Source organism: Allobosea sp. 10L417 (assembly GCF_056395485.1).
In genome coordinates this window covers 168,816-279,241 of the sequence record NZ_JBFTJP010000006.1, presented here as the reverse complement: position 1 = coordinate 279,241, position 110,426 = coordinate 168,816, and the positions used below count along the sequence as shown (strand labels likewise).

Genomic DNA, 110,426 nt, shown 5'->3' with positions numbered 1-110,426 from the left:
GCGACCTCGCTTGGCCTGCGCTATGCTCCGAAGATGGCGCTGATCATCGCCCCGCAGGCGATCCGTATTGCGATCCCGCCGACGATCGGCTTCGTCGTGCAGCTGATCAAGGGCACCTCGCTTGCCTCGATCATCGGCTTCGTCGAGCTGACACGCGCGGGGCAGATCATCAATAATGCCACCTTCCGGCCCTTCACCATCTTCGCGCTCGTCGCGCTGGTCTATTACGTCATCTGCCGGCCGCTCTCGGCCTACAGCAAAAGAATGGAGCATAAGCTCCTCGTCGCCGCGCGCTGAGTGCGGCTGCGCAACACCAAGCCTGCCCCTCAGAGGAGAACGTCCATGTCGCTGTTTAAATCGATTTGCCGCCGCAGCCTCGGCGCGCTGGTCTTCGCCGGCCTCGCTGCCGCTGCATTCAACGTTGCCCCGGCACAGGCCGCGACGCCTGACGAGATCAAGGCGCGCGGCAAGCTGATGGTCGGCGTGCTGACCGACTACCCGCCCTTCGGCGGCACCGACGCGAACCAGCAGCCGGCCGGTTACGATGCCGATGTCGCGGCGCTGATGGCCAAGGCGCTCGGCGTCAAGCTCGAACTCGTGCCGGTCACCGGGCCCAACCGCATCCCCTATCTGCTGACCAACAAGGTCGACCTGCTGATCGCGACTTTCGGCATCACTCCCGAGCGCCAGAAGCAGGTACTGTTCTCCAACCCCTACAGCACGCTGACGATCTATGTGCTGGCTCCCAAGAGCCTCAGCATCAAGACGCCGGAAGACCTGAAGAACGTGACCATCAGCGTCGCGCGCGCCTCGACGCAGGACATCGCGATCAGCGCCGTCGCCCCGCAGGGCACGCCGCTCAAGCGCTTCGACGACGATGCCACCACCCTCCAGGCGCTGATTTCCGGCCAGGTCCAGGCGATGGGCGCAAGCAACACCATCCTCGCCCAGCTCAACAAGGACTATCCGCAGCTCGGCATCGAGCCGAAGATCACGCTGAAGGAACAGGCCAACGGCATGGCCTTCCGCAAGTCCGACACCGCGCTGGCCGAGTTCTCCAACAAGTTCATCGCCGAGATCGAGGGCAATGGCGAGCTCTCGAAGATCAACCAGAAGTGGTTCGGCATCCCGCTGTCCAAGCTGCCGCCGATGCCGGTGTTCGAATCCGGAAAGTTCTGATTGCCTTCTCAACCACGACTTCGTCCCGGATTTGATCCAGGATGACATACGGGCCAGCGCAATCGCATCGGTTCCCGTAACAGCGGAAGCGCCCGGTCATAGGCCGGGCTCTTCTTCCACCAGCCAGTCTAGAACGGTTTTCCAGATGGCCGCTATCGCCTCAACCGCAGCCGAGATCGGCGCCCCGATCATCGAGATGCGCAAGGTCGACAAGTTCTACGGCGACTTCCACGTCCTGCGCGATATCGACCTCACCGTGTCGCGCGGTGAGCGCATCGTCATCTGCGGGCCGTCGGGCTCGGGCAAGTCGACGCTGATCCGCTGTCTCAACCAGCTCGAGGAGCACCAGAAGGGCGAGATCGTCATCGACGGCACGACCGTCGATGCCAGGCTCAAGGGCATCGAGGATATCCGCCGCGAGATCGGCATGGTGTTCCAGAGCTTCAACCTGTTTCCGCATCTGACGGCGCTGGAGAACTGCACGCTCGCTCCGATGAAGGTGCGCGGCATTCCGCGGCCGCAGGCCGAAGCCAATGCCCGCAGGATCCTGGAGCGCGTCCATATCCCGGAACAGGCGAACAAATATCCGGTACAGCTCTCCGGCGGCCAGCAGCAGCGCGTCGCGATCGCCCGTTCGCTCTGCATGAACCCCAAGATCATGCTGTTCGACGAGCCGACCTCGGCGCTCGACCCTGAGATGGTCAGCGAAGTGCTCGACGTCATGGTCGAGCTCGCCGAGAGCGGCATGACCATGCTCTGCGTCACCCATGAGATGGGTTTCGCCCGCAAGGTCGCCGACCGGGTGATCTTCATGGATGCCGGCGAGATCGTCGAGGTCGCGCCGCCCGATCAGTTCTTCTCCTCGCCGCAGAACGAGCGTACCCGCCAGTTCCTCGGCCAGATCCTGCACGCGCAGACGCAGGCGCATTGAGCCGGCCCATGCTCGACCTGTCGCCTGCCGGCCTGCAGCGCTGGACCCATGGAACGCTGATCCCGGCCTGGATCGAGCGCGCGGTCGACCGCAAGGTGGGCGGCTTCGTCGAAGAGTTCACGCCGGATGGTCGGCAGGTCACCGCGCCCGATCGCAGCGCGCTGACGACGGCGCGCCTGACCTATACCTTTAGCCACGCCGCCCGACTAAGCGGAAGCCAGGCGGCGCTGGAGGCGGCGCAGTACGGCTTCTCGCTGCTGCTGAAGGCGCAGGAAGCCAACGGCTATGTGCCGAAGCGCTTCCTGCCCAGCGGAGCGGCAAGCGTGCCGCGTCGCGATCTCTACGATCTCGCCTTCGTGCTGTTCGGCTGCGCGCATTATCACCGCACGACCGGCGACACAGCTGCCATTCGCCTTGCCGGGGCGACGATGGATCTCATCGAGACGGAGCTTTCTGCTCCGCTTGGCGGCTATGCCGAGGACGATCTTGGCACGCTGCCGCGCCGCCAGAACCCGCATATGCATCTGCTCGAAGCCTTCCATGCGCTTGCGGAAGCGACCGGCGACCAGCGCTGGATCGATGCCGCCGACCGCATCGTCCGGCTGGCGGCGGAACACTTCATCGACGCCAGGGGCACGCTCGGCGAGTTCTTCACGCCGGACTGGCAGCCCGTGGCCGGCGATGCGGGCCGGTTGCGCGAGCCCGGGCATCAGTTCGAATGGGTCTGGCTGCTGCATCACCATCACCGCCTGACCGGCTGGGACAAGGCGCGTTCGCTTGCCGACGGGCTTTACAGCTTCGGACTCGTGCACGGGCTCGACCGCGCGCGGGGGCTCCCGGCGCTGGTGCTCGATGGCGTTGACCCCGAGGGCGCTGTCGTCGCCTCGACGAAGCTGCTCTGGCCGCAGACCGAGTTCATCAAGGCGCTCGGCGCGCGTTTCGAATTCGCCGGGGATAAAGATGCCGGCTCGCGGCTGCCGCAGCACCTCGACCTGATGTTCCGCCACTTCGTCGATGCGCGGACCGGGCTCTGGCACAACCAGCTCGACCGTGCAGGTGGGCCCCTGCCGGTATCGCTGCCGTCCCGCGTCCTCTATCATCTCTTCCTGTCTCTGGCCGAAACGCTGCGGATCATGCCGCCGCCATCGGCCACGTCTCCGGAAGTGAGCGATGGAACAGGAGCGCGCTGAGCCGGCCGGGGCTCCGATCATCCGCGATGCCAGCGGAGCCTTCGTGCTGGATGCGGAGCGTATCGCGGCCCGCTTCGGCTGGTCGTCGGCGGAATGGCTGGAGATGCAGCGCCGCGGCCTCGTGACCAGCCGCGTCGAACGCGGCGAAGGCGAGGATCAGGGCCGCTGGCGGCTCTCGGTGCATTGCGGCAACCGGCGCTGGTTCGCGATCGTCTCCGACGACGGCACCGTGATCGAGGAGAAGCTCGACTTCCTGCCGTCGCCACCGCGCCGCGTGCTTCGGCCGAGCTGACCACCGGTTTTCCGCGACGCCCCGCATGTTCTAAACTTGCGCCGCCGCATGCAGACAGACGGAGGAAAGCGATGAGCGAGACGGAGCAACCGGCCGAGCCAGGCGATAGCCCGGTCTTCGACGGCGAGATCGGCATCCTCGCCCGCAGGCGGATCGAGGCCGGCATCGTCGCGCCGATCTATGAGGAGATGCGCGAGCGCCTGGGCGAGGAGATGGCGCAGTCGATCCTCGATCGGGCGATCCGCAAGGCGGCGATCGCGGCCGGGCAATCCTTCGCCGACAAGACGCCGGGCGGCACCAGCCTGCGCAGCTTCCAGGAATTGCAGGCGCTGTGGACGCAGGACGACGCGCTCGTCATCGAGGTGGTCAAGGCGACCGACACCGAGTTCGACTACAATGTCCATCGCTGCCGTTATGCCGAGACCTATCGCGAGATGGGGCTCGGCAAGATCGGCCACCTGCTCTCCTGCAACCGCGACGGCGTGTTCTGCACGGGCTACGACCCGCGCATCACGCTCGAACGCACGCAGACGATCATGGGCGGCGCGACCCACTGCAACTTTCGCTACACGCTGCAGCAGGAGCCGAAGGCCGGCTGAGGCGGCTCAGCGCGCCGCCTCGACCTCGCGCAGGCAGATCCTCAGCCGGTCGAGGATCATCTCGACATCATCCGCACCGACCGTCAGCGGCGGGCGAATCTTGAGGATATTGTCGGCCGGGCCTTCGCGCCCGACGAGGATGCGCATGTCGCGCAGGCGGTTCATGACATGCGCCGCCGCGTCCGTCGCGGGCTCCAGCGTCTCGCGGTCCGTGACCAGCTCCAGGCCGAGGAAGAGGCCGATGCCGCGCACGTCGCCGACGCTCGGATAGTCCGCCATCAGCGCGCGCATGCCTGCGAGCAGCTTGTCGCCCATCGCCTTGGCATTGGCCGAGAGCCCTTCCTCCTCGACGATGTCGAGCACTTCGGAGGCGATGCGGCAGGAGAGGTTCGAGCCGCCGAAGGTCGAGAAATACTCCGGTCCTTCCGCGAAGCGCTCGGCGATGGCGCGGGTGGTGATGACCGCGCCGATCGGGTGGCCGTTGCCGAGCGGCTTGCCGAGCACGACGATATCCGGCCGCACGGCCTGCTGCTCGAAGCCGAAATAATAGTCGCCGAGGCGGCCGAGCCCGGTCTGGACTTCGTCGGCGATGCAGATGCCGCCTGCGGTGCGGATGCGCTCATAGACCGCGGCGAGATAGCCGGGCGGCGGGATGATCTGGCCGCCGACGCTCGGGAAGGTCTCGGCGATGAAGCCGGCGACCTTGCCGCCGCGCTCCGCGATGGCCGTCAGCGCGCCGTCGACCTGCTCAGCGTAATGCAGCGCCCGGTCGGCATCGTCACGGCGGTAGCGGCCGCGATAATCGTCGGCGACGTCGATGAGTTGCACCCAGGGCTTGCGGCCGCCCATGTTCGGCTTGTTGAACTTGTAGGCGGAGATGTCGATCGCGCCGGTGGTGTTGCCGTGATAGCCGTGATCGGGCGTGACGATGTCGTAACCGCCGCTGGCGGCCCGCGCGAGGCGCAGCGCCAGTTCGTTCGCTTCCGAGCCGGAATTGACGAAGAAACAGACCTCCAGCTCCTGGGGGAGCTTGGCGGTGAGGCGCTCGGCCAGCGCCATCGGCGCTGGGTGCAGATAGCGCGTATTGGAGTTCATCCGCGCGAGCTGGTCCATCGCTACCTTGCGGATGCGCGGATGGGCGTGGCCGACATGGGGCACGTTGTTATAGGCGTCGAGATAGGGCCGGCCCATCGCGTCGAAGAGATGATGGCGCCAGCCGCGCAGGAAGGTGACCGGCTTCTTGTAGCTGAGCTTGAGATTGGCGCCGAAGCGAGCCTTGCGCTCGGCCAGCAGCGCGGCCTCGTCGATCGCCTGATAGGCGACGACCTCGTCGGGCAGGTTGAGCAGGGCGGCGGGGTTCGGGCAGATCGCCTGCCAGAGCGCCCAGTCGTCGGGATCGGCGACGCCCGGCCAATCATGTCCCATGCCGTCCAGCGTCAGCGCCAGCTGGAAATGCAGATGCGGCTCCCAGCCGCCATTCTCTTCGGCCGGGCCCAGCCTGGCGAAAGCCTCGCCGGCGGCGATCTCCTGGCCTTGCTTCAACTTGGCCGCGCCATCGGCGGCGAGGTGGCCGTAGAGCGTGTGGAAGACGTCGCCTGCGGGCGTGCTATGCTCGAGGATGACGACGCCGCCATAATCGAGATGGCCGTTGCGGTTCTCCGCCAGCGCGACCTTGCCGGCGAGGGGCGCACGAACCGGCTCGCCTGCCGGGCCGAACACATCGATCGCCATGTGGATGGTGCGGCGGTTCGAGGCCAGCCAGCGGCCCTTGCGGAAGGCCTTGTCGGTATAGACCAGCCGCGGCTCACCGTACTGGCCGAGCCACCACTCGGATGTGATACCGAGCCCGGTGCCGAGATTGCGGGCCTCGTCGGCACGCAGTTCGAACGGGTTCTGCGGGATCGTCGCCTCGGCGACGCCGAGCGAGCCGACCGGGAGACCGTCGAGCGGGCGGCCAAGCACGGGCGCGAAGCTGCCGCGCTGTCCGGCGATCCAGCTCGCGATGCGACCGGCAGCGTCGGTGACGGGCAGGCCGCAGGCATTGCGTAGCCGCGCGCCCATCAATTCGCCGTCGATGGCGGGGTTCTCCAGCAGGCGCCAGGCGGGGGCTTGCGAGATCGTCACATAGGGGTCGTTCGGGCGGCCCTTGGCCTCGATGGTCGAGTTCACGACACTGACCGCGAGCCGCATCCGCACGAGCGGCCAGATCAGGCCGATCTCTTCGGCGCTCAGCGGCGAGACGCCATGATAGCCGGCGATTAAAGCGGCGAGCGCGGCTTCGGGAGTCTCGTGGTCGAGAATGGCATAGGCGGCGGCGATGGCGATCTCGCAGACACGTGGACCATTGGTCATGTCGCCGAAATCGATCAGGCCGCTAATCCGGGTGGGTTCGCCGAGACGCGGCTCGACGAGGATGTTGAAGTCGTTGAGGTCGTTATGGATGGTCTGGCACGGCAGCTTGTCGAGCGCGGGCTTCAGCCCCTCGTAGGCTGCAACGATCCCCGCCACGAGCGGGCGACGCGCGCCTTCGAGAACATCGAGATGCGGCTTGATCCAAGCGGCCTCGGTCAGATCCCATTTCGCAGCATCCGGCGCGGCGGTGACCTCGAAATCACGCAGGGCGAGGTCGAGGCGCGCGGTCAGCGCGCCGAGCTCGGCGAGGACGGCGGGCGGCTGCGGCCCGGCTTCGCCCATCGGGATGCCCTGGAAGGCGCGCTGGACCCAGACCATGCGCTGCTGGCCCTGAGCATCCGGAACGTTCTGCCAGAAGCGGTTGCCCTCGGCGGGGATCAGGCGGGGCAGCGGCAGCGTGGGATCGGCGGCGAGGGCATGGCTGATCGCGGCGCATTGCTGGTCGACCAGAGCCGGCTCACCTTGCGGACGCATCGCCTTGACGATGACGTCGCCTTCGGCGGTCCTGCCGCGGAAGTTGAGATCGTATTCGCCGCCGAGTTGGCGCAGCCCGCCATCGATGCCGAACCGCTCGGCCACCCCACGCAACCAGACGTGTTCCATCTCGCCTCCCCGCGGCAGAGCTACACGGGCTCCGCGCTCATTTCTTCAGGCCCGGTCGAATCGACCGGCGCCGTCATCCATAGCCAGAAAGGCAGCCGGTTTGATCCCGCAAAGTTTGCGTGACGGCGGCTGCCGGGATGCGTGGGGCGAGGGCGATTGTCACTCCGGGGCGCGCCAAAGGCGCGAACCCGGAACCCACGACCGAGTGAGACATCCTGTGTTCGGTTGCTGGCCGCTCACCCAGTCGTGGATTCCGGGTTCTTCGCTGCGCGAAGCCCCGGAATGACAATTCAATCCTGGATCGGCTTGCTGGATAACCAACGCCCTTTCGCCCGCTCGATCGCTTCGCGCACGGTGTCGGGGGCGGTCCCGCCATAGCTGCGGCGGCTGCGGACGGAATGCTCCGGTGCCAGCACCTCGAAGACCGCGGCGCTGATCCGGGGATCGACCGAGCGCATGGCATCGAGGTCGAGTGCCTGCAGGGTGCAGCCCTTGTCCTCGGCGAGAGCAACGACGCGGGCGGTGATGTGATGGGCGTCGCGAAAGGGGATGCCGGCCTCGCGCACCAGCCAGTCGGCGAGGTCGGTCGCGGTCGGGAATCCGCGATCGAGGAAGGCACGCATGTTTCCCGGGCGCACCGTCAGGTCGCGGACCATGCCGGTGGTGGCGGCGACGCAGAGCTCGACGGTTTCGAGCGCGTCGAACATCGGCTCTTTGTCCTCCTGCATGTCCTTCATGAAGGTCATCGGCAGGCCCTTGACCGTCATCAGCAGGGCGGTGAGCGAGCCGACGACGCGGCCGGTCTTGCCGCGCACTAGCTCGGCGGCGTCAGGGTTGCGCTTTTGCGGCATGATCGAGGATCCCGTCGTGAAGGCGTCCGACAGCGCGATGAAGCGGAAGCCGTCGCTGCACCAGAGCGTGATCTCCTCGTTGATACGGGAGAGATGCACGGCGAGCATCGAGCAGCAGAACAGAAGCTCGCAGATATGATCGCGCGAGCCGACCGAATCCATCGAGTTCTCGGTCGGCCGAGCGAAGCCGAGTTCGGCAGCCGTGAACTCCCGGTCGATCGGGAAGGCGGTGCCGGCGAGCGCGGCGGCGCCGAGCGGCGAGATATTGGTGCGCTGGCGTGCGCCGGCCAGTCGTTCGCGGTCGCGCCCGAACATCTCGACATAGGCCATCAGGTGGTGGCCGAAGGTCACGGGCTGGGCGACCTGCATATGGGTGAAGCCGGGCATGATCGTTTCGGCATGCTCGCCCGCGCGCTCGATCAGCGCGCGCTGCAGGTCCTGGATCACGCCGTCCAGCCCGTCGATGGCGTCGCGCATCCAGAGGCGGACATCGGTGACGGCCTGGTCGTTGCGGCTGCGGGCGGTGTGGAGGCGCCCAGCGGGCTCGCCGATGATCTCCTTGAGACGCGCTTCCACGTTCATGTGGATGTCCTCGAGGTCGATGCTGAACTGGAGTTCGCCGCGGTCGATCTCGCCGCGGATCTGGTCGAGACCGGCCTGGATGCGCTCGTTGTCCGCGCTCGCGATGATGCCCTGGCGGGCGAGCATTGCGGCATGGGTCTTGGACGCCGCGATGTCCTGCCGGTAGAGCCGGTAGTCGAAGCCGATCGAGGGATTGATCCGGCGCATCACATCGGCCGGAGCCATGGTAAAGCGACCGCCCCACATCTTGTTGGCACCGGGTTTCTGGTCGGACATGATGGGCTCTCCGGGAGCGGCTGCGACGTCGTCGTCAAGGGATAGCAATCGAGATTTGGACTGTAAATTCCAAAATCGACCTTGACGTCCAAATGATGCCCATCATACTTGCGGGAGATGCGGCCGATCGGCCGTTGCGGGATGGGCAGCATGAAGATCGAAGAATTCAGCCTGGAGCGTATCCAGTCGCTCTACGAGAACACTGTCGAGTTCAATCTATCCGATAGCGGCGTCCATCCCTACTCGCTGAACGAATTGCTGAGCGCCGAGCAGCGCGCCAAACTGATGGAGGTCGAGCTCGGCTATGGCTGGACCAATGGCGCGGTCGAACTGCGCGAGGACATCGCCAAGCTCTACCGCAACCGGACCGCGGACGAGGTGATCGTCACCAACGGCTCGGCTGAAGCCAATTTCCTGATGGTGATGTCGCTGATCGAGCCGGGCGACGAGATCGTCGTCTTCGTGCCGAACTACCTGCAGATCTGGGGCTGGGCGCGGGCGATCGGCGCCACGGTCAAGGAAGTGAAGCTGCGCGAGGAGCTGGGCTGGACGCCCGATCTCGACGAGGTCCGCCAGGCGATCACGCCGCGCACCAAGTTGATGACGATCTGCAACCCGAACAACCCGACCGGCAGCCTGCTTTCGCGCGAGACGATGGACGCGCTTGTCGAGATTGCCCGGGCGCAGGGCTGCTACCTCCATGCCGACGAGGTCTACAAGGGCGCCGAGCTCGAAACCGACGAGCCGCCCAGCTTCGCCGATCTCTACGACAAGGCGATCATCACCAGCGGGCTCTCCAAGGCGATGGCGCTGCCGGGCCTGCGCATCGGCTGGCTGGTCGGGCCGGCCAAGGACATCTACACGGCCTGGCAGAACAAGGACTACACCTCGATCACGACGAGCGCGCTGAGCGAGCATATCGCCCGCATCGTCATCCAGCCGGCGAAGCGCGCCGAGATTCTGCAGCGAAGCAAGACCATCCTGCGGGAGAATCTCGCGTTGCTCTCGAACTGGGTGAAGGCGAATGACGAGTTCTTCTCCTTCGTGCCGCCCAAGGCCGGCGGCATGGCCTTCATCAAATACAGCCACTCGATGAACTCGACCGAGTTGGTGCATCGCTTGCGCGAGGAGCGCGGCATCATGCTGCTGCCGGGCGATGTCTACGGGATGGACGGCTATATCCGCATCGGCATCGGCGCGCCGGGGGACCACCTCTCCGCCGGGCTGGAGCGACTGAGCGACTATCTCAAGTCGCAGCCGCGCTGACGCCGCGCGCATGACGCCGGAACTCGCACCCTATCTGCCGGTCTGCGATGCGGTGGCGCTGCTGTTCCGGCCGCATGCCGAAGTCGTGCTGCACGACCTGGCGTCGCAGAGCGTCGTGCATATCGCCGGGAATTTCTCGCAGCGCGTGCTGGGCGAGCCGTCCCTGCTCGACGAGATCGGCTTCGATCCCGACGAAACGATCATCGGCCCCTACGAGAAGGTGAACTGGGACGGGCGGCGGCTGAAGTCGATCAGCATCGTGCTTTCGGCCGGAACCAAAGCGATTGGCGTGCTCTGCATCAATGTCGATGTCTCGCAGTTCCACGCGCTGATGCAGACGCTGTCCGCACTGGCGACTGTACCGGCCGGCGTGGAGAAGCCGCAGGCGCTGTTCAAGGAAGATTGGCACGAGCGGATTAACGAGTTCGTGCAGCAATGGACGCAAAGCCGTGGCCTTGCCGTGACCAGCCTTAGCCGGGCCGAGAAGCGCGAACTGGTGGCGGATCTCGCCGCCAACGGCGCCTTCGGTGGGCGCAATGCGGCCGCCTATATCTCGCGCATCCTCGGGCTCGCCCGCGCAACCGTCTACAACTACCTCAACCAGGCCAACGAGGCCCCGGATGCTTGACCTGTCGCGCGCTGAGATCGAGGCCGCCGTCGATCTCGACCGGGCCTTCATCGCGCTGGAGGAGGGGTTCAAGGCGGCTGCTGCCGGCCAGGTGCAGATGCCGCCGGTCGGTTATCTCGGCTTCCCCGCGCATCATGGCGATTGCCATATCAAGTTTGGCCATATCGCCGGCGATTCCATCTTCGTCGTGAAGATCGCGACGGGGTTCTACGACAACCCGGCCAAGGGGCTGCCGACGACGAGCGGGATGATGATCGCGCTCTCGGCCGAGACCGGCGCTGTCGTCGCCATCCTGCGGGACGAGGGCTGGCTGACCGATCTCAGGACGGCGCTGGCCGGGGCCATCGCGACGCGGGCGGGGATGCGGGCCGATGCGCGCCGGATCGGGATCGTGGGCGCCGGCACGCAGGCGCGTTTCCAGATCCGCGCTGCTGCGCATCTGCTGCGGGAGCGCGAGCCGCGCTTTGCGGTGTGGGGGCGCTCGCCTGAAAAGCTGGAGGCGTTGCGGCGCGATCTTGACGGGGAGGGGATCGTCGTCGAGACGGCGGCGGAGCTGGAAGCGCTCTGCGCACAGTCGGATGCGCTCATCACCGTGACCCCGGCCGCTGCGCCGATCATCCGCGACGACTGGGTCAAGCCGGGGACGCATATTACCGCGCTCGGAGCCGATGCGCCGGGAAAGCAGGAGCTGGACACCGCGTTGGTGGCGCTCGCCGACATCCGGATCGCGGATTCGCTAGAGCAGAGCCTCGACCATGGCGAGTTCGCCGCCGCTGCGGCTGTCGGGCTGATCGATGCAGGCGATTGCGTCGAACTGGGGGCGGTGCTGGCGGGGGACGTGCCGGCGCGGCGCTCCGACGACGACATTACCATCGCCGACCTCACGGGGATCGCGGTGCAGGACATCGCGATCACGCGGGTGGTGCTGGAGGGGATTGGGCGCTGAAGACTCGTTCCGGCCGTCATTCTCGGGCTTGATCCGAGAATCTCTGGACAGTGAGGCACGGGAGTCTTCTTCGGAGATGCTCGGGTCAAGCCCGAGCATGATGGCGAGGCGGAAAGGCTCGTCAGCCCTTGTGACGCGCCAGAAAGCGATCCATCCGCGCCAGCCCGTCCCGCAGCACCTCGGTCGGCACGCCGATGCCGATGCGGATGTGGTTCTCGATGCCGAACCAGCTTCCGGCGACGACGAAGACGCTCTCTTCCTCGCGCAGCTTCTGCGAGAAGACCTCCGAGGACATGTTGAGCGAATAGCGCAGGAAGGCCATGCCGCCGGCCTGAGGACGCCGCCATGACCAGTCGTTATGCTGCGCCATCCATTGCGCAACGAGATCGGCATTGCTGCGCAGCAAATCGCGACCGCGCGCGAGCAGGCGACCGCGCGTTTCCGGCCGCATCACCTCTTCCGCGAGGATCTGGCTGAGGATGCCGCTGCCGATGGTGGTGTAGTCCTGTCGCTCGGCCGCGGCGGAGACGACCTCCGCGGGAGCGACGATCCAGCCCAGACGGAGGCCCGGGCAGGCGAAGGATTTCGACAGGCTCGAGGTGACGAGCACCTTGGGGTAGCTGCCCCAGAGCGTCTGCGTCTCCGCGCCGTCGATCTCGCCGCCGCGGTAGATCTCGTCGACGATGAGCCAGGCGTCGTTACGCTCGGCGGCCTCGATGAGAACGGCGCGGCTCGCGGCAGAAAGCACGCTGCCGGTCGGGTTGGCCGGGTTGGTCACGGCGATGGCCTTGGCGCCGGCAGCGACCGCGGCGAGCTGCTCTGCGTCGATCTGCCAGTCGCTCTCGCCGGAGAGTTCGAGCCGGCGAATGTCGAAGCCGAGCGCGCGGCCGAGGCCGTCGATCTGCATGAAGTTAGGCAGGGCGAAGACCAGCGCGTCGCCGGGCTCGAACAGCGCCATCAACGCGATCATCGTCGCCTCGGAGGAGCCGTTGGTCACCAGCACATTGGCGGCGGTGGCGCCCGGATACCAGGAGGCGATGTTGGCGCGCAGGTCCGGCCGGCCGTCGGTCCAGCCATAGCCGAGAGGCTGCTTGAGCAGGTCGCGCGCCGCCTGTTCGCCCAGAATATCCTCGATCGCCCAGGGATGGACGCCGCTTTCGGTCAGATTGATCTCGACGTCGTTCTCGAAGAGCGTCTGATTCCGCTCCATCTGGAAAATGTCGAACTTCACGGGAGCCTCCGGCAATGCCGCACCGAGCCCCGCTATCGTAGGGCAGCGCGTTTGCCTGATCTGTGAGGCCGGGCGGCCGAGGGGTCAAGTCAAATTTGGACAATAAGTCCAATTTGGACTTGTTGTTTATTTACTCCGTGTTGCGGCGTCGGTTAGCGACCGGCCTGCACCGCCAGGGCCCGCAGCAGCGTCGAAGCCGGGTTCGATATCCTCGCCTATGCTCGGCTCGTTGTTTTTGTGGGTGATGCCGTTCTTGCGGCGGGTGTTCAGGGCATGGCCGCAATTCCGCCCGCCTTGTGGGGAACCTCGCCGCCCCCATATCCGTTGCGCCGCCATGCTCGAATCGATGATGCCCGCCCAGAACTTCCGCTTTCCCGGTGTCCTGAATTCCCAGGAGCTTCTCGTCGCAGAAGCCGTGCTCGCCAGAGCCTGGGCCGCGCTGGACTATGACGCGCGCACGGATGCGGAGCTTGAAGCGGAAGCGCGCGATCGTCTCGGGCGCATCATCCTGCAGGCGATGTCGCGCGGGCCGGGTTCGATTTCCGATCTTTCGGCCGCGGCCGTCGCCGAGTTCAAGGCGACCAAGCCGGCGATGCGCATCGAGATCGCCGGGCGGCAGGACGGCTGAGGCTCACTCAAAAAAGATCTGCGCGATCGCCGCATCGGACGATCGCGCAGGATAAGGCGCTTCAGCGCACCGTGACGTCGAAGCCGAAATACTTCTCGCCCAGCGTCTTGATGGTGCCGTCGGCATTGGCTTCGGCAATCGCCTTGTCGAACTTGGCCTTGAGTTCGGTGTCGCTCTTGCGCAGGCCGATGGCGCTGCCCTTGCCGACGATGCCGCCCTGGAAGCGCGGGCCGACCACGACCATGTCCTCGTTGCCCGCCTTCTTCGAGACGGTGGAGAGATAGGCCATCGAGGCCATGATCAGGTCGACGCGGCCGGCGGCGAGGTCGAGGTCGTGCTGCTCGGTGGTCTTGTACTCGCGGATCTCGACGAGCCCCTTGAAGTACTTCTCGAGGAAGGCGCCGTTGATCGTCGAGGTCTGCACGCCGATGATCTTGCCCTTGAGCAGGGGCTTCAGCTTCTCGATCTCGGCGAGCGCGCCGGCCTCGTCATTGCCCAGATGGAAGACCTTGCCGGTGTCCGGCAGGTCGGCGAGCGGGCTGCCCTTGATGACGGCGAAGGTCTGGCCGGTTGAGCCGTAGGGGGTCGAGAAGAGGATTGCCTCCTCGCGCTTCGGGGTGACCGACATCCCGGCCATGATCGCGTCGAACTTGCCGGCATTGAGGGCCGGGATCATGCCGTCGAAGGCCTGGGCCTCGATCGAGCAGTCGAGGTTCGCGCGCTTGCAGAGGTCCTTGTAGAGGTCGATCTCGAAGCCGGCGAGAGTGCCGTTGGCCTCGGTCCAGTTCCACGGACGGAAGGCGCCTTCGGTGGCGATGCGCACCTTCTGCGGCGCCTGGGCGAGGACGGGCGCGGCGAATGCGGTGGCGCCGAGCGCGGCGAGCGCGAACAGCTTTGCGATGGTCTTCATGGTCTCTTCCCTGATGATGCGGCCACGAGCGGCGCGCGGCTGAAGTTCAGCCCGCCAGAAACTGGCGGAAGCGTTCGGAACGGCTGGCGGTGAAGACCTGCTGCGGCGGGCCTTCCTCCTCGATCACCCCCTTGTGCAGGAACACGACCTTGCTGGAGACGTCGCGGGCGAAGCCCATCTCATGCGTCACGACCAGCATAGTGCGGCCTTCCTCGGCGAGCGAGCGCATCACGCGCAGCACTTCGCCGACGAGTTCGGGGTCGAGCGCCGAAGTCGGCTCGTCGAAGAGCATGACCTTCGGGCGCTGGGCGAGCGCGCGGGCGATGGCCGCGCGCTGCTGCTGGCCGCCGGAGAGATGCGCCGGATAGTGGTTGCGCTTGTCGGCGATGCCGACGCGGGCGAGCAGCGCCTCGGCTTCCTCGATGCATTCGGCGCGCGGACGGCCCTGCACATGGATGGGCGCCTCGATGACGTTCTCCAGTACCGTCATGTGCGACCAGAGATTGAAGTTCTGGAAGACCATACCGAGCTCGGTCCGGATTCGGTCGACCTGGCGCGGATCGGCCGGTCTCGTGCCGTTCGCCGTCTGCTGCAGGCGGATCGTCTCGCCGGCGACGGTGACGTCGCCGCTATCGGGCACCTCCAGCATGTTGATGCAGCGGAGCATGGTCGATTTGCCCGAGCCCGACGAGCCGAGGATCGAGACGACGTCGCCCTCGCGCGCCTCCAGCGAGATGCCCTTCAGCACTTCGAGCGAGCCGAAAGTCTTGCGCAGATTGGTGACGGAGACGGCCAGCGGGCGTTCTGAGGCGGCGCTCATGCGGAAGCTCCGGATTCGATGGTCGGGGCGGCGCCGGGGGCGGGGCGCAGATGCGGCGTCAGCCGGTATTCGGCGTATTGGACGAGCCGCGTCACGACGAAGTTGATGACGAGGTAGATCGCGCCGGCGACGATGAAGACCTCGATGGCGCGGTAGGTTTCCGAGATCAGCTTGGCGGCGAGCCCGGTAATCTCCATCAGCGTGATGATCGAGGCGAGCGAGGTCGCCTTGATCATCAGGATGAGTTCGTTGCCATAGCCCGGCAGGGCCTGGCGGATGGCGAGCGGCAGCACGATGCGGCGGAACATCAGGAAGCGCGTCATGCCGGCGGCACGGGCCGCCTCGATCTGCCCGGCTGGCACCGCCTGGAGCCCGCCGCGGAAGATCTCGCTGGCATAGGCAGCCGTGTTGAGCGAGAGCGCCAGCAGCGCGCACCAATAGGGATCGCGCAGCAAGGGCCAGGCGAAGCTGGCGCGGACCTCGCGGAACTGGCTCAGCCCGTAATAGATGATGAAGATCTGCACGAGCAGCGGCGTCGAGCGGAAGATGAAGACGTAGAAGCGCGCGAACCATTCCAACGGCGCGATGCCGGACATTCGCAGCCACGCCAGCAGCAGTGCCAGCACCGAGCCGCAGGCGACCGAGGAGAGCGCGAGCTTCAGCGTCAGTGGGATGCCGCCGATCAGCGTCAGCAGCGTCTCATACATGAAGGCGAAATCCATCACGCCCTCCGGAGGCCACGCGTGAAGCGCGTTTCGGCCGCGCGCAGCCCCCAGCCCGACACCGAGGAGATGACGAGGTAGAGGATCGCGGCGATGAAGAAGAAGGTGAAGGGCTGGCGGGTCGAGCCCGCGCCGATCTGGGCCTGGCGGAGGATCTCGACCAGGCCGGTGACCGAGATCAGCGCCGTTTCCTTCAGCACGAGCTGCCAGACATTGCCGAGGCCGGGCAGGGCATAGCGCAGCACCAGCGGGGCGATGATGCGCCTGAGCCTCAGAAACGGGCTCATGCCGCAGGCGATGGCGGCCTCGATCTCGCCGCGCGAGACGGCGCGGTACGCGCCTCGGAAGACCTCGGTGTGATAGGCGCCGGAGACGAAGCCGATGGCGAGTGCGCCGGCCAGGAAGCCGGGCAGGCTGATGAAGCCGGTCGCGCCGAAGAGACGGCCGAGCGGGGTCAGCACCGCGCTCGAGCCGAAATAGAACAGGTAGATCACCAGCAGGTCGGGGATGCCGCGCAGCACGGTGGTGTAGCCGTCGGCGAGGCGGCGCGTGACCGGGCCGCCGGAGAGCTTGGCCCAGGCGCCGAGCGCACCGATGATGGCGCCGAGCGCAAAGCCGCAGATTGCGACGGCGATCGTCATGCCGGTGGCGGCCAGCAGGGCGGGGCCCCAGCCATTGGCGCCGAAGCCGATGATCTCGAAGAAGCCAGGCTGGTTCATCGGCCCCTGCTTTCGACAAAAAGAAAGCCGCCGGATGGGAGGGGCAGGAAGCCCCGCCCATCCGAGCGGTGTGACGAGGCGCTTGTTTCCCGCAGCAGAGCGAATGCGCAAGTCATCGAGCGGATTTGCTCACATGCATCGCGCATTTCCGTTGGGAACAGCGTCAATGTGCCGCCATGTCGAGCGGCGGCTCGACATCGTCGGTGATCGGGTTGGCGAAGGGGTTCTTGGCGCGGAACGCCGCGAAATCGTCCTTCGCCGCCTTGAGCAAGGCGGGGTCGTTCAGCACATCGGCGGCGACGCCGGCCATGGCCTTGGCGGCGAGCGCCAGGCCCTTATGCGCGGCGGGCGCGAGGCCCTGCGCGACGAGCTGCCAGGAATGGCCGGGCGTGCCGACCGCATAGCATGCGGTTCGGCACTGCACGGTCGGAACGACCCAGCTCACCGTGCCGACATCGGTGGAGCCGACCGAAGTGTCGTTGCCGGCGCCGAGCGGGTAGATCTCGTCGCTCAGAGCCTCACCGTCCTTCGGCTCAAGGTCGAAGCGGCCATAGGCGGCGGCGATGTCCTGCGCGCTCAACGTCTTCTGGAAGTTGGCGGCGAAGGCGTGGTCGGCGGCATCGAAGCCGGGACCGCCGAGCGCCTCGAGATTGGCCTGCATCGCTTCCTCAAGCGGGCGGTTGCCGACGAGGTTGGCATCGCCCGACAGCTGCTTGATCGCCACGGTGGTCTCGCTCATCAGCGCGGCGCCCTCGGCGATCTTCTTCACGCGGGCGACGAGCTCCCACATCTCGGCGAGCGTCGCTGCGCGGATCAACTGGCGCGTGGTCGCCGTGGCCTGGACGACGTTGGGGGCGATGCCGCCAGCATTGATGATGGCGTAGTGGACGCGCGCCGTCGAAGGCATGTGTTCGCGCATGTAGTTGACGCCGATATGCATCAGCTCGACCGCGTCGAGCGCCGAGCGGCCGAGATGCGGCGCCGCGGCGGCATGCGAGGCGCGGCCGCTGAAGGTGAACTCGATCTCGACGCAGGCGAGCGAGAAGGGCCGGTTGACGCCGTTGAACGAGGCCGGGTGCCAGCACAGCGCGATATCGACATCGTCGAAGGCGCCGGCGCGCACCATGAAGCCCTTGGCCGAGCCGCCTTCCTCCGCCGGGCAGCCATAATAGCGCACGCGACCCTTGATGCCGTTGGCGGCGAGGTAGTCCTTCACCGCCGTGGCGGCGAGGAGGGAGGCCGAGCCCAGCATGTTGTGGCCGCAGCCATGGCCGTTGCCGCCCTTCTCGACCGGTGTCTCGCTGGCGATGCCGGCTTCCTGGCTCAGCCCGGGCAGTGCGTCGAACTCGCCCATGATCGCGATGACCGGGCCGTCTTCGCCAGCCTCGCCGACCACGGCCGTGGGCAGGCCGGCGACGCCGGTGGTGACGCGGAAACCCTCGCGCTCCAGCATGGTCCGATGCTCGGCGGCCGAGCGAACCTCCTGATAGTTCAGCTCGGGCATGTGCCAGATGCGGTCGGAGAGCTCGAAATAGGCCGGGGCCTTGTCGTCGACCAGACGCCAAACGTCCTTGCTGTTGCTCATGGAAGGCTTCCTCCTGCACGGGCCGTTCTGCCCGAATTCGCGCCAGCTTCTGGCACGGCGTGCATGTGGCTCACAAGCGGTCCGGCGAGAGGGTTTCCCTGCGTTCGCGGCAGGGCAGACTGCTTTTCGCGGCTCCGGCGTTTGATATTCGCGCCGCGGGCGGTCGGAAAATTCCTATAAAATCTTTATTTCCGCGCCTGCCTCCTTCTCTCGAACGGCTATGGCCTCGGCGCGATATTCGCCCCGAACGGCCGGTCCCGCCCCAATGGAACCGGTGCTCGCTGCCGGGCGGTCGGTCCGGCAGCCCAGACCGTCGGGGTTATTCGATGATGGACACCATCGTACTCGCCATCGGGCTCGTCTTCTTCGGGCTCTCCTTCGCCTATGTCGCCGCCTGCGACGCGCTCTAGGGGAGGCCGGGATGCTTCTGGATTACGCCCTGGGCGGAGCGGTGACGCTGTTCCTGCTCGCCTACCTCACCTACGCGCTGATCCGCCCCGAGCGGTTCTGACGGCGGCGGCCCCTCAGATTCGGAACCTCATCCATGACCCTCAACGGATGGATCCAGATCCTGCTCTACTGCGGGATCGTCCTTGCCCTCGTCAGGCCGCTCGGCGGCTACATGACGCGCGTCTTCGCAGGCGAGCGCACGCTGCTTTCGCCGATCCTGCACCCGGTCGAGCGGCTGCTCTACGGCGCCGCCGGCACGTATGAGAAAGAGGAGCAGCACTGGACGGCCTATGTCGCCGCGATGCTGCTGTTCAACCTCGCGGGCTTCCTCGTGCTCTACGGGATGCAGCGGCTGCAGGGCGCGTTGCCCTTGAACCCGGCAGGGATGGGCGCGGTGCCGGCCGATCTCGCCTTCAACACGGCAGCGAGCTTCGTGACCAACACCAACTGGCAGAACTATGCCGGCGAAAGCACGATGTCCTACTTCACCCAGATGGCGGGGCTGGCGGTGCAGAACTTCGTCTCGGCCGCGACCGGCATCGCGATCGCGGTCGCCGTAATCCGCGGCTTCGCGCGCCGCTCGGTCTGGACGATCGGCAATTTCTGGGCTGATCTCGTGCGCGCGACGCTCTATGTCCTGCTGCCGATCTGCGTGATCGGAACGCTCGTCCTCGTCTGGCAGGGCGTGCCGCAGAACCTGAACCCCTACACCGCCGCCACGACGCTGGAAGGCGCGCAGCAGATCATCGCGCAGGGGCCGGTCGCCTCGCAGATGATGATCAAGCATCTCGGCACCAATGGCGGCGGCTTCTTCAATGCCAATGCGGCCCATCCCTTCGAGAATCCGACGGCCTTCACCAACCTGATCCATATGGTCGCGATCTTCGCGATCGGGGCGGCCCTGACCAATGTCTTCGGCCGCATGGTCGGCAACGAGAAGCAGGGCTGGGCGATCCTGGCGGTGATGGGCCTGCTGTTCGTGGCGGGCGTGGTCGTCTGCTACTGGGCGGAGGCGGCCGGCAATCCGCTCGTCCAGGCGCTCGGACTCGACGGCGGCAATATGGAAGGCAAGGAGGCGCGCTTCGGCATCAGCCTCTCGGCGCTGTTCGCTGTCATCACCACGGCCGCCTCCTGCGGCGCGGTCAATGCGATGCATGACAGCCTGATGCCGCTCGGCGGGATGATCCCGCTGATCAACATGATGCTCGGCGAGATCATCGTGGGCGGCGTCGGCGCCGGCTTCTACGGCATTATCCTCTTCGTCGTCATCGCCGTCTTCGTCGCCGGGCTGATGGTCGGGCGCACGCCGGAATATCTCGGCAAGAAGATCGAGGCGAAGGAGGTCAAGATGGCGATGCTCGCCGTGCTCTGCCTGCCGCTCGCCATGCTCGGCTTCACCGCCGTCGCCATCGTGCTGCCGGACGCCGTCGGCTCGATCGCCAATGCCGGCCCGCACGGCTTCTCCGAGGTGCTCTATGCCTATACCTCGGCGGCTGCGAACAACGGCTCGGCCTTCGCCGGGCTCTCCGGCAACACGGTCTGGTACAATCTGACGATCGGCGTGGCCATGCTGATGGGGCGCTTCCTCGTCATCATCCCGGCGCTGGCGCTGGCCGGCTCGGTCGCGGCCAAGAAGACCGTGCCGGAATCGGCCGGCACCTTCCCGACCCATGGGCCGCTCTTCATCGGGCTGCTCACCGGCGTGATCATCATCGTCGGCGGCCTGACCTTCTTCCCGGCGCTCGCGCTCGGCCCGATCGTCGAGCATCTCGCGATGCTGGCCGGCCAGAGCTTCTGAGGAGGGTGTCATGCGCACCGAAACGGGACCTCGCCCTTCCACCCTCATCTGCGGAGCGACGATCGCGGTTCTCCTGATCGCCATCGTCTTCCAGGCCCTTTCTTTCCTGCTTGCCGCGGTCTGACCCGAAAGGGTCCCGCTCGCAGGCCACGACGGAGCTTTCGTCATGAGTCATCCCAGGTCCGGCAGCATCCTCGATGCCCGTATTCTCGTCCCGGCGCTCGGCGGCGCCTTCCGCAAGCTCGATCCGCGCAGCCTTGCCAGAAACCCGGTAATGTTCGTCGTCGCCGTCGTCTCGGCGCTGACCACGATCCTGCTGCTGCGCGACTGGCTCGCTGGCGCTGCCCATCTCGGCTTCTCCTTCCAGATCGTGCTCTGGCTCTGGTTCACGGTGCTGTTCGCCAATTTCGCCGAAGCCGTCGCCGAAGGGCGCGGCAAGGCGCAGGCGGATTCGCTGCGCCGTACGCGGGCGGAAACGCAGGCCAAGCTGCTCAGTAGCGCGGACCGCAGCAAATACACGCTGGTGCCGGGGCCGAGCCTGAAGCTCAATGACGTCGTGCTGGTCGAGGCCGGCGACATCATCCCCTCCGATGGCGAGGTGATCGAGGGCATCGCCTCGGTCAACGAAGCTGCGATCACCGGCGAGTCGGCGCCGGTCATCCGCGAATCCGGCGGTGACCGCTCAGCCGTCACCGGCGGCACGCAGGTCCTGTCGGACTGGATCCGGGTGCGCATCACCGCGACCGCGGGCTCGACCTTCATCGACCGCATGATCGCGCTGGTCGAAGGCGCCGAGCGGCAGAAGACGCCGAACGAGATCGCGCTCAACATCCTGCTCGCCGGCATGACGTTGATCTTCGTGCTGGCGACGGCGACGATCCCGAGCTTCGCCAGCTATGCCGGCGGCGCCATTCCCGTCATCGTCCTCGTCGCGCTGTTCGTGACGCTGATACCGACCACCATCGGCGCGCTGCTCTCGGCCATCGGCATCGCCGGCATGGACCGGCTGGTGCGCTTCAACGTTCTCGCCATGTCCGGCCGCGCCGTCGAGGCGGCTGGCGACGTCGACACGCTTCTGCTCGACAAGACCGGGACTATCACGCTAGGCAACCGCCAGGCGACGGCCTTCAGGCCGGTCAAAGGCGTGAACGAGCTTGATCTGGCGGATGCGGCGCAGCTCGCTTCGCTCGCCGACGAGACGCCGGAAGGTCGCTCCATCGTCGTGCTTGCCAAGGAGCAGCACGGCATCCGGGCGCGCGATCTCGTCGGGCTCAACGCTCATTTCGTGCCCTTCACTGCGCAGAGCCGGATGAGCGGCGTCGACCATGACGGCTCCAGCATCCGCAAGGGCGCGGTCGATGCGGTGCTCGCCCATGTGCGTGCCACCGGCGGAGACGGGGAGGCCGCGCGCGAGGTGCAGGCCATCGCCGAGGAGATCGCCAAGACGGGGGGCACCCCGCTAGCGGTGGCGCGCGACGGCAGGCTGCTCGGCGTCATCCAGCTCAAGGACATCGTCAAGGGTGGCATTCGCGAGCGTTTCGCCGAGTTGCGCCGCATGGGCATCCGCACGGTGATGATCACCGGCGACAACCCGATGACCGCTGCCGCCATCGCAGCCGAAGCGGGCGTCGACGACTTCCTCGCCCAGGCGACCCCTGAGAACAAGCTCGCGCTCATCCGCGAGGAGCAGGGCAAGGGCAAGCTCGTCGCGATGTGCGGCGACGGCACCAACGATGCGCCGGCCTTGGCGCAGGCCGATGTCGGCGTGGCCATGAACACCGGCACGGTCGCCGCGCGCGAGGCCGGCAACATGGTCGATCTCGACAGCGATCCGACCAAGCTCATCGAGATCGTCGAGATCGGCAAGCAGCTCCTGATGACGCGCGGCGCGCTGACGACCTTCTCGATCGCCAACGACATCGCGAAATACTTCGCCATCATCCCGGCGATGTTCATCGCCTTCTATCCGCAGCTCGGCGCGCTAAACTTCATGCAGCTCGCCACGCCGCAGAGCGCGATCCTCTCCGCGATCATCTTCAACGCGCTGATCATCGTCGCGCTGATCCCGCTCGCGCTACGCGGCGTGAAGTACCGGGCGGTCGGCGCAGGGGCGCTGCTCTCGCGCAACCTGCTGGTCTACGGCGTCGGCGGCATCGTCGTCCCGTTCATCGGCATCAAGGCAATCGACATGGCCGTCACGGCCGTCGGCCTGATCTGAAGGATCTGAACCATGCTGAAGCAACTCCGCCCCGCGATCGTGATGATCGTCGCGCTCACCGCCATCACCGGCCTCGCCTATCCGCTGGCGATGACCGGCCTCGCCCAGGCGCTGTTCCCGCGCCAGGCCAATGGCAGCCTGATCGAAAAGGAGGGCAAGGTGATCGGCTCCGAACTGATCGGCCAGTCCTTCACCGGCGAGCGCTATTTCCATGGCCGGCCCTCGGCGACGGTCGGCGCAGACCCGAACGACAGCAGCAAGACCATCGATGCGCCCTACAATGCCGCCGGCTCCGGGGGCTCCAACCTCGGCCCGACCAATCCCAAGCTGGTCGAGCGCATCAAGGGCGATGTCGTGGCGCTGAAGCAGGAGAACCCGCAGGCCGCCGTGCCGATGGATCTGGTGACGACCTCGGCCAGCGGGCTCGATCCGCATGTCTCGCCGGAGGCGGCCCATTTCCAGGCGCCGCGTATCGCAAAGGCACGCGGCCTGAGCGAGGCCGATTTGCGCAATCTGATCGCGGGCCATGTCGAGGGACGCCAGCTCGGCATCCTCGGCGAGCCCGTCGTCAACGTGCTGAAACTGAACCTCGCTCTCGATGCGGCGACCACGAAATGACGCTAAGAAGAGCGCGGCGGCTGGAGCGATCCTGCCGTCGCGCCGTTTGGGGACCGAATTCCAGCCATGCCCGACGAGCTTCGTACCGAGCCGCCAAGGCCGTCGCCGGATGCGCTGCTGGAAAAGGTGCGCAGCGAGACACGCGGCCGGCTAAAGATATTCCTCGGCGCCGCCCCCGGCGTCGGCAAGACCTATGAGATGCTGCTCGCGGGCCGGGCGCGCCGTGTCGAAGGCGTCGACGTGGTCATCGGCGTCGTCGAGACGCATGGAAGGCGCGAGACGCAGGCGCTGATGGAGGGCTACGAGGTGGTGCCGCGGGCGCATGTCGCCTATCGCGGCCAGAGCGTCGATGAGATGGATCTCGACGCGGTGCTGGCGCGGCGGCCGGAACTCGTCCTCGTCGACGAGCTCGCCCACACCAACGCGCCCGGCAGCCGCCATCCCAAGCGTTATCTCGACGTGCTCGAGCTGATCGAGCGCGGCATCGACGTCTTCACCACGCTCAACATCCAGCATATCGAGAGCCTCAACGACGTCGTCGCGCAGATCACCCGCATCCGCGTTCGCGAAACAGTGCCCGATTCCATCATCGACCGGGCCGATGCGATCGAGATCATCGACCTCACGCCCGAGGACCTGATCCAGCGGCTGAACGAGGGCAAGGTCTATCTGCCGGAGACCGCCAAGCGCGCCGTCTCCAACTACTTCTCGCCCGGCAACCTGACGGCGCTGCGCGAGCTGGCGCTGCGGCGCACCGCGCAGCGCGTTGACGAGCAACTGCTCAGCCATATGCAGGCCCATGCAATTCAGGGGCCCTGGGGTGCCAGCGACCGGCTGATCGTCTGCATCGACGGCAGCCCGCGCGCAGCCTCACTGGTGCGCCATGCGCGGCGCCTCGCCGAAAAGCTGAAGGCCTCCTGGACGGCGCTGCATATCGAGGCGCCGGGCCGCGCGGGGCCGTCGGAGGCAGAGAAGGACCGGCTTTCGGCGGCGATGCGGCTCGCTGAACAGCTCGGCGGCGAGGCGGTGATCCTGCCGGGCGAGACCGTGCCAGACGAGGTGCTGCGCTATGCCGCCTCCAAGAATGTCAGCCACATCGTGATCGGCTCGTCGAGCGCTACGCGCTGGCGCGAGCTGCTCTTCGGATCGGTGGCGCAGACGCTGATCCGCGAGGCCGGCGACATCAGTATCCATGTGATTCCCGGGCAGGAAGCCGGCGCCGGGGAGGTTCGCGCCGCCGGCTCTTCAGGCGAGCAGCGTTTCGAGCCAGGCGCTTATCTGGCGGGCGTGGCCTTCGTGGCTGTGGCCGTAGGGCTCGGCATGTTGCTGCATCTCGTGCTCGACGTGCGCAACATTGCGCTCGTCTTCCTGATGGCGGTGCTGGCCTCGGCGGTGACGGCCGGGCTCTGGCCGGCGCTGTTCACCTCCGTGATCGGGGCGCTGGCGTTCAACTTCTTTTTCCTGCCGCCGCTCTACACGCTCGTCATCGGCGACCCCGAAAGCGTGCTCGCCTTCTTTTTCTTCCTTCTGGTCGCGCTGATCGCCAGCAATCTCACGGCCCGCGTCCAGCGCCAGGCCACGGCGGCGCGCCAGCGCGCGCGAACGACGGAAGACCTCTATCTGTTTTCGCGCAAGCTCGCCGGCACGGGCACGCTCGACGACGTGCTTTGGGCGAGCGCCTACCAGATTGCCGCGATGCTGCGCGTGCGCGTTGTGATCCTGCTGCCGGAGGAAACCAGCATCGCGGTCCGGGCCGGCTATCCGCCCGATGATACGCTCGACGATGCCGATATCGCGGCGGCGCATTGGGCCTGGGAGCATGACCGTCCGGCCGGGCGGGGAGCCGACACGCTGCCGGGCGCGAAGCGGCTTTATCTCCCGCTGCGGACCGGGCGCGGCGCCATCGGCGTGATCGGGCTCGATTCCGACCGGCCGGGCGCGCTTCTGACGCCCGAGCAGCAGCGCCTGTTCGACGCGTTGGCGGACCAGGCCGCGATCGCGATCGAGCGCGTGCAACTCGCTGCCGATGTCGACAAGGCGAAGCTCGCGGCGGAGGCGGACCGGCTGCGCTCGGCGCTGCTGACCTCGATCTCGCATGATCTCAAGACGCCGCTCGCCAGCATCATGGGCGCGGCCGGCACGTTGCGCGACTATGGGAAGGCTATCCCCGAAGCGGATCGATCCGAGCTTCTGGGGACGGTCGTCGAGGAATCCGAACGCCTCAACCGCTTCATCGCCAACCTGCTGGATATGACGCGGATCGAGGCCGGTGCGATGGAGCCGAACTATGCCCTGCTCGACGTCGGAGATGTCGTCGGCGCAGCGTTGCGACGCGCAGAAAGTATCACGCGCGGCCACATGATCGATCTGTCGCTGGCCGCCGGCCTGCCGATGCTGCGACTGGACCCCGTATTGTTCGATCAGGTGCTGTTCAATCTCGTCGACAACGCCGCGAAATACGCGCCGACGGGCACCACGCTCGGCGTCCATGCCTGCGCGGATGGTGATACGGTGGTTCTGGACATTCTCGACGAAGGGCCGGGCCTGCCGCCGGACGACCTCGAACGGATTTTCGACAGTTTCTACCGGGTGGGGAAGGGAGATCAGGTCCGCGCCGGAACAGGCCTCGGCCTTGCGATCTGCCGCGGCTTCGTCGAGGCGATGGGCGGGACGATCACCGCCGCCAACCGCCGCGATCGGCAGGGAGCGGTGTTCACGATCCGCATGCCGATCCCGCCCGAGGCCCAGCAGATGAGGGTATTGCCATGACAACGATGGCCGTCCGGGTACTCGTCGTCGACGACGAACCGCCGATCCGCAAGCTGCTGCGGGTCGGGCTCGGCACCGAGGGATACACGATCAGCGAGGCCGGCAACGCGAAGGACGCCATTGCACGGATCGACGCGGAAGAGCCCGACCTGGTGCTGCTCGATCTCGGCCTGCCCGACATGACCGGGCAGGAGCTGCTGCGTCTCTGGCGCAGCGAGGGGCGCACCCTGCCCATCGTCATCCTGTCGAGCCGCACCGACGAGGCGGGCATCGTCCAGGCGCTGGAGGCGGGCGCGGACGATTACCTCACCAAGCCGTTCGGGATGCGCGAACTGGCTGCGCGGCTGCGCGTCGCGCTGCGCCACAAGCTGCACCAGCAGGGTGAGAAGCCGGTCTTCCGGACCGGCGAGCTTTCGGTCGATCTCGTCCGCCGCATCGTCCAGGTCGGCGGCGCCGAGGTGAAGCTCTCGCCGAAGGAGTACGACATCCTGCGCGCGCTCGTGCAGCATGCCGGCAAGGTGCTGACGCATCGCCATCTGCTGAAGGAAGTCTGGGGCGGCAACGAGGATGTGCAGTATCTGCGCGTCTATATTCGGCAGCTGCGCCAGAAGATCGAGCCGATCCCCGAGCAGCCCCGCTACATCACGACCGAGCCCGGCGTCGGCTACAGGCTGCGCGAAAGCGACTGATCACAATGGACATTTCCGAGCTGATCACCCCCGGCGCCGTGCTGACCGGGCTCAAGCCGACGTCGAAGGAGCAGTGCCTTGATCTGCTCTCCCGCCATGCGGCGGGATGCACGGGGATACCGGCCGATGTCATCGCTACCGTCCTCAAGCGGCGGGAAGCGCTGGGCTCGACGGGCATCGGCGGCGGCGGCGTCGCCCTGCCGCATGCGCCGCTTGCCGGCCTCGCCACGCCCTTCGTTCTGCTGGCCAACCTGGCCAAGCCGGTGGATTTCGAAGCGGTCGATGGCGCGCCGGTCGATATCCTCTGCCTGATCCTGACGCCGGAAGCCGGGCAAGGGCAGCACCTCAACGCGCTCGCCTGCGTCGCCCGGCGCCTGCAGCGGCCGGAGGTTCGCGAAGCGATCCGCCGGGGCCGCCGCCCGCAAGAAATTCATGCCGCGCTCTGCAAAAGCTGAGATGAAGCGACCGTAGCAGCCGGTCGCGGATGCGGTGCGAGTCTTTCAGATTGAAATCATTCTATTGTTTATTTCGATTTGAATGCATGGATATTTTGCCGTTTTATTGGATTTTTCAGGACGATTTGCTCTTCCTCTGGCTACAGGTTTCTGCAATATCGCTGGCGATATAGTCACTAGATTGTAGCGCCATGCCCCGTCATCGTTTCCGCAACGCCCCCGTCGCCGCTCTCGTCTTTGCGATCGCTGCTCTTGCCGCCGCGCCTATGGTCATGGCGCAGGGAGCACCGGCTCCAGCAGCCCGTCCCGCGCCGAAGCCCGCCCAGCCACTCGCGCAGAACCAGGCTGCTCCGGCCGTGGGCCAGCCCGCGGCTCAGAATGCGACGCTGCCGAACGGCGCGAGCGCGATCAACGAGACCTATGGCGACTGGACGGTCGATTGCCGCATCGCCAATGGCCAGCGGCTCTGCGTCCTCCTTCAGTCGCAGGGCAACAGCCAGACCGGGCAGCGCGTCTTTGCCATCGAGCTGCGCACGCCGAAGGACGGGCGGGCGGAGGGCACGATCCTCTTCCCGTTCGGCATGAAGCTCGAGAACGGCGCGGTGCTGCGGCTCGACGACAAGGATCTGGGGCAGGGGCTGCGCTTCTCGACCTGCATGGCGCAGGGCTGCCTGCTGCCGATCTCCTTCCCGACGGTCGCGACCGACGCGATGAAGGCCGGCAAGGCTTTGACGGTTGCGGCGCTCAACCTGTCGAATAACGAGCCGGTTCCCTTCAACATATCCCTGACCGGCTTCGCCGCCGCCTTCGACCGCATCGCGCAGATCGACAAGTAGCCGGCAATCCGACCCACGTCCCGGCGGGACGGTTTGGCGATTTCCTGCAGGTTTTCGCTGGTCATTGGCGAAAGCCGCCAAAGCCGGGCGGCTGGACACAGAAATTTGGCTCGTTCTGCCAGTGCTTCCGTGCATGATCGGAAGCACCGGGAGTTCGGGCCAAATTCATGACAACAGATCAGCGCCTGCCGTACCTCGCCGAGCTGGAGAAGAAGATCCTCTGGCTGGCATCATGGACGATCCATAACGCCAATCACATCCGCCAGAACGACGACGGCATGAAGGTGGGCGGGCATCAGGCCTCGTCGGCCTCTCTCGCCACCATCATGACGGCCCTCTATATGGCCGCGCTGCGCCCGCAGGACCGCGTCGCGGTGAAGCCGCATGCCTCGCCGATCTTCCACGCCATCAACTATCTGATGGGGCTGCAGACGCGCGAGAAGCTTGAGAATTTCCGCGGCTACAAGGGTGCGCAGAGCTATCCCTCGCGCACCAAGGACATTGATGACGTCGATTTCTCGACCGGCTCCGTCGGACTCGGCGTCGCGCAGACGCTCTTCTCCTCGCTGACGCAGGACTATGTGAAGGCGCATGGCTGGGCGAAGGATCGCCCCGAAGGCCGCATGGTCTCGCTGATCGGCGATGCCGAGCTCGACGAGGGCAATATCTTCGAAGCCCTGATGGAGGGCTGGAAGCACGGCCTGCGCAATACCTGGTGGATCATCGACTACAACCGCCAGTCGCTCGATGCCGTCATCCGCGAGGGCCTCTACGACCGCTTCGAGACGATGTTCCGCAATTTCGGCTGGGATGTCGTGACGCTGAAATACGGCTCGCTGCAGCAGGCGGCGTTCAAGGAGAAGGGCGGCGAGCGGCTGAAAGCCTGGATCGATTCCTGCCCGAACCAGCTCTATTCGGCCCTGACGTTCCAGGGCGGCGCTGCCTGGCGCAAGCGCCTGATGGACGATCTCGGCGATCAGGGGCCTGTGACGAAGCTGATCGAGAGCCGTTCCGACGCCGAGCTCTCAAAGTTGATGTGCAATCTCGGCGGCCACGATCTGCCGTCGATCCTCGAAGCCTTCGAGGGCATCGACCATGACCGGCCGGTCTGTTTCCTGGCCTATACCGTCAAGGGATTCGGGCTGCCGATCGCCGGGCACAAGGACAACCATGCCGGGCTGATGACCAAGGAGCAGCTCGACGGCTTCCGCAAGGCGAACAATATCCGTCCGGGCCATGAATGGGATCTGTTCGAGGGGCTCGACCTACCCGAGGGCGAGATCCGCGGCTTCCTCGACAAGGTGCCGTTCTTTTCGAAGGGGCGGCGGCGCCTCTCAGCCGACAAATTGCCGGTGCCGGTGAAGCTGGAGGCCGGCATCCAGCCGGTGATGTCGACGCAGATGGGCTTCGGCAAGGTGCTGGACGATCTCGCCAAGACCGGCGGTCCGCTCGCCGACCGGATCGTGACGACGGCGCCGGACGTCACGGTCTCGACCAATCTCGGCCCCTGGGTGAACCGGCGCGGGCTCTTCGCCAGGGCCTCGATGGCCGACACCTTCAAGGACGAGCGCATTCCCTCGATGCAGAAATGGGAGTTCTCGCCGAAGGGCCAGCATATCGAATTGGGCATCGCCGAGATGAACCTGTTCATCAATCTCTCGGCGCTCGGCCTGTCGCATTCGATCTTCGGCGAGCGGCTGATCCCGATCGGCACGCTCTACGATCCCTTCATCTCGCGCGGGCTCGATGCGCTGAACTATGCCTGCTACCAGGATGCCCGCTTCATGGTGGTGGCGACGCCGTCGGGCGTGACGCTGGCGCCGGAGGGCGGGGCGCATCAGTCGATCGCGACGCCGCTGATAGGCATGAGCCAGGATGGCCTGTGCGCCTTCGAGCCGGCCTTCGTCGACGAACTCGCGGTGATGATGCGCTGGTCCTTCGACTACATGCAGCGCGACGGCGAGGGCGATCCGGACGAGCGGACCTGGCTGCGCGACGAGACCGGCGGCTCGGTCTATCTGCGTCTCTCGACCCGGCAGGTCGAGCAGCCGAGCCGCACCATGACGCCGGAGCTGGAACGCGAGATCATCGACGGCGCCTATTGGCTGAGGAAGCCGGGGCCGAACGCCTCGGTCGTCATCGCCTATACCGGCGCGGTCGCGCCGGAGGCGATCGAGGCTGTCGGGCTATTGGGCGAAGACCGGCGCGATGTCGGTCTGCTCGCCATTACCTCGGCTGATCGGCTCAATGCCGGCTGGCAGGCGGCCGAACGGGCGCGCCAGCGCGGCAACCATGCGGCGACGAGCCATATCGAGCGGCTGCTCGGGGATCTCTCCCGCGATTGCGGTATCGTATCAGTGCTGGACGGGCATCCGGCAACGCTGGCCTGGCTCGGCAGCGTCCATGGCCATAGGCAGAAGGCGCTCGGCGTCGAGCATTTCGGCCAGACCGGGACGGTCGCCGACCTCTACCGGCATTTCGGTATCGACGCGAACGCGATCGTCCATGCCGCCAATGCCGCGTCGCCCGGGCGTCCGGTGCGCTATCTCAAGGCTTTGCCTTAAAGCGATCCGTCATGGTCGGGCTCGACCCGACCATGACGCGTCTCGTCAGTAGCCCGGCGTTGAGAAGGTATTGGCGAAGGGGTTGACGCCGGCGCCGATGCGTGGGGGCAGGGCGCCTTCGCCATAGAACTCGCCCGTGTTGGAATAGACCGGCGAGGCGTAAACCTGTTGGGTGGCGTAGCGGTTCAGCGAACCGACCGGCACGACGTTGCCGGCATCGAAATAGCTGCGCTTCTGGATCGTGATCCGCAGCGGTGCGCGGCGGTTCTGCGCTTCGGCCATCGTCGCCAAGACGGTCGACGCCGCCAGGGTGATGGCGAGAACAGTGGCAACACGCTTGAACGGCATCATGGCGGCAATCTCCGGTAGTGGATGCACCCACTCCATGTAGGCATCAGAAATCCGACGCAAAGAGTAGCACGCCGTCGTTAACAATTTTGTTAGAACGGCGGCGTCTCGGGAGAGTGTCAGGGCTGGCGGCGATTCGGCTTGTCGCGACGCTTGCCGGGCTCGGCAACGGCGCGTACCGGTTCGGCGCTGGCCGTCTTCACCCGCAGGGCCGGCAGGTTGCCGTCGACATCGAGCCAGGATGCCTTGCGGCCGGTCGCGGAGAGACGCGGAGGTGCGCAGGCCGGCTCGCGATTGAGCTCGCTGCGGGCGAAGATGCCACGCAATTCCGGATCGACCGGGCCGGCGAGATCGAGCCGGTCGATCAGGCAAGCCAACTGCCGGCGGTCGCTCGGCTTCGATCCTGCGCACCACCACCCGCTCATGGCGAAGGTTGCCCCGCCGGGAGGCGAACGAAAGGCGATGCAGTTGCGGCTCTGCGTGCCTTCCCCGAGAACGACATCGGAGGTCTCCAGCGGGCCGAAACGGGTCTCGGTCGGGGCCGGCGTGCTGCTGCGCTCCACCGCCAGGCTGCGCTGCGCGGCCTCATGCACCAGGGCGACCATGAAGGAGCGGGCTCCGGGGGCTGCGCCGTCTCCAGTTGCCAGGCGCAGCACGAGATGCGGTTTCGGCTCGGCGAAGCTGCCGAAACTCAACAGATCCTCGCGACGGCTGCCGTCCTGACTGCGCCGTGCTTCTAGGGCGGGCGCTTCCCGGCCGAGCTCGGACGTCTCCAAACTGAAGCTCGCGGCGGGGCGGGCGATCGCGACCCAATCCTCAGCCGTAACCGAGCTGCGCGGTCGATGCGGAGATGTCCCGGCTTGAGCCGATAAGCTTGCCGCAGCCGGCGCGAGGCCGGCCAGTTGGGGCGGAGCTTCGTCCTTGGCGGAAAGGCCGGTGATCAGCGCCGCTGTCAGACCGATGCCGCTCAGCGCGGCTGCGCTGCGCCAGGCAAGCGCCCTCGTCAAGCCGATCCCGCGGTGCGGCACAAGGTGGCGAGCGACACGCGCGCCCCGGCGGAAGCCCGCCTCGACGCGGTCGGCGCAAGCGATGACGACCCTGATGATGTCGATGCCGGCAAGACGCGCGGCGATGCTGCGGCAGAAGGCGACGGCGCGCAGAAGCCACGGCCTGAGCCGTCGAAGCCCGGCCTGCACTGTCAGGACCACATCGACCGATCGCAAACGCAACACGCAACTCCCGCGCCACTGGCCTTGGCGCCTGAACCTTCAACGGGGCAGGCTGGCTGCGAAGAGTCGCCGGCAGGTTACCGCCTGGCGCCGATCGCTCGGCAGCGTGAACGACCGGTCAACGAGCAGGGTTAATGGCGGAGATTCAGGTTGGCCGTTGTGGGGAATTGACTTTTTCGCGCCGCGGGTGTTCTGACATGGCGCGGTGCAGCGATGCGCTGCTTGCGAAGTTTTGCAGCCCTTCGGGATTGGCTCTGTGACTGTCCGTCTGACGACGACGAAACTCACGACCAAAACGACGACCGGGAAAGCCGGTACGTCGCGCTGACGCTTCGCCTCGGTTCCGGGTCCATCTCCCCCCGGCGGGGGCAGATCGCCGAAGCCGCCCGAGCCCGGCGCGGGGCGGCCCCCAAAGGGAGATCCGAACCGCCCTATCCGCAAAGGATCACATCATGAGCTTCAAGGTCGCAGTGGTCGGTGCAACCGGCAATGTAGGCCGCGAGATGCTGGACATTCTCGCCGAACGCGCCTTCCCCGTCGGCGAGGTCGTGGCGCTGGCCTCGTCCCGCTCGGTCGGCACCGAGGTTTCCTTCGGCGACAGGACGCTGAAGGTGAAGGCGCTCGAGCATTTCGATTTCTCCGACACCGACATCTGCCTGATGTCGGCTGGCGGCGAGATCTCGAAGACCTGGTCGCCGAAGATCGGCGCGCAGGGTGCCGTCGTCATCGACAACTCCTCGGCCTGGCGCATGCATCCCGACGTGCCGCTGATCGTGCCGGAGGTAAACGCCGCCGCCGCCGCCGGCTTCTCCAAGATGAACATCATCGCCAATCCGAACTGCTCGACAGCGCAGCTCGTCGTGGCGCTGAAGCCGCTGCATGACAAGTTCGGCGTCAAGCGCGTCGTCGTCTCGACCTATCAGTCGGTTTCCGGCGCCGGCAAGGAAGGCATGGACGAGCTCTTCAACCAGACCCGCGCCGTGTTCTCGGCCGGCGAGGTCACCACCAAGAAGTTTCCGAAGCGCATCTCCTTCAACCTCATCCCGCAGATCGACGTCTTCATGGAGGACGGCTTCACCAAGGAAGAGTGGAAGATGATGGTCGAGACCAAGAAGATCCTCGACAGGAACATCAAGCTGACCGCGACCTGCGTGCGCGTGCCGGTCTTCATCGGCCATTCCGAGAGCGTCAATATCGAGTGCGAGAAGCCTGTTACCGCCGACGAGGCGCGCGAGGTGCTGCGCACCGCGCCAGGCATCCTCGTCATCGACAAGCACGAGCCCGGCGGCTACATCACCCCGCATGAGGCGGCCGGCGAGGACGCGACCTATATCTCGCGCATCCGCGAGGATGCGACGGTCGAGAACGGCCTCGCCTTCTGGTGCGTCTCCGACAATCTGCGTAAGGGCGCCGCGCTGAACGCGATCCAGATCGCCGAGGTGCTGGTCAACCGCAAGCTGATCCAGCCGCGCAAGCAGGCAGCCTAAAGCAGACTGCGCAGCCCACCCTGTCCGGAAACCGGGCAGGGTCACGGGCAATGTCCACGCGCATGGGCGGGTGACCGTCTTTGCGTGTGAATATGCAGGGCAAAACGGCTAAGGCTTGAGCATCCCTGCCCGTGAATCGAGCCCTTGCCCAACGCTCCCCTTCCTGAGCAACCGGTCGCCCCTCCGCAGGAAGGCAGATCGCTTCGCATCGACAATTCCGCGCGCGGCATCGCGCTCTTGCTGCTCTCATCGATTTTCATGTGCAGCGGCGATATCGCCTCCAAATATCTCGCGACCACCTTGCCCGCGCTCCAGATCACCTGGATGCGCTACGGCACGTTTGCCGCGATCATGCTCGCCACCGTCTGTTTCACCGGCGGCTTTCGCAGGATGAGCACGCGGCGGCCGGGCCTGCAGGTGCTGCGGGCGCTGGGCGTGACGATTTCCTCGATCCTGTTCGTGGCGGGGCTGCACGACCTGCCGATGGCGGACGCCACCGCCACCTCCTTCGTCTCGCCGCTCTTCGTGACGGCGCTCTCCATTCCCATTCTGGGCGAGGTCGTCGGCTGGCGGCGTTGGCTGGCCACGATCGTGGGGCTGATCGGCGTGATGGTTGTGGTGCGCCCCGGTGGCGCCGGCTTTCATGGCGCGTCGTTCTTCGTTCTCGGCTCGTCGTTCTTCTGGGCGTTTTCGCTGATCATGACCCGGATGATGAGCCGCACCGAGATTCCAGTGGTGACGCTGGCCTATTCCGCCACAATCGGCTTCATCCTGCTTTCGTTGGCGGCGCCGTTCAGCTGGCAGGCGCTCGATCTCAAGGCCGTCATGATCGGCGTCTTCATTGGCGGCATCTCGACGATAGGGCATATCTTTCTGATTCAGGCCTTCCGGTATGCGGATGCCTCGCTGCTAGCGCCCTTTGCCTATTCGCAACTGCTCTGGTCCTCGATCTTCGGCTATCTGGTTTTCGCAGCGATCCCGGATATCTGGACCTATGTCGGCGCCAGCATCATCGCGGCGTCAGGACTATACACGGCCCATCGCGAGCGCATCCGCGCCAGGCAGGTCGCCGGCTGACGGTCGGTAACCAAGGATCGCGATAGAGACTCAGCTTCGCCTTAGGATGCGCGGCATGGCGGCAATGTTGCTATAGGATGACGTTACGCCATCCGGCGTCTTCTTCCCAGGAACGACCTATGCCGATCCATCTCGCACGCGCGGTTCTCGCCGCCAGCCTTGTCCTGCTGCCCGGGCTCGCAAGCGCCAAGACCTATTCGATTCCCGATCCCAACCCCGTTGCGGTGATCACGATGCCGGACGATTGGGAATCCACCGAGATCGCCAAAGGTGTCGAATCGACGTCCGACGACGAAGCCGTCTACATCTCGGTCGAGGTGACGGAGCTGAAGGACGCCGCACAGGCCATCGCCGAAGCGGTCACCTGGCTGAAGAGCAAGGGCGTCGTCGTCGATCCCGCGACGCAGGAGAAGAAGCCGTTCTCCAACAATGGCATGGAAGGCGTCCAGGTGCAGTGGACCGGCAAGGACGAGGACGGCCCTACCCATGTCAGCCTAACCTTGCTGCAGGCCACCGAGACCAAGGGCCTCGTGGTGACCTACTGGGCCTCGCCCGAGGGCGAGAAGGAGAACCTCAAGGATTTGGCGTCGATCATCGACAGCCTGAAGGCGCTGAAATAAGGCGTCGCGATCAGCGTGGGGCCGGCTCGGCGCCGGTCCCGCGCCCATAGCGCGCCATGAACATCGCGATCGCCTCGGCAACGACGCGCTGGACCTCCTCGTCGCTCGGCGGCATGCGCACGGCATTAAACAGGCGTGGGCGCGTCAGCGTCGCCTGGCAGAGATCGAGGAACTGGACGGCGGCCAGATAGGTATCGTCGATCGCGAGCTTCCCCTCGGCAACCATGCGGTCGAGATAACCCGCAATCAGCCGCGATCCGAGCATCGGCCCGTTCTCGTAGAATTCCCGGCCGAGATCCGGCATGCGCTCGGCGACGCCGATGACGACGCGATGCGCGCTGACGGCCAGATCGCCATTGATCATTCGCACGATGCAGCGGCCGAAATTGCCCAGCGCCCGTACCGGATCGGAATCCTCGTTCAGGGCCTCGATGGCGCCGCGCTTCTGCGTCTCGCGCTCGCGCTGGATCAGCGCCACGAAGAGATGCTCCTTGTCCTGGAAATAGACGTAGAGCGTACCCTTCGAGACGTTCGCCGCCGCGGCGATGTCGCTCATGCTGGCTGCGTCGAAGCCGCGCGAGGTGAAGATTTGCAAGGCGCCATCGAGGATCTGGCGGCGCTTGTCCGGATCCGCGCCGGCGATCCGGCGGTTGCGCGGGCCCGTCTTTACCGGGACTTCAGAGGTTTCCGTCATCATACTCTGGCCCGACCTGCGGGCTCTGCATGGCAGCTGCGAAAAAGAATCGAACCAATCGGTTCGATTTGACTTGATATGCAATATCTCTCGCGCTATTTCAAGCGCAATCGAACCGCATGGTTCGAATTGACATGCAGGACGCACGATGTCTGCTGAAACCGCATCAGAACCCCGCCGCGACCGGCTGAAGCTGGTCGATGCCAAGGCCGAGACCGCCCAGCCGGCCGAGCCCGTCACCGCCCGCGAGGCGCGTGAAGCGCCGGTCAGGGACGCCCCGCCTGCTGCCGAGCCTGCGAAGGCCAAGGGCGGCAAGAGCCCGCTGAAGCGTGGCCTCATGATGGTCGCGGCGACTGCCGTCGTCGGCGCCGGCCTGTGGTACGGCATCGACTGGTGGCGGAATGGCCGCTTCATCGTCTCGACCGACGACGCCTATGTCGGCGCCGAGATGGCGACGATCTCGGCCAAGCTCGCGGCGAATATCGCAGCGGTCTCAGTGACGCAGAACCAGGAAGTCAAGGCCGGCCAGCCGCTGGTCGCGCTCGATGATGGCGACTGGCGGATCGCGCTCGACAGTGCCCGGGCCAAGACCGCCACGGCGCGAGCCACGCTGGCGCGCATCGACAGCCAGGTCGAGGCGGCGCGCGCCGCACTTGCCCAGGCCCAGGCCCAGCAGAACTCCGCCGAGGCGGCGGTGACCCGCACGGTCGCCGATTTCGAGCGCGCCAACAGCCTCGCGGCCAAGTCCTACGGCTCGCAGGCAACACTCGATGCGGCGACGGCTGCGCGCGACCAGGCGGTGGCTTCGGTCGCGAGCGCCAAGGCCGGCATCGTGCAGGCGCAGGCCAATATCAAGGTGCTGGAGGCGCAGCGCGTCGAGGCCGCCCGCCAGATCGACGAGCTCAAGGTCGCCGAGCAGAAGGCCGAGCGCGACCTCACCTTCACCAAGATCGCCGCGCCGATCGACGGCGTCGTCGCCAACACCAATCTGCAGCTCGGCGATCTCGTCAGCGCCGGCAAGCGCCTGATGTCGATCGTTCCGCTCGATCAGGTCTATGTCGATGCGAATTTCAAGGAGACCCAGGTCGGACCGCTGAAGGTCGGCGACAAGGCGAGCGTCACCGTCGATGCCCTGCCGGGCAAGGTCTTCCATGGCACGGTCAGCGGCATCGCCGGCGGCACGGGCTCGGTGTTCACGCTGCTGCCGCCCGACAACGCGACCGGCAACTTCACCAAGATCGTGCAGCGCGTTCCGGTGCGCATCGCGCTGGACAAGGAATCGGCCGGTCAGCATGTGCTGCGGCCGGGGATGTCAGTCGTGGTCTCGATCGATCCCCGTCCCGCCAGCCAGCGCTGACCCCCTATCGAGGAGGCCGCCATGGCCACCGCGACCCTGAATGCGCCGGCGGGAGCGCCGCCGGCAACGGACGCCATCCCCCTACGCCGGATATTCGCCTTCCTGGCGATGGTCTTCGGCATGTTCATGGCGATCCTCGACATCCAGATCGTCTCGGCCTCGCTGGCGGAGATCCAGGCCGGCCTGTCCGCCTCGGCCGACGAGATCGCCTGGGTGCAGACGGCCTATCTGATCGCGGAAGTGATCATGATCCCGCTTTCCGGCTATCTCAGCCGGGCGCTGTCGACGCGCGTCTTCTTCTCGATCGCCGCAGCGGGCTTCACCATATCCAGCGTGCTCTGTGCCCAGGCCTCCTCGATCAACGAGATGATCCTGTGGCGCGCCGTGCAGGGCTTCATCGGCGGCGGCATGATCCCCGGCGTCTTCGCCGCAGCCTTCACCATCTTTCCGCCGTCGAAGCGCCCGGTGGTCTCGCCGCTGATCGGCCTCGTCGCGACGCTGGCGCCGACGATCGGCCCGACGGTCGGCGGCTATCTCAGCCACGCCTTCTCCTGGCACTGGCTCTTCCTCGTCAACGTCGTGCCGGGCATCGGCGTCACGATCGCGGCCTGGACGCTGATCGATTTCGACAAGCCCGACCACAGCCTGATCAAGCGCTTCGACTGGCTGGGCCTGGCCGGCATGGCCGCTTTCCTCGGCAGCCTCGAATATGTGCTCGAGGAGGGGACGCGGCTCGACTGGTTCCAGAGCCATGAGATCGTGCTCTTCTCGGTCGTGATGGTGTTCGGCGCCGTATTGTTCTTCTGGCGGGCACTGACGCGCGACGACCCGCTGGTCGATCTCTACGCCTTCAAGGACCGCAACTTCGCCTTCGGCTCGCTGTTCTCCTTCTGCATGGGCATCGGCCTGTACGGGTTGACCTATCTCTACCCGGTCTATCTCGGGCGCATCCGCGGATACGATGCACTGATGATCGGCGAGACCATGTTCGTTACCGGCCTTGCCATGTTCCTGACGGCGCCGATCGCGGGGCGGCTCTCGGCCAAGCTCGATCCGCGCGTGATGATGATGATCGGCTTCGCAGGGTTCGCGCTCGGCACCTGGTGGGCCTCCTTCATCACCGCGGACTGGGACTTCTACGAGCTTCTCGTCCCGCAGATCCTGCGCGGCTGCTCGCTGATGCTGTGCATGGTGCCGATCAACAATATCGCGTTGGGGAGGCTGCCGCCGCAGCAGCTCAAGAACGCTTCCGGCCTCTACAATCTGACCCGGAATCTCGGCGGCGCCGTCGGGCTCGCGGTGATCAACACGATGCTGAACACTCGCACGGACCTGCACATCACCAGGCTGCACGAGATGGTGGTGGCCGGCCGCGGCGTGGCGGAGGAGGCGCTCGCCAATACGGTGCAGCGCTTCGGCGACTATGGCGACGCAGCGCAGAAGATGGCGCTGGCCCTGATCAACCAGCGCGTCCACAAGCAGGCGCTGGTCATGGCCTTCAGCGACGTCTTCCTTGCCCTGACCTTGATCTTCGCGAGCCTGGTCGTGCTGTCGCTCTTCCTGCGCAAGCCGCCCAAGGCGGCTGCCGGGGGCGGCGGCGGTCACTGACCCCCTGGCCGATTGCGAGCGCGGCCGCCGGCCGGGCCCCGCTGCCCCGCGCCAGGTCTCGCAGACGTCTCCGAGCGTACGATTTCGTGATCGGCAAACTGTGGTCGCTGCCGGATGTCGCAGCCGCGAAGATTGACAACCGACGCCGACCTTGGCAAATATGTTAGTAATATCAGTAGTTTAGAGGATTTCTAAACTGCGCGGCCGGGCGACCGGCGTGGTGGAAGGCGTTATCGATGGGCGTTCTGACGAACAAGGATCAGGATCACAAGCCGGTGGCAGGCGACCATATTCCGTGGCCGCAGAAGAACCCTGCCTCCTGCCCGATCAGCTCGGTGAAGGCCCGTCTGCGCTCCGCCGGCCTGCGGCCGACGCGCCAGCGCATGGCGCTGGGCTGGCTGCTCTTCGCCAAGGGCGACCGCCATGTCAGCGCCGAGATGCTCTATGAGGAGGCGATCCGCGCCCGCGAGCCCTTGTCGCTGGCGACCGTCTACAACACGCTGCGCCAGTTCTCGGAAGCCGGCCTGCTGCGCCAGGTTTCGGTGTCCGGGCCCAAGACGTTCTTCGACACCAACGTGTCGGAGCACCACCACTTCTACAACGAGGACGACGAGACGGTCACGGATATCCCGGGCTCGACGATCCATGTCGCCGGCCTGCCGGAGGCGCCGGAAGGGATGGTGATCTCCTCGGTCGAGGTGATCGTGCGTCTGCGCCGCGCCGATGGCGAAGAGATCGAGACCAAGCGTGTGGTGGGCCATCACGCGTGATTGTTTGCTCCTGCAACGTTATCTCCTGCCGTCAGATCAAGGGCACCGTCGCTGCTGACGGCAGCGGTCCGCGGACGGCGGGCGAGGCCTATGACTGCCTCGGCTGCAGCCCGGATTGCGGGCGCTGCGCCCGCGAGGTGCGGACCCTCCTGGCCGAGGCGCGTGCCGCTTGCGCAACGCAGTGCCATAGCTGTGCCAGCCGCGAGATCGAATGCGCGGTGCATGTCACCGTCGAGCGCATGCTTGAAGGCATCGCCCTCTCCGAGGATGCCGCTGCGGCCTGAGTCGCTGCGGGCTTTTTTGCTTTGCCCGCTCGCATCGGGCGCGCAGCGAAGACGGTTTTCCCTCTTCCCTTCTGAGGCTACCCTGTCTACATTAGTATCATTCTAATGTAATTGATTGAGGGGCTCCGCCATGAAGGGCGATAAGAAGGTCATCGAATATCTCAACAAGGGGCTGCGCTCGGAGCTCACAGCCATCAACCAGTACTGGCTGCATTACCGGATGCTCGACAATTGGGGGCTGAAGGAGATGGCCAAGACCTGGAAGAAGGAATCGATCGAGGAGATGGTCCATGCCGACCGTTTCGTCGACCGTATCCTCTTCCTCGAAGGATTCCCGAACCTGCAGACGCTCGACCAACTGCGCATCGGCGAGAACGTCAAAGAAGTCATCGAGTGCGATCTCAAGGCCGAGGTCGAGGCGCGCGCGCTCTATCAGGAAGCGGCGAAGTATTGCCGTGACGTCGGCGACTACCCGTCCGAAGACCTGTTCAAGGCGCTGATGAAGGATGAGGAGGGCCATATCGACTTCCTCGAAACGCAGCTCGACCTGATTGAGCGCGTCGGCCTCGAACTCTACACCCAGAAGCACATCGGCGGTCTCGAAGGCGATCACGACCATTGAGAATGGCGCGGGGAGCGCGCCTTTGGCGCGTTTCCCGGTCTATGCTGCCGTTTGGCTGCTGCTCAAGCGAGAAAAAGAAAAGGCCCGCCATCGGCGGGCCTTTGACGTTTGGAGCGATCCGATTCGGGTCAGATGAAGCTGACGTTCGCAGCTTCCGGGCCCTTGCGGCCGGCGCGGATCGAGAAGCGCACGCGCTGCCCGTCGACCGGCGGCTGGAGGCCGCTGCGGCTCAGCGACGAGACATGCAGGAACACGTCCGGGCCGCCCTTGTCGGGGGCGATGAAGCCGAAGCCACGATCCGAGTTGAAGAACTTCACGGCGCCGTCGAAGGGGCCTTCGACCGGGCCGCTGTCGCGGTCCTGGAAGCCGCCGCCGCGAGGGCCGCGATCGCCGCCGCCGAAGCCGCCGCCACCGAAGCCACCGCGGTCGCCGCCGCCGAAGCCGCGATCACGATCGCCGCCGAATCCGCCCCGATCCCGATCGCCGTAGCCGCCACCGAAATCATCGCGCGGCGGGCGCGGCGAGAAGGCGCGCGGAGCCGGCGCGGTCTGGGTCGCGGTGGAGGCATCGATCTCGTGGATCGCAACGACCTGGAGACCGCGGCGTCCCTCGCCGAGATCGGCGACGATGGTGGCGCCGGGCAGCAGGTCCTGCTGATCGAGCGGGCCGATCGCCGAGACGTGCAGGAAGACATCGCCCGAACCATCGGAGGGCGATGCGAAACCGAACCCCTTCTCGGGGTCGAACCACTTAACCTTGGCTTCGATATTTTCGTGCGTGACGAAAGGCTGGGCAGCAGGAGGCTTGCGACGATCGAACATGGAGCTTCAAGTATGAGTGACCGGGAGCACGCAACTTAGCTCATGCCGGACGCGCCGTCATCGGGGTACGTGCGAAATTATCGCACGACGATATCCGCGGTTGTAGTGCTTTTTTTCGTGGCATCCCCAGGCTGTGGAGAGCCGGTCATCATGTCTTTTCTGCATGATGTTTTGCGTTTCAGGCTTAAATCTTGGTCAGACCCGGCAAAAATGCCGCAGGTCGGCGCCTTGCATTCGCCCGAATCCCGCACAATCTGGAGAACGCTTTAGGGAAGATACGCTCCTGGTCGGCAGTGCGCGCTTCGCGCTGTTCAGGAGATGATAATTGGCTCGTTCGAAACTCGCCGGCGTGAAGGCCGGCACCGGCATGATCCGGCGGCTTTGGCCGACGGAACGCGATCTGTTGCGGGAGCATCTGCTACGGCTCGATCCCGTGACACGCCATCAGCGGTTCGGCACCGCGGTCAATGATGCCTTTCTCGAGAACTACGCGGCGACGACCTTCGGCGTGGGCGGACTGGTCTATGCCTATGTCGAAGACGGGATCGTGCGCGGTGCGGCCGAGCTGCGCGGTCTCGACGACATCGTCGCGCAGACCGGCGAGGCGGCTTTCAGCGTCGAGAGCGGCTGGCGCCGCCGCGGTATCGGCTCGGACCTTTTTCACCGATTGATCACCGCGGCGCGCAATCGCAGCATCCGCACGCTCTACATGACCTGCCTGCCCGGCAACGCGGCGATGCGCCGGCTCGCCGCCAAGTTCGAAGCGGATCTCGTCGGCGGCTACGCCGATGTGGAAGGCGTGATCATGACGGGAGGGCCGACACCCTTCACCATTCTCGACGAGGCGCTGGACAATGCGACCGGCTTTGCGACGCTCGCCCTGTCGATCCAGAAGAATTTCTGGCCGACGACCCTGCTTGCACGCGCGCTCAGACCCTAATTCCTTGTCGGTCGAATGCGGCGAGGGCGGATTGGCATCCTTCCGCCCGCGATCCAGATGCGGGGCCGCGGATTACCGGCTGAGCGACAGCCCCGCACCGGACTTGGTCACTGCCCCATCGAGCGAGCTGGGGCCGCCGCGCAGACGGGCCGCAACGGTGCCACCCTGCTGGTAGAGATAGACCTCGCCGTCGCGATAGTCCCACGCCGTGATCTTCTGGAGATCCCTATTCGCGCAGCCCGACGAGCTGGCGCGATAGAGATCGAGCGTCGGCGTGCTTGACAGCTGAATCCGGCAGGAGCCGCCGGTCGCCTCCCGTGCCGTCCAGCCGCCGACCATGCCGTCGCGGCTTCCGGCCGCGCGCGGCGCGGTGGCGCTTGAGCCGAGCCCTGCGACCTGGTTGCTGCTGCCGCGCAGGCCGGGCGACTGCTCCGGCTGGCCTGTCGGCGGCAAGGGCTGGCCGCCTGGCGGCAGCGGCTGGCCCTGCGGCGCGCCGGCGCCGGGATTGAAGAACGGGTCCTGCGGCGCGGGCAGGCCACCGCCTGCCGACGGGGGAGCGGAGGCCATCGGAGAGCCGGGGGGCGGCGGCAGCGGCTCCGACGTGATCGGTGCCGAGCTGACCGGAGGCGCGGAAGGCAGCACCGGCTGACCGTAGGATGGCGAATTCATCACCGGGCCGGTGAAGCGTTGAGAACCTGCGCAGGCGGTCAGAACCAGCAGAGGCAGAAGGGCGGCCGCGCGGGCGAGGGCGGCAGGCGTGGCAATCTTCGTCGTCGTCATGCGGCGCGGGTTCCGATCTCGGTCAGCCGAACTTTGCGTCATTAACACAGGAACGCAATGAACGCGGCATGAGCATGATCTAGCGCAGGCCGGGCGCGATGCGAACCCGTGACAGATGCTCTGGTTCCAACAGATGTGGGCAGGCATAGTCCGGGCGATTCCCGGAGACCTCGCGATATGAAGCCGCTCAACCCCGCCGCGATTGCGCCGCCCTTCGCCCGTTACAGCCATGGTATGGAATTGCCGGTGGGCAAGCGGCTCGTCTTCTGCTCCGGCCAGCTCGGGATCGCCGCCGATGGGAGCGTGCCCGAGGATGTCCGGGCGCAGGCCGACCTGTGCTTTGCCAATATCGCAGCGATTCTGGCCGAGGCCGGGATGACGCTCGCCGACATCGTGCGGGTCAATGCCTATGTCACCGACCGCGCCTACATGAAGGGCTATATGGAATCGCGCGACGGCCATGTCGGTGCGCCGCCGCCGGCTTCGACTCTGATGATCGTCTCGGGCTTCACCCGGCCGGAATTCAAGGTCGAGATCGAAGTGGTGGCGGCTGCCCATTGAGCGCCGCCACCAAGGGCATCAGCCCGCCTTGCGCTTGTTCTGGCGGTTCTCGATGAGGTCGTCGACGACGGCCGGGTCGGCCAGCGTCGAGGTGTCGCCGAGCGCGCCGAACTCGTCCTCGGCGATCTTGCGCAGGATGCGGCGCATGATCTTGCCGGAGCGGGTCTTGGGCAGGCCGGGCGCGAACTGGATCAGGTCCGGCGAGGCGATCGGGCCGATCTCGTTGCGGACATAGGCGACGAGTTCCTTGCGCAGCGTGTCGCTGGGCTGTTCGCCGGCCATCAGGGTGACATAGGCATAGATGCCCTGGCCCTTGATGTCGTGCGGATAGCCGACGACCGCAGCTTCCGAGACCGACGGGTGAGCGACCAGCGCCGATTCGACCTCCGCCGTGCCCATGCGATGGCCGGAGACGTTGATGACGTCGTCGACGCGGCCGGTGATCCAGTAATAGCCGTCGGCGTCGCGCCGGCAGCCGTCGCCGGTGAAATACTTGTTCGCGTAGGTCGCGAAATAGGTATCCATGAAGCGCTGATGGTCGCCATAGACCGTGCGCATCTGGCCCGGCCAGCTGTCGGCGATGACGAGGTTGCCCTCGCAAGCACCTTCCTGCACTTGGCCGGCAGCATCGACGATCTCGGGCTTGACGCCGAAGAAGGGCCGGGTGGCCGAGCCGGGCTTGAGCTTGGTGGCGCCCGGCAGCGGCGTGATCAGGATGCCGCCGGTCTCGGTCTGCCACCAGGTGTCGACGATCGGGCAGCGGCGCTCGCCGACGACACGGTGATACCACTCCCAGGCTTCCGGATTGATCGGCTCACCGACCGAGCCGAGCAGGCGCAGCGAGGCGCGGCTGGTCTTCTTCACCGGCTCCTCGCCTGCGCCCATGAGCGAGCGGATCGCGGTCGGCGCGGTGTAGAAGGTGTTGACCTTGTGCTTGTCGATCACCTCCCAGAAGCGGGAGATCGACGGATAGGTCGGGATGCCCTCGAACATCAGCGTCGTCGCGCCATTCGCGAGCGGGCCATAGAGGATGTAGCTGTGGCCGGTCACCCAGCCGACGTCGGCGGTGCACCAGTAGACGTCGCCGTCATGGTAGTCGAAGACGTATTGGTGGGTGATCGCTGCGTAGACCAGATAGCCGGCCGTGGTGTGCAGAACGCCCTTCGGCTTGCCGGTCGAGCCCGAGGTGTAGAGCAGGAAGAGCGGGTCCTCCGCATTCATCTCGGCCGCCGGGCAATCGCCGGAAACCTTGGCGGCTTCGTCGTGATACCAGACGTCGCGGCCGTCCTTCATCGCGACATTGCCGCCGGTGCGCTTGACGACGATGACGGTGCCGATGCCGCCCTTCACCTTGTCGTCGGCGAGGTCCACGTTCTTCTTGAGCGGGACCGAGCGGCCGCCGCGCAGGCCTTCATCGGCAGTAATGACGATCTTGGAATCGGAATCCTCGATGCGGCTCGCCAGCGAATCGGGCGAGAAGCCGCCGAASACCACCGAATGGACAGCGCCGATGCGCGCGCAGGCGAGCATGGCATAGGCCGCCTCGGGGATCATCGGCAGGTAGATGGTGACGCGGTCTCCCTTCGCAACGCCATGTGCCTTGAGCACGTTCGCGAACTTGCAGACCTCGGCATKGAGCTGGCCGTAGGTGATCGTCTTCGACTCGGCAGGGTTGTCGCCTTCCCAGATGATCGCGGTCTGGTCGGCGCGCGTGGCGAGGTGCCGGTCGACGCAGTTATGGGCGACATTGGTGGTGCCGTCCTCGAACCATTTGATCGAGACCTTGCCCGGCTCGTAGCTGGTGTTCTTGACCTTGGTGTAGGGCTTGAACCAGTTGATCCGCTTGCCGTGCTCGCCCCAGAATTTCTCGGGATCCGCGACCGAGGCCGCATACATCTCCTGATAGCGAGCGTTGTCGACCCAGGCCTTCTCGGACCAGCCGGCGGGCACGTCGTAGATCGTCTCGGACATTCGGGTGTCTCCCCAGACTTAGGCCGTCTGTGTTGCGTTGGTCCCTCGGCTCTCGCGAGCTGTCGGGGACATCGCTTCCTTTGAATTCCGCGCATCATAGGATGCGAGCGCGGCGCGGCAACCCATTGTGCGTCGCACTTTCGTGGCAGGGGCAGGCGCTGGAAGCATGGTTCCGGGCCAAATTGTCCCCGGAGCGTCTCATCACATGGTAGGGTGCGGGGGCAGGAGGGGCTCCATGGCGCGCAATGTCTGCATCTTCTCGGATGGGACGGGGCAGGCCGGAGGCGCGAACCCGATCAACTGGACGAGCATCTATCGCCTGTTCATGGCGACGCGGGAGGTCGATCCCGCCCGCCAGATCTGCTTCTACGACCCCGGCCTTGGCTCCAACCCCGACGAGGGCGAGATTCGCGGGCCGTTTCGGCGCTTCAAGGACCTCCTCGCCCAGGCAACCGGCTACGGCATCACCGACAACATCATCGACTGCTACGCCGCGTTGCTCTGCGCCTACAGGCGGGGCGACCGCATCTTCCTGTTCGGCTTCAGCCGCGGCGCCTACACGGTGCGCAGCCTCGGCGGGGTGCTTGCGCTCTGCGGCGTGCCGGGCGGCTTTATCAATGTCCTGCGCTGGGACGGTTTCACCGACGCGATTCAGGCGCGCGAGGTGCGGGCGCTTGCGGCCAGCGCGGTGAAGGATGTCTACATGATCCGCGACCGCGCAGCGCGGATCGAGGCCGCGGCGGCGTTCCGGCAACGCCATGCTACCCAGCCGGCGCCCCCCTTCTTCGTCGGCGTCTGGGATACGGTGCGCGCGCTCGGCCTGCCGGCTATCGGGAGCCTGCCGGGGCGCCACAAATTCCACGACGCGATCCTCAACCGGCGGGTCGCCCATGGCCGCCAGGCGCTCGCCATCGACGAGAACCGGCAGGTCTTCGCGCCCGAGCTCTGGGACGAGACGCAGGCGCCGCCGGGACAAATCAGGCAGGTCTGGTTCGCCGGCGTCCATACCGACATCGGCGGCGGTTATGGCCTGCAGATGGGGCTGTCGGACCTGACGCTCGGCTGGATGATCGCGGAAGCGCGGGCGGCCATGCCTCCGCTCATGGTCGAGCCGGGGTTGGTCGCGGAGCTCAGACCGGATGCGCTCGGCCTGCAGCATGACGAGCGCAAGACATCGTGGCTGCCCTGGAGCGAGGGCACGCGGGAAAGTTTCGTGCTGCACGGGTTCCAGCCGCAACCGGCACGGATGGCGCCGGCCGTCGAGACGCGCCTGCAGGCGCAGGCGGTGCCGATCCTCGATGAGAAGCTGCCCTACAGGCCACGGGCCCTGGCGACCTATCCGCCCTTCGCCGGATATTATCGCGGCTGAGCGGTCAGAGGCCGCCCATCTTGCAGACGATGGCCCATTCCTCGTCCGTCACCGGCTGGACCGAGAGGCGGAAGGAGGTGACGAGCGACATCTTGGCGAGCTTCGGCTCGGCCTTGACCGCTGCGAGCGAAACGGGCTTCGGCAGCGGCTTCACCGCCTTGAAATCGACGAGCACCCAGGGCGGCCCGGCGTCTTCCCAGGGATAGGCTTCCCTGATGACCTCGACGATGCCGACGACCTCGAGCCCCTCGTTGGAGTGATAGAAGAAGACCTGATCGCCCTTCTTCATCGCCATCAGGTTGAGTTTGGCGGTATGATTTTTCACTCCGTCCCAAGGCGTGCCTTTGACGCCGGCCTTGACCTGGTCGTCCCAGGACCAGACCGAGGGTTCGGATTTGATCAGCCAGTGAGCCATCAGGCCTCGTCCTCCTTGTGCGGCACCGGCGGCTGCGACGCCGCCTCGCCCTGTTCATTCCAGAACCGCACCATCTCGCGCGTCAGTGCGGCGTAATCCTTGGGGTCGAGCTCGATCCGGACCTCGCCCTCGCCGAAGGGCAGGATCAGCACGAAGCGATGCGTGCCCTCGGCCTTGCGCCGGCGATGCTGGAGCACCGGGCCGGCGATCCGCCCGGCCAGCGGCACGGGCTGGCCTTCGGCGACGAGCTCCGAGCCCGTGGTCTTGCGGACTTCGGCGATGCCGCGCGCGACGCGCTTGGTGAGGTCGGACCAGTCGTTTGCCATGTCCCTCTCCCTATCGTTCCGCCCGAATCGGGCGGGCGAGCAGGGCGGCCACGGCCTCCCGCACGCCGATGCGCCCGGCGATGATCTCGGCGACGGCCTCGGCGATCGGCGTCTCGATGCTCCGGGAGCGCGCCATTTCGACCAGAATCGGGGCGGTGAAGGCGCCTTCGGCGAGCTTGCCGCCTGCCGCCTCGGCCGGGCTGCGACCCTGCCCGAGCGCCAGACCATAGGCGAAATTGCGCGATTGCGGGGAGGCGCAGCTCAACACGACGTCGCCGAGGCCCGACAGCCCCATCAGGGTTTCCGCTTCGCCGCCATAGGCCTCGCCGAAGCGACGCAGTTCCGCGAAGCCGCGCGCGACCAGCGCCGCGCGCGCGCTCTCGCCGTAGCCGAGGCCGATGGTGATGCCGGCGGCGATGGCGAGCACGTTCTTGGCAGCGCCGCCGATCTCGACGCCGAGCGGATCGCCGGAGTGATAGATGCGGAAGGCTGGCGAGCTGAGCGCCTCGGCCAGCGCCTGCGCCAGCTCCGGTTCTGCCGCCGCGAGCGTCACCGCCGTCGGCAGGCCGCGCCCGATATCGGCGGCAAAGCTCGGGCCAGACAGGATCGCGGTGCGGGCGCCGGGTAGCACGCTCTCGATGATCTCAGTCGGAAACAGGCCGCTCGTCTGCTCGATGCCCTTGGCGGCGGAGACGATCGGCACGCCCGCCGGCAGATGCCCAGCCAGATTCTGGCAGGCCGAACGCAAATTCTGGGTCGGTACGGCGATGATCAGCGCGCTGCAATCCGCGAGGTCGTCGAGAGAGGCCGTGGCGCGAATCGTTTCGGGCAGCACGACATCGGGCAGGCGCGGCGCCTGGCCGCTGCGCTCGATGGCCGCGACGGTCTCCGGGTCGCGCGCCCAAAGCCGGACCTTGCCCCCGGCGCGGGCTGCGGCGAGCGCCAGCGCCGCGCCGTAGGAACCGGCGCCGACGACGCCGATGGTCGCGTAGGCCGCTGCGCGTTTCATGCGGCGGTCGTAGGCTTGGCCGAGAGCTCGTCGAGCGGCCAGCGCGGGCGGGCGGCAACCGTCATGTCGTCGACGAGGCCGAGGCGGAGACGCTCGAGCCCGGCCCATGCGATCATCGCGCCATTGTCGCCGCAGAGCGCCTGCGGTGGGGCGACCATCGGCAGGCCGGCTTCGGTGGCGAGGCGCGTCAGCCCGCTACGGATCGCCTGATTGGCTGCGACGCCGCCGGCGACGACGAGCGTCGAGGGCGTGATGCCTGCCTCGCGGCAGGCGCGCAGCCCGGCACGGGTGCGGTCCACCATGACGTCGACGATGGCAGCCTGGAAGGAGGCGCAGAGATCAGCGACGTCATTGTCGGAAAGCGGTGCGATCCGCTCGGCGACGAGGCGCACGGCGGTCTTGAGGCCGGAGAGCGAGAAATCCGGATTGGCGCGGCCTTGCATCGGGCGGGGGAAATCGAAGCGCTCGGGGTCGCCTTTCCACGCCTCGCGCTCGACCGAGGGGCCTCCGGGGTAGGGCAGGGCCAGCATCTTGGCGATCTTGTCGAAAGCCTCGCCGACCGCGTCGTCGATGGTTCCGCCGAGCTTGAGATAGTCGCCGACGCCGCGCACCGCCAGCAACTGGGTGTGGCCGCCGGAAACCAGCAGAAGGAGATAGGGGAAGGCGAGGTTGTCGGTGAGGCGGGCGGTCAGCGCATGCGCCTCGAGATGGTTGATCGCGATGAAGGGCTTGCCGGTCGCGAGCGCGATCGCCTTGCCGGCGGTCAAGCCCACCATGACACCGCCGACCAGGCCGGGACCGGCCGCCGCCGCAACGGCGTCGATCTCACCGGGTTTCATGCCTGCCGTCGCGAAGGCGCGCGCGATGATGCGGTCGATCGCCTCGACATGGGCGCGCGCCGCGATCTCCGGGACGACGCCGCCATAGGCCGCATGGGCGGCGATCTGGCTCAGCACCTCGTTCGACAGGATCTTGCTCTCGCCCGAGCGCTCGACGGAGACGATCGCGGCCGCTGTTTCGTCGCAGGTCGTCTCGATCCCAAGGACACGCATGATCGTTCGATTAACCTCACGGAACGGAAGAACGGGACGAGGGGTCATGTCCGGCAGTTCCTCGCCGGCCATTCCTTCGTATAGTGCGCGGTACGGTGCAAGGCCAAGGGGCGTGGGCCACGACCTTTGCTGCAGAGACAAAAACGGAGACGGCATGCACGGCATCATTGTTCCGCCTCAATGCGGATCGAACGCGGTTCGCTGCATCGTTTGCGCATCGTCCGGTGGTCGTTGCCCTTCTTGTCAGGAGCTGTGAATGCGCGTTTTCGTCTTCCGTCCCCGCCCCGATGCCGAACGGACCGCGCGCGCCATTGCCGATCATGGTTTCGAGCCTGTGCTCGCGCCGCTCTTCGACGTAGTGCGGCTGCCCGGAGCAGCACCGGAGGCTGCGTTCGACGCGATCGTGCTGACGAGCGGCAACGCCATCCCGGCACTCACCGAAGGGCCGGCCGGCTGGCGTGACCTGCCGGTCTTCACCGTCGGTGCGCGAACGGCGGCCAGGGTCCGCGAAGCCGGACTCGACGATGCGCGCAGTGCCGATGGCGACCGCGACGACCTGATCGAATTGATCAAGCGGACGCTTCCGGCTCCAGCGAAGCTGCTGATGATCGTCGGGCGCGATCGCAAGGAGGATGTGCCGGACCGGCTCAAGGAAGCCGGCTACGCGGTGACGCTCTGGACCGCCTATGCGGCCGAGCCCGTCACCGTCCTGCCCGAGGATACGCAAGCCGCGCTCCGGCATGGTCAGCCGGGCGATGCGGCTCTCCACTATTCGGCGCGCGGGGCCCGCACCTTCATCGCACTGGCACAGGCCGCCGGTGTCTCGGACGCGGCGCTCGAGCTCACCCATGTCGTCATGTCGGCTGATGTTGCGGCACCGCTGATCGCGGCGGGTGCCAGCACGGTGCTTGTCGCCGAGCACCCGGAGGAGGCGGGGATGCTTGCCGCGCTGGAACAGGTTTCCGCGCGGGCCGGCGCATCCGACCCCGCCCGGCCGGAGCCGCACGGCAGCCTCAAACGCACCCCGCCGACCATCGAGCTCAAGGCCGAGGAGGAAGCGCCTGCAGCAGCGCCTGATACCGCTCATGCAGACGCCCATCCCCCGGAAGCGATTGCGCCGACGGAGGCGCTGCCGCAGGAATTCAGGCCGCCGCCCGTCGAGCCGCAGCGAGATGCCGGCGAGCGCCAGCCGCCGGCGGGAACGCCCTGGCTGCACTTGATCGCAGCCGGGCTTGTCGGCGGAATCATCGGAGCGGGCGGCGTGTTCCTGGCGCTGAATCGGGTCAGCCCGGCGGCGACCGGCGAGCAGATCGCCGAGCTGCGCAACCGGATCGATGCCGTGCAGACCAGCATCGCGCTGGCCGACCGCAAGGCGACCGCCGCGTCGGACGCGGTGACGAAAGCGGGCTCGGAGATGCAAGCGCTCGCCGGCAAGCTGGGGGCCCTCGGCAACGCATCTGCGCCCGATACGAGCGCCTTCGCGGCCCAGGCCCAGCGGGCAGAGGCGGCGACAGCGGCGCTCGGGCAGCGACTCGACCAGATCACGGGTCGCGTCGGCGCGGTCGAGGCGCAGGCGAAGAGCGCGGCCGCGATCGGCCCCGAAGCGACCGCCGCGGCGCGGGTCGTCTTGGCCGAGCGGGTGCAGCGTGCGCTCGCCGGCGGACGTCCTTTCGTCGGCGACGTCGCGGCGCTGGCGAAGAGCGGCGTCGCGCAAGCCGATCTGACGGCTCTAGCCGCCGTCGCTTCTTCAGGTGCGCCGACACAACAGGCCCTGCTTACGGGCTTCCGCAAGCATGGTGTGATGTTCCAGCGCGAGGTCACGCCGCAATCCGGCAGCTGGTCGGACAAACTCCTCGGCCTCGCCAGCCGGATCGTCACGGTCCGCCCGGTCGGCGATAACGGCTCGAACGATCCGGCGACATTGCCGATCCGGCTCGATGCCGCCATTGCGGCCGGCGACATGCCGAAGGCTGCGGCACTGTGGGGACAGTTGCCCGAGCCGGCGCGCCGTGCCAGTGCGGATTTCGGCGCCGATCTACAGAAACGGGCTGCGGCGGATGCGGCGATCGCCAAGATCGCGCAGGATGCGGTCGCGGCGCTCGGCGCCGCCGGCTGACGGAGGATAGAGGGTCCATGGTTCGCGTTCTCATCTATCTCGCCGTCTTCGCCTGCCTTGCCTTCGGCGCGGTGTGGCTTGCGGATCGTCCGGGCGAGGTCTCGGTGCTCTGGCAGGGCTACCGTATCGAGACCAGCGTCGCGATTGCCGCGGTCGGCGTCGTGGCGCTTGCGTTCATCGTGCTGCTGGTCTGGGCGGTGCTGCGCTTCGTCTTCGGCCTGCCCTCGGCCTTCAGCCTGTCCTCGCGCGCCAGGCGTCGGGCGCGCGGCTTCGAGGCCGTCTCGCGCGGCATGGTCGCGATCGGCGCGGGCGATCCCGTCGCGGCCGGGCGCTATACCAGCGAAGCGCGCCGTTTCGTGCCGAACGAGCCATTGACGCTGCTGCTGGAAGCGCAGACGGCGCAGCTCTCAGGCGATCGCGGTCAGGCGGAGGCTGCCTTCAAGGCCATGCTCGACAAGCCGGAGACGCGCGTGCTCGGCCTGCGCGGTCTCTTCGTCGAGGCCAAGCGCCGCGGCGACATGGCGGCGGCCCGCGCCTTCGCCGATGACGCCGTGCGCCGCTCTCCTTCGCTCGCCTGGGCCAATGATGCGCTGCTCGATTTTCATACCAATGCCGGCGACTGGCAGGCGGCGCGCACGGCCGTCGAGCGCCGCGCCGCGCTGCGGCTTGCCGACAAGGCGGAGGCGCGACGCCAGCGCGCCGTGCTGCTCGCGGCCGAAGCTCTGCAGGAGCGGGACCGTGAGCCGGAGAAGGCGCTCGCTGCCGCTCTCGAGGCGGTGAAGCTCGCGCCGTCGCTGACGCCGGCCGCCGCGCTTGCCGGACGGATGCTGTCGGAGCGCGGAGATGTCCGCAAGGCGTCCAGGCTGCTGGAGGCCGCCTGGCGCGAAGCTCCGCATCCCGATATCGCGGCCGCCTATCTCGACGCGCGGCCGGGTGACAGTGCGCTCGACCGGCTCAACCGTGCGACCACCTTGTCGAAGCTGCGGCCGGCCGACCCCGAAAGCGTGTTGGCGCTGGCCGGCGCCGCGATCCAGGCGCGCGAATTCCAGAAGGCGCGCGAGACCCTGAAGCCGCTGCTAGCCGGCGGCGCCTCGGTGCGCGCCTGCCTGCTGATGGCGGAGCTTGAGGAAGCCGAGCATGGCGCCGCTGGCCGGGTTCGCGAATGGCTGGCGCGGGCGACGCGGGCACCGCATGATGCGGCCTGGGTCGCGGACGGGCTGGTCTCCGACCATTGGATGCCGGTCTCGCCGATTACGGGACGGCTCGACGCCTTCGTCTGGACCGTGCCGCCGGCGACGCTGGGGAGCCCGCCTCAGGCACTCGACGACGTGCTGGTCGACCTCGACGATTCGACCAAGCTGATCGAGATCAAGCCGGTCTCGGCGACGACGATCGAGCCCGCGGCGGTTGCGCCCCCGGCTGCGCCCGGACCGAAGGAAGAACCGAAGCCGGAGCCGGCCGCAGCGGTGGTGCAGCCCCCTCCCAAGGAGGAGCTGAAGCCGGCTGCCGCGGCGAAACCGGTCGACGTGGTGGTGGAGGCCGCGAAGCCGGCCGAAGCACGTGCCGCCGAAGTCACATCGGCCCCAACGGTCAAGCCTGCGGCGGTTGCGCGCGAAGCCGCGCCGCCCAAGCCGGTGATCTTCCCGGTCTCGCATGCGCCTGATGACCCGGGGCCGGACGACGAGCCGCCGCCGGAGCCGAAGAAGAGCGGCTTCCGCCTGTTCGGCTGAGCCAGTTCGTATCGCTACCCTCCGCAAGCATCCCGGTTGCCCCCAGTTCGACCCAGGATGACTGCGGAGGTTTTGTCACGGACGCGGAAAAGGCGTGCGGTCCCGCCGCATGCAACGTATAGCGGCGCGATGACATCCGTTCTCGATCCGAATGCCAGCGTGACCCTGCAGGTCGGCCCCGAACAGGCCGGCCAACGCCTCGACAAGGCACTCGCGCTGCTCGCGGGCGAGATTTCACGTGCGCGGCTGCAGCACGTCATCAAGGAGGGCGGCGTCCGCCTCAACGGCGCCGTCGTCAGCGACGGGAGCCGCAAGGTTGTCGAAGGCGACGAACTCGCCCTCATCATGCCCGAGGCCAAGCCGGCCGAGCCCATCGGGCAGGATATCCCGCTCGATGTCGTCTATGAGGACGAACATCTCATCGTCATCGACAAGCCGGCGGGGCTGGTCGTCCATCCGGCGGGGGGCCATGAGGATGGTACGCTCGTCAACGCGCTGATCGCGCATTGCGGCGAGAGCCTCTCCGGCATCGGCGGCGTCCGGCGGCCGGGCATCGTGCACCGGCTCGACAAGGATACCAGCGGACTGCTCGTCGTCGCCAAGAACGATCAGGCGCATCAGAAGCTCGCCAAGCAGTTCGCCGATCACGGCCGCACCGGCCCGCTGCAGCGGGCCTATCTCGCCATCGTCTGGGGCGTGCCGAGGCTGCACCAGGGCACGATCGATGCGCCGATCGAGCGATCGAACCGCAATCGCGAGAAGATGATGGTGGTCAAGGAGGGGCGTGGCCGCGAGGCGATCACGCACATAGAATTGATCGAGCGCTACCCGCCCCTGCTCAAGGGGCTCGACGAGACCGAGCCGCTGGCGAGCCTGATCGAGTGCCGGCTGGAGACTGGGCGCACGCATCAGATCCGCGTGCATATGAGCCATATCGGCCACCCGCTGCTCGGCGACCAGCTCTACGGCTCGGGATTCGTCACCAAGGCGGTGCGACTGCCCGCGGACGCGCGGGCGGCGCTCGCCGCGCTGGGGCGCCAGGCATTGCATGCCGCCATCCTGGGCTTTGCGCATCCCGCCACGGGCGAGGAAATGCTGTTCGAGTCCGAGCCGCCCAGGGATTTTGCGAATCTGCAAACCGCGCTCGCGACGCTGTGAGTCAATCTGGCTTCTCTGCCACCTTTCCGCCAGACTGAGTTCGCATATACTGGGGTTGTCGGATGCGGATGGCCAAGGGGGCGCCGCACGCGATCAGTCCAGCCGAACTCCACAGCAGTTGCTGCGTTGGATTTACTCGCATCATCCGAAACCTGCGCGAAGGTTGATCGCGCGGTGGGCCTGCCGCACAGCGGGAGCCTTGATGAGGAGACACGCGCATGGCGAGTGCTTCGCTGCCTGTCCTGTCCGCCGAAGGCGGGCTGTCACGTTATCTCGACGAAATCCGCAAGTTCCCGATGCTGGAACCGAGCGAGGAATACATGCTGGCCAAGCGCTGGCGCGAGCATGGCGACCGCGATGCGGCGCACAAGCTCGTTACCTCGCATCTTCGCCTCGTCGCCAAGATCGCCATGGGCTATCGCGGCTACGGCCTGCCGATCGGCGAAGTCGTATCCGAAGGCAATGTCGGCCTGATGCAGGCGGTCAAGCGCTTCGAGCCTGACAAGGGGTTCCGCCTCGCCACCTATGCGATGTGGTGGATCAAAGCCTCGATTCAAGAGTACATCCTGCGCTCCTGGTCGCTGGTGAAGATGGGCACCACGGCCAACCAGAAGAAGCTGTTCTTCAACCTGCGCAAGGCCAAGAGCAAGATCTCGGCGCTGGGCGAGGGCGATCTGCGCCCCGATCAGGTCAAGCAGATCGCGACCAAGCTCGGCGTCAACGAGCAGGATGTGGTCGAGATGAACCGCCGCCTCGGCGGCGACGCTTCGCTCAACACACCATTGCGCGAGGATGGCGAGGGCGAATGGCAGGACTGGCTGGTCGATGATTCCGAGAGCCAGGAGCGCCGCCTCGCCGATTCGCAGGAGAGCAGCAACCGTCATACGGCTCTGCACGAGGCGCTCGCAGTGCTGAACCCGCGCGAGCGCCGGATCTTCGAGGCGCGTCGTCTCGCCGAGGATCCGATCACGCTGGAGCAGCTCTCCGAGGAGTTCGGCGTTTCGCGCGAGCGCGTGCGCCAGATCGAAGTGCGCGCCTTCGAGAAGGTGCAGGAGGCGGTCAAGAAGGCCATCACCCGCATCGAGGCGCCGCGTGCGGCCCTGCCGGCCGCCTGAGCCGGCGCCGCATCACAGAACGAGCAAGGGGCGCCTCGGCGCCCCTTTTTTGTGCTCAGTAGAGCGGCGGCAGCGGCTGGAGCGGCAGCCGGAAGGGCCCGATGAAGACCCGGCCGTCGCGCAGCGACACCGGCGGCAGCGGGGTGAGGCCGGGTGCCGCCGACTTCTCCGCGCCGCGGCCGCCGAGAAGGCCGCCGAGCCCTCCGAGCAGGTTGCCGATGCGCATCCCGCCGATCTGCTCGATGCCTGCTGCGGCCAGCCGGAGGTCGCCGGAGACGCGACGCATCGGGTCGAGCTGCAACACACCGCTGCCGTCGACGCGGGCCTTGCCCTTGGTCGAGACGAGGCGGGTCAGCTCGAAGGCCCCGTTGGCGCCGCGCCAGTTTTCCAGCGCATCGGGGTTGAAGCCTTTGCGGAAGGCCTCGGCCTGGGTCAGCGTCGCATCCAGCGCGATCTCGCCGGTATCGGTGTTGCCGAGCAGCGCGTCGATCGGCGGCAGGACCGTCCCCTTGGCCGTGAGGGCGATGTCGACGGCCTGGTCGGTAGCTGGCCGAGATGGATTGCGGCGCAGATGGGTCTCCAGGGATTTGCTGCTCCAGGTCTCCGGATTCAGGCCGGGCGCCGTCTGAACGGCTGTCAGGTCGCTGGCGACGAGAGCGAAGCGCTCGGGATTGCGCCAGGCGAGGCTGGCATCGAGATTGCTCCAGGTGAGCGCGAGCGAGCGGCCTTCCGGCAGGGTGACCTTGGCGGGGCTGGTGAGCTCGAAAATCACGAGGCTGGGCGAATAGATCTGGCCGACGGCGACGGCGGGACCGGTCTCGACGCGGACGGCGTCTCCCCAGCGCGTCGAGGTCAGCGCGAGCGCATTGCAGCGCAGCTCGATTCTGAATGGATAGCCGCCGATCGTGCGATCGGTGCAGGTCCAGGTGCGGCCGCGCTCGGCCTCGCGCGCCAGGGCGGCATCGATCTCGGCCGTGGCGCGGCCCCGCGCGTAGAACCAGAAGGCGGACCAGGCGGCGGCCAGGATGACGAGCAGAAGCGTGGGACCGTAGAGCCAGAAGCGGCTGTGACGGCGCGTCGGAAGGGGATCGGTCATGCGGCAGGCGTTCCTTGCGCGGAGGCGGGCGGCGCGCGATATCGCCAGGGCGAAGACGGCCCTGGCGATATCGCTCTTCAATGTGGCATCGTTTTCGTCCGAAAACCGAGTTTCACTTTTCGGTCCGATGCCTTAGCTCGCCGCAGGAACCGGCGCCAGAGCGGCGAGGGCCTTGCTGGACTGCGGGGCCCAGCAAGCAGGCTGGCGCGGCTAAATTATGGGATGGCGATGACGACCGAATTCGGCGCGACCGATCTCTGGGTCTTCGGCTACGGCTCGCTGATCTGGCGGCCGGGCTTTCCCTTCGAAGAAAGCGTACAGGCGCGGCTGCACGGCTATCACCGCTCGCTCTGCGTCTTCTCGCATGTGCATCGCGGCACGCCCGAGCGGCCGGGCCTGGTGCTGGGGCTCGATCGCGGCGGTGTCTGCCGGGGGCTCGCCTTCCGGGTCGCTGCGGCGCAGGCGAAGGAGACCGTGGACTATCTGAGGGCGCGCGAGCAGGCGACGGCCGTCTATCTCGAGCGCCATGTTCCGCTCAGGCTGGAGGATGGCCGCCAGGCGCGCGGGCTGGTCTATGTGGCCGATCGCAAGCATCTGCAATATGCCGGCAAGCTGCCGCCCGCCCAGTTGCTCAAGCTCGTTAGGGAGGGAAAGGGCCAGTCCGGCGAGAACCCGGACTATGTGCTGCGGACGCATGAGCATCTGCGCAAGATGGGGATCTACGACCCGGTCCTGGCCTGCCTCGCGCAGGAGCTGGCGCCCGGCCTGGGCGCCCCGCATCCGCCCTTGGCGCGCGGCTGATCAGCCCTCCGGGCTGGCTTCCGGCATCAGGTCGAGCAGCGCGGCGCGACGGCTCAGGCCATCCTCGGCGAGAAGGTGCACATGGATCTCGGCGGCGCCCGCAGCCATAATCGCGCGCTGCCAGCGGCTCAGGGCCGCCTCGACGCCGAAGGGGCCGGAATCGCGCGCCGCGATGATGCGCCGATCGGGCGAGACTGCGAGCAGCACGGCGTCGATGAAGCCGAGCGCATGAACATCGTCGATGGAGAACACCGACGCGACATAGCGCCGGCCGGACCGGCCGCGCCAGGCGGTGAAGCGGCGCTCGCCGAGGCCGGCTGTGCTGCGCAGCGGCATCTCGCGCGCCACCAGATCGTCCTGCGTCTCCTCGGGCGCGAAGCGGCGATCCATCTCCTTGTTCGAGCGTCGAATCTCTCCGAAAAGACGATTTCGCTTCTCGGCCCGACGCTCCAGCGGCTCGTCGAAGAGATCGGGGGTGTAGCGATAGGCGAGAGCGGCCATGTCCGTTCCTCCGTGATGGGAACAAAATGGGAACGACATGGGGATAAGTCAAGCGTCGGACCCGGCAGCCTCCGGGACGGCGTCATCTCTGCTGTCAGGGCTTGTCAGGAGCCTGCGTCGCGAGCGGGTCGAGGCCGAGCGCGGCGAGCTCCGCACGCCCCTGCGCCAGCAGCCTGTCGCAGGCCGTTTCGATTCGTTCCTGCAGCTCACGCTGAAAGGCGAGCTTGCCGAGGCCGGGCATGATCGGTGGCAGGATCTCGATGCGGATCGTGCCGGGGCGGCGCAGGAACTTTCGGCGTGGCCAATAGAGACCGGTGTTGAGTGCGACGGGGACGCAGGGAACGCCGAGCTCGGCGTAGAGATGGGCGGCGCCGAACTTGTAGGCCGGTGGCGCGCCGGGAGGGCGGCGCGTGCCTTCCGGGAAAATCAGCAGCTGACGGCCGTTCTGGCCCAGCTCGACCTTGGCGCGGCGGGTCACATCGGACAGGGCGCGGGCGCGGGCTCCGCGATTGACGGGAATCATGCGCAGCCGATTCAGAGCCCAGCCGAAGAGCGGGATCCAGGTCAGCTCGCGCTTCAGGATGAAAACGGGGTCCGGGAATAAGGTGATGAGTGTGAAGGTCTCGACGAAGGACTGATGCTTCGCCGCCACCATCAGGCCGCCCTGCGGAATGTTTTCGATGCCGGTGACCTCGTAGCGCGTGCCGGCGACCACGCGCAGCAGCCAGAGCGAGGAACGCGACCAGGCGATCGCCGCGGCCAGCAGGATCCGCTTGGGCAGAAACAGCGCGGGCAGGATGATGAAGATCAGCCACAGGACGAGATTGGCATAGAACAGCGTGTTGAAGGCGAGGGAGCGCAGAACGAGCATGCTGCGCAATGAGCCTGAGATGCGGCTCCGGTCAAGCGCCTGCGCGGTTTTCGGGGCTCAGCCCTCGTGGCGGAAATGGCCCGGCAGCCGCGACCGCTTCTCGGCCGCTGGCCCCAGAAGCTCCGCCGGCTTCGACGAGACAGGCTTGCGGCCGCCGGTGATCACCGAGAGCCGCGAATTCTCGGGATCGCGTTCGATGAGGCTGCGCAGACGCGCAACGAGATATTTCACATATTCCGGCGCGAGAACCTTGATCGTCGCCCAGCGATACCACCAGCCCGTCGTGTCGAGATGCTCGGTCACGACCGGGTGGGGGATCAGCGTCACGCCCGGCATGGCATGGGCGAATTCCGCGACTGTGCGGGGCATGTGGTAGTTCGAGGTCACGACCAGCAGCGAGCGGAAACCATGCTGACGGACCCAGCGCCGGGCCTCGATGGCGTTTCCGATGGTGTTGCGGGCGCGATAATCGAGGTCGACGCAGCAATTCAGCAGGTCGCGCGAGGCGGGGTTGAGCTTGGCGAGTTCCTCGCGGCTCGTCTTCTCGTTGACGCCGCTGATCAGGAGGCGGGCGCCGCGATCGGCCCCGAGCAGGCCGATGGCATCGCCGATGCGCTGGGCGCCGCCGGTGACCACGACGATCGCGTCGGTGCGGGGCGTCGCCGCCGGCTCCTGCGCGTCGATGCCCGAGGCGAAGCTGACATAGCCGAGGCCGAGCAGCAGCGTGCCGGCGGCGGCGAGTGCAGCCACGGCCAGTGCCAGGATGCGACGCAGGGACAGGCCTGCGGCCGGCGTCGAGCGCCGGGCCGCTGAATCCGGCGGCTCGATCGAGAGATCGCGCTTGGTGCTGCCGATCATGGCCATGATATTGCTGGCATAACCCGGCATTCGGGCATAACGGCGGCGGCAACATGCCGGCTCCCGCCGCAGGAGTGAAGGATCGGTTGACGACCGGCCGCCGCTCCGCGCTCGCTCATGACAGCATCCGCAGATAGTGACGGACGGTGAAGCGCGAGACGAGGCCGGCAATCGCGGCGACCACAACCGCGACAAGAAGCACTGCGGCATAGCCGGCCCAGCCGATCTCGAAGGCACCGAACAGAGCCTGCAACTGCTCGGCTTCCGGTGCCGTGCGCCAGCGCGAGACAATGAAGCCGATGAGGGCGATGGCGAGGATCGCTGCGAGGCCGCCGAATGCGCCACCCTTGAGTCCCAGCCTGATGAAGCGGCTCTGGAATTCGCGCGCGATGAAACCGTCATCGGCGCCGACGAAATGCAGCACTTCGACACTGTCGCGGCTGCCCGCCATCGCGCCGCGTGTGGCGAAGGCGACGGCGAGCGCGGCCGCCGTCAGCACCAGCAGCACGATCGCGAAGCCGGAGGCGACGATGGTGCCGGCCATGGCCGAAAGGCGCCGGACCCAGAGCCGGTGATCGTCGAGGATCGCCGTCGGCACCTCGCGGCGCAGCGTCGGCCCGAAACTCGCAAGATCCGGGCTGGCGCCGCCCTTGAGCTTGAGCACGATCAGGCGCGGAATCGGCAGCTCGACGAGGTCGAGGCCCGTGCCGAGCCAGGGTTCGAGCAGCTTGTCCGATTCGGCCTTGGGAACGGCGCGCACGCTGTCGATGCCGTCGAGCGCCTGCGCCATCGCCACGGCGCGCGCGACATCGTCATCGATGCTGCGATGCGAATCAGGCCGGATCTGAATGGTCATCTCGTTGGAAATGGCTCCCCGCCACTGATCGGAAGCGCGCGCGGCGAGCACGGCGGCGCCGGCGCTGAGCGCAGCGAGGAAGGTCAGGATCGCGATCACCGCCATCAGCGCGCGGCCGGCAACGGTGTCGACAGGCACGAGTGGCAGGTCGCGCCGCAGATTGGGCGGCAGCGCCCTTTCCGCATGCTCCGGTTCGTGATGGCCGGGCTCAGGCATCGACATGCAGCTGCCCATCGGCCAGCACGAGGCGCGGCGCGTCGTAGATTTCCATCAGGTTGAGATCATGCGTCGCGATGATCACTGCGGTGCCGAGCGATTGCAGCTCCATGAACAGCCGGAGCAGCCGCCGGCCGAGACCGGGATCGACATTGCCGGTGGGCTCGTCGGCAAGCAACAGTTCCGGACGGCCGATCAGGGCGCGGGCGATGGCGGCGCGCTGCTTCTCGCCGCCTGAGAGCACGGGCGGCACGGCATGCATGCGCTCGCCGAGCCCGACCCATCGCAGTAATTCGACGACCTCGGCGCGATAGCTCGCCTCCTCCTTGCCGAGCACGCGCAAGGGCAGCGCGACATTCTCGTAGACGGTGAGATGATCGAGCAGGCGGAAATCCTGGAAGACCACGCCCATGCGGCGGCGAAAGGCGGTGAGCGTGTCGGCATCGAGGCGCGAGACGTCCTGGCCGAACAGGTTCACCAGCCCGCGTGTCGGCTTCAACGCCATCAGGATAAGGCGCATCAACGTCGTCTTGCCGGCACCGGAAGGGCCGGTGAGATACTGGAACGAGCGCGGTGCGATGCTGAAGTTGATGTCCTTCAGCACCTCCGGTCCCATGCCATAACGCAGGCCGACATTTTCGAACCGAACCAAGCGGTCTTCCTCATTCAGCGAAACGCGTATCCGGGCCGATCCTACACCGCAAGCAAGCCGGCCCGGAACCGCACGAGGGGAGCAGTTTGCGCTACAGATTCTTCACGGGGCGTTAACCATAAATCGTGCCAATAGCAGCGGGCATTTCCGTTCGCCGTCATCCGTGCTTCAGCGCCTGTCGTTGCGCCAGGCTCCGAAGAGCGGATCCCGGACCGAAGCGTACCGGAGACACCCGGCCATCGTTGCGAAGAGATTGCCCGAAAGCCCATGCTGATCGTCTGCCCATCCTGCGCCAGCCAGTATGAACTCGACGCGGCCAAACTGGGGCCGGAAGGCCGAAAGGTGCGCTGCGCGAGCTGCAAGACCGCATGGCATGTCGCGCCAGTCGCCGTCTTTCCTGACGCACCCAGCGAGGAGGAGACGAAAGCCCTGCTGGCAGAGGAGCTGGAGCGCGCCGCCGCCATCGACGCCGAGATCACGGCGCTTGCCGCCGAAACCAGTGAAAAGGCGGGTGCGGAAGCTGAAATAGCTGCCGCCGACAGCCAGCCTTCCGCGAGACGCGGCAAGCGTGGTTCGGCCAGGCGTGGTTCGGCCGGGGCATCGACGACGAAAGGCTTGCGGGAGCGTGCCGTCGCGTTGCCTGCGGCCGCCGCTGTCGCGGGTCTTGCCCTGCTCGGCTTCGCCGCATGGCAGCGCAACGCAGTCGTCCGCGCTGCGCCGCAGCTCGCAAGCGTCTTCGAGACGGTCGGGCTGCCGGTGAATGTGCGAGGCCTGAGCCTGGGCGCCATCGAGAGCGGTTTGATCGAGGATGGCGCGAACCGTTTCCTGGTGGTCGAGGGCGATGTCACCAACGTCACCAAGAGCAAGGCGAGGGTGCCGCTGATCGAGGTCGCGGTGAAGGATGCGGCCGGCGCGACGCTCTACAGCTGGACGACGGAGCCACCGCGGGCGAGCCTGGAGCCCGCCGAACTGATCCGTTTCCGGGCCCGGCTGGCTTCTCCCCCGGAAAGCGGGCGGTCCGTGCAGGTGCGCTTCACTTCGGCCGCGACAACCGCCAATATCGCCAGCACGCACTGATGCTGCTAGGACGGGTGCCTGTCGATCGGGCCCATTCGGCCGGACGGCGTTCATGACTCATTGCTGCGGGGCCCGGCGCATCCAGCTTGCGCGGGGCCGGTTGCGGCCGGAAACGACGACGGAGAGATTATGCCCGAACGGCGGATCAGGGTTCTTTACGACGAGGCTGCGATCGCGCGGCGCAACCAGGAGATGGCCGAGGCCATCGCCGCCAGCAATCCCAAAGATCTGCTCGTCGTTGCCGTTCTCAAGGGCAGCTTCATGTTCGCGGCCGACCTGATCCGGGCGATGCACCGCATCGGCCTCGCGCCGCAGGTCGAGTTCATTCACCTGTCGAGCTATCGGACCGGAACGGTTTCTACGGGCCAGGTCGAGATCCTGCGCGATGTGCAGAGCGAGGTGCGCGGGCGCGACGTGCTTCTGGTCGACGACATCCTGGAATCCGGCCGCACGCTGGCGTTCGCCAAGGATCTACTGGCCGCACGCGGCGCCGCGAAGGTGTCCACCGCGGTCCTGTTGGAAAAGCCGCACAAGCGCGCCGTCAACATCCAGGCTGATTATGTCGGCTTCGAATGCCCGGACTACTTCGTGGTCGGCTACGGCATGGATGTCGCGCATTCCTATCGGCAGCTGCCCTTCGTCGGCGTGATCGAGACGGAAGATCAGGCCGGGCTGCCGGGCATCTAGAATTTTTGTTTTGTCGCATTTTCTTCGCGCGAAGCAGTGTCCACTTCGCCGAAAAATGCTCTAGGGAACTACGATGTCACGTATTCTGGTCGTCGACGATGAGGAGCCGCTGCGCGTGCTGGTGGCGCGCGGCCTCAGCCTGGACGGCCATAGCTGCCTCACTGCTGCCGATGGCGCCGAGGCGCTCGACATCCTCCTTGCGGAGGAAGGGCGCTTCGACCTGCTGCTGACGGATATCCGCATGCCGCTGATGGACGGGATCGCGCTGGCGCTCGCCGCCAAGCAGCGCTTCCCGGAGCTGACGATCATGCTGATGACCGGCTATGCCGAGCAGCGCGAACGGGCGAAGAGCCTGGAGACGATCGTCGCGGAGGTGATGTCGAAGCCCTTCACCATCGCAGAGCTGCGTGCGACCGTGATGAAGGTGATCGAGCGCTCGATCGGCGGATGATCCTCAGCGGTTGAGCCACCAGATCGAGGCATTGAGCAGGGTCGCGAAGCCGACCCATGCGAAATAGGGCCAGAGCAGATTGGCGGCGAGCCGGTCTAGCGGCCTGGAGGCGGCGATGGTCGCGAGGATCAGGACGAGCAGCGGCAGGATGACGATCAGCCCGGCAAGAGGGCTGTTGGCATCGAAGAAGGCGAAGGACCAGCCGATATTGATGAGCAGCTGCAGGTGATAGACCAGCAGCGCGCGTCGCCGCCCGGGCGTTCCGACAGGAATGCGCAGGATGCGGAAGGCGGCCAGCCCCATCAGCGCATAGAGCGCGGTCCAGACCGGTGCGAAGATCCAGTTCGGCGGATTGAAGGGCGGCTTTGCGAGACCGGCATACCAGCCGGCAATCTGCGGAACCGTGGCCGCGCTGCCGAGCAGCGACGCCGCAACCACCGGCAGGATCGCGATGATCAGCGCCGCCCAAAGCGGGGAGCGGCGTTGTGAGGGGGACCCGGTAAGCGTGTTCATGTCCGGAAGATGAGGCCGGCGGCATCGGTCGGCAAGGCCGCCGGGCCGCCGCGGGCATGCATCCTGCCCCGCATGGCATGTCTTCCGGTCATGGAACTTTTCCGGAGGAGCCGAGGCCGGCCCGCTTGCGAAATCGGGCGCTAGACCGGTCGCTCAGGGCGGGCCGGCGCGGTGGCGCGCTTCGGCCGGCCGGTTTGCGCCGGCCCGACCACTTCGCGCATGGCGACATAGGTATAGAATGACGAGACGTTCGGGTCGTCGTGGAAAACCTCGCGCGCGAAAGCAGCATAGGCTTCCATGCTCTCGACCTGAAGGTGGAGGACGAAATCGGCGCCTCCCGTCACATAGGAGGCGTGCCGAACTTCCGGGCGCGCGCGCAGCTTGCGTGCGAAGGCATCGGCGAGCTGAGAGCCCCTGTCGATCGACACCAGCACGTGAATCGTGACGGGAACGCCGAGCACGGCGGGGTTGACGATGGAGATGTCGGCCGCGATGACCTTCTCCGCTCGGAGCCGACGCAGGCGGCGCAGCACCGCGCTTTGAGACAGCCCGACTCGCTCCGCCAGGACGCGGGCCGGCGTCTGGTTGTCGCGCTGCATCTCTTCGAGCAGTGCATGATCGAAATGATCGAGATCGGCGATTTTCAGCATCATAAATTTCCTGGCGACGAAAATAGTCGCTCTGCGGTGAAAAACACCAACTTAAATTTTTGCCGATCGCTAGAGTGCTTCCGACCGATCATGCGAGATCGTGTCGATACAGCAGCATGACGGTTGGAGAGAACATGAGCAGGAAGAGCTGGAGCCCGCGGAGCCTCGCAGCGCAGGCGATGGGCAAGGTCGACCCGCTGACCAGAGCGGTGGTGCCGCCGATCCATGTCTCGACGACCTTCATCCGCGACGAGGACAACGGTTATTCCTCCGGCTTCATCTATGGCCGGCCCGACAACGAGACCGTGCATGAGGCGCAGGCCGTGCTCGGCATGCTGGAAGAAGCCAAAGCCGGCGCGCTGCTGTTCGGTTCGGGCATGGCGGCGGCGACCTCCGTCTTCCAGGCGCTCTCGCCCGGCGACCATGTCGTCGCTTCCAAGGTGATGTACTGGGCGCTGCGGGCCTGGCTGCTCAACGAAGCCACGCGCTGGGGTCTGAAGGTCGACTTCGTCGAGACCGACGATCTCGCTGCCCTCAAGGCCGCTGTGAAACCCGGTGCGACCAAGCTCGTCTGGGTCGAGACGCCCTCCAACCCGCTCTGGACCATCACCGACATCGCGGCGGCGGCCGAAATCGCGCACAAGGCCGGCGCCCGGCTCGCGGTCGATTCGACCTGCGCCTCGCCCGTGCATACGCGGCCGCTGACGCTGGGCGCCGACATCGTGATGCATGCGGCGACCAAGGTTCTCAATGGCCATTCCGACGTCGTCGCCGGCGCGCTCTGTGCCAATGCCGACGATGAGTTCTGGAACCGGATCAAGACGGTGCGCAAGGGGCAGGGCGGCATCCTCGGCCCGTTCGAGGCCTATCTGCTGATGCGCGGGATGCGCACGCTCCATCTGCGGCAGGAGCGCCAGTCCGCCTCGGCGATGGAGCTGGCGCGGCGCCTCTCAGCGCATCCGCTGGTCGCGCGCGTGCTCTATCCGGGTCTGCCGCAGCACCCCGGGCACGACATCGCCGCGCGGCAGATGGAGAACGGCTTCGGTTACATGCTGTCGGTCCAGGTTACCGGCGGCGAGGCCGCGGCAGTCAAGGCTGCGGCCCATGTCGGGCTCTATAAGCGTGCGACTTCGCTCGGCGGCGTCGAGAGCCTGATCGAGCACCGCGCCTCGATAGAGGGGGCCGGCTCGCCCTGTCCGACCGACCTGCTGCGCCTCTCGACCGGTATCGAGGACGTCGAGGACCTCTATGCCGATCTCGATCAGGCGTTGAAGGCGGGACACGGCTGAGGTTGTTTGCCGTCATGCCCTGGCTTGATCCGACCATCTCATGACCAGAAGGGTGCTGGTTTCCGAGATGCTCGGGTCAAGCCCGAGCAAGACGGCTGGCTTCACACCCAAATCTCCTTCGCCTTCGCGAGATGGCGCGCCCGCTCGGCCAGGCCGTTGCGCCCGCCATTGATGAGCTTTGTCACGCGCTCGAGGTCGTCGGCATCGGCGGCCGCGCCGATGCCGCGCTCGCGCCAGTAGGCGAAGGCGATGGAGAGAGCGATCGCGGGTTCCTTCGCGCGCTCGGGCTCGTCTTCGAGATCGACGCCGAGAATCTGGCCGAGGCGGCGATAATTCGCCCGGCCGGTGAGCTGGAAAATGCCGCGGCCATGGTAGCGAATGCCATCGCCCGGCAAGGTGTTGCCAAGATCGCGCCGGCTTTCGTAGCGGGCGAAATAGGCGGGGCCGCCATATTCCTCGAGCGTGCGGAAACCGTCGGTCTCATGCGCGGCCTGTGCGAGAAAATGGCAGATGCGCAGCGCAGTCGTCACGCCATAGCCGGGCGCCAGCCCGTCGAAGCCGCCGGCAATGCCGACGAGGATCGCGGCGTTACCATTGGGCGCGAGCTGACGAAGCTTTGGTTCGGTGACGGCCAAGGGCGCTGGCGACACGATCGCGAGAGACGCACCCGTCCAGCCAAAAATCGACATCTGCGCGGCTCCCCAGAGGATCGAGCCGGCGAGTATGCCGCCGCCGTCAGAACCGGGGACATGGTTGCTGCTTTGTCCCCGCAGCGTGGCGCGCGAATGTCAGCCGCTGACAGCAGTGTATTCGGTCTCGATCGACGAGGCGTGGACCTCGTGGTCGAAGCCGTAGATGTGGATCGAGATCGCTTCGCCCGGTCCGAAATTGCGCATCCGGTGGATATTCGGGCCCGAGGGCAGCATGCAGGCGACATAGCCCGGCTTTCGCTCCTGCTCCTCGGTGGGCACGGCGCGGGCGGCGTCGATGGCGCGATACCACGTCTCGGTCACGGTGCCGGAGACGACGCCGAAGCAGCATGAGCAATGATGATCATGGATCGAGGTGGCCGAGCCTTCGCCCCAGACGATGGCCCAGACGCTGACATCCTCATTGCCGGCCAGCAGATTGCGGCTGTAGGCGCCCGTCTTGCGCTCCAGCGGCAGGCGCTGAACCAAATCGGGCATATCGACGAGCTCCCGCAGGACTTCGCGCGCCGCCGTGAGGTAGTCGCGCGACAGGGTGCCGGCATCGGTCCGCAGGCTCTGCAGCACGGCCCCGCGCCGCTCCTCGCTCAGAAATCCCTGCATCCCATTCCCCTTTCGATTGCGCGAAAATCATACGGGAGGCGTGCAGGCATCAGTTTGCGGAGTTGGAGAATTTTCTTCCCTTATTGGAAGCGCGTACCCGACGTGAGATCATATGTGGAAAATATTCCCCATTTCGGTCTTCTGGAAAGAAGCTGATTTCGAACCAGCTGAGGTATCATGGCCAAGCTCGATGCTTTCGATCTGCGCATCCTGGCGCGGCTCCAGGAGGATGCGAGCCTGCCGCTCGCAGAGCTTGCGGAGGCGGTCGGGCTGTCGTCGTCGCCTTGCTGGCGGCGGGTCCAGAAGCTGGAGGAAGGCGGCTACATCAAGCGCCGCGTCGCTTTGCTCGACCGGGACAAGCTCAAGGCGGGTGTCACCGTCTTCATCGCGATCAAGACGGCCCGTCATTCGATGGAGTGGCTCGAACGCTTCCATCAGGCCGTGCACGACCTGCCGGAAATCGTCGATTTCTACCGGATGAGCGGCGAGATCGACTATCTGCTCAAGGCCTATGTCTCCGACATCGCCGCCTATGACGCGCTCTACAAGAAGCTGATCTCGCGCATCGATCTCAGTGACGTGACCTCGATGTTCGCGATGGAGGAACTCAAATCCACCTCGGCGATCCCGCTGGGCTTTGCCGAGGTTTGAGTGCTGACAGCAAAAAGGGAGCGGCGAAGCGCTCCCTTCTCCGCGAGCCCGATCGACCGAGGCCGTACCGGGCCTCAGAAGCGGTAGGTGACGCCTGCGCCGATCAGCCAGGGATCGATCTTGACCTTGCCGGCAATGAGCCCGTTGTTCACCTTCACCTTGGGCTCCAGGAAGATCTTCTTGACGTCGAAGTTGATGCCCCAGTGCTGGTCGATCATGTAGTCGAAGCCGGCCTGGAGGGCGAAGCCGAATGAATCTTTCAGATCGAAATCGGTGAAGCCGCCCTTGGCCTTCTCGTCGAAGAAGACGGTGTAGTTCACGCCGACGCCGAGATAGGGCTTGAAGGCGCCGAGATCGGTGAAATGGTATTGCAGCATCAACGTCGGCGGCAGCAGCCAGGCCGAACCGATGCGCGCACCGGCAAGGCTGCCAGCGCCCTTCACATTATGCGGGGTGACGCCGAGGATGAGTTCGGCAGCGATGTTCTTCGTGAAGAAATAGGTGATGTCGAGTTCTGGCACGACCGAGTTGGAGATGTCGACCTTGCCGCCGACGATCGGGGCGCCACCGAGCGTCAGGCTTGCATCTTCCTGCGGCATGACGAACAGGGCCCGGCCGCGGATCATCCACGGGCTCCAGGCGGACAGAACCGGCGCAAGAGGCGGCGCCTTGGTCGTGGGCAGATCGGCTGCATGGGCACCGGTCAGAGCGGTTGCGCCGAGCAGTACAGCGGCGAGAGAAAGTCGGATCGAGCGAGACATTTAGGCAGCAGCCCCCGGAGTCGCGAGCCCGCGACGCAGGGTGCGCCGCCAGGCTCATGTCTCCATCAGCGCCGGATTCGCGCGATGCGAATTGATGCGGATCAACCCCAAGGGAGCGCGCAGAGGCCTGTCTCTTTCAGGCCACAGCGTTGAATCAGGCCTTCGTGACCTTCTGATAGTCCTTCACGTCCGAGAAGGTGATGTCCGGCGCGCGCTCGGCATCGTATTTCAGCGTGAACTGGCTGGACGCCATGAAAACCGGGTCGCCGTCGAGATCATCGGCCATTGCGGAGGGCTTCAGGCCGACGAACTTCGCCAGCGCCGCCTTGTCGTCGGAGGAAACCCAGCGGGCGATCGAGAACTGGCAGGGCTCGAAATCGACGGGAAGCGAGTACTCGGCGTCCATGCGCTCCTTGAGCACGTCGAGCTGGAGGGCTCCGACGACGCCGACGATGGCCGGCGCTCCGTCATGCGGCAGGAAGAGCTGGACGACGCCTTCCTCTGCCATCTGCTGCAAGGCCTCGCGCAGCTTCTTGGCCTTCATCGCATCCTTGAGCTTGACGCGGCGCAGGATTTCCGGGGCGAAGCTCGGCACGCCCTTGAAGACGATGTCCTCGCCCTCGGTCAGCGTGTCGCCGATGCGCAAAGTGCCGTGGTTGGGCAGGCCGACGATGTCGCCGGCGAAGGCTTCCTCCGCGATCGAGCGGTCGCGGGCGAAGAAGAACTGCGGCGCGTTGAGCGGCATCGGCTTGCCGGTGCGGACGAGCTTGGCCTTCATGCCGCGCGTCAGCTTGCCTGAGCAGATGCGCATGAAGGCGATGCGGTCGCGATGGTTCGGGTCCATGTTCGCCTGGATCTTGAAGACGAAGCCGGTCATCTTCGGCTCGTCCGCCTCGATCGGGCGCTTGTCGGACGCTTGCGCACGCGGGCTGGGCGCATAGGCGCCCAGCGCATCGATCAGGTCGCGCACGCCGTAGTCGCGGAGCGCCGCGCCGAAATAGAGCGGCGTCAGATGGCCTTCGCGAAAAGCCTGGAGATCGAAGGGCTTCAAGCCTTCTGCGGCCAGGAAGACCTCCTCGCGCCAGGTCTCGGCGGCGCCGTTCGGCAGCAACTCGTCGAAGAGCGGGTCGTCCCAGCCGGAGACCTGGCGGTCCTCGGCGCGCTCGTCGCCCTTCTGGTTGCGGCGGAAGGTATTGGCCTTGAGATCGTAGGTGCCGACGAATTCGCGGCCGCGGCCGACCGGCCAGGTCATAGGTGCGACGTCGAGCGCCAGCGTCGTCTCGATCTCGTTGATCAGGTCGAAGGGGTCGCGCGTCTCGCGGTCGACCTTGTTGATGAAGGTGACGATCGGGATGTCTCTGAGACGGCAGACCTCGAAGAGTTTCTTGGTGCGGTCCTCAATGCCCTTTGCGGCGTCGATCACCATCACGGCGGCGTCGACGGCGGTCAGCGTCCGGTAGGTGTCTTCCGAGAAGTCCTCGTGGCCCGGAGTATCCAGCAGGTTGAAGACATGGCCGCCGTATTCGAAGGTCATCACCGAGGTGACGACCGAGATGCCGCGCTGGCGCTCGATCTTCATCCAGTCCGAGGAGGTCTGGCGGCGGCCCTGCTTGGCGCGGACTTCGCCGGCGAGCTGAATGGCGCCGCCGAAATAGAGCAGCTTCTCGGTCAGCGTCGTCTTGCCCGCGTCCGGATGCGAGATGATGGCGAAGGTGCGCCGGCGCGCATGCGGCGCGGCAGAGGCCGCGGACGCTTCAAGGGTCGAAAGATCGGTCATGGCGCGCATGAAGACGGAAGGGGGGCGGAAGTCAATTGGTTGGCGCTGCCCAGCTCGTCATTCCGGAGCTTCGCGTCAGCGAAGAACCGGGAACCCACGACCGGGTGAGCGGCCATGGTTTTGGATCGATATGTCCGGCAGAGGAGAACCCTAATGTCTCACCCGGTCGTGGGTTCCGGGTTCGGCCCTGCGGGCCGCCCCGGAATGACAGGGGCGGTTCAATTCTTCAGCCGATAACCGGTTTTGAAGATCCAGCCGACCACGGCGATGCATGCGGCGAGGAACATCAGCGTCATGCCGAGGCTCACACCGAGGCCGACATCGGCGAGCCCGAAGAAGCTCCAGCGGAAGCCGCTGATCAGGTAAACGACCGGGTTGAACAGCGTCACCGTCTGCCAAAACGGCGACAGCATGCTGATCGAGTAGAAGGAGCCGCCGAGGAAGGCCAGCGGCGTCACGATCAGCAGCGGGATGACCTGCAGCTTCTCGAAGCCATCCGCCCAGATGCCGATGATGAAGCCGAACAGGCTGAAGGTGGTCGCGGTCAGCACCAGGAAGAGCAGCATCATGAAGGGATGTTCGATCCTGAGCGGCACGAAAAAAGTGGCCGTCAGCAGGATGATCAGGCCGAGCAGGATCGATTTCGACGCGGCGGCGCCGACATAGGCGATCACCGCCTCCCACCAGGCGACCGGCGCGGAGAGCAGTTCGTAGATCGTGCCGGTGAATTTCGGGAAATAGATCGCGAAGGAGGCGTTGGCGATGCTCTGCGTCAGCAACGAGAGCATGATCAGGCCGGGCACGATGAAGGCGCCATAGGGCACGCCGTCGATCGACTGCATGCGCGAGCCTATCGCCCCGCCGAAGACGATGAAATAGAGCGAGGTCGAGAGCACGGGCGAGACGATGCTCTGCAGCGGCGTACGCCAGGTACGGGCCATCTCGAAGCGATAGATCGCGGCGATGGCGCGCGGGTTGAAGCTCGCGGCGCTCATGCCCGCTCCCTCACCAGATTGACGAAGATTTCTTCCAGCGAGCTCTGGCTGGTGCTGAGGTCGCGGAAGCGGATGCCCGCTTCCGACAAGCCCTGGAGCAGGGTGGTGATGCCGGTACGCTCGGCATGCGTGTCGTAGGTGTAGACGATCTCGTCGCCGGCGGCGGAGAGCGTGAGATCGAAATCCGCGAGCGCAACCGGAACGGCACTGATCGGCTGCTGGAGCTGCAGGGAGAGCTGCTTCTTGCCGAGCTTGCGCATCAGCTCGGCCTTCTCCTCGACTAGGATGATCTCGCCCTTGGAGATGACGCCGACGCGGTCGGCCATCTCCTCGGCTTCCTCGATGTAGTGCGTGGTCAGGATGATGGTGACGCCGTCTTCCCTGAGCCGGCGAACCATCTGCCACATATCCTGCCTGAGCTCGACATCGACGCCGGCCGTCGGCTCGTCGAGGAAGAGGATGCGCGGTTCGTGCGAGAGCGCCTTGGCGATCATCACGCGCCGCTTCATGCCGCCGGAAAGGCGGCGGATCTGCGTGTCCTTCTTGTCCCAGAGCGAGAGGTCCTTGAGGATTCGCTCGATCAGGGCCGGATCCCTAGGCTTGCCGAAGAGGCCGCGGCTGAAGTTGACCGTAGCCCAGACCGTCTCGAAGGCATCGGTCGTCAGTTCCTGCGGGACGAGGCCGATGGCGGCGCGGGCGGCGCGATAGTCGCGCTGGATGTCGTGGCCATCGGCGAGGACCGTGCCGGTGCTGGGGCGCACCAATCCGCAGATGATGCTGATCAGGGTCGTCTTGCCCGCGCCATTGGGGCCGAGCAGGGCGAAGATCTCGCCGCGCCGGATGGCGAGGTCGACGGTCTTCAGCGCGGTGAAGCCGGTGGCATAGGTCTTCGAGAGACCCGAAACCGAGATGATCGGCGGTGTCGATGGCGAATGCATGGACGGCATATAGGCGAGATTGCTCGGGGTTGCGACGGGAGCGGCATGATGGGGAAGCATGATTGTCCGTCAGCTTGTGGCGGTAACCTGCCCAAACGCAACGAGGCCGGGCATGCGCCCGGCCTCGCTCATGAAGGAGGCTTCGACCTATTTCATGAAAAACCACAACAGTATGATGATGGGGATTGGAACGCCCACAAGCCACAGGATGATCGAACGCATTTGCAGCCCCTCATTGAAAGGATGATGCTGCGGCAACGCCTGCGGAGGGAGGAAGGTTCCTATTCGCCCGCAAGCGGGCAGGAAGCCAGGGCCGCGGCGCTCGGGTGCCAGACCGGGCTATAGCCTTCCCTTAGGGCCGCCAGCGTGGCGGGTGGCGTGAGGACCGTTGCAGGCCCCCGCGGGCGAGGTCGAGGCGAAAGGTAGCCCGCCGGCGACCAGAGCAAAGCGGTGTCTCCGCGCAACGCCAGAAACGCTCCTTCGCTCTCGGAGCGCAGCACTGCGCCGTCCGGCAGCTCTTCCGCCGGAAGCCGGTGCATCCGCTTGACCCGACCGATCCGGCGATCGGCATCGAGGATGCGGTCGATCTCCGGGAAGAGCGGCGTCTCTGTCAGCCCGAGCCCCTTCACCAACGCATCGCGATAGGCGAGGGCATCGCGGCGGCGGCACTCCATGCAGGGGCGGTGGCCGGCGGCGAGCGCCGTCACCTCGTCGCAGAAGAAGAGCTCGGTGTAGCCGCGGCCCCAGACCTTCCGGCGCCGCTCCTTGAATGAGAGAACGCAGCAGAGCCAATGCTGCGTCGCCTGAATGCGCGCGGGTGCCTCGCGCCGGTCGGGATCGTGGAAGCGGCCGCCGCGATTGCCGAAGAACAGTCCACGCGCCGGATCGGCGAACAGCGTGCCGTCAGGCCTGACGCGATTGGGCAGCGGCATGGCCGATCTCCGTTGCGAGCGTGCGGGCATGCTTAAGCCTCGGCGCGTCAGATCGTGTCAGCGACGTCGATCGTAACAGCTTCCCCTCAATCCGCCGAAGGAGACAGAGCCTCCGCGAAGGGCCGAGCGACGACCTCGCGCAGGAAAGAAAAGGGACCGGCGGTCTTTGTCGACCTCCAGTCCCCACTAGGTTCCGTTCTGGCCCGCCTGCTTTCGCTCCGGCGGCTCCTCACGCGGCTCCGACTGTCCGGCTGGCATCCGCATTGACGCGCTCGACGTCGCTGCGCGACAGGCCGAGATCGGAGAGGGCCCTGTCGTCCATGGCATAGAGCGTGCGGGCGCTGCTCCTGGCATCGAGCCAGGCCTCGACCTGCAACAACAGCGCCAGGGCGCGGCTGCTCGGCCTGCGGGCGGCGGAGAAGGAAAGTCCTGCTATGGCTGGGCTGGCGAACATGGCGCGCCTCACGAGTGATCTGGTTGCCCGCGAATCTGCGCCTTGCCTGGGAAGCAAGCAAATGCGAAGTTCTTCGCCTTGCCCAAGCTGGACTTGGCCGGACATGAGCCGCCGACACCTTCCGCCACTGGCTTCCCTGCGCGCCTTCGAAGCTGCCGCCCGGCATCGCAACTTCGAGAAGGCAGGAGACGAGCTCGCGGTCACGGCCAGCGCCGTCGGCCAGCATGTGCGGTCGCTCGAGACCTGGCTGCGGCGCCCGCTCTTCAACCGGCTGCCGAGCAAGGGTGTCGCCTTGACCGAGGTCGGCGAACGCTATGCGGCGACGATTTCGCAGGTGCTCGACCAACTCAACGAAGCCACGGCCAGAGCCCTGAGGCCGGAAGCGCCGAATGCGCTCACGGTCAGCACCCTGCCGAGTTTCGCCCTGAACTGGCTGATCCCAAGGCTCGGCTCGCTGAAGGAGCGCGAACCCAATCTGGAGGTGCGGGTCGAGATCTCGGTGGGGCTGACGGATTTCGCCCGTGAGAATGTCGATGTCGCCATCCGCCTCGGCCGCGGCGGCTATCCGGGGCTGCAGACGGATCTCCTGATGGAGGAGAATTTCTTTCCCGTCTGCAGCGCCGCGCTGCTCGGCGATTCCGAGCGGCCGCTGCGCGAGCCCACGGATCTGCGCCATCATACCTTGCTGCACGAGATTCCGGAGGGCATCCCCGATTTCGTGACATGGCCGCTCTGGCTCGCAGCCGTCGGCGCGACGGAGGTCGATGCGACCCGGGGCCCGCGCTTCTCGCACACCTTCCTGGCATTGCAGGCCGCCGCGTCAGGGCAGGGGGTGGCGCTCGCCACCAATGTCCTGATCGGTGATTATCTCGATGCCGGCCGCCTGGTCCGGCCGTTCCCGCATCAGGTCAAGGGGCCGCACCAATACTATCTGGTCTGCCCGGAGGCCTCGGCGCAGCGGCCGGCGATCGCTGCTTTCCGCAGGTGGATCCGCGACGAAGCTGCGGCCCATGTGGCGCTCGGCACCGGGCCATGAGCATGGGCGCCGTGTCAGCGTCACGGACGGCGCCCGACACCAGCCAAGACGCAAGAAAAAAAGCCCCTCGGTGAGAGGCTTCAGTCTGGTCTCGATAACTCAGGGGCGCCGAAGGCTCAGTAGTAGCCGCAGACCCGGCGGTAGCCGATGACGTTGCCCCAGCGGTCGAAACGCTCGACCAGATCACAGGAGCGGACGGGAGCGGCATAGTAGCCGTGGCCATATGCCGGGCGAGTGGCGGAGGCGATGATGGCGCCCGCGGCGAGCGCGCCAACCACACCGGCTCCGACGCCCCAGCCACCGTAGCCATAGCCCCAGCGCGGGCGCGCCTCGGCGCCGGAGGCGATGAAGAAGGTGGTGGCCAGGGTCGCGGCCGCGAGGGTGGCGGTCAGCGTCTTGCGGAACGTCGTCATGCTCGTCTCTCCCGACTGGTGCGAGAGCGAACTGCTCGCCCTCCATGCCGATTGGTCGCGGGACTGAGCAGGGAGGTTCAATGGCGGCGGCGATTATTTTATCGGGTCCGATCCGCGGGAATGCGGAAGTCCTGTTTTCATTGGCAAATCAGCCCGCCGCTCTCGCGTAGAAGCGCAGCAATTTCAGCCCCTCAGGGCTGTCCCAATCCGCTTCGCCGACGAGATAGCCGACGCTGCGCGCTTCATGATCAAGCACGTAGGTCATCGGCATGCCGTAGAGGGCGAATGGCGTTGGCTGGGTCGATTTCGGTCCGGAAGCCACCGTGCCGGCGGCATCGATGAAGGTCGAGAGGTCGGCAAGCCCAAGGCGCTTGAGATAGGCGGTGACGGTCGCTGCCGATTTGTCCAACGATACCGGGAGGACGACGAAGGGCTCATGCGCTGCTCTTGCCTGCAGGCGCCGCAGGATTGGCAGCTCGCGCCGGCAGGGCGGGCACCAGCTCGCCCAGAAGTTCAGGAGAATGGCCTTGCCGCGATAGGCCAAGAGAGGCTTGCTCTTGCCGGCAAGGTCGGTGAGCGCGAGGGAGCCGGCATCCTCCGGCGGATCGAGCTGCACGAATTGCGAGGCGGGTCCGGCAAAGAGCGGTGGCTGCGCCAGAGCGGGCACGGAGGCCATCGGCGAGAGCAGCGTCAGGGCGAGGGCTTGGCGGCGCGTCGGCGAGGGGGCGGCGTCCGGCTTCGGGGCCGGTCCGCCGTTCTTGGTATCAGACATGGCCCCGCACCTAGCAGCAGGGGACGCGGAAGTGGAGCTGCCGCGGCCTCCAGCTCGCGAGGCTGTGATGCCATCAGCCGACTTGCGCGATGGGCGCGAAAGCCGGCTGTGGTGCCTGTGGTCTGCTTTGCCCGGTTCAGACCTTGGCGGCGCTGGCGGCAGCGTCGATATTGGCGACGAGCTCGGCGTCCAGCCCCAGCGAGCCGGCGAGGCCGGCCAGAAAGTCCTTCTCGGGCGCAGTGTCCGGATTGATGGCGACACGCGCAGCCGTATAGATCTGCGCGGCCAATTCCGGGCTTTCGGCGGCTTCGACGAGCTCGTCGATCGTGGCAGGCTTGGCGAGTTCCCGCGCCAGCCAGGCATGCGTGTCCTGATCGAGGCTGGCTTCCTTGAGGCCGCCGAGAATCGCATCGCGTTCTTCGGTGTCGATATGGCCATCAGTCGCCGCTGCCGCGATCATGGCGCGGACGAGGACGAGGGCGGTCGCTTCGCTCGCCGCCTGCGGCTCGAAGCCGGTTCCGGCGGGGGCGGGCAGCAACTCCTGCTCGCGGCTGTCGAGCACGGGCTTGCCGGCCTGATAGTTCTGGTAGGCCTTGTAGGCGAGGCCGCCGATCAGAGCGAGGCCGCCGAGCTTGGCTGCCGAGCCGGCGACGGAGCGACCGGTGCTGGTGCCGAAGACGAGCGCACCGAGACCGCCGAGCACGGCCGTTGCGAGGGCAGGGTTGCTGTTGAACAGGCCCTTCGCCTGCTCGATGAGCTGGTCGGGTGTCTTGCCGCCGGTGATCCGGCCGAGCGCATCATTCGCGCCCTGCTGCACGCCGGTCTGGCGCGCGGCGTCACCGACGCCCTGGCTTGCCTGGGTCAGGATCTGCCCGGCGAGCCCGCCGAGCCCGCCCGAGCGCTGCACCTGCTCCGCGAGGCCGCCGAGCATGCCGCCGAGACCGCCCTGCTGGCCCGCCTGCTGTCCTGCCTGTGCGCCTGCCTGGCTGCCCGCGCTGATCAGGGCATCAAGCAGCGATTTGGCATTGAACATCGAAGTCCTCCTGTCGTGGCCGCAGGGGAATGCCGTGCGGTCGGGATCGATCAGCCGCATGAAAGCGGCCTGACGAAGGCGCAGTTTGCACAAGCGCCGCGCTATGTCATCGGCAGCGGCAAGAGCCCCGGTTCCTTCAGTGTTTCGAGCGCGATCTCGGAGCGGACGCGCGCCACGCTCTCATGCGGCATCAGGATTTCATTGACGAGCCGGGCGAGCGCCTTGAGGTCGCCGACCGCCACTTTCAGCAGGTAATCGGCCTCTCCGGTGAGGGCATGCGCTTCGAGGATCGCCGGGGTGAGCCTGACGAGATCGCGGAAGCGGCGCGCATTGTCGCGTGAATGGGTGTCGAGCGCGACATGGATGAAGACGATGACGCCGAGCCCGACGGCAGCCGGCTCCAGGGCTGCGCGGTAGCCGCGGATCACCCCGTCCTGCTCGAGGCGCTGGCGGCGGCGCGAAATCTGGCTGGCGGACAGGCCGATCTGTTCCGCGAGCGTGGCATTGGTCAGCGAAGCATCCCGCTGCAGGGCGTCGAGAAGCCGCCAGTCGAGGGTGTCGAGCGTGGTCATATCATGCGCCATTTCGCCGGTGGGCGCATGGATGATGCATCATTTACTCGGCGGCGTACAGATTTGCACGCCCCTTGCCTCCCTTCTGCGTGACCATGTGCTCACAACAGAACAGGAGGAATGCCATGGGTCCCTTTCCGCACGATGCGGCTCCGCCGGAAATTTCCGATGCGAATCCGATGGGCACGGACGGCTTCGAGTTCGTCGAGTTCGCCCATCCCGAGCCTGAGAAGCTCGGCGCCCTGTTCGAGACGATGGGCTTCCGCCCGGTCGCCCGCCATCGCTCGAAGCAGGTGACGCTCTATCGTCAGGGCGACGTCAATTTCGTCGTCAATGCCGAGCCCGATTCCTTCGCCCAGGCCTTCGCCGCCGAGCACGGCCCCTGCGCCTGCGCAATGGCCTTCCGGGTGGTCGATGCCAAGCATGCCTTCGAGCGGGCCGTCTCGCTCGGCGCAGAGCCCTATGAGAGCACGATCGGGCCGGGCGAACTCGCGATTCCCGCGGTGCGCGGCATCGGCGGCTCTCTGCTCTATTTCGTCGATCGCTACGGCGAGAAGGGCTCGATCTGGGATGTCGATTTCGAGTGGATCGGAGAACAGGACCCGCATCCCGAGCAGGCTGGGCTCTATTATCTCGATCATCTCACCCATAACGTCCATCGCGGGCGCATGGATCATTGGGCCGGCTGGTACGGCAAGCTGTTCAATTTCCGCGAGATTCGCTTCTTCAACATCGAGGGCAAACTGACCGGCCTGATCTCGCGGGCGCTGACCTCGCCCTGCGGCAAGATCCGCATTCCGATCAACGAGTCGCTCGACGACAAGAGCCAGATCGAGGAGTATCTGCGCCTCTACAAGGGCGAGGGCATCCAGCATGTCGCGATGGGCGCGCGCGATATCTATGCCAGCGTCGAGCAATTGCGCCGCAACGGCCTGCCTTTCATGCCGTCGCCGCCGGACACTTACTACGAGAAGGTCAATGCGCGCGTGCCGAACCATGGCGAGCCGGTCGAGCGGCTGAAGGCCGACGGCATTCTGATCGACGGCGAAGGCGCTGTCGCGCTTGGCGAGAAAGCTGGCCGGATGAGCAAGGTGCTGCTGCAGATCTTCTCGGGCACCGTCCTCGGACCGATCTTCTTCGAATTCATCCAGCGCAAGGGCGATGACGGCTTCGGAGAAGGCAATTTCCGCGCCCTGTTCGAGTCGATCGAAGAGGACCAGATTCGCCGCGGCGTGCTCAAGCCCGCGGACGCGGCAGCTTAGCCTGCCTGCGCCGCGCGAGCTTTCGCCGCGCGGCATGTCTCATGGGACGAGCTTGCGCATCAGGAGGGGCGCGCCGACTGGGGGGTCCTTGCGCCACTGGCCATTCTCGAAAATCAGATCGGTGCCGTGGCCGCGGCGGGCGACGAGCGTGAGCCTGCCGCCGGCATAACGCCAGCCGGCGGGGTCGAAGATCGTGAGTCCCGTATCCTGGCAGGCGCCCTCCAGCGCTGCGGGGGCCTGTCCGCCGGCTGATGGCGGCGACAGGACGAGCCGACAAGCCTCCCGGTTCTGCTGGCGCATCAGGACGTAGCGCCCCGGCAATGTTTCTATCGCAGGGGCTTTTGCGGGATCGACGATGGTCGGCCGCTGGGCCGCTGACGCAAGGGCGGAGGGGGAATTGGCGGGCGCGGCGGCTGCTACGCGCGGATGGTCCTTGGAGAGCAGCCGATAGGCCTTGCCGTCGCCGCCCTTCCCGTCGAGTCCTGCTTCGGGGGAGCCCTTCTGGAAACCGACGAGTTCCTTGCCGCCGGCGTCGAGCAGCTGTGGCTGGCCGTTCGCCGCCAATGCCCATCCCCTTGCATCGTCTAGAATCGGCAGAGCGCGCCGGCAGGTGGCCGGGAAGCGCAGCTGGCGCGCGTTGCCGGAGGCGTCCGCACCGAGCGTGATCGTGCAGCTACGGGTCGCGCCGGCCAGTTCAAGGTCCCAGGCGCCGAGCCAGCGGCGGATCGCGTCCGGGGCTTTGCCGGCGCCGCGCGGAAGCGGCGCCGGCTGGGCGGCGGCCGGCAGGGCGCCGGCGCCAAGGAGGAATAGCGGCAGAAGCCGGCGAATCAGGCCTTTTTCCATGGGGTCTCCGGCACGGGCGTCAGCGGACCCTTGCCATCGAACCATGAAACGAGATTGTCGACCAGAAGCTGGCCCATGGCCTCACGGGTATGGACAGAGGCCGAGCCGACATGGGGCAGCAGCACGGCATGCTCGATCGCGATCAGCTCGGCCGGCACACGCGGCTCGTCCTCGAAGACGTCGAGGCCAGCGGAGAGGATGGTCTTGTCCTGCAGCGCCTTGATCAGGGCCTGCTCGTCGATGACGGTGCCGCGGCCGACATTGACGACGATGCCGTTGGGACCCAGCGCCTTCAGTACCTCGGCATTGATGATGTGATGCGTCGAGGTGCCCCCTGGCGCGACCGAGATCAGCGTGTCGACGTCAGCTGCCATCTCCACCAGCGAAGGATAGTAGCGATAGGGCACATCCTCCTGGCGCGAGCGGCCGTGATAGACGACCGGCAGGCCGAAGGCTTCGATGCGATGCGCCACGGCCTTGCCGATACGGCCGAGGCCGACGATGCCGACCTTGCGTCCGCGCAGCGACGTCGTGAGCGGATAGTTGCCCTTCAGCCATTTGCCCTCGCGCAGATAGCGATCGACCTGCGGGAGCTGACGCACGGTCGAGAGCAGGAGGCCGATCGCGAGATCGGCGACCTCGTCGGTCAGCACGTCGGGCGTGTTGGTGACGACAAGGCCGCGGCGGCCGGCCTCGGCTGCGTCGACATGGTCGTAGCCGACGCCGAAGCTCGAGGCGATCTCGAGCTTGGGAAGCGCATCGAACAGCGCGCCATCGACGCGGTTATGGCCGCCGCCGGCCGCGACGCCGCGTACGCGGCCGGAAACCTCGCGGAGCAGAGCGGCGCGATCAGACGCATTCCACAGCTCATGGACGGTGAAGCGGGCCTTCAACTGATCGGCAGCATAGGCCATCAGCGGGCCCGTCTGGATGATTTCGGGCTTGGAGGAGACTGTCATCGTCACATTGTCCGTAGGGCTGGAAGGAATGTTGATTCGCTGCTTCTGAATCGATTAAAATGAGACTACGCTGCCCGGCGTTGCATTGTAGCGACGCCTTTGCATGAGCGGTACCCGATGACGCCTCGCGCCGGAGCGCGAGGCGCTTATTTAGTATGCTTTATTCGCATGATTTTTCCCGTCTCGGTGGCGTAATGCGTGCCGAGCGAGGCGAGAGTCGTGTTCAGGCTATCGATGACGAGCCCGGCCATCCGGGCGGAGGCGAGGTCGCCGTCGCGGTCGATGATGGCGAGCAGGACATGTTCGTGGTCGGGGAGCGACTCGATATAGGCTTGCTCGTCGCCGGTCTTGAGCAGCATCGACCATTGCAGCGTCGCGATGACGGCGCTGGCGAGGCATTGCAGCGGGGCATTCTGTGCGGCTGCAAAGATCGCTTCGTGGAAGGCCAGGTCGGCGCGGATGGTCGCCTCGGCATAGGGCCGGCCGTCGACCATGCCGCGATAGGCGGCCTCGATCCGGGCGATGTCGGCGGAGGTCCGGCGCTGGGCGGCGAGGCGGGCCGCGCTGGGCTCGACGAAGCGGCGCAACTCGAAGAGATCGCGAATGAAACGCTCGTTCGGGTCCGCTTCGAAATGCCAGGACAGGACATCGGGGTCGAGCAGATTCCAGCGCTCGCGCGGCGCGGCGCGGGTGCCGCTCTTCGGGCGCGCCTCGACCAGTCCCTTGGCGGTCAGGATCTTGACCGCCTCGCGATAGGCGGTGCGGGAAACCGAGATGTCCGAGCGCAGGTCATCCTCGTTGGGCAGGACCTCGCCAGCCTTGATGCGGCCGGTGATGACAGCGACCGCGAGCTTCTGCGCGACCTGGCCGAAGAGCCGGTCCGGGTTAAGCGTCGTCGGACGCGAGAAGTCGCGCACGCGCATGTCAGGGCCTCCCTTTGCAGTCTCGCCGCAGCCTCGCTTCCGAGGCACGGCGCTGACCATGGCGGCGCTTGACACGCCCGCTTCTATCGTATGACTTTATCGCAGACTGGAGCGGACACAATCGCCCGAAGCAGGCGAGGTCCGCTTTCATCATTCGGTCATCAGAAGCCGATTGTGGTCGTGACGCCTGGACGACGGGCTGTGCGACGAGGGAACGGAAAGCAGGGAAGGACGGCATGGCTTCAGTCCAGATCGCCGATGTACGCAAGGCCTACGGGTCGACGCAGGTCATCCACGGCGTCGACATCGACATCAACGACGGCGAATTCGTCATCCTTGTCGGCCCCTCGGGCTGCGGAAAGTCGACGCTGCTGCGCATGATCGCGGGACTCGAGAATATTTCGGGCGGCGAGATCCGGATCGGACCGCGCGTGGTGAACGACGTGCCCCCGAAGGAGCGCGACATCGCCATGGTGTTCCAGAACTATGCGCTCTATCCGCATATGACGGTCGCCGACAACATGGCCTTCTCGATGAAGCTCCGGAAGGCGCCGAAGAGCGAGATCGACGAGCGCGTCAACAAGGCTGCCCAGATCCTTGGCCTGAACAAGTTGCTGGACCGTTATCCGCGCCAGCTCTCGGGCGGTCAGCGGCAGCGCGTCGCCATGGGCCGCGCCATCGTCCGCGACCCGCAGGTCTTCCTGTTCGACGAGCCGCTCTCGAACCTCGACGCCAAGCTTCGCGTTCAGATGCGCACCGAGATCAAGGAGCTGCATCAGCGCCTCAAGACCACGACGGTCTACGTCACGCACGACCAGATCGAGGCCATGACCATGGCCGACAAGATCGTGGTGATGCATGACGGTATCGTCGAGCAGATGGGCGCGCCGCTCGATCTCTACGACAATCCGGCGAACCTGTTCGTCGCGGCTTTCATCGGCTCGCCGTCGATGAACCTGCTCAAGGGCAAGATCACGGGCAATGGCTTCGAGACCGAAGGCGGAGTCGTCTGGCCGATCGGCCAGCATCCGGCGAATTCCGACGGGCGCGCGGCTGTTTTGGGCATCCGCCCGGAGCACTTCCAGCTCGACCCGAATGGCCTGAAGGCCGAGGTCGCGGTTGTCGAACCGATGGGGTCGGAGACGCAGGTCGTCGTCCGCTGCGGCGGGCAGGATCTGACCTGCATCTTCCGTGAGCGCATCACAGCCAAACCGGGCGAAACCATCGGGATCACGCCCGATACCAGCGTGACGCATCTCTTCGACGCTGCGACCGGCAAGCGCCTCTAGAGTTCGCGCCATTCGGGCCGCGCAACGGCCCGGGCGGACCACGCGTCCTCTGGCACGCGTTCAGAGCCGGCGCCGGGCAGGCTGACGCGCTCCGGCCGGTGCCGCCTCTCAGAAATTCGCCGCCCATTGGATCGGGCGGTGGATAATGGCTGTTCAGTGCCCATAATCGATGCAGGACGGAGGTCCCATGTAGGCCTCCGCCGCACCCACGGAGGAGACGGTTTCATGAGCATTTCCAGAAGAGACGTATTGATCGGCGGCGCCGGGCTTGCAGCCGGGGCAACGCTGCCGCTCGCGCCGGCGATCGCGCAGGCCAATATCGAGCAGGGGGCGACGCTGCGCGTGCTGCGCCCCACCAAATTCGTCGATCCCGACCAGGCGATCTTCAACGAGAATACCGAAGCCTTCACCAAGGCGACGGGCGTGCCCGTCCGCGTCGACTATGCCGGCTGGGAGGATTTGCGCCCGCAGACCGCGGTGACCGCCAATACCGGCGCCGGCCCCGACGTCGTGGTCGGCTGGGCCGACGACCCGCACATCTTCTCGGACAAGCTGATCGACCTCACTGGCATCGCCGAGGATCTCGGCAAGAAATATGGCGGCTGGTACCCGATCGCCGAGAAATACGGCAAGAAGGACAAGACCAACCAGTGGATCTCGATCCCGATGGGTGCTTCCGGCGCGCCGGCGGTCTATCGTGAATCCTGGGTCAAGGAAGCGGGCTTCGACACCTTCCCGAAGGATCTCGACGGCTTCCTCAATCTCTGCCGCAAGCTCAAGGCGAACGGCCATCCCGCCGGCTTCGCGCTCGGCAACGCGGTGGGTGACGGCAACGCCTTCTGCAACTGGCTCGTCTGGACCCATGGCGGCTACATGGTCGACGAGAACAACAAGGTCGCAATCAATTCGAAGGAGACGATCGCGGCGCTGAAATATGCCAAGGCTCTCTACGAGACCTTCATCCCCGGCACGCTCTCCTGGCTCGACATCAGCAACAACAAGGCGCTGACGGCGGGCGAGATCGGCGTCACCCAGAACGGCGTCTCGCTCTATTTCTCGATCAAGAACTCGAAGGACGAGAAGACCGCCGCGATCGCCAAGGATCTGAACCACGCGACCATGCCGGTCGGCCCGTTCGGGCGTCCGTCTGAGCCGGCGCTGGTGATCAACGCCATGGCGTTCAAGCACACCAAATTCCCGAACGCGGCCAAGGAATATCTCCGCTTCATGATGGAGAAGGAGCAGTACGACAAGTGGCTGACCGGCTGCTACGGCTACTGGACGCAGCCGCTGAAGGCTTATGCCGAGAGCAAGGTCTGGTCGGCCGATCCCAAGATCCTGGTCTATCGCGACACCTGGGAACGGGCGCTGTGGAGCGGCTACAAGGGCTCGATCAACGAGGCCGCCGGCACGGTCAACGCCGAATATGTCGTCGTCCAGATGGTCGCCTCCGTCTGCGCCGGCCAGGCGACGCCTGAGGAAGCCGCCGCGGAAGCCGAGCGCCGCGCCAAGCGCTACTACCGGACCTGATCCGGCCCTCTCAAGGCCGCCGGCTCGTCCGGCGGCCGACGGGATCGTCGCGCGTCCGATCGGCGACAGCGACGGCCTCTTGAGTTCTTATCGCATCGGATGTTTCCGAAGAGTGGATTCCCCTTTTCGGTCGATGCAACTGCCGACCCGAACGCGAGGGCGCCATGGCCATAGCTGCCGCCGAATCGCGAACCGTCCACAGCCTGCAGCAAAACTGGCTGGTGCGTCTGTTCGACTACAAACCGTTCCTGATCTTCCTCTGCCTGCTGCCCGCGGCCGGGTTCCTGCTCGTCTTCCTGAGCTACCCGCTGGGGCTGGGCATCTGGCTCGCCTTCACCGATACGCGCATCGGCCGCGCCGGCCATTTCATCGGCTTCGAGAATTTCCAATCGCTCTGGTACGACCGGGTGTTCATCACCGCGGTCTGGAATACGCTGCTCTATACGGGGGTGGCGACGATCGGGAAATTCGCGCTCGGCCTGTGGCTGGCGCTGCTGCTCAACAACCATCTGCCGATGAAGTCGCTGCTGCGGGCGATCATCCTGATTCCGTGGATCGTGCCGACGGTGCTCTCGGCCATCGCCTTCTGGTGGATCTACGATCCGCAGTTCTCGATCATCTCCTATGTGCTGGTCGACGTGCTCGGCTGGCGCGACACCTATATCGACTTCCTCGGCCAGCCCTGGCCGGCGCGGTTCTCGCTGATCGCCGCGAATATCTGGCGCGGCATCCCCTTCGTCGCGATCTCGCTTCTCGCCGGCCTGCAGACCATTTCGCCGGCGCTGTACGAGGCGGCGATGCTCGACGGCGCCAATGCCTGGCAGCGCTTCCGGCACGTGACCTTCCCGATGCTGATGCCAATCCTGGCGATCGTGCTTACCTTCTCGGTGCTGTTCACCTTCACCGATTTCCAGCTCGTCTACGCCATCACCCGCGGCGGGCCGGTCAACGCCACGCATCTGATGGCGACGCTCGCCTTCCAGCGCGGCATCCCCGGCGGCCAGCTAGGCGAGGGCGCGGCGATCGCGGTGGCGATGATCCCGTTCCTCGTGATGGCGACGCTGTTCAGCTATTTCGGCCTTGCCCGGCGCAAGTGGCAGCAGGGGGAAGACAATGACTGATCAAGCCCTCGGCGCGCGTCCGCAGCTCAAGGACAAGGAGCGTGAAGGCGTCATCGACTGGTCGTCCGGCCCGCGGCGCTTCATCATGCTCTATTTGCCGCTGTCGCTCTTCCTGCTGGTGTTGCTGTTCCCGTTCTACTGGATGGCGATCACCGCGATCAAACCGAACGCGGAGCTGCTCGACTACAAGAACAACAACCCGTTCTGGGTGAAGTCGCCGACGCTCGAGAACATCAACAGGTTGCTGTTCCAGACCGATTATCCGCAGTGGCTCTGGACCACGATGATGGTCGCGGCGGTGGCGACGGCGCTCTCGCTGTTCTCCAGCGTGCTTGCCGCCTATGCGATCCAGCGGCTGCGGTTCAGGGGTTCGCAGTATGTGGGCTTGGCGATCTATCTCGCCTATCTCGTGCCGCCCTCGATCCTGTTCATCCCGCTCGCGACTTTGATCTTCCAGTTCGGCCTGTTCGACTCGCCCCTCGCGCTGATCCTGACCTATCCGACCTTCCTGATTCCGTTCTGCACCTGGCTCCTGATCGGCTATTTCAAGTCGATCCCCTACGAGCTTGAGGAATGCGCGATGATCGACGGGGCGACGCGGTTGCAGACCTTGTGGCGCATCACCTTGCCGCTCGCCATGCCCGGCCTGATCTCGGCCGGCATCTTCGCCTTCACCCTGTCCTGGAACGAGTTCATCTATGCGCTCGCCTTCATCCAGTCGGCGGAGAAGAAGACGGTGCCGGTCGCGGTTTTGACTCAGCTCGTCGAGGGCGACGTCTACCATTGGGGCTCGCTGATGGCCGGTGCGCTGCTCGGCTCGATTCCCGTGGCGATCCTCTATTCCTTCTTCGTCGACTACTACGTTGCGTCGATGACCGGTGCGGTGAAGGAATAGGCTCTGTAGAATCAGGATCGGGTCACGCCCTGGCTGGCCGTCATGGTCGGGCTTGTCCCGACTATCCACGTCGTTCTTCGGCGAGGCCGGTGTTCAAGACGTGGATGCTCGCCACAAGGGCGAGCATGACGGTGGAGCCCACCAGAGGATTGTTATGACGATTTCCAGCATCGCCTTCATCGGGCTCGGCGCGATGGGCGCACCGATGGCCGAGAACCTGGTCAAGCGGCAGTTCCGCGTGACCGGCTTCGACATGCGGGACGCGGCCCGGGAGGCGCTTGCCGCGGCTGGGGGGCAGGCCGCGGAGAGTGCAGCCGACGCAGCCAAAGGTGCCGATGCGCTCGTGCTCATGGTGGTCAATGCCGCTCAGGCGCGTTCCGTGCTGTTCGAGGCCGGGGCGCTCGCGGCGCTGGCGCCGGATGCGACGGTGATCCTGATGGCGACCTGCCCGCCGGGCGAGGCGGAAGCAATTGCGGCAGAGGTCACGAAGACCGGCCGACATTTCATCGATGCACCGGTCTCCGGCGGCGTCAAAGGCGCGCAGGGCGGGACGCTGACGATCATGGTCGGCGCGGCGCCCGAAGGCTTCGCGCGGGCCAAGCCGGTGCTCGATGCGCTCGGCGACAAGGTCTTCCATGTCGGTGACAAGCCGGGGCAGGGCGCGACGGTGAAGACCGTCAACCAGCTCCTCTGCGGCGTCCATATCGCGGTGGCGGCCGAGGCGCTGTCGCTGGCCGAGAAGGCCGGCATCGACGGGCGGCTGCTGTTCGAGATCATGGGTGGCTCGGCAGCCTCCTCCTGGATGCTCCGGGATCGCGGGCCGCGCATGCACGAGCCCGATCCGGCCGTCGCCAGCGCCGTCGACATCTTCGTCAAGGATCTCGGCATCGTGCTCGATGCCGGGCGCGCGGCCAAGACGGCGCTGCCGCTCGCGGCCGCCGCGCATCAGATGTTCCTCGCGGCCTCCGGCCTCGGCCATGGCGGGCGCGACGATTCGCAGGTGGTCAGAGCCTATCGCGCGCTCAACGCCAAACCTGCCAACGATGCCTGAACGGTGTTGATCCGGTGGTCGAAGACTTCAGCCCTCATCCTGAGGAGCCTCGCAGCGGCGTCTCGAGGGATGCTCCGGGAGGCTCTGGAGACATCTCGCCCATCCTTCGAGACGCGCTTCTGCGAAGCGCTCCTCGGAGTGAGGGCTCGAGGGGGGAGGACCTAGCGCGGTGGGCAGGTCGTACCGCGGACGATCAGCGCCGGGGTCAGCAGCAGGCGCTGGGTCGGCGCAGCGGGATCGGCGATGCGGTTCAGCAGGAACTCCGCCGATTTGGCGCCCATGTCGTTCTGGAAATTGAAGACAGTTGTGAGAGCGGGGAACCACTGCGCCGCCTCCTTCACGTCGTCGCAGCCGACGATCGAGAAATCACGCCCGGCTTCGAGCCCGCGATGACGCAGGCCGAGCATGGCGCCGAAGGCGGCGAGGTCGTTCATGCAGACCGCCGCGCTCGGCGGGTTAGCGGCGTCGAGCACCTTGAGGATGCCCTGATGGCCGGTTTCGCGGGTGCCGAAGTCGAAATGGACCAGCGCCGGATCAAGCGGCAGGCCGGCACGGGCCAATGCCTCGCGATAGCCGGCGTAGCGGTTGCGCCCGGTCGAGATGCTCTCATTCGCGCAGAGGAAGGCGATGCGGCGGTGGCCGAGGCCGATGAGATGTTCCATCGCCAGGGTGGTGCCGTGCCGGTCGTCGGAGCCGACGAAATCGAGATCGATCCCGGCAACCTCGCGCGAGAGCTGCACGATCGGGACGCCGGCATCGATCAGCGGCGCCAGACTCTCGGCCGTGCTGCCGCCGGCCGAGCAGAGGATCATGCCGTCGGGGCGGTATTCGGCGAGGCTGCCGAGCACGCGCGCCTGTTTCTCGATATCTTCCGCATAGGTGCCGAGCAGGATCGAGCGGCCATGGCGGCCTGCCGTTTCCTCGATCGCAGCCAGCAGTTCGGCGAAATAGGGGTTGGTGATGTCGTGAAAGACGACGCCGATGATGTTGGTCCGGTCGGTGCGCAGCGAGGCGGCGCTGCGGTTGTAGCTGTAGCCCATCGAGCGGGCGATCTCGCGTACGCGCTCGCGCGTTGCCTCGGCGACAAGCGGCGAGCCGCGCAGAGCCAGCGAGACCGTCGCGGTCGAGACCGAGAGGTGGTCGGCGATGCTCTGCAGGGTGACACGGCTGCGACCGGCCATGCCCGCCGGGTTGGGGCTTCTGGTCCGGCTGGTCTCGGGCGGGCCGTCGGCAGTCATGTCTCGTCCACTGTGAGTGCTGACCTCGCGATCGCCGGCGAGTCGGGCCGTTTTCTTCACGTTCCGTTTCATCTCAACCATATCAGCGGGAGAATTTGAAGATGACTGCAACCAAAGAGTCGGTGGGCTTCATCGGCGTCGGCCTGATGGGGCAGGGCATGGCCCGCAATCTGGTCGACAAGGGCTTCCCGCTCACCGTGATCGGGCACCGCAACCGCAAGCCGGTCGAGGAACTGGTCGCGGCCGGTGCAGTGGAGGCGAAGACGCCGAAGGAGCTCGCTGCGCGCTCCTCCATCATCTTCCTGTGCGTCACAGGCTCGGCCCAGGTCGAGGCGGTGGTGAAGGGCGATAACGGCATCATGGCGGGGGCCAAGCCGGGCACCGTGATCGTCGATTGCTCGACATCTGACCCAACGGTGACGGTGCGGCTTGCTGCTGAGCTGGAGGCGAAGGGCTTGCATCTCGCCGATGCGCCCCTCGGCGGCACCCCGGCTCAGGCGGCACAGGGACAGCTTTCTGCGATGGTCGGCGCCGCGCCGGAGATCTTCGCCCGGATCAAGCCCGCCTGCGAGGCCTGGGCGCAGAAAATCGTGCATCTCGGGCCTGTCGGCGACGGGCACAAGATGAAGCTGATCAACAACTTCCTCTCGCTGGGCTATGCGGCGATCTACGCGGAGGCGCTGACGCTCGGCCAGAAAATCGGGATCACGCCGCAGACCTTCGACAGCGTGCTGCGCGGCAGCCGCATGGATTGCGGCTTCTACCAGACCTTCATGAAATACGTGCTGGAGCGCGACCGCGACGCCCACAAGTTCACACTCAGCAACGCCCTGAAGGATGTGCGCTATCTGGAGAGCGTGGCCAACGATGCAGGCATCGCCAACCCGATCGGCAACGCCGTCAAGAACAGCTATGCGGCGGCGGTGGCGAGCGGGCACGGGGAGGACTATGTGCCGATGCTCTCCGACTGGATCGCCGGGCTCAACGGTGTCTCGCTTGCCGGCAAGGGTTGAGCGAGGACAACGGGGCGTCCGGGGATTGTGCGGGCGCCTCGATCGGGTGTCAGGGCTGCGCCAGCAGGCGGGCCAGGCCGTCGGACAGGCCGGTGCTGGCGACGGGGGCGGGCAAGGCGAGGTCGCCGCTCCCGGGCTTGCGCAAGGGCTGCTCCAGCGCGTCCAATAGCGTCCGGACGCCCGCTTCGGCCGAGCAGATCACGGGGATGTCGACATGCGGCTGCACCCGTGCGGCAAGACCGGCGAGGCCGGCGCCGCCGAGGATGACCGCGCCGGCGCCATCACGCCGCGCCACAAGGCGGCAGGCCTCGGCCAGCATGGCGATGGAGCCGTCCGGGTCGCGGGCGATGTCGGCGCCGGTGGGCGCGACGGTCTCGACGGCGGCAAGGCGCCCGCCGAGGCCGATCGAGCCGACGAACTCCCGCAGCATCGGCCCCCAGCGCTCCCCGCCGGTGACGATGGCGAAGCGCTCGGCCTTCTGCGCCGCGAGGCGGCTGCTGGCTTCGGCCATGCCGATGACGGGAACGCGCGCCATCTCCTTGAGCGCGAGTAGGCCGGGATCGCCGAAGCAGGCGAGGTAGACACCATCGCAGCCATGGCCGTGCTCGGCGAAGGCCTCGAGCGCGGCATGGGCCGCCACGACGCTGGCGCTGCGGCTGGCAATGTAATGCGCGCCGAAGCGTCCGGTCACCGGCACCATCGTCGTATCCGGCGGCAGATAGGGCTCGATGACCCGCGCGACCAGGGCCGTCATTTCCGGCATCGTGTTGGGATTGATCACGAGAATGCGCAAAGCGACTGGTTCCCGATTTTCGAAGCGGCAGAGCGCGCTCCGGCGAGAGGGCAAGTCTCATCGGTAACGCCTCATCCATGCCATGAAGGAGCGCGGTTTCCCGCGCAAGAGCCGTCTGTTGTCGTGCGAGGCGGAAGCCGCTCGAACGAAGGCCCGTCGGCGCTGCGAACGCTACGCCAGGCAGGACGCTCGCCCGTCGCTCGCACTGCGCGGCGTTGTCCGGGCAAAGGGGCGCGTGCGAATGGTGACGACGATCGGATTGGCCGGCCCCTGCGGTCCTCCGTGCGAGGCGCAATGGCTGATGCTGCATTCTCTCGACAGCGACAAGCCCAAACTCACTTCAGCTTGGTCTTCGTGGCCGGCAATTCGCGCCAGAAATGGCCGGTCCCCTGTCGGAGGACCACATCCTGCGGCAGGATTTCGAAGGGCGTATGGGCCGGCAGGGCGCGCAGCTCCTCGAAACGGGTGGTGAAATCCTCGCTCCTGAGCAGCTCGAACAGATCCTCGAAGCGGTCGATGACGAAATAGGTCGCCTGGAAATCGTCGATGTAATAGCCGGTGCGCAGCACGCGCTCGAGATCGAAGGCCAGCTGGTGGGCGGAAGGGTCGTCCACCACATATTTCGCCTCGCCGAAGGACGAGACGATGCCGGCGCCGTAGATGCGGACGCCCTCGGGCTTGCGGATCAGCCCGAATTCGATGGTGTACCAGTTGAGGCGCGCGAGGAACTTCACGCCCTTGGTCTCGACGGCGACGAGCCCGATGCGGCCATATTCGTTCATGTAGTCGGCATAGGCGGGATTGATCAGCAGCGGCACGTGGCCGAAGACATCGTGGAAGATGTCGGGCTCCTCCAGATAGTCGAGCTGCTCGCGGCTGCGGATGAAGGTGCCGGCCGGAAACTGGCGGTTGGCCAGCATCTGGAAGAAGGGACGCGACGGGATGAGCCCCGGCACCGCCACCACCTCCCATCCGGTCAATCGCCGCAGCCGCTCGTTCATGCGCGCGAAATTCGGCACGCCCTCGGGGCCGATGCCCAGCGCGGCGAGGCCGTCGAGATATTCCTGGCACACATGGCCTCTCAGGGTGCGCTGCTGGCGCTCGAACAGCATGCGCCAGATCGCGTGGTCCTCGGGGGTGTACCGCTCCCAGCCCTGGTCGATGATACAGTCCTCGACCGTCTGTGCGGTCAAAAGAGCATGTCCCGACATCGCCTTCTCTCCTCAGAGCCGGCCCTGAGTTCCGGCTGTGACGCTCTGCATGGCCATAACGAACGACATGGCCTCGCAGATCCCGCAGCGTCGTCAGCGAACCACAATACTCTCGCTAGGGCCGGGCGCGAAGAACGTGAATTGAAGATCGCCGACGGAGGGAACTCTGTATTGGCCGGGGCGACTTGGATCGGAGCTAGCGCCCTAGCCGCCCAAGGCATCCGCATCAGTTGATCGAGCCGGGGCCCGTCGAGATGACGATCCATACGCGGCACGAACCCGTCTCGGCGGCAGATGCTGGCCTGTGCTCATCAGAGGCCAACATCTTCTCGCGCCCATCGACGAACGCCAGAGAAGGCCGGAAAAGCCAAAGGCCCGCCAAACCGGCGGGTCGAAGCGCTTTTCGATTGTCTGCGAAGCAGATTTTTGGTGCCCCTGGCCGGGATCGAACCAGCACTCCTTGCGGAACTCGATTTTGAGTCGAGCGCGTCTACCAATTCCGCCACAGGGGCCCATGCAGGCGGGCGGACTATACCGATCGGCCGATGCCGGTCAATCGGTGGAACGGCAGCAGCGACAGGTTTCAGTGCGCTGTGCTCTGAAGGTCGCGGAGTGTTTCACGCACGGCTCTTGCAAGGATGGCACACCGGTGCCGCGACAATCCTCCCGGAGCGCGCGGGCCGTTGCGTCACGCGCCGCCCCATGGTCTAGAGCGCCATGCTCAAGCGCCTCTACGAATGGACCATGTCGCTCGCGGCCCGGCCGCGCGCCGAGCTCTGGCTGGCCATCGTCGCCTTCGTCGAGAGCTCGTTCTTCCTGATCCCGGCCGATGTGCTGTTCGTGCCGATGGCTCTGGCGCGGCCGCAGCGGGCCTACCGGCTGGCCTTCATCGCGACGCTGTTCTCGGTGCTCGGCGGCATCGCCGGTTATGCGCTGGGGTACTACGCCTTCGAGGCGCTGGCGAAGCCGGTGCTCGCTTTCTACGGCAAGCTTGACGCCTTCGAGACCCTGCGCGCCTGCGCAGGCCCGGACATGACGCTCATCCTGCTGACGACCTCGGGTCTGGCGCATCTGCCGCCGATCAAGGTCGTGACGATCCTGGCCGGCGCGGTCCATATCGGCCTCGCCTTCTTCGTCATCTCCTGCGTGCTGGCGCGCGGGGCGCGCTTCTTCGCCTTGGCGTTGTTGCTGCGTCGTTATGGCGTCTCGATCCGGCACTTCATCGAACGTCGCCTGAAAGTGATCGCGGTCCTCGGCGCCGCCGTGCTGATCGTGCTTTATTTCGGCCTCAAGCTCGTTGCAGGTTCGGGCCAGCTGCTTTCCTGCTGAGCCCTGCCATGACCGCCTCTTCAGCCATTGCGTCCCCCGATCCCCGCCGGTTGCTCACCCTGCCGCGGCTGATCGCGCTGATCGGGCTTGCGAGCCTTGCCCTGATCGGAGGAGCCTGGTTCTTCGAGCTGGTCATCCATCTGCAGCCCTGCAAACTATGCCTCGAGCAACGCGTGCCGCACTATGCCGCCATCGGCCTGGCGCTGGCCGCGCTGGTGCTCGCGCGTTCGCCGCTGCTGCAGTGGATTGCTCTGCTGGGACTTGCGGGCCTGATGGCCTGGAGCACAGGGCTCGGCGTTTATCACGCGGGTGTCGAATGGGGCTGGTTCGTCGGGCCGAATGATTGCGGGGGCGCGGCGCCAGCCGCAGCGGGGATGCAGGATTTCATGAAGCAACTGCAGACGGCCCGGATCGTCGCCTGCTCGGAAGCGGCATGGCGTTTCCTCGGCCTGTCGCTTGCGGGCTGGAATGCGCTCGTCTCGGCCGGGCTGTTCGCGCTCGCAATCTTCGGGCTGCTGCGCGGCAAGGCGGTCGGCGCTCCCTAGATCGCTCCGCTCGATCTGCTAGATCCTTGCGAATCGGGCGCCGGTCACTCGCCCGCGGTCGCGAGCCGAATGGGCGAAGGTGTCCAAGGGCGCAATCTCCTGGCAGGAGAGGTCGTGATCTCCGCCGCTGTCGCCGACGTCATGGACTTCGCTGGAATCGAGCCCATATAGATTCCACGGAGTTCTGACCGTGAGACTCGTGCGGGTGGCCCTTTTTGCAGCGGCCGTCTTAGCCGCAGCGGTTCCTTCTTCCTTTTCGCCGGCCCGAACGGCGGCGGAACGGGTCGCGTTGAGCATCTCGATCGACGGCGCGATCGGTCCGGGAAGCGCGCGCCAGCTCAAGGAAGCGCTGAGCGTTGCGGCCAGGCGCAATGCCGAAGTCCTCATCCTCCAATTGGACACGCCCGGCGGCCTGGTCACGTCGATGCGCGAGATGATCGCCGACATCCTGGCCTCGCCCGTTCCCGTCATCGGCTATGTCGCGCCGGCGGGCGGCCATGCGGCGAGTGCGGGGACCTATATCCTCTACGCCACCCATGTCGCGGCGATGGCGCCCGGCACCAATATCGGGGCTGCCACCCCGGTGGAGATGGGCGGGCTACCCTCGCTCCCCGGCGGCGAGAAGGATAACGGCCCGGGCGGCAACGGGAAGGACGCTGGCGGGCGACCGGCCGGCGACGCGATGCTCGCCAAGGTGACCAATGACGCGGTGGCGCTGATCCGCTCGCTCGCCGAATTGCGCGGACGCAACGGCGATTGGGGCGAAAAGGCCGTGCGCGAGGCGGCGAGCCTGTCGGCCAGCGCGGCGCTCGACCAGCATGTCATCGACTTCGTCGCTCGCGACACGACCGAGCTTCTGCAACTGGCCGATGGCCGCACCGTCGACGTTGCCGGCAAGAAGGAAGTGCTGGCCACCAAGGGCCTAGCCGTCGAGACGCTCGAGCCGGACTGGTTCACCCAGCTTCTCTCCGTCATCACCAATCCGAACATCGCCGTCGTCCTGATGCTGGTCGGCGTCTACGGTCTCGTCTTCGAGTTCATCAGCCCCGGCGCGGTGGCGCCGGGCGTGGTCGGCGCCACCTGCCTGCTGCTTGGCCTCTACGCGCTCGATCTGCTGCCGATCAACTATACCGGGCTCGCGCTGATGCTGCTCGGCGTCGCCCTTCTCATCATGGAAGCCTTCAATCCGACGGCCGTGCTCGGGCTCGGTGGCGCGGCCGCCTTTCTGTTCGGTGCGACCATGCTGCTCCAGGTCGAGGGTCCGGGCTTCGCCATATCCTGGGCGATCATCGGCCCCGCTGCGGCGGTGACGCTGGGGCTCGCGCTGCTGGCCGGCACCTATGTCTGGGCGGCGCGGCGCAACCCGCCCCGCGTCGGCGGCGAGGCGATGCGCGGGCTTGCCGTGGACATCCTCGACTGGGACGGCCGCGAAGGCCATGTGCTGGCGCTCGGCGAACGCTGGCGGGCGAGAGCGAACGAGCCCATCACGCCCGGGGACAGCGCCGAGGTGACCGCGGTCCGCGACCTCGTCCTGACCGTCCGGCGGCGCGATGCGGCGAACGATGGAGCACGACGATGACGACGATGGTCGGTTACGTGGCCTATCTGATCATTGCGCTGCTGGCGGCCTTCTTTCTGTCGGCGGCGATCCGCATCCTGAGAGAATATGAGCGCGGCGTGGTCTTCACGCTCGGTCGCTTCACGGGGGTCATGGGGCCGGGCCTCATCATCCTCGTGCCTTTCGTCCAGCAGATGGTGCGCGTGGACCTGCGCGTCGTGGTGCAGGACGTGCCTCCGCAAGACGTCATCTCACGCGACAACGTCTCGGTGAAGGTCAATGCCGTGCTCTATTTCCGCATCGTCGATGCCGAGCGCGCGATCATCCAGGTCGAGGATTTCATGACCGCCACCAACCAGCTGGCCCAGACCACGCTGCGCTCGGTGCTCGGCAAGCACGAACTCGACGAGATGCTGGCCGAGCGCGACAGGCTCAACAGCGACATCCAGGAGATTCTCGACCAGCGCACCGATGCCTGGGGCATCAAGGTATCCAATGTCGAGATCAAGCATGTCGACCTCAACGAAAGCATGGTCCGCGCCATCGCCAAGCAGGCCGAGGCGGAGCGGCTGCGGCGCGCCAAGGTCATCAACGCCGACGGGGAGCAGCAGGCCGCGGCAAAACTGGTCGAAGCCGGCCACATGCTGGCAGCGGAGCCGCAAGCCATGCAGCTGCGCTATTTCGAGGCCCTGCATGACATCGCGGGCGAGCGCTCCTCGACGGTGGTGTTCCCGCTGCCGGTGGATCTGTTGAGTCAATTCCTCAAGCAGCCGGCAGGTGAAGGCGGGCATACGACAAACGCCCCCGGTGGCTAGGCATACAGCTGCTGCTGCCCAGGCCTTACGGCTCCAGCTCCGAGTCCCAATAGAGATAGTCCAGCCAGCTCTCGTGGAGATAGTTCGGCGGGAAGAGCTTGCCGTTGCGGTGGAGGTCGTTGACCGTCGGCGCGTAGGGCTTCTGGGCCGGGAACATCTCGACGGAGGCCGGCATCTTGTCGCCCTTGCGCAGGTTGCAGGGCGAGCAGGCGGCGACGACGTTCTCCCAGGTGGTGAGGCCGCCCTTGGAGCGCGGGATGACGTGATCGAAGGTCAGCTCGTCGCGCGTATTGCAATATTGGCAGGCGAAACGGTCACGCAGGAAGACGTTGAAGCGGGTGAAGGCCGGCGTCCGCGAGGGCTTGATGTAGCTCTTCAGCGAGACGACCGAGGGCAGCCGCATATCGAAGCTCGGGCTGCGGACGACCGTGTCGTATTCGGAAACGATGTTGACGCGGTCCATGAAGACCGCCTTGATCGCGTCCTGCCAGCTCCAAAGGGACAAGGGATAGTAGCTGAGCGGCCGGAAATCGGCGTTCAGGACCAGGGCCGGACAGCCGTCCGGCGATGCCATCGGATGCATCACATGCGCCGTCAAACCCGTCGCACCTCCGCTTCGTCAAGCGGGACGAATCCCGCCCTCAGATCAATGTAAGCGCGAGACGACAGGAATGTGAAGGAACTTATTGCGGGTGCGACAAACGCTCTCGCACGGGCGAGGTACTTCCTCGCTCGTGGCAGCCGGCAGGCAGATCGTGGTGATTTCGGTCGATTGGCGGGTTCTGGCCCGCCGGCCCCGGTTCGTCAGCGGGTCGGAACGGGTTTCTCGCCGCGATAATCGTAGAAGCCGCGCTTGGTCTTGCGGCCGAGCCAGCCGGCCTCGACATATTTCACCAGCAGCGGGCAGGGGCGATATTTCGAATCGGCCAGGCCGTCATGGAGCACCTGCATCACCGACAAGCAGGTGTCGAGGCCGATGAAGTCTGCGAGCTGAAGCGGGCCCATCGGATGATTGGCGCCGAGCCGCATGGCGGTGTCGATCGCCTCGACCGAGCCGACGCCCTCGTAGAGGGTGTAGACGGCCTCGTTGATCATCGGCAGCAGGATGCGGTTGACGATGAAGGCCGGGAAGTCCTCGGAGACCGAAACCGTCTTGTGCAGCTGGCCGACGAGGGCCTTGGCACGCTCGAACGTGCCGTCGTCCGTGGCGATGCCGCGAATCAGCTCGACGAGCTGCATCAGCGGCACGGGGTTCATGAAGTGGATGCCGATGAAGTGCTCGGGGCGGTCGGTCGCGGCCGCGAGCCGGGTGATCGAGATCGACGACGTGTTGGAGGCGAGGATCGCCTTGGGCTTCAGATGCGGACAGACGGCCGTGAAGATCCTGCGCTTGACCTCTTCGTTCTCGGTCGCCGCCTCGATGACGAGATCGCAATCGCCGAGATCGGCAAGGCCGACCGCAGGCTCGATCCGCTGCACGGCGGCGCGGCGATCCTCGTCGGCGAGGGCGCCCTTCTGGACCTGGCGGGCCATGTTTCCGTCGATGGTGGCGAGCGCCGCCTTGATCCGGTCCTCGGCGACGTCGTGCAGCTTGACGTCGAACCCGGCCACCGCGGCGACATGAGCGATGCCGTTGCCCATCTGGCCTGCACCGATGATACCGATCGTCTTGATCGCGTGGTCCGACATGGTTTGATCCCGGATAGTCTTCTTATGCTCCCGCAGGGAGCGGAACGGGCCGCCCTGAGGCGGCCCGGAACGATGGTCTATGCCTTACTTGCCGGCTTTCGCCAGTTCTGCGTCGAGCTCGGGCAGGACGGTGAAGAGGTCGCCGACGAGGCCGTAATCGGCGATCTGGAAGATCGGGGCCTCTTCGTCCTTGTTGATGGCGACGATGACCTTGCTATCCTTCATGCCGGCGAGGTGCTGGATCGCGCCGGAGATGCCGACGGCGATGTAGAGCTCGGGAGCCACGACCTTGCCGGTCTGGCCGACCTGCCAGTCGTTGGGGGCGTAGCCGGCATCGACCGCGGCGCGCGAGGCGCCCATCGCGGCGCCGAGCTTGTCGGCGACCGGCTCGATCACCTTGCCAAAGTTCTCGGCCGAACCGAGCGCGCGGCCGCCCGAGATGATGATCTTGGCGGAAGCGAGTTCCGGACGGTCGGACTTGGCGACCTCCTCGCCCTTGAAGGACGAGTTGCCGGGGTTCTCGGCGGCCGAAACGACCTCGACGGCAGCCGAGCCGCCTTCACCTGCCGCCTGGAACGAGGCGGTGCGGATGGTCAGCAGCTTCTTGGCGTCGGTCGCCTGCACCGTCTGGATGGCGTTGCCGGCATAGACCGGGCGCTCGAAGGTGTCGGGCGCGACGATCTTGCTGACATCCGAGACCTGCATCACGTCGAGCAGCGCGGCGACGCGCGGCAGCACGTTCTTGCCAGTGGTGGTCGAGGGCGCGACGATGGCATCGTAAGCCCCTGCGAGCTTCACGATCAGCGCCGCCAGCGGCTCGGCCAGCGCATGGCTGTAGGCCGCGTCATCGGCGAGCAGCACCTTCTCGACGCCGGCGAGCTTGGCGGCCGCGTCGGCCGCGGCCTTGGCGCCCTGGCCGGCCACGAGAATGTGGACGGGCGCGCCGAGCTGGGCGGCGGCGGTCAGCGCCTTGGCGGTGGCGTCCTTGATCGAGGCGTTGTCGTGTTCGGCGATCAGCAGCGTGGTCATCAGATCACCCCGGCGGTCTTGAGCTTGGAGACGAGTTCGGCGGCGTTGGCCACCTTGACGCCGGCGGAGCGTCCGGCGGGCTCGACCGTCTTCAGAACCTTCAGGCGCGGCGCAACGTCGACGCCGAGCGTCTCGGCCGAGGTCTCGTCGAGCGGCTTCTTCTTCGCCTTCATGATGTTCGGCAGCGAGGCATAGCGCGGCTCGTTCAGGCGCAGATCGGTGGTGACGATCGCCGGGAGCTTGAGGGTGACGGTCTGCAGGCCGCCATCGACCTCGCGGGTGACGTCGACGCTATCCGCGGCCAACTCGACCTTGGAGGCAAATGTGCCCTGCGCCCAGCCGAGCAGCGCGGCGAGCATCTGGCCGGTCTGGTTGCAATCGTCGTCGATCGCCTGCTTGCCGAGGACGACGAGGCCGGGCCCTTCCTGCTCGACCACCTTCGTCAGCAGCTTGGCGACGGCGAGCGGCTCGACCACGCCGTCGACCTTCACGAGGATGCCGCGGTCGGCGCCCATGGCGAGGCCGGTGCGGATCGTCTCGGCGGCCTGCGCCGGGCCGATCGAGACCACGATCACTTCGCTCGCCTTGCCGGCTTCCTTGAGGCGCAGCGCCTCTTCCACCGCGATCTCGTCGAACGGGTTCATCGACATCTTCACATTGGCCAGCTCGACGCCGGACCCATCCGCCTTCACGCGGATTTTCACGTTGTAATCAACCACCCGCTTGACGGGCACCAAGATCTTCATCGTCAGATCACCGTTCAGAAGAGATGCGCCTCGCGCCGCGCCGTCCAAGACGGCAGAGTGGCGGCATCGCGGCCCTCGGCTGGAATGCGCAGGGACCGTAGCGACGCCGGTTTGGGCTTGTCAACGTCGTCCAAGGTCTGGTCGGAGGGGCAAAAGCGCACGGGCTTACCCGCCGATGGTCGGGCGGCCGAACAAGGGCACGCTGCGATGAATGAAGAGCGGGGTGAGCGCGGCCCCGGTCGCAAGCCCGCCAAGATGGGCCCACCAGCCGACATTGCCGTCGGTCTGGAACAAGGCCGAGCCGGCCTGCAGCAGAATCCAGCCGCCGAGCGCGTACATCGCCGGGATATGGATCGGAATCCAGTTGAAGGCGACGCCCCAGATGCGGACCTGCGGATAGAGCATCAGATAGGAGGCGATGACACCGGAGATCGCGCCGGAGGCGCCGATCAATGGCTGTTCCGAATCCGGATACATTCCGGCGTGGATGAGCGAACCGCCGAGACCGCAGAGGAAGAAGAACATGAGGAAGCGGGCATGGCCCATCGCGTCCTCGACATTGTCGCCGAAGACCCAGAGGAACAGCATGTTGCCGGCCAGATGCGCCAGATTGGCGTGGAGCAGCACATTGCTGAACAGCGTCAGCCAGGGCGGCAGATGGGCGAGCCCTTCCGGCAGCTGCGCTGTGCCGAACAGCACCGAGGGGATCATGCCGAAGCCGGCCATGATCGCGAGCTCGGCGTTCTCCCCGGGCCAGAACCAGAGCGCAACCTGGGCTGCTAGACAGGCACAGATCAGCGCGTAGGTGACATAGGGAGTTCGCATGAAACGAAGTGGCACTCCGTCATGCAGGGGGAGGAACATGGCGCGCCTCAGCGATTCTGGCCGGGCACCCAGAGAACGTCCCCGCCGGCCTTCGCATTGAGGAAGCGGGAGGCGACGAAGAGGAAGTCCGACAGGCGATTGATGTATTTGAGCGCTGGCGGGGCGACTGTTTCCCCTTCCATGGCTGCCAGTTCCGTCATCAGCCGTTCGGCGCGGCGGCTGATGGTGCGGGCGAGATGGAGATGGGTCGCGGCGGGCGTCCCGCCGGGCAGGACGAAGGAGCGCAGGGGTGCAAGGCTCTCGTTCATCCGGTCGATCTCGGCTTCCAGGCGATCGACCTGCGCCTGCACGATCCGCAACGGCTCGAAGGCGAGCGCCTTGCCAGTTTCCGGCGTGGAGAGATCGGCGCCGAGATCGAAGAGGTCGTTGCTGATGCGGCCGAGCATGGCATCGACCTCGGCGTCTTCGCCCGCGGCATGGAGGCGCGCCAGGCCGATGCAGGCATTGGTCTCGTCGACGGTGCCGTAGGCGGCGACCCGCAGGTCGAATTTCGGGCGACGCGGCCCGGCCGTCAGCCCGGTGGTGCCGTCATCGCCGGTGCGGGTGTAGATGCGATTCAGCTTGACCATGCCACGCTTATAACGCGGCGCGGCGGGGACGGAAGTGCGGTTTTCTGCCGAGGCCGGTTGCTAGAACGTATAGCCGAGCCGGGCGCCGATATTGGCCGGGCCTCGCGGAGAGGATCCTGCACGGTCGCCGCAGCCTGCCGTGCTGAAATGCTCGAGCGTGGTGACCAGGTTCCAGCGATCGGAGAGCCGCACGCCGAGTGCCGCGGCCTCGCGGGTGCCGGTGTTGCAGCCGACATTGAGACGATTCTCGGGAACGACGAAGCCGCTCTTGCCGTCGTTCACGGCGGCGCCGAAGCTCGCCTCGACGAAGACGTCCCGGGTGACGTCGAAACTCCAGGTCGCTCCCGCATAGGCGTAACGCGTGCCGTTGAAGTTCAGGCTGGTGCCCAGGTTGAAGCGCGGGATGAAGGCCGCGGCGATTCGGTCCTGCAGGGGGATCAGGCGGGGCGAGAGCACTTCAGCTCCCACGTTGACGAGGCCGCCTTCGCGTCCGCCTGGGTTGGCGAGGCCGGCGCCGATGCGCGTTTCCCAGGCCGGGGCCGGCGGCTCTGTCGCGGGAGCGTAGCTGGAGACGTTGCCGGACAGAGAGCGGGTCTGTGCCTGAGCAGAGGAGGCCGCCAGACAACCGGCGAGGAGCAGCAACGCGACGCGAACCATGGGCCTTCGGCGGGGTGTGAGAGAGCAGGCGTTAGTGAAGCACACATACTCGTGTTCGGAATGTGGCAGAGCCCGTGCGGCCAAGGCTCCGTTCACAGCCAAGCGTTCGCGAAACATCAATGACGTCAATTAATTGGGCAGGATGCCGCGGAAGGTCAGCCGTTGCGGTACCAGAGCACGGCGACGATCAGGATGATCGCGACGAACTGCAGCACGACGCGCAGACGCATGAGCTTCTGCGAGGTGTCGGCGCTGCCGCCGCGCAGCATGTTCGCCAGGCCCAGCAGCAGCACGATGGAGACGGCGCCGACCGCGACCGAGACGAGAGTGTTCGAAAGCGTCATGTTGAAAGCCTGTAGAACGGAGCCCGAGCATTGACCAGCGGCGCGATGCCGCGCCGGCAGCACCGGGTCAGCTGGTCGCAGCGTTCTGCGCGAGAGCCCGGCCGCGCACGGTCTGCGAGAGATCGTCCGAAAGCGCGCGGCTGATCGCCGGCAACCCTTCGAGCAGATCGGGCATGAAGGCCTGCGATGGCGGCGGTCGCTTCGCCAGGGCGTGGAGCGCCCTCGCCATCACGAGCGGATCGCGCTCGCCCTCGCCGGTCTGCGAGGGGTCGCAGAGCATTTCGACCAGGCTCAGCTCGTCCGCGCGCTGCGCACGAATCGCCTGCTCCAGGCGAGGCTTCACGCGGGGCACGATCAGCGCCGGCTTGTCGAAGGAGAGGATCTCGCAAAAGGTGTTGTAGCCGCCCATCGCCACGACGCAGTGCGCCCGATTCATCAGCAGCTCGAGGCGAGGCTCGAAGCCGAGGCCCTCCAGCTTCGGGTTGCGGGCGATCCGTTCGGCGAAGTCCTTGCGCTTTTCGCGCGACATGAAGGGCCCGAACACGATCAGCGCCGGCAGTGCGATGGTCGGGTCGGCTTCATAAGCCGAGATCACCCAGTCGATCACGCCGGCGCCATCGCCGCCGCCGCCGGGGGTGACGAGGACGAAGGGCTGCTTCGTGATCCGTGGATAGCGGTTCGGCGGCATCGGGCTCGGGACCGCACGCTTGAGATAGCCGACATAGCGAATCTTGTCGGCGAAACGCTGCTGTTCGGGCAGGCCGATCAGAGGCTGATAGATGCCCTCCAGCCCGTAGACGAAGATGTCGTCATAGATGGTGTCGAGCGCTTCGAGCGCGCCGCTATGGCGCCACTCCTCCAGCAGTGTGGCTGGATCGTCGAGCACGTCGCGCACACCCAGCACGATGCGAGCGCCGCGGCGGCGCAGGATGTCGAGCGAGGGCTTCAGCTCGCCGCGCAGGCCGACGGGCTCCTTGTCGACGATGACGACGTCGGGATCGAAGGAAAGAACGGTCTGCTTGATGAGATCGGTGCGCAGCCGCAGCGTGTCGCCGAGATCGAGATTGAGATGATGCGGCTCGTAGCGGCCGTCGCTCTGCTTCTCGATGCCGGGAATGCGGACATAGTCGATGCCGTCGCCGAACTGGAAGCTCGAGATCACCGAAGAGCCGGAGACGATGATGACCGAGATGTGCGGAAAGCTGGCGATCAGCGCATTGGCGATGGCGCGGCAGCGGCGGATATGGCCGAGACCGAAAGTGTCATGGCTGTAGATCAGCACCCGCGGCGCATGCGGGCTGCGCGGCGCCCTTTCGGCCCCGACCAAATCGATGACGTTGGAAGACATTGGATGTCGCCCTCCGCAAAGGCCAGACGACCTCTTGGCGAGGACGAACGCAGCTCGGAACCAGTTGAAAGCGCTTATAGCGCGGCGAGGTTCATCAACCAAGCCCGTGGCGGTGGCAATGAGCAAGGATTCATCTTAGCCGGAGGCAAGCCTATACTCTTCCAGGAAGAAGCTCGGCCGGATCAGCGAAATGCACGGCCGGATGGGCCCCGGCGAGGCTCAAGATGTCGTGAAGAACGGACCACGCGCCTTCGTCATGGTCGCGGTGATGCAGGAGCAGACCGAGCGCGGCCGCCCGATGGGGGACATCGCCGCGCATCGCGATCATCTGCGCCACGATCTCGGGCAGAAGGTCATCCGGCCGCCGGCCCATGCGGCCGCCATGCCAGTCCATAACGTCGATTTGGGTGTTGAGCAGGCGCGGACCGCCGGTGGGACCGTGGCGATAATTGCGAAAGCATGACAGGCCGGAGAAGCCAAGGCTCCCGAGCCGGGCGGCGTGGCCGGGATCGATGCGATTCCAGGGCGGCACGAAGACCGGCAGGAAGTCGCTGCCGATCAGGTCGCGCAGACGGTCGCGACCCGCGGCGATCTCGCCATCGACGGCGGTCTCGGCGCGGTCGGCGCCGAATTCCGACTTCTTTGCCCCGGCCTGTGCATGGTTGCGATGCCAGCCGCCGTGCTGGCAGGGGCGCAGGCGAGGCATGTCCTCCAGCGCCGAGGCCAGGGCGGGCTCGGCCAACATCGGTATGACCGCCAGCAGCACAGGTGCACCATGGCGTTCTGCAAGATCCGAGAGCCGCGTCAGCGCCGGCGTCGGCGCGACCGCATCGTCGTCCCGAAGCCAGAGCCGCAACTGGCGGCCGGCCGCCTGCCAGTTATCGAGCTCCCGCGACAGGGTCTGCCAATGCGTCTCGCTCATGACGCAGCGCTACCGGCAGCTTGGCGTTTGTCGCGGCGATGGCGGCAGGCGAGGTCGAGCCCTTCGGCCAGCCTGGCGGCGGCGCGGGCGTTGGTGCGCTCGTCCAATACGAAACGGCGCGCCGCGGCGCCCATCCGTTCACGGCGCGCCTTATCCTGCAGCATGGCGACGAGATGGCCGGCGAAAGCGGTTTCGTCGCCTTCCGGAGCCAAGAGCGCCGTCTCTCCCGGCACCACGGTGGCGGAGACGCCGCCGCTGTCGAAGGCGACCACGGGCAGTCCCACCGCCTGGGCTTCGAGATAGACCAGGCCATAGGCCTCGCGGACGCCCGGCCAGACGAAGATGTCGTGCCGTGTCAGCTCGTCGAGCGCCCGCTCGCGCGGTATCAGGCCGAGCCAATCGATCCGGCCTTGCGGCAGGCCCGCAAAAGCCGCTTCGATCACGGCGCGCTGGCGGCCATCGCCGACGATGCTGAGCCGCCAATCCGCATCGGCAATGCGGGCGAGAATGCGCGCGAGCGTCAGATAGCTGTTCTGCTTGGTGCCCTCGCGCATCATTGCAATGGTGATCAGGCGGGGAGGGCCGGAATGGTTCCGGCGCCGCGGCGGCTCGTCCCCGAAGGTGATGAAGGGCGGGAGCTCCAGAAGAGCGGTGCCGGGCCGGCGCCAGGGTTCGAGCCCTTGGCGGTCGCGATCGGTGAAGTAGAAGTGGACATCGCCTGCCGAGAGGCTGTGCCGGACGATTTCGGTCTGGGCGCTCCATTCATCGAAGGCGCGTCGTTCGGAGTCGCTGGCCTCGGCTGTGACATAGGGGATGCCGAGTGCCGTGGCGATCCCGGGGCCGAGCAGGTCCGGGGCGCGGTAGTAGTTGTGATATGTGAACCAGAGATCGGGGCGCGGGATTCCGGAGCGATAGTCCGCCAGCAGTTGGTCGCTAAGCCGTGCAGCGTCGGCGCGATGCTGGTCGAGGCAAGCTGGATCGGCGCTGGGCAGGTAGCCGCGGCCGGCCCGGACAGGTTCCACGACATGGCCCAACGTCTCCAGCGCCGCGACGAGCTGGCGCGCCATGCGGCGGTCGCCGGAGACGCCGCCATCGTCGAACAGGTTCAGCGGAGTGTGGAATGCAATGCGCAAGGCGATACTGCAAAGGGGCGGAACGTGGCTGGTCAGCGATACGGATCGGCCGCATCGCGCAGGCCGTCGCCAAGGAAGTTGAAGGCGAGGATGATCACGATCACGGGGACGACCGGATAGAGCAGCCAAGGATAAAGCGCCACTACATTGATGTTCTGGGCCTCGTTCAGCATCACGCCCCAGCTGGTGATCGGGGGTCTCAGGCCCAGGCCGAGGAAGGAGAGCGCGGTCTCGCCGAGGATGGTCTTCGGGATGGTGATGGTGGCCGACGCGATGAGATGGCTCATGAAGCCCGGCACCAGATGCAGGCCGATGATGCGGGCGGGCTTCGCGCCCATCAGCTGGGCGGCGACGACATAGTCCTCCTCGCGCAGCGACAGCAGCTTCGAGCGGACCGAGCGGGCAAGCCCCGTCCAGTCCATCAGGCCTAGGATGATGGTGATGCCGAAATAGACCACCACTGGGCTCCATGACGGCGGCATGATCGAGGCCAGTGCCAGCCAGAGCGGGATATGCGGCAGCGACTGCACGATTTCGATGATGCGCTGGATGAACAGATCGATACGGCCGCCATAATAGCCGGCGATCCCGCCGATGATGACGCCGAGGACGAAGGAGACGGAGACGCCGAGCAGGCCGATCGAGAGCGAGATGCGGCCGCCATAGAGGATGCGCGAGAGCATGTCGCGTCCGAGCCGGTCCGAGCCGAGCCAGAAGAAGGTGCCGTCCTTCGGGGGGCAGACGAGGCGCCAGCTGCCCGGGATCATCCCCCAGAACATGTAGCTGTCGTCGCCGCGGCAGAAGAAGCGCAGCTTCTGCGGCTGTGTGCTGTCGACCTCGTATTCCCGCTTCAGATTCTCCAAGTTGAGCCGCATCGTGTACGGGTAGACGAAGGGGCCGATGAAGCTGCCTTCGTGGAAGAGGTGGACGCTCTGGCCCGGCGCGCGGATGAAGTCGGTATTGCGCGTCGTGTAATGGTAGGGGGCGAGGAATTCGGCGAAGGCCGCCATCGCGTAGATCGCCACGATGACGAAGGCGGAGACGACCGCGAGCTTGTGCCGGCGGAACTTCCACCACATCAGCTGCCACTGCGACGCGAGATAGACCCGCTCCTGCTGCGGCGTCATCACCTCGGTGGCATAGGGCTCGAAAGGCGCGGTCGAAGCCGCATGCGGCAGCGGCGCGCCGTCGGGCGGGAGCGTGTTGAGTGAGTTCGCCTTCACTTGGTCGCGGCCCCCTGAAGACGGATGCGCGGATCCAGGATGGCGAGCGCGATGTCAGAGATCAGCACGCCGATCACGGTCAGGAAGGAGAGGAACATCAGGAAGGAGCCGGCGAGATACATGTCCTGGGCTTGCAGGGCCCGGATGAGCAGCGGGCCGGTGGTCTGCAGCGAGAGCACGATGGCGACGACCTCGGCGCCCGAGACGATCGAAGGCAGGATGTCGCCGATATCCGAGATGAAGAAGTTGAGCGACATGCGCAGCGGGTACTTCCGCAGCGCCTTGCCGGGCGGCAGGCCCTTGGCGCGGGCGGTGACGTAGTACTGCTTCTGCAGCTCGTCGAGCAGATTGGCGCGTAGCGCCCGGATCATGCCGGCGGTGCCGCCGGCGCCGATGATGATGACGGGAATCCAGAGATGCTCCAGCACGGATCGGAGCTTGGCCCAGCTCATCGGCTGGTTGAGATATTGCGGGTCGACGAGGCCGCCGATCGAGAGGCCGAACCAGAGATTGGCGAGATACATGAAGACCAGGGCCAACAGGAAATGCGGGACCGCGAGCCCGATGAGACCGAGGAAAGTCAGCCCGTAGTCGCCCCAGCTGTATTGATGCGTGGCCGAGTAGATGCCGATCGGGAAGGCCACGATCCAGGTGAAGATGATGGTGGCGAAGGATACCAGCATGGTCAGCAGCAGGCGGTCGCCGACGATCTCCCTGACCGGCCGCTGATATTCGAAGGAATAGCCCATATCGCCCTGAAGCAGGCCCGCGACCCACCAGAAATAGCGTTCGACCGGAGGTTTGTCGAAGCCGTATTCCTGTTTCAGGAATTCGATGCGGCTCATATCGGCCTTCTCGCCCTGTGCCTGCATTTCGGCCGCGAGAGTCTCGAAATAATCCCCTTCCGGGAGATTGATCACGGTGAAGATCAGCGCGCTGGTGACCAGCAGCGTCGGGATCATGATCAGGATGCGCTTGAGGATGTAGCGGAACAGCACGGATCAGCCTTTGGTCTCTGGCCGATCGAACCAGAAGGTGTCGGGCATGTAGCGGCCGATGAAGGCACCGGGCTCGAAGCTGTAGAGGCCGACCTCGGGCACATTGCGCAGATCGCGGGAGACGACGATGGGTTGCAGCGTGCTGTTGATCACGCCGATGGTGAACACCTGCTCGGCATTGATGGCCAGCATCTTGTGCCAGATGGCGCGGCGCTGGTCGCGCGTCGAGCTCATCCGCCATTCCTCGTAGAGCCGCACCAGTTCGTTGACCTCGTGCGAGGCCGGTCTCTCGCCCTCGCGGCCGCTGGTCTCGATGAACTGGCCCCAACGCGGCCACTGGAACTGAGCCGAGGAGGTCGGCGCCAGCGCATCAGGTTCCATGTCGGAGGTGACGAGCGCGTTGTCCATGCCGGCCCAGGCCGACATGACGGTCTGGCCCGCGACGATGCGGCGGCGGAAGACGTCGCGTTGCGTGGAGCGCGGATAGATTTTGATGCCGACGGTCAAGAAATCCTGCTTGAGGAGGTCGAGGATGTCCGTCTCCTCCGTGTTCTCGCCGGCCGTTTCGATGGTGAATTCGAGCCTGCGCCCGTCGGGAAGCAGGCGCACGCCGTCATCGTCGTGCTTGGTCAGGCCGATCTCGTCGAGAAGCCGGTTCGCCAGCCCGGGGTCATGCTGAATCCAGAGCGAAGCGAGCGTCGGATCGTAGAGCGGGCTTTCCGGCAAGGCCGTGTTGGCGCTTTCGCGTGCCAAGCCGAAGAAGATCACTTTGTTGACGTCGGCGCGATTGATCGCGACCGAGAGCGCGCGGCGATAGCGCACGTCGCGATTGAGGTCGCGCCAGACCGGATCGATGGCGTTCAGATTCGGCAGAAGCGCGAAGTAGGAGCCCTCGGCCCGTTTCCAGAGCTTGACCTCGAAGTTCATCCGCTTCGAGGCCTCCTTGAGGAAGGTGTAGTTGTCGAAGCGGATGTAGCGGGCCTGAAGATCGGCCTCTCCCGCAGCCGCCTTGGCCGGGATCAGTGAGCTCGTACCGAGGGTCAGCGTGACCTGATCGGCATAGGGCAGCTGCCGGCCCTTCTCGTCGACACGGTGGAAGAAGGCATTGCGTTCGAACACGAATTGCTCGGCCGGCAGGGGCGTGGTGTTGCGCCAGGGCTCGAGCGTCGGAAGGTTCGGGTTTTCCGGCCGGTACATGCGCGAGAGGCGCTCATGGAGCGCGCCCCAGTCGCGCACGCGGTTCTCCTTCACCCGCTGGACCAACTCGTGCTTGGGTGCGTGCTTCTCGTGGAACTGCTTGAGGTAGCGCGACGGCATGAAGATATAGGTCGGTTGCGCGCCCGCCAGCGCCGGCAGGAAGATCGGGTTCGGCATCTCCCAGCTGTAGCGAACCTCGGTCTCGCTCAGCACTTCAAAGAAGGGGAGATTGCCGCCAGCCAGCATCGCCTGAGGCGGTCCGCCGGGCGACAGGCGCTTGTTGTTGGCGACATCCTCCCACCAGTAGCGGAAATCCTCCGTGGTGAAGGGAGAGCCGTCGGACCAGCGATGGCCGGTGCGCAGGCGCAGCGTGAAGATGCGGCCGTCCTGGACGTCGCAGCTCTCGAGAACGTCCGGCACGAGCTCCAGAGTCTCATCGTAGACCATCAGGCGCGTGTAGCCGTAGAGGGTCATCATCCGGACATCGCGCTGATCGCCCATCAGCATGCGGATATTGCCGCCATGGCGCCCCGGGGTGCGGCCGAGCTTGCCGAGGTTAATGAGGCGGGGCAACGCCGGCAGGCGCTGCGCCACCGGCGGCAGCGTCCCCGCGGCGACCTTCTCGGCGAAGAAGGGGCTGTCGATCGGGGCAGGTTGAGCCAGCGCGCGGCGGGGCAGCGCGGCCCCGGCAAGCGCGACCGTTCCCAACAGCAGGGCGCCGCGGCGCGTCGTGTGCGAGCGACGGGAGGTCATGGGACCATCTCCCGCACATCGGCATTGGGCCGCGCAAGGACGTAGTGACCGCTTCCGAGCGACAGATGCGCCAGGTCAGAGGCGTCGGAACCGACCTTGAAGGCGTCACCCCAATGGCTGTCATCGGATGCACCGCCAGGCGCCGCGAGCTTGAAGTCGAGCTTGCGATC

Annotated in this window: 110 protein-coding genes, 1 tRNA gene and 1 pseudogene (2 of these 112 cut by a window edge); 52 read left to right on the top strand and 60 right to left on the bottom strand. The window is 66.3% G+C overall.

Annotation, left to right across the window (positions count from 1 at the left end; translation table 11 throughout):
- The 6 genes from AC1DE3_RS17130 to AC1DE3_RS17105 all read left to right on the top strand — a co-directional run.
- Positions 1–297, top strand: partial view of an amino acid ABC transporter permease gene (locus tag AC1DE3_RS17130; protein WP_476780409.1) — the end only. Its footprint begins 354 nt before the window's first position; 297 of the gene's 651 nt are visible here — the last part of the coding sequence; its start codon lies off the left edge, out of view; its stop codon occupies positions 295–297.
- 45 nt (positions 298–342) lie between these two features.
- Positions 343–1,179, top strand: a complete 837-nt coding sequence (locus AC1DE3_RS17125; protein ID WP_476797527.1) for a transporter substrate-binding domain-containing protein — start codon at positions 343–345, stop codon at positions 1,177–1,179.
- 196 nt (positions 1,180–1,375) lie between these two features.
- Positions 1,376–2,110: an amino acid ABC transporter ATP-binding protein gene (locus AC1DE3_RS17120; RefSeq protein WP_441514014.1), complete on the top strand. Its 735-nt coding sequence runs from the start codon at positions 1,376–1,378 to the stop codon at positions 2,108–2,110.
- Between the two features lie 8 nt (positions 2,111–2,118).
- Positions 2,119–3,300, top strand: coding sequence for an AGE family epimerase/isomerase (locus tag AC1DE3_RS17115; RefSeq protein ID WP_476852592.1), 1,182 nt, complete (start codon positions 2,119–2,121; stop codon positions 3,298–3,300).
- The gene (locus tag AC1DE3_RS17110) at positions 3,281–3,592 is read left to right on the top strand and encodes a DUF6522 family protein (RefSeq protein ID WP_476780412.1); all 312 of its coding nucleotides are present in this window, start codon (positions 3,281–3,283) and stop codon (positions 3,590–3,592) included. The genes AC1DE3_RS17115 and AC1DE3_RS17110 overlap by 20 nt, the downstream gene beginning before the upstream one ends.
- A 71-nt stretch (positions 3,593–3,663) precedes the next feature.
- Positions 3,664–4,191 carry an L-2-amino-thiazoline-4-carboxylic acid hydrolase gene (locus AC1DE3_RS17105; RefSeq protein WP_476780413.1) on the top strand — a complete coding sequence of 176 codons (528 nt, stop codon included), beginning with the start codon at positions 3,664–3,666 and terminating at the stop codon, positions 4,189–4,191.
- A 6-nt stretch (positions 4,192–4,197) separates the two neighbouring features.
- Here the strand turns inward: AC1DE3_RS17105 and AC1DE3_RS17100 are convergent, their stop codons facing one another.
- Entirely contained in the window at positions 4,198–7,206 is a 3,009-nt protein-coding gene (locus AC1DE3_RS17100) for an aminotransferase class III-fold pyridoxal phosphate-dependent enzyme (RefSeq protein WP_476780414.1), read from the bottom strand.
- A gap of 290 nt (positions 7,207–7,496) precedes the next feature.
- The gene (argH, locus tag AC1DE3_RS17095; protein WP_476780415.1) at positions 7,497–8,915 is read right to left on the bottom strand and encodes an argininosuccinate lyase; all 1,419 of its coding nucleotides are present in this window, start codon (positions 8,913–8,915) and stop codon (positions 7,497–7,499) included.
- A 150-nt stretch (positions 8,916–9,065) separates the two neighbouring features.
- Between argH and AC1DE3_RS17090 the strand changes: the two genes are divergently transcribed.
- Genes AC1DE3_RS17090 through AC1DE3_RS17080 form a run of 3 tightly spaced genes read left to right on the top strand, consistent with a single transcriptional unit; the run spans position 9,066 to position 11,755 of the window.
- Complete coding sequence (locus AC1DE3_RS17090) at positions 9,066–10,181, top strand: aminotransferase class I/II-fold pyridoxal phosphate-dependent enzyme (RefSeq protein ID WP_476780416.1); 1,116 nt, start codon at positions 9,066–9,068, stop codon at positions 10,179–10,181.
- Positions 10,182–10,191: 10 nt separating this feature from the next.
- Positions 10,192–10,809, top strand: a complete 618-nt coding sequence (locus AC1DE3_RS17085; protein ID WP_476797521.1) for a helix-turn-helix transcriptional regulator — start codon at positions 10,192–10,194, stop codon at positions 10,807–10,809.
- Positions 10,802–11,755, top strand: coding sequence for a Rossmann-fold NAD(P)-binding domain-containing protein (locus AC1DE3_RS17080; RefSeq protein ID WP_476780418.1), 954 nt, complete (start codon positions 10,802–10,804; stop codon positions 11,753–11,755). Before AC1DE3_RS17085 ends, AC1DE3_RS17080 begins: the two co-directional genes overlap by 8 nt.
- Before the next feature lie 121 nt (positions 11,756–11,876).
- Here AC1DE3_RS17080 and AC1DE3_RS17075 read toward each other — a convergent pair whose 3' ends face one another.
- On the bottom strand, positions 11,877–12,986 hold the full coding sequence (locus tag AC1DE3_RS17075; protein WP_476780419.1) for an aminotransferase class I/II-fold pyridoxal phosphate-dependent enzyme: 1,110 nt from the start codon (positions 12,984–12,986) through the stop codon (positions 11,877–11,879).
- 349 nt (positions 12,987–13,335) lie between these two features.
- Between AC1DE3_RS17075 and AC1DE3_RS17070 the strand changes: the two genes are divergently transcribed.
- Positions 13,336–13,614 carry a hypothetical protein gene (locus tag AC1DE3_RS17070; protein ID WP_476797518.1) on the top strand — a complete coding sequence of 93 codons (279 nt, stop codon included), beginning with the start codon at positions 13,336–13,338 and terminating at the stop codon, positions 13,612–13,614.
- Between the two features lie 61 nt (positions 13,615–13,675).
- Here AC1DE3_RS17070 and AC1DE3_RS17065 read toward each other — a convergent pair whose 3' ends face one another.
- The 5 genes from AC1DE3_RS17065 to AC1DE3_RS17045 form a co-directional block, all read right to left on the bottom strand.
- Positions 13,676–14,524: a transporter substrate-binding domain-containing protein gene (locus AC1DE3_RS17065; protein ID WP_476780420.1), complete on the bottom strand. Its 849-nt coding sequence runs from the start codon at positions 14,522–14,524 to the stop codon at positions 13,676–13,678.
- 46 nt (positions 14,525–14,570) lie between these two features.
- The gene (locus AC1DE3_RS17060) at positions 14,571–15,344 is read right to left on the bottom strand and encodes an ABC transporter ATP-binding protein (protein ID WP_476780421.1); all 774 of its coding nucleotides are present in this window, start codon (positions 15,342–15,344) and stop codon (positions 14,571–14,573) included.
- Positions 15,341–16,066 (bottom strand): ABC transporter permease, encoded by a 726-nt coding sequence (locus AC1DE3_RS17055; RefSeq protein ID WP_476780422.1) that lies wholly within the window; start codon positions 16,064–16,066, stop codon positions 15,341–15,343. Before AC1DE3_RS17055 ends, AC1DE3_RS17060 begins: the two co-directional genes overlap by 4 nt.
- Positions 16,066–16,785 carry an ABC transporter permease gene (locus AC1DE3_RS17050; protein WP_476780423.1) on the bottom strand — a complete coding sequence of 240 codons (720 nt, stop codon included), beginning with the start codon at positions 16,783–16,785 and terminating at the stop codon, positions 16,066–16,068. The genes AC1DE3_RS17055 and AC1DE3_RS17050 overlap by 1 nt, the downstream gene beginning before the upstream one ends.
- A 163-nt stretch (positions 16,786–16,948) precedes the next feature.
- Positions 16,949–18,370 (bottom strand): amidohydrolase, encoded by a 1,422-nt coding sequence (locus tag AC1DE3_RS17045; protein WP_476780424.1) that lies wholly within the window; start codon positions 18,368–18,370, stop codon positions 16,949–16,951.
- A gap of 421 nt (positions 18,371–18,791) precedes the next feature.
- Between AC1DE3_RS17045 and AC1DE3_RS17040 the strand changes: the two genes are divergently transcribed.
- The 9 genes from AC1DE3_RS17040 (at position 18,792) to AC1DE3_RS17000 (ending at position 30,767) form a co-directional block, all read left to right on the top strand.
- Positions 18,792–18,881, top strand: coding sequence for a K(+)-transporting ATPase subunit F (locus AC1DE3_RS17040; protein ID WP_476780425.1), 90 nt, complete (start codon positions 18,792–18,794; stop codon positions 18,879–18,881).
- Positions 18,882–18,914: 33 nt separating this feature from the next.
- Entirely contained in the window at positions 18,915–20,618 is a 1,704-nt protein-coding gene (gene kdpA, locus AC1DE3_RS17035) for a potassium-transporting ATPase subunit KdpA (RefSeq protein ID WP_476780426.1), read from the top strand.
- A 166-nt stretch (positions 20,619–20,784) separates the two neighbouring features.
- Positions 20,785–22,836, top strand: a complete 2,052-nt coding sequence (kdpB, locus tag AC1DE3_RS17030) for a potassium-transporting ATPase subunit KdpB (protein ID WP_476780427.1) — start codon at positions 20,785–20,787, stop codon at positions 22,834–22,836.
- 12 nt (positions 22,837–22,848) lie between these two features.
- Positions 22,849–23,454: a K(+)-transporting ATPase subunit C gene (locus tag AC1DE3_RS17025; RefSeq protein WP_476780428.1), complete on the top strand. Its 606-nt coding sequence runs from the start codon at positions 22,849–22,851 to the stop codon at positions 23,452–23,454.
- Between the two features lie 66 nt (positions 23,455–23,520).
- Entirely contained in the window at positions 23,521–26,223 is a 2,703-nt protein-coding gene (locus AC1DE3_RS17020; protein ID WP_476780429.1) for a DUF4118 domain-containing protein, read from the top strand.
- The gene (locus AC1DE3_RS17015; protein ID WP_476780430.1) at positions 26,220–26,912 is read left to right on the top strand and encodes a response regulator transcription factor; all 693 of its coding nucleotides are present in this window, start codon (positions 26,220–26,222) and stop codon (positions 26,910–26,912) included. Before AC1DE3_RS17020 ends, AC1DE3_RS17015 begins: the two co-directional genes overlap by 4 nt.
- Before the next feature lie 5 nt (positions 26,913–26,917).
- Complete coding sequence (locus AC1DE3_RS17010) at positions 26,918–27,367, top strand: PTS sugar transporter subunit IIA (protein WP_476852591.1); 450 nt, start codon at positions 26,918–26,920, stop codon at positions 27,365–27,367.
- 191 nt (positions 27,368–27,558) lie between these two features.
- Positions 27,559–28,203 carry an invasion associated locus B family protein gene (locus AC1DE3_RS17005; protein ID WP_476780432.1) on the top strand — a complete coding sequence of 215 codons (645 nt, stop codon included), beginning with the start codon at positions 27,559–27,561 and terminating at the stop codon, positions 28,201–28,203.
- 167 nt (positions 28,204–28,370) lie between these two features.
- Positions 28,371–30,767, top strand: coding sequence for a transketolase-like TK C-terminal-containing protein (locus tag AC1DE3_RS17000; protein ID WP_476780433.1), 2,397 nt, complete (start codon positions 28,371–28,373; stop codon positions 30,765–30,767).
- 45 nt (positions 30,768–30,812) lie between these two features.
- On the opposite strand, the gene AC1DE3_RS16995 is transcribed toward AC1DE3_RS17000, so the two are convergent.
- Positions 30,813–31,118 carry a hypothetical protein gene (locus AC1DE3_RS16995; RefSeq protein WP_476780434.1) on the bottom strand — a complete coding sequence of 102 codons (306 nt, stop codon included), beginning with the start codon at positions 31,116–31,118 and terminating at the stop codon, positions 30,813–30,815.
- A 116-nt stretch (positions 31,119–31,234) separates the two neighbouring features.
- A complete protein-coding gene (locus AC1DE3_RS16990) occupies positions 31,235–32,344 on the bottom strand; it encodes a hypothetical protein (RefSeq protein ID WP_476780435.1) in 1,110 nt (369 codons plus the stop codon).
- Positions 32,345–32,796: 452 nt separating this feature from the next.
- Between AC1DE3_RS16990 and AC1DE3_RS16985 the strand changes: the two genes are divergently transcribed.
- From AC1DE3_RS16985 to AC1DE3_RS16975, 3 genes are all read left to right on the top strand, one after another.
- Positions 32,797–33,831 carry an aspartate-semialdehyde dehydrogenase gene (locus AC1DE3_RS16985; protein WP_476780436.1) on the top strand — a complete coding sequence of 345 codons (1,035 nt, stop codon included), beginning with the start codon at positions 32,797–32,799 and terminating at the stop codon, positions 33,829–33,831.
- Positions 33,832–33,975: 144 nt separating this feature from the next.
- On the top strand, positions 33,976–34,908 hold the full coding sequence (locus AC1DE3_RS16980) for a DMT family transporter (RefSeq protein ID WP_476780437.1): 933 nt from the start codon (positions 33,976–33,978) through the stop codon (positions 34,906–34,908).
- Between the two features lie 119 nt (positions 34,909–35,027).
- Positions 35,028–35,528: a histidine kinase gene (locus AC1DE3_RS16975; RefSeq protein WP_476780438.1), complete on the top strand. Its 501-nt coding sequence runs from the start codon at positions 35,028–35,030 to the stop codon at positions 35,526–35,528.
- A 10-nt stretch (positions 35,529–35,538) separates the two neighbouring features.
- On the opposite strand, the gene AC1DE3_RS16970 is transcribed toward AC1DE3_RS16975, so the two are convergent.
- A complete protein-coding gene (locus AC1DE3_RS16970; RefSeq protein ID WP_476780439.1) occupies positions 35,539–36,222 on the bottom strand; it encodes a TetR/AcrR family transcriptional regulator in 684 nt (227 codons plus the stop codon).
- 148 nt (positions 36,223–36,370) lie between these two features.
- Here AC1DE3_RS16970 and AC1DE3_RS16965 point away from each other — a divergent pair, with 148 nt between their 5' ends.
- The 5 genes from AC1DE3_RS16965 (at position 36,371) to bfr (ending at position 40,863) form a co-directional block, all read left to right on the top strand.
- Entirely contained in the window at positions 36,371–37,579 is a 1,209-nt protein-coding gene (locus AC1DE3_RS16965; protein WP_476780440.1) for an HlyD family secretion protein, read from the top strand.
- Positions 37,580–37,600: 21 nt separating this feature from the next.
- On the top strand, positions 37,601–39,187 hold the full coding sequence (locus AC1DE3_RS16960; protein WP_476780441.1) for a DHA2 family efflux MFS transporter permease subunit: 1,587 nt from the start codon (positions 37,601–37,603) through the stop codon (positions 39,185–39,187).
- A gap of 236 nt (positions 39,188–39,423) precedes the next feature.
- Complete coding sequence (irrA, locus tag AC1DE3_RS16955) at positions 39,424–39,957, top strand: iron response transcriptional regulator IrrA (RefSeq protein ID WP_476780442.1); 534 nt, start codon at positions 39,424–39,426, stop codon at positions 39,955–39,957.
- A complete protein-coding gene (locus tag AC1DE3_RS16950) occupies positions 39,954–40,241 on the top strand; it encodes a (2Fe-2S)-binding protein (protein ID WP_476780443.1) in 288 nt (95 codons plus the stop codon). The genes irrA and AC1DE3_RS16950 overlap by 4 nt, the downstream gene beginning before the upstream one ends.
- Before the next feature lie 130 nt (positions 40,242–40,371).
- Positions 40,372–40,863: a bacterioferritin gene (bfr, locus tag AC1DE3_RS16945; RefSeq protein WP_441513952.1), complete on the top strand. Its 492-nt coding sequence runs from the start codon at positions 40,372–40,374 to the stop codon at positions 40,861–40,863.
- Between the two features lie 128 nt (positions 40,864–40,991).
- Here bfr and AC1DE3_RS16940 read toward each other — a convergent pair whose 3' ends face one another.
- Positions 40,992–41,684, bottom strand: coding sequence for a cold-shock protein (locus AC1DE3_RS16940; RefSeq protein ID WP_441513953.1), 693 nt, complete (start codon positions 41,682–41,684; stop codon positions 40,992–40,994).
- Positions 41,685–42,009: 325 nt separating this feature from the next.
- Between AC1DE3_RS16940 and AC1DE3_RS16935 the strand changes: the two genes are divergently transcribed.
- Positions 42,010–42,624 carry an N-acetyltransferase family protein gene (locus tag AC1DE3_RS16935; RefSeq protein ID WP_476780444.1) on the top strand — a complete coding sequence of 205 codons (615 nt, stop codon included), beginning with the start codon at positions 42,010–42,012 and terminating at the stop codon, positions 42,622–42,624.
- Between the two features lie 72 nt (positions 42,625–42,696).
- Here the strand turns inward: AC1DE3_RS16935 and AC1DE3_RS16930 are convergent, their stop codons facing one another.
- Positions 42,697–43,404: an AprI/Inh family metalloprotease inhibitor gene (locus tag AC1DE3_RS16930; protein WP_476780445.1), complete on the bottom strand. Its 708-nt coding sequence runs from the start codon at positions 43,402–43,404 to the stop codon at positions 42,697–42,699.
- Between the two features lie 177 nt (positions 43,405–43,581).
- Here AC1DE3_RS16930 and AC1DE3_RS16925 point away from each other — a divergent pair, with 177 nt between their 5' ends.
- The gene (locus AC1DE3_RS16925) at positions 43,582–43,965 is read left to right on the top strand and encodes a RidA family protein (protein ID WP_476780446.1); all 384 of its coding nucleotides are present in this window, start codon (positions 43,582–43,584) and stop codon (positions 43,963–43,965) included.
- A gap of 18 nt (positions 43,966–43,983) precedes the next feature.
- On the opposite strand, the gene acs is transcribed toward AC1DE3_RS16925, so the two are convergent.
- Positions 43,984–45,936: an acetate--CoA ligase gene (gene acs, locus AC1DE3_RS16920; protein ID WP_476852590.1), complete on the bottom strand. Its 1,953-nt coding sequence runs from the start codon at positions 45,934–45,936 to the stop codon at positions 43,984–43,986.
- Between the two features lie 235 nt (positions 45,937–46,171).
- Between acs and AC1DE3_RS16915 the strand changes: the two genes are divergently transcribed.
- Positions 46,172–47,305, top strand: a complete 1,134-nt coding sequence (locus tag AC1DE3_RS16915; RefSeq protein WP_476852589.1) for a DUF2235 domain-containing protein — start codon at positions 46,172–46,174, stop codon at positions 47,303–47,305.
- Positions 47,306–47,309: 4 nt separating this feature from the next.
- Here the strand turns inward: AC1DE3_RS16915 and AC1DE3_RS16910 are convergent, their stop codons facing one another.
- From AC1DE3_RS16910 to tsaD, 4 genes are read right to left on the bottom strand one after another with little or no spacing between them, the layout of a single operon-like run.
- Positions 47,310–47,720, bottom strand: coding sequence for an EVE domain-containing protein (locus tag AC1DE3_RS16910; protein WP_476780449.1), 411 nt, complete (start codon positions 47,718–47,720; stop codon positions 47,310–47,312).
- Positions 47,720–48,046, bottom strand: coding sequence for a hypothetical protein (locus AC1DE3_RS16905; protein WP_476780450.1), 327 nt, complete (start codon positions 48,044–48,046; stop codon positions 47,720–47,722). Before AC1DE3_RS16905 ends, AC1DE3_RS16910 begins: the two co-directional genes overlap by 1 nt.
- A gap of 10 nt (positions 48,047–48,056) precedes the next feature.
- Positions 48,057–49,055, bottom strand: a complete 999-nt coding sequence (locus tag AC1DE3_RS16900) for an NAD(P)H-dependent glycerol-3-phosphate dehydrogenase (protein WP_476780451.1) — start codon at positions 49,053–49,055, stop codon at positions 48,057–48,059.
- Positions 49,052–50,107, bottom strand: coding sequence for a tRNA (adenosine(37)-N6)-threonylcarbamoyltransferase complex transferase subunit TsaD (tsaD, locus tag AC1DE3_RS16895; RefSeq protein WP_476852588.1), 1,056 nt, complete (start codon positions 50,105–50,107; stop codon positions 49,052–49,054). The genes AC1DE3_RS16900 and tsaD overlap by 4 nt, the downstream gene beginning before the upstream one ends.
- 256 nt (positions 50,108–50,363) lie before the next feature.
- Between tsaD and AC1DE3_RS16890 the strand changes: the two genes are divergently transcribed.
- The 4 genes from AC1DE3_RS16890 to rpoH all read left to right on the top strand — a co-directional run bounded on the left by AC1DE3_RS16890 (position 50,364) and on the right by rpoH (position 56,226).
- A complete protein-coding gene (locus tag AC1DE3_RS16890) occupies positions 50,364–52,223 on the top strand; it encodes a uroporphyrinogen-III synthase (RefSeq protein WP_476780452.1) in 1,860 nt (619 codons plus the stop codon).
- A 17-nt stretch (positions 52,224–52,240) separates the two neighbouring features.
- Entirely contained in the window at positions 52,241–53,953 is a 1,713-nt protein-coding gene (locus AC1DE3_RS16885; RefSeq protein ID WP_476780453.1) for a heme biosynthesis HemY N-terminal domain-containing protein, read from the top strand.
- 129 nt (positions 53,954–54,082) lie between these two features.
- The gene (locus AC1DE3_RS16880; protein WP_476780454.1) at positions 54,083–55,111 is read left to right on the top strand and encodes an RluA family pseudouridine synthase; all 1,029 of its coding nucleotides are present in this window, start codon (positions 54,083–54,085) and stop codon (positions 55,109–55,111) included.
- Positions 55,112–55,329: 218 nt separating this feature from the next.
- Positions 55,330–56,226, top strand: coding sequence for an RNA polymerase sigma factor RpoH (gene rpoH / locus AC1DE3_RS16875; protein WP_441513966.1), 897 nt, complete (start codon positions 55,330–55,332; stop codon positions 56,224–56,226).
- 55 nt (positions 56,227–56,281) lie between these two features.
- Here rpoH and AC1DE3_RS16870 read toward each other — a convergent pair whose 3' ends face one another.
- The gene (locus AC1DE3_RS16870) at positions 56,282–57,322 is read right to left on the bottom strand and encodes a DUF2125 domain-containing protein (protein WP_476780455.1); all 1,041 of its coding nucleotides are present in this window, start codon (positions 57,320–57,322) and stop codon (positions 56,282–56,284) included.
- A 228-nt stretch (positions 57,323–57,550) separates the two neighbouring features.
- Between AC1DE3_RS16870 and AC1DE3_RS16865 the strand changes: the two genes are divergently transcribed.
- Positions 57,551–58,123 carry a gamma-glutamylcyclotransferase gene (locus AC1DE3_RS16865; protein ID WP_441513968.1) on the top strand — a complete coding sequence of 191 codons (573 nt, stop codon included), beginning with the start codon at positions 57,551–57,553 and terminating at the stop codon, positions 58,121–58,123.
- Here AC1DE3_RS16865 and AC1DE3_RS16860 read toward each other — a convergent pair whose 3' ends face one another.
- The 5 genes from AC1DE3_RS16860 to ftsE all read right to left on the bottom strand — a co-directional run bounded on the left by AC1DE3_RS16860 (position 58,124) and on the right by ftsE (position 62,041).
- Positions 58,124–58,624, bottom strand: coding sequence for a hypothetical protein (locus AC1DE3_RS16860; RefSeq protein WP_476780456.1), 501 nt, complete (start codon positions 58,622–58,624; stop codon positions 58,124–58,126). It lies immediately after the preceding gene.
- 94 nt (positions 58,625–58,718) lie between these two features.
- Positions 58,719–59,495 (bottom strand): lysophospholipid acyltransferase family protein, encoded by a 777-nt coding sequence (locus AC1DE3_RS16855; protein WP_441513970.1) that lies wholly within the window; start codon positions 59,493–59,495, stop codon positions 58,719–58,721.
- 57 nt (positions 59,496–59,552) lie between these two features.
- Positions 59,553–60,353, bottom strand: a complete 801-nt coding sequence (locus AC1DE3_RS16850) for a YdcF family protein (RefSeq protein ID WP_476780457.1) — start codon at positions 60,351–60,353, stop codon at positions 59,553–59,555.
- 115 nt (positions 60,354–60,468) lie between these two features.
- Entirely contained in the window at positions 60,469–61,431 is a 963-nt protein-coding gene (locus AC1DE3_RS16845) for a cell division protein FtsX (RefSeq protein ID WP_476780458.1), read from the bottom strand.
- Positions 61,418–62,041: a cell division ATP-binding protein FtsE gene (ftsE, locus tag AC1DE3_RS16840; protein ID WP_441514015.1), complete on the bottom strand. Its 624-nt coding sequence runs from the start codon at positions 62,039–62,041 to the stop codon at positions 61,418–61,420. The genes AC1DE3_RS16845 and ftsE overlap by 14 nt, the downstream gene beginning before the upstream one ends.
- Positions 62,042–62,344: 303 nt before the next feature.
- On the opposite strand from ftsE, the gene AC1DE3_RS16835 reads away from it, so the two are divergent.
- From AC1DE3_RS16835 to AC1DE3_RS16825, 3 genes are all read left to right on the top strand, one after another.
- Entirely contained in the window at positions 62,345–63,154 is an 810-nt protein-coding gene (locus AC1DE3_RS16835; protein ID WP_476852587.1) for a zinc-ribbon domain-containing protein, read from the top strand.
- Between the two features lie 129 nt (positions 63,155–63,283).
- Positions 63,284–63,841, top strand: coding sequence for a hypoxanthine phosphoribosyltransferase (gene hpt, locus AC1DE3_RS16830; RefSeq protein ID WP_441513974.1), 558 nt, complete (start codon positions 63,284–63,286; stop codon positions 63,839–63,841).
- 73 nt (positions 63,842–63,914) lie between these two features.
- A complete protein-coding gene (locus tag AC1DE3_RS16825) occupies positions 63,915–64,292 on the top strand; it encodes a response regulator (RefSeq protein ID WP_476780460.1) in 378 nt (125 codons plus the stop codon).
- 3 nt (positions 64,293–64,295) lie between these two features.
- Here AC1DE3_RS16825 and AC1DE3_RS16820 read toward each other — a convergent pair whose 3' ends face one another.
- Both AC1DE3_RS16820 and AC1DE3_RS16815 read right to left on the bottom strand, forming a co-directional pair.
- Entirely contained in the window at positions 64,296–64,805 is a 510-nt protein-coding gene (locus AC1DE3_RS16820) for a TspO/MBR family protein (RefSeq protein ID WP_476852586.1), read from the bottom strand.
- 140 nt (positions 64,806–64,945) lie between these two features.
- A complete protein-coding gene (locus AC1DE3_RS16815; RefSeq protein ID WP_476780462.1) occupies positions 64,946–65,455 on the bottom strand; it encodes an Lrp/AsnC family transcriptional regulator in 510 nt (169 codons plus the stop codon).
- A gap of 134 nt (positions 65,456–65,589) precedes the next feature.
- Between AC1DE3_RS16815 and AC1DE3_RS16810 the strand changes: the two genes are divergently transcribed.
- Positions 65,590–66,744 (top strand): trans-sulfuration enzyme family protein, encoded by a 1,155-nt coding sequence (locus tag AC1DE3_RS16810; protein ID WP_476780463.1) that lies wholly within the window; start codon positions 65,590–65,592, stop codon positions 66,742–66,744.
- Between the two features lie 101 nt (positions 66,745–66,845).
- Here the strand turns inward: AC1DE3_RS16810 and AC1DE3_RS16805 are convergent, their stop codons facing one another.
- Positions 66,846–67,433, bottom strand: a complete 588-nt coding sequence (locus tag AC1DE3_RS16805) for a glycoside hydrolase family 19 protein (RefSeq protein WP_476780464.1) — start codon at positions 67,431–67,433, stop codon at positions 66,846–66,848.
- A 99-nt stretch (positions 67,434–67,532) separates the two neighbouring features.
- The gene (locus AC1DE3_RS16800; RefSeq protein WP_476780465.1) at positions 67,533–68,054 is read right to left on the bottom strand and encodes a cysteine dioxygenase; all 522 of its coding nucleotides are present in this window, start codon (positions 68,052–68,054) and stop codon (positions 67,533–67,535) included.
- Between the two features lie 177 nt (positions 68,055–68,231).
- On the opposite strand from AC1DE3_RS16800, the gene AC1DE3_RS16795 reads away from it, so the two are divergent.
- Complete coding sequence (locus tag AC1DE3_RS16795) at positions 68,232–68,705, top strand: Lrp/AsnC family transcriptional regulator (RefSeq protein ID WP_476780466.1); 474 nt, start codon at positions 68,232–68,234, stop codon at positions 68,703–68,705.
- A 74-nt stretch (positions 68,706–68,779) separates the two neighbouring features.
- Here AC1DE3_RS16795 and AC1DE3_RS16790 read toward each other — a convergent pair whose 3' ends face one another.
- From AC1DE3_RS16790 to AC1DE3_RS16765, 6 genes are all read right to left on the bottom strand, one after another.
- Positions 68,780–69,466 carry an OmpW/AlkL family protein gene (locus AC1DE3_RS16790; protein WP_476852585.1) on the bottom strand — a complete coding sequence of 229 codons (687 nt, stop codon included), beginning with the start codon at positions 69,464–69,466 and terminating at the stop codon, positions 68,780–68,782.
- Positions 69,467–69,620: 154 nt separating this feature from the next.
- Positions 69,621–71,243, bottom strand: a complete 1,623-nt coding sequence (locus AC1DE3_RS16785) for a peptide chain release factor 3 (RefSeq protein WP_476852584.1) — start codon at positions 71,241–71,243, stop codon at positions 69,621–69,623.
- A 218-nt stretch (positions 71,244–71,461) separates the two neighbouring features.
- Complete coding sequence (locus AC1DE3_RS16780) at positions 71,462–72,238, bottom strand: ABC transporter permease (RefSeq protein ID WP_476852583.1); 777 nt, start codon at positions 72,236–72,238, stop codon at positions 71,462–71,464.
- Positions 72,235–73,176, bottom strand: coding sequence for an ABC transporter ATP-binding protein (locus AC1DE3_RS16775; protein WP_476780549.1), 942 nt, complete (start codon positions 73,174–73,176; stop codon positions 72,235–72,237). The genes AC1DE3_RS16780 and AC1DE3_RS16775 overlap by 4 nt, the downstream gene beginning before the upstream one ends.
- 281 nt (positions 73,177–73,457) lie before the next feature.
- A complete protein-coding gene (locus tag AC1DE3_RS16770; RefSeq protein WP_476780470.1) occupies positions 73,458–74,108 on the bottom strand; it encodes a hypothetical protein in 651 nt (216 codons plus the stop codon).
- Between the two features lie 229 nt (positions 74,109–74,337).
- The gene (locus AC1DE3_RS16765; protein ID WP_476780471.1) at positions 74,338–74,562 is read right to left on the bottom strand and encodes a DUF1127 domain-containing protein; all 225 of its coding nucleotides are present in this window, start codon (positions 74,560–74,562) and stop codon (positions 74,338–74,340) included.
- A 103-nt stretch (positions 74,563–74,665) separates the two neighbouring features.
- On the opposite strand from AC1DE3_RS16765, the gene gcvA reads away from it, so the two are divergent.
- Positions 74,666–75,598 carry a transcriptional regulator GcvA gene (gene gcvA / locus AC1DE3_RS16760; RefSeq protein ID WP_476780472.1) on the top strand — a complete coding sequence of 311 codons (933 nt, stop codon included), beginning with the start codon at positions 74,666–74,668 and terminating at the stop codon, positions 75,596–75,598.
- A gap of 116 nt (positions 75,599–75,714) precedes the next feature.
- On the opposite strand, the gene AC1DE3_RS16755 is transcribed toward gcvA, so the two are convergent.
- The 4 genes from AC1DE3_RS16755 to AC1DE3_RS16740 all read right to left on the bottom strand — a co-directional run bounded on the left by AC1DE3_RS16755 (position 75,715) and on the right by AC1DE3_RS16740 (position 78,388).
- Positions 75,715–76,011 carry a hypothetical protein gene (locus AC1DE3_RS16755; protein WP_441513988.1) on the bottom strand — a complete coding sequence of 99 codons (297 nt, stop codon included), beginning with the start codon at positions 76,009–76,011 and terminating at the stop codon, positions 75,715–75,717.
- Between the two features lie 148 nt (positions 76,012–76,159).
- Positions 76,160–76,783, bottom strand: coding sequence for a TlpA family protein disulfide reductase (locus AC1DE3_RS16750; protein ID WP_476780473.1), 624 nt, complete (start codon positions 76,781–76,783; stop codon positions 76,160–76,162).
- Between the two features lie 136 nt (positions 76,784–76,919).
- Positions 76,920–77,816, bottom strand: a complete 897-nt coding sequence (locus AC1DE3_RS16745) for a tellurite resistance TerB family protein (protein ID WP_476780474.1) — start codon at positions 77,814–77,816, stop codon at positions 76,920–76,922.
- 101 nt (positions 77,817–77,917) lie between these two features.
- Positions 77,918–78,388, bottom strand: a complete 471-nt coding sequence (locus AC1DE3_RS16740; protein WP_476780475.1) for an Lrp/AsnC family transcriptional regulator — start codon at positions 78,386–78,388, stop codon at positions 77,918–77,920.
- Between the two features lie 125 nt (positions 78,389–78,513).
- On the opposite strand from AC1DE3_RS16740, the gene hppD reads away from it, so the two are divergent.
- A complete protein-coding gene (hppD, locus tag AC1DE3_RS16735; protein WP_476852582.1) occupies positions 78,514–79,650 on the top strand; it encodes a 4-hydroxyphenylpyruvate dioxygenase in 1,137 nt (378 codons plus the stop codon).
- A gap of 39 nt (positions 79,651–79,689) precedes the next feature.
- Here hppD and AC1DE3_RS16730 read toward each other — a convergent pair whose 3' ends face one another.
- The 3 genes from AC1DE3_RS16730 to AC1DE3_RS16720 all read right to left on the bottom strand — a co-directional run bounded on the left by AC1DE3_RS16730 (position 79,690) and on the right by AC1DE3_RS16720 (position 82,375).
- A complete protein-coding gene (locus tag AC1DE3_RS16730) occupies positions 79,690–80,493 on the bottom strand; it encodes an AprI/Inh family metalloprotease inhibitor (protein WP_476852581.1) in 804 nt (267 codons plus the stop codon).
- Complete coding sequence (locus AC1DE3_RS16725) at positions 80,478–81,452, bottom strand: 2-hydroxyacid dehydrogenase (RefSeq protein WP_476780477.1); 975 nt, start codon at positions 81,450–81,452, stop codon at positions 80,478–80,480. Before AC1DE3_RS16725 ends, AC1DE3_RS16730 begins: the two co-directional genes overlap by 16 nt.
- 146 nt (positions 81,453–81,598) lie before the next feature.
- Complete coding sequence (locus tag AC1DE3_RS16720) at positions 81,599–82,375, bottom strand: FadR/GntR family transcriptional regulator (RefSeq protein WP_476780478.1); 777 nt, start codon at positions 82,373–82,375, stop codon at positions 81,599–81,601.
- A 236-nt stretch (positions 82,376–82,611) separates the two neighbouring features.
- Here AC1DE3_RS16720 and AC1DE3_RS16715 point away from each other — a divergent pair, with 236 nt between their 5' ends.
- From AC1DE3_RS16715 to AC1DE3_RS16695, 5 genes are all read left to right on the top strand, one after another.
- Entirely contained in the window at positions 82,612–83,664 is a 1,053-nt protein-coding gene (locus tag AC1DE3_RS16715; RefSeq protein ID WP_441513996.1) for an ABC transporter ATP-binding protein, read from the top strand.
- A gap of 225 nt (positions 83,665–83,889) precedes the next feature.
- Positions 83,890–85,194: an ABC transporter substrate-binding protein gene (locus AC1DE3_RS16710; RefSeq protein WP_476780479.1), complete on the top strand. Its 1,305-nt coding sequence runs from the start codon at positions 83,890–83,892 to the stop codon at positions 85,192–85,194.
- 164 nt (positions 85,195–85,358) lie between these two features.
- Complete coding sequence (locus AC1DE3_RS16705; RefSeq protein ID WP_441513998.1) at positions 85,359–86,315, top strand: carbohydrate ABC transporter permease; 957 nt, start codon at positions 85,359–85,361, stop codon at positions 86,313–86,315.
- Positions 86,308–87,210 (top strand): carbohydrate ABC transporter permease, encoded by a 903-nt coding sequence (locus AC1DE3_RS16700; protein ID WP_476780480.1) that lies wholly within the window; start codon positions 86,308–86,310, stop codon positions 87,208–87,210. The genes AC1DE3_RS16705 and AC1DE3_RS16700 overlap by 8 nt, the downstream gene beginning before the upstream one ends.
- A gap of 154 nt (positions 87,211–87,364) precedes the next feature.
- Entirely contained in the window at positions 87,365–88,261 is an 897-nt protein-coding gene (locus tag AC1DE3_RS16695) for an NAD(P)-dependent oxidoreductase (RefSeq protein WP_476780481.1), read from the top strand.
- Positions 88,262–88,422: 161 nt separating this feature from the next.
- Here AC1DE3_RS16695 and AC1DE3_RS16690 read toward each other — a convergent pair whose 3' ends face one another.
- Entirely contained in the window at positions 88,423–89,499 is a 1,077-nt protein-coding gene (locus tag AC1DE3_RS16690) for a LacI family DNA-binding transcriptional regulator (RefSeq protein ID WP_476780482.1), read from the bottom strand.
- Between the two features lie 74 nt (positions 89,500–89,573).
- On the opposite strand from AC1DE3_RS16690, the pseudogene AC1DE3_RS16685 reads away from it, so the two are divergent.
- A pseudogene (locus tag AC1DE3_RS16685) lies at positions 89,574–90,512 on the top strand (NAD(P)-dependent oxidoreductase); the annotation flags it as partial.
- Positions 90,513–90,561: 49 nt separating this feature from the next.
- Here AC1DE3_RS16685 and AC1DE3_RS16680 read toward each other — a convergent pair.
- From AC1DE3_RS16680 to AC1DE3_RS16670, 3 genes are all read right to left on the bottom strand, one after another.
- Positions 90,562–91,305: an aspartate/glutamate racemase family protein gene (locus AC1DE3_RS16680; protein ID WP_476780483.1), complete on the bottom strand. Its 744-nt coding sequence runs from the start codon at positions 91,303–91,305 to the stop codon at positions 90,562–90,564.
- A gap of 335 nt (positions 91,306–91,640) precedes the next feature.
- A complete protein-coding gene (gene phhA / locus AC1DE3_RS16675) occupies positions 91,641–92,516 on the bottom strand; it encodes a phenylalanine 4-monooxygenase (protein ID WP_476852580.1) in 876 nt (291 codons plus the stop codon).
- A gap of 427 nt (positions 92,517–92,943) precedes the next feature.
- Positions 92,944–93,028 (bottom strand) — tRNA-Leu (locus tag AC1DE3_RS16670).
- A gap of 205 nt (positions 93,029–93,233) precedes the next feature.
- On the opposite strand from AC1DE3_RS16670, the gene AC1DE3_RS16665 reads away from it, so the two are divergent.
- The 4 genes from AC1DE3_RS16665 to AC1DE3_RS16650 all read left to right on the top strand — a co-directional run bounded on the left by AC1DE3_RS16665 (position 93,234) and on the right by AC1DE3_RS16650 (position 96,763).
- The gene (locus AC1DE3_RS16665) at positions 93,234–93,845 is read left to right on the top strand and encodes a YqaA family protein (RefSeq protein ID WP_476780485.1); all 612 of its coding nucleotides are present in this window, start codon (positions 93,234–93,236) and stop codon (positions 93,843–93,845) included.
- Positions 93,846–93,853: 8 nt separating this feature from the next.
- On the top strand, positions 93,854–94,390 hold the full coding sequence (locus tag AC1DE3_RS16660; protein WP_476780486.1) for a disulfide bond formation protein B: 537 nt from the start codon (positions 93,854–93,856) through the stop codon (positions 94,388–94,390).
- 190 nt (positions 94,391–94,580) lie between these two features.
- Positions 94,581–95,969, top strand: coding sequence for an NfeD family protein (locus AC1DE3_RS16655; RefSeq protein ID WP_476780487.1), 1,389 nt, complete (start codon positions 94,581–94,583; stop codon positions 95,967–95,969).
- A complete protein-coding gene (locus AC1DE3_RS16650; RefSeq protein WP_441514007.1) occupies positions 95,966–96,763 on the top strand; it encodes a slipin family protein in 798 nt (265 codons plus the stop codon). The genes AC1DE3_RS16655 and AC1DE3_RS16650 overlap by 4 nt, the downstream gene beginning before the upstream one ends.
- Before the next feature lie 25 nt (positions 96,764–96,788).
- On the opposite strand, the gene AC1DE3_RS16645 is transcribed toward AC1DE3_RS16650, so the two are convergent.
- The 15 genes from AC1DE3_RS16645 to AC1DE3_RS16575 all read right to left on the bottom strand — a co-directional run.
- The gene (locus AC1DE3_RS16645) at positions 96,789–97,346 is read right to left on the bottom strand and encodes an HNH endonuclease (protein ID WP_441510706.1); all 558 of its coding nucleotides are present in this window, start codon (positions 97,344–97,346) and stop codon (positions 96,789–96,791) included.
- 221 nt (positions 97,347–97,567) lie between these two features.
- Positions 97,568–98,452 carry a 3-hydroxybutyryl-CoA dehydrogenase gene (locus AC1DE3_RS16640; RefSeq protein WP_476852579.1) on the bottom strand — a complete coding sequence of 295 codons (885 nt, stop codon included), beginning with the start codon at positions 98,450–98,452 and terminating at the stop codon, positions 97,568–97,570.
- Positions 98,453–98,536: 84 nt separating this feature from the next.
- The gene (locus tag AC1DE3_RS16635) at positions 98,537–99,481 is read right to left on the bottom strand and encodes an electron transfer flavoprotein subunit alpha/FixB family protein (RefSeq protein ID WP_476780010.1); all 945 of its coding nucleotides are present in this window, start codon (positions 99,479–99,481) and stop codon (positions 98,537–98,539) included.
- Positions 99,481–100,227 (bottom strand): electron transfer flavoprotein subunit beta/FixA family protein, encoded by a 747-nt coding sequence (locus tag AC1DE3_RS16630; protein WP_476780009.1) that lies wholly within the window; start codon positions 100,225–100,227, stop codon positions 99,481–99,483. Before AC1DE3_RS16630 ends, AC1DE3_RS16635 begins: the two co-directional genes overlap by 1 nt.
- Positions 100,228–100,392: 165 nt before the next feature.
- Entirely contained in the window at positions 100,393–101,091 is a 699-nt protein-coding gene (locus tag AC1DE3_RS16625; RefSeq protein WP_476780008.1) for a rhomboid family intramembrane serine protease, read from the bottom strand.
- Between the two features lie 8 nt (positions 101,092–101,099).
- Positions 101,100–101,681: a cob(I)yrinic acid a,c-diamide adenosyltransferase gene (locus AC1DE3_RS16620; protein WP_441510701.1), complete on the bottom strand. Its 582-nt coding sequence runs from the start codon at positions 101,679–101,681 to the stop codon at positions 101,100–101,102.
- Positions 101,682–101,741: 60 nt separating this feature from the next.
- Positions 101,742–102,338 (bottom strand): acyloxyacyl hydrolase, encoded by a 597-nt coding sequence (locus AC1DE3_RS16615; protein ID WP_441510700.1) that lies wholly within the window; start codon positions 102,336–102,338, stop codon positions 101,742–101,744.
- Positions 102,339–102,493: 155 nt separating this feature from the next.
- Complete coding sequence (locus AC1DE3_RS16610; protein ID WP_441510699.1) at positions 102,494–102,682, bottom strand: twin transmembrane helix small protein; 189 nt, start codon at positions 102,680–102,682, stop codon at positions 102,494–102,496.
- A 67-nt stretch (positions 102,683–102,749) separates the two neighbouring features.
- Positions 102,750–104,030, bottom strand: a complete 1,281-nt coding sequence (locus AC1DE3_RS16605) for a glycosyltransferase family protein (RefSeq protein ID WP_441510698.1) — start codon at positions 104,028–104,030, stop codon at positions 102,750–102,752.
- Between the two features lie 151 nt (positions 104,031–104,181).
- Positions 104,182–104,952, bottom strand: coding sequence for a polysaccharide deacetylase family protein (locus tag AC1DE3_RS16600; protein WP_476852578.1), 771 nt, complete (start codon positions 104,950–104,952; stop codon positions 104,182–104,184).
- Positions 104,949–106,085 carry a glycosyltransferase family 4 protein gene (locus tag AC1DE3_RS16595; protein WP_476780006.1) on the bottom strand — a complete coding sequence of 379 codons (1,137 nt, stop codon included), beginning with the start codon at positions 106,083–106,085 and terminating at the stop codon, positions 104,949–104,951. The genes AC1DE3_RS16600 and AC1DE3_RS16595 overlap by 4 nt, the downstream gene beginning before the upstream one ends.
- Positions 106,086–106,117: 32 nt before the next feature.
- On the bottom strand, positions 106,118–107,308 hold the full coding sequence (locus AC1DE3_RS16590; RefSeq protein WP_441510695.1) for an ABC transporter permease: 1,191 nt from the start codon (positions 107,306–107,308) through the stop codon (positions 106,118–106,120).
- A complete protein-coding gene (locus AC1DE3_RS16585) occupies positions 107,305–108,303 on the bottom strand; it encodes an ABC transporter permease (RefSeq protein WP_441510723.1) in 999 nt (332 codons plus the stop codon). The genes AC1DE3_RS16590 and AC1DE3_RS16585 overlap by 4 nt, the downstream gene beginning before the upstream one ends.
- A 6-nt stretch (positions 108,304–108,309) precedes the next feature.
- Complete coding sequence (locus AC1DE3_RS16580; RefSeq protein ID WP_476852577.1) at positions 108,310–110,256, bottom strand: ABC transporter substrate-binding protein; 1,947 nt, start codon at positions 110,254–110,256, stop codon at positions 108,310–108,312.
- Positions 110,253–110,426, bottom strand: the 3' portion of a protein-coding gene (locus AC1DE3_RS16575) for an ABC transporter ATP-binding protein (protein WP_476780004.1). The gene runs 1,710 nt beyond the window's last position; only the last 174 of its 1,884 coding nucleotides appear in the window; its start codon lies off the right edge, out of view; its stop codon occupies positions 110,253–110,255. Before AC1DE3_RS16575 ends, AC1DE3_RS16580 begins: the two co-directional genes overlap by 4 nt.

Bases quoted from the DNA above. Each gene is read 5' to 3' on its own strand.
- AC1DE3_RS17125 (WP_476797527.1), top strand. From the start codon at position 343: ATGTCGCTGTTTAAATCGATTTGCCGCCGCAGCCTCGGCGCGCTGGTC.
- AC1DE3_RS17120 (WP_441514014.1), top strand. From the start codon at position 1,376: ATGCGCAAGGTCGACAAGTTCTACGGCGACTTCCACGTCCTGCGCGAT.
- AC1DE3_RS17115 (WP_476852592.1), top strand. From the start codon at position 2,119: ATGCTCGACCTGTCGCCTGCCGGCCTGCAGCGCTGGACCCATGGAACG.
- AC1DE3_RS17110 (WP_476780412.1), top strand. From the start codon at position 3,281: ATGGAACAGGAGCGCGCTGAGCCGGCCGGGGCTCCGATCATCCGCGAT.
- AC1DE3_RS17105 (WP_476780413.1), top strand. From the start codon at position 3,664: ATGAGCGAGACGGAGCAACCGGCCGAGCCAGGCGATAGCCCGGTCTTC.
- AC1DE3_RS17100 (WP_476780414.1), bottom strand. From the start codon at position 7,206: ATGGAACACGTCTGGTTGCGTGGGGTGGCCGAGCGGTTCGGCATCGAT.
- argH (WP_476780415.1), bottom strand. From the start codon at position 8,915: ATGTCCGACCAGAAACCCGGTGCCAACAAGATGTGGGGCGGTCGCTTT.
- AC1DE3_RS17090 (WP_476780416.1), top strand. From the start codon at position 9,066: ATGAAGATCGAAGAATTCAGCCTGGAGCGTATCCAGTCGCTCTACGAG.
- AC1DE3_RS17085 (WP_476797521.1), top strand. From the start codon at position 10,192: ATGACGCCGGAACTCGCACCCTATCTGCCGGTCTGCGATGCGGTGGCG.
- AC1DE3_RS17080 (WP_476780418.1), top strand. From the start codon at position 10,802: ATGCTTGACCTGTCGCGCGCTGAGATCGAGGCCGCCGTCGATCTCGAC.
- AC1DE3_RS17070 (WP_476797518.1), top strand. From the start codon at position 13,336: ATGCCCGCCCAGAACTTCCGCTTTCCCGGTGTCCTGAATTCCCAGGAG.
- AC1DE3_RS17065 (WP_476780420.1), bottom strand. From the start codon at position 14,524: ATGAAGACCATCGCAAAGCTGTTCGCGCTCGCCGCGCTCGGCGCCACC.
- AC1DE3_RS17060 (WP_476780421.1), bottom strand. From the start codon at position 15,344: ATGAGCGCCGCCTCAGAACGCCCGCTGGCCGTCTCCGTCACCAATCTG.
- AC1DE3_RS17055 (WP_476780422.1), bottom strand. From the start codon at position 16,066: ATGGATTTCGCCTTCATGTATGAGACGCTGCTGACGCTGATCGGCGGC.
- AC1DE3_RS17050 (WP_476780423.1), bottom strand. From the start codon at position 16,785: ATGAACCAGCCTGGCTTCTTCGAGATCATCGGCTTCGGCGCCAATGGC.
- AC1DE3_RS17045 (WP_476780424.1), bottom strand. From the start codon at position 18,370: ATGAGCAACAGCAAGGACGTTTGGCGTCTGGTCGACGACAAGGCCCCG.
- AC1DE3_RS17040 (WP_476780425.1), top strand. From the start codon at position 18,792: ATGCTTCTGGATTACGCCCTGGGCGGAGCGGTGACGCTGTTCCTGCTC.
- kdpA (WP_476780426.1), top strand. From the start codon at position 18,915: ATGACCCTCAACGGATGGATCCAGATCCTGCTCTACTGCGGGATCGTC.
- kdpB (WP_476780427.1), top strand. From the start codon at position 20,785: ATGAGTCATCCCAGGTCCGGCAGCATCCTCGATGCCCGTATTCTCGTC.
- AC1DE3_RS17025 (WP_476780428.1), top strand. From the start codon at position 22,849: ATGCTGAAGCAACTCCGCCCCGCGATCGTGATGATCGTCGCGCTCACC.
- AC1DE3_RS17020 (WP_476780429.1), top strand. From the start codon at position 23,521: ATGCCCGACGAGCTTCGTACCGAGCCGCCAAGGCCGTCGCCGGATGCG.
- AC1DE3_RS17015 (WP_476780430.1), top strand. From the start codon at position 26,220: ATGACAACGATGGCCGTCCGGGTACTCGTCGTCGACGACGAACCGCCG.
- AC1DE3_RS17010 (WP_476852591.1), top strand. From the start codon at position 26,918: ATGGACATTTCCGAGCTGATCACCCCCGGCGCCGTGCTGACCGGGCTC.
- AC1DE3_RS17005 (WP_476780432.1), top strand. From the start codon at position 27,559: ATGCCCCGTCATCGTTTCCGCAACGCCCCCGTCGCCGCTCTCGTCTTT.
- AC1DE3_RS17000 (WP_476780433.1), top strand. From the start codon at position 28,371: ATGACAACAGATCAGCGCCTGCCGTACCTCGCCGAGCTGGAGAAGAAG.
- AC1DE3_RS16995 (WP_476780434.1), bottom strand. From the start codon at position 31,118: ATGATGCCGTTCAAGCGTGTTGCCACTGTTCTCGCCATCACCCTGGCG.
- AC1DE3_RS16985 (WP_476780436.1), top strand. From the start codon at position 32,797: ATGAGCTTCAAGGTCGCAGTGGTCGGTGCAACCGGCAATGTAGGCCGC.
- AC1DE3_RS16975 (WP_476780438.1), top strand. From the start codon at position 35,028: ATGCCGATCCATCTCGCACGCGCGGTTCTCGCCGCCAGCCTTGTCCTG.
- AC1DE3_RS16970 (WP_476780439.1), bottom strand. From the start codon at position 36,222: ATGACGGAAACCTCTGAAGTCCCGGTAAAGACGGGCCCGCGCAACCGC.
- AC1DE3_RS16965 (WP_476780440.1), top strand. From the start codon at position 36,371: ATGTCTGCTGAAACCGCATCAGAACCCCGCCGCGACCGGCTGAAGCTG.
- AC1DE3_RS16960 (WP_476780441.1), top strand. From the start codon at position 37,601: ATGGCCACCGCGACCCTGAATGCGCCGGCGGGAGCGCCGCCGGCAACG.
- irrA (WP_476780442.1), top strand. From the start codon at position 39,424: ATGGGCGTTCTGACGAACAAGGATCAGGATCACAAGCCGGTGGCAGGC.
- bfr (WP_441513952.1), top strand. From the start codon at position 40,372: ATGAAGGGCGATAAGAAGGTCATCGAATATCTCAACAAGGGGCTGCGC.
- AC1DE3_RS16940 (WP_441513953.1), bottom strand. From the start codon at position 41,684: ATGTTCGATCGTCGCAAGCCTCCTGCTGCCCAGCCTTTCGTCACGCAC.
- AC1DE3_RS16930 (WP_476780445.1), bottom strand. From the start codon at position 43,404: ATGACGACGACGAAGATTGCCACGCCTGCCGCCCTCGCCCGCGCGGCC.
- AC1DE3_RS16925 (WP_476780446.1), top strand. From the start codon at position 43,582: ATGAAGCCGCTCAACCCCGCCGCGATTGCGCCGCCCTTCGCCCGTTAC.
- AC1DE3_RS16915 (WP_476852589.1), top strand. From the start codon at position 46,172: ATGGCGCGCAATGTCTGCATCTTCTCGGATGGGACGGGGCAGGCCGGA.
- AC1DE3_RS16910 (WP_476780449.1), bottom strand. From the start codon at position 47,720: ATGGCTCACTGGCTGATCAAATCCGAACCCTCGGTCTGGTCCTGGGAC.
- AC1DE3_RS16905 (WP_476780450.1), bottom strand. From the start codon at position 48,046: ATGGCAAACGACTGGTCCGACCTCACCAAGCGCGTCGCGCGCGGCATC.
- AC1DE3_RS16900 (WP_476780451.1), bottom strand. From the start codon at position 49,055: ATGAAACGCGCAGCGGCCTACGCGACCATCGGCGTCGTCGGCGCCGGT.
- tsaD (WP_476852588.1), bottom strand. From the start codon at position 50,107: ATGCGTGTCCTTGGGATCGAGACGACCTGCGACGAAACAGCGGCCGCG.
- AC1DE3_RS16890 (WP_476780452.1), top strand. From the start codon at position 50,364: ATGCGCGTTTTCGTCTTCCGTCCCCGCCCCGATGCCGAACGGACCGCG.
- AC1DE3_RS16885 (WP_476780453.1), top strand. From the start codon at position 52,241: ATGGTTCGCGTTCTCATCTATCTCGCCGTCTTCGCCTGCCTTGCCTTC.
- AC1DE3_RS16880 (WP_476780454.1), top strand. From the start codon at position 54,083: ATGACATCCGTTCTCGATCCGAATGCCAGCGTGACCCTGCAGGTCGGC.
- rpoH (WP_441513966.1), top strand. From the start codon at position 55,330: ATGGCGAGTGCTTCGCTGCCTGTCCTGTCCGCCGAAGGCGGGCTGTCA.
- AC1DE3_RS16870 (WP_476780455.1), bottom strand. From the start codon at position 57,322: ATGACCGATCCCCTTCCGACGCGCCGTCACAGCCGCTTCTGGCTCTAC.
- AC1DE3_RS16865 (WP_441513968.1), top strand. From the start codon at position 57,551: ATGACGACCGAATTCGGCGCGACCGATCTCTGGGTCTTCGGCTACGGC.
- AC1DE3_RS16860 (WP_476780456.1), bottom strand. From the start codon at position 58,624: ATGGCCGCTCTCGCCTATCGCTACACCCCCGATCTCTTCGACGAGCCG.
- AC1DE3_RS16855 (WP_441513970.1), bottom strand. From the start codon at position 59,495: ATGCTCGTTCTGCGCTCCCTCGCCTTCAACACGCTGTTCTATGCCAAT.
- AC1DE3_RS16850 (WP_476780457.1), bottom strand. From the start codon at position 60,353: ATGATCGGCAGCACCAAGCGCGATCTCTCGATCGAGCCGCCGGATTCA.
- AC1DE3_RS16845 (WP_476780458.1), bottom strand. From the start codon at position 61,431: ATGTCGATGCCTGAGCCCGGCCATCACGAACCGGAGCATGCGGAAAGG.
- ftsE (WP_441514015.1), bottom strand. From the start codon at position 62,041: ATGGGACCGGAGGTGCTGAAGGACATCAACTTCAGCATCGCACCGCGC.
- AC1DE3_RS16835 (WP_476852587.1), top strand. From the start codon at position 62,345: ATGCTGATCGTCTGCCCATCCTGCGCCAGCCAGTATGAACTCGACGCG.
- hpt (WP_441513974.1), top strand. From the start codon at position 63,284: ATGCCCGAACGGCGGATCAGGGTTCTTTACGACGAGGCTGCGATCGCG.
- AC1DE3_RS16825 (WP_476780460.1), top strand. From the start codon at position 63,915: ATGTCACGTATTCTGGTCGTCGACGATGAGGAGCCGCTGCGCGTGCTG.
- AC1DE3_RS16820 (WP_476852586.1), bottom strand. From the start codon at position 64,805: ATGAACACGCTTACCGGGTCCCCCTCACAACGCCGCTCCCCGCTTTGG.
- AC1DE3_RS16815 (WP_476780462.1), bottom strand. From the start codon at position 65,455: ATGCTGAAAATCGCCGATCTCGATCATTTCGATCATGCACTGCTCGAA.
- AC1DE3_RS16810 (WP_476780463.1), top strand. From the start codon at position 65,590: ATGAGCAGGAAGAGCTGGAGCCCGCGGAGCCTCGCAGCGCAGGCGATG.
- AC1DE3_RS16805 (WP_476780464.1), bottom strand. From the start codon at position 67,433: ATGTCGATTTTTGGCTGGACGGGTGCGTCTCTCGCGATCGTGTCGCCA.
- AC1DE3_RS16800 (WP_476780465.1), bottom strand. From the start codon at position 68,054: ATGCAGGGATTTCTGAGCGAGGAGCGGCGCGGGGCCGTGCTGCAGAGC.
- AC1DE3_RS16795 (WP_476780466.1), top strand. From the start codon at position 68,232: ATGGCCAAGCTCGATGCTTTCGATCTGCGCATCCTGGCGCGGCTCCAG.
- AC1DE3_RS16790 (WP_476852585.1), bottom strand. From the start codon at position 69,466: ATGTCTCGCTCGATCCGACTTTCTCTCGCCGCTGTACTGCTCGGCGCA.
- AC1DE3_RS16785 (WP_476852584.1), bottom strand. From the start codon at position 71,243: ATGACCGATCTTTCGACCCTTGAAGCGTCCGCGGCCTCTGCCGCGCCG.
- AC1DE3_RS16780 (WP_476852583.1), bottom strand. From the start codon at position 72,238: ATGAGCGCCGCGAGCTTCAACCCGCGCGCCATCGCCGCGATCTATCGC.
- AC1DE3_RS16775 (WP_476780549.1), bottom strand. From the start codon at position 73,176: ATGCATTCGCCATCGACACCGCCGATCATCTCGGTTTCGGGTCTCTCG.
- AC1DE3_RS16770 (WP_476780470.1), bottom strand. From the start codon at position 74,108: ATGCCGCTGCCCAATCGCGTCAGGCCTGACGGCACGCTGTTCGCCGAT.
- AC1DE3_RS16765 (WP_476780471.1), bottom strand. From the start codon at position 74,562: ATGTTCGCCAGCCCAGCCATAGCAGGACTTTCCTTCTCCGCCGCCCGC.
- gcvA (WP_476780472.1), top strand. From the start codon at position 74,666: ATGAGCCGCCGACACCTTCCGCCACTGGCTTCCCTGCGCGCCTTCGAA.
- AC1DE3_RS16755 (WP_441513988.1), bottom strand. From the start codon at position 76,011: ATGACGACGTTCCGCAAGACGCTGACCGCCACCCTCGCGGCCGCGACC.
- AC1DE3_RS16750 (WP_476780473.1), bottom strand. From the start codon at position 76,783: ATGTCTGATACCAAGAACGGCGGACCGGCCCCGAAGCCGGACGCCGCC.
- AC1DE3_RS16745 (WP_476780474.1), bottom strand. From the start codon at position 77,816: ATGTTCAATGCCAAATCGCTGCTTGATGCCCTGATCAGCGCGGGCAGC.
- AC1DE3_RS16740 (WP_476780475.1), bottom strand. From the start codon at position 78,388: ATGACCACGCTCGACACCCTCGACTGGCGGCTTCTCGACGCCCTGCAG.
- hppD (WP_476852582.1), top strand. From the start codon at position 78,514: ATGGGTCCCTTTCCGCACGATGCGGCTCCGCCGGAAATTTCCGATGCG.
- AC1DE3_RS16730 (WP_476852581.1), bottom strand. From the start codon at position 80,493: ATGGAAAAAGGCCTGATTCGCCGGCTTCTGCCGCTATTCCTCCTTGGC.
- AC1DE3_RS16725 (WP_476780477.1), bottom strand. From the start codon at position 81,452: ATGACAGTCTCCTCCAAGCCCGAAATCATCCAGACGGGCCCGCTGATG.
- AC1DE3_RS16720 (WP_476780478.1), bottom strand. From the start codon at position 82,375: ATGCGCGTGCGCGACTTCTCGCGTCCGACGACGCTTAACCCGGACCGG.
- AC1DE3_RS16715 (WP_441513996.1), top strand. From the start codon at position 82,612: ATGGCTTCAGTCCAGATCGCCGATGTACGCAAGGCCTACGGGTCGACG.
- AC1DE3_RS16710 (WP_476780479.1), top strand. From the start codon at position 83,890: ATGAGCATTTCCAGAAGAGACGTATTGATCGGCGGCGCCGGGCTTGCA.
- AC1DE3_RS16705 (WP_441513998.1), top strand. From the start codon at position 85,359: ATGGCCATAGCTGCCGCCGAATCGCGAACCGTCCACAGCCTGCAGCAA.
- AC1DE3_RS16700 (WP_476780480.1), top strand. From the start codon at position 86,308: ATGACTGATCAAGCCCTCGGCGCGCGTCCGCAGCTCAAGGACAAGGAG.
- AC1DE3_RS16695 (WP_476780481.1), top strand. From the start codon at position 87,365: ATGACGATTTCCAGCATCGCCTTCATCGGGCTCGGCGCGATGGGCGCA.
- AC1DE3_RS16690 (WP_476780482.1), bottom strand. From the start codon at position 89,499: ATGACTGCCGACGGCCCGCCCGAGACCAGCCGGACCAGAAGCCCCAAC.
- phhA (WP_476852580.1), bottom strand. From the start codon at position 92,516: ATGTCGGGACATGCTCTTTTGACCGCACAGACGGTCGAGGACTGTATC.
- AC1DE3_RS16665 (WP_476780485.1), top strand. From the start codon at position 93,234: ATGCTCAAGCGCCTCTACGAATGGACCATGTCGCTCGCGGCCCGGCCG.
- AC1DE3_RS16660 (WP_476780486.1), top strand. From the start codon at position 93,854: ATGACCGCCTCTTCAGCCATTGCGTCCCCCGATCCCCGCCGGTTGCTC.
- AC1DE3_RS16650 (WP_441514007.1), top strand. From the start codon at position 95,966: ATGACGACGATGGTCGGTTACGTGGCCTATCTGATCATTGCGCTGCTG.
- AC1DE3_RS16645 (WP_441510706.1), bottom strand. From the start codon at position 97,346: ATGCATCCGATGGCATCGCCGGACGGCTGTCCGGCCCTGGTCCTGAAC.
- AC1DE3_RS16640 (WP_476852579.1), bottom strand. From the start codon at position 98,452: ATGTCGGACCACGCGATCAAGACGATCGGTATCATCGGTGCAGGCCAG.
- AC1DE3_RS16635 (WP_476780010.1), bottom strand. From the start codon at position 99,481: ATGACCACGCTGCTGATCGCCGAACACGACAACGCCTCGATCAAGGAC.
- AC1DE3_RS16630 (WP_476780009.1), bottom strand. From the start codon at position 100,227: ATGAAGATCTTGGTGCCCGTCAAGCGGGTGGTTGATTACAACGTGAAA.
- AC1DE3_RS16625 (WP_476780008.1), bottom strand. From the start codon at position 101,091: ATGTTCCTCCCCCTGCATGACGGAGTGCCACTTCGTTTCATGCGAACT.
- AC1DE3_RS16620 (WP_441510701.1), bottom strand. From the start codon at position 101,681: ATGGTCAAGCTGAATCGCATCTACACCCGCACCGGCGATGACGGCACC.
- AC1DE3_RS16615 (WP_441510700.1), bottom strand. From the start codon at position 102,338: ATGGTTCGCGTCGCGTTGCTGCTCCTCGCCGGTTGTCTGGCGGCCTCC.
- AC1DE3_RS16610 (WP_441510699.1), bottom strand. From the start codon at position 102,682: ATGACGCTTTCGAACACTCTCGTCTCGGTCGCGGTCGGCGCCGTCTCC.
- AC1DE3_RS16605 (WP_441510698.1), bottom strand. From the start codon at position 104,030: ATGTCTTCCAACGTCATCGATTTGGTCGGGGCCGAAAGGGCGCCGCGC.
- AC1DE3_RS16600 (WP_476852578.1), bottom strand. From the start codon at position 104,952: ATGAGCGAGACGCATTGGCAGACCCTGTCGCGGGAGCTCGATAACTGG.
- AC1DE3_RS16580 (WP_476852577.1), bottom strand. From the start codon at position 110,256: ATGACCTCCCGTCGCTCGCACACGACGCGCCGCGGCGCCCTGCTGTTG.